This is a genomic window from Photobacterium leiognathi, assembly GCF_030685535.1.
GTDB classification, from domain to species: Bacteria; Pseudomonadota; Gammaproteobacteria; order Enterobacterales; family Vibrionaceae; genus Photobacterium; species Photobacterium leiognathi.
The window spans coordinates 2,595,215-2,710,557 of record NZ_CP131601.1; the positions used below are offsets into that span (position 1 = coordinate 2,595,215).

Sequence of the window (115,343 nt, forward strand, 5' to 3'; positions counted from 1 at the left end):
AGGATGTGATGAGCCGACATCGAGGTGCCAAACACCGCCGTCGATATGAACTCTTGGGCGGTATCAGCCTGTTATCCCCGGAGTACCTTTTATCCGTTGAGCGATGGCCCTTCCATTCAGAACCACCGGATCACTATGACCTGCTTTCGCACCTGCTCGAATTGTCATTCTCGCAGTCAAGCGGGCTTATGCCATTGCACTAACCTCACGATGTCCGACCGTGATTAGCCCACCTTCGTGCTCCTCCGTTACTCTTTGGGAGGAGACCGCCCCAGTCAAACTACCCACCAGGCACTGTCCGTAACCCCGATAAGGGGCCAACGTTAGAACATCAAGCATACAAGGGTGGTATTTCAAGGACGACTCCATAACCGCTAGCGCGATTATTTCACAGTCTCCCACCTATCCTACACATGTAGGGTCAATGTTCAGTGCCAAGCTATAGTAAAGGTTCACGGGGTCTTTCCGTCTAGCCGCGGGGACGCAGCATCTTCACTGCGATTTCAATTTCACTGAGTCTCGGGTGGAGACAGCGTAGTCATCATTACGCCATTCGTGCAGGTCGGAACTTACCCGACAAGGAATTTCGCTACCTTAGGACCGTTATAGTTACGGCCGCCGTTTACCGGGGCTTCGATCAAGAGCTTCGACCGAAGTCTAACCCCATCAATTAACCTTCCGGCACCGGGCAGGCGTCACACCGTATACGTCATCTTTCGATTTTGCACAGTGCTGTGTTTTTAATAAACAGTTGCAGCCACCTGGTATCTGCGACTCCCGGCAGCTTAGAGAGCAAGTCTCATCACCGCTAGGAGCGTACCTTCTCCCGAAGTTACGGTACCATTTTGCCTAGTTCCTTCACCCGAGTTCTCTCAAGCGCCTTGGTATTCTCTACCTGATCACCTGTGTCGGTTTGGGGTACGATTTCTTATAATCTGAAGCTTAGAAGCTTTTCCCGGAAGCATGGCATCAATGACTTCGTCACCGTAGTGACTCGACATCGTATCTCAGCCTTAAGATGGTCCGGATTTTCCTAAACCATCAGCCTACATACTTGGACCTGGACAACCGTCGCCAGGCTCACCTAGCCTTCTCCGTCCCTCCATCGCAATTATAAGAAGTACGGGAATATTAACCCGTTTCCCATCGACTACGCCTTTCGGCCTCGCCTTAGGGGTCGACTTACCCTGCCCCGATTAACGTTGGACAGGAACCCTTGATCTTCCGGCGAGGGAGTTTTTCACTCCCTTTATCGTTACTCATGTCAGCATTCGCACTTCTGATACCTCCAGCATGCCTTACAGCACACCTTCAACGGCTTACAGAACGCTCCCCTACCCAATGTGCAAAGTACATTGCCGCAGCTTCGGTGTATAGCTTAGCCCCGTTAAATCTTCCGCGCAGGCCGACTCGACCAGTGAGCTATTACGCTTTCTTTAAATGATGGCTGCTTCTAAGCCAACATCCTGGCTGTCTGAGCCTTCCCACATCGTTTCCCACTTAGCTATAACTTTGGGACCTTAGCTGGCGGTCTGGGTTGTTTCCCTCTTCACGACGGACGTTAGCACCCGCCGTGTGTCTCCCGGATAGTACTTACTGGTATTCGGAGTTTGCAAAGGGTTGGTAAGTCGGGATGACCCCCTAGCCTTAACAGTGCTCTACCCCCAGTAGTATTCGTCCGAGGCGCTACCTAAATAGCTTTCGGGGAGAACCAGCTATCTCCGAGTTTGATTGGCCTTTCACCCCTAGCCACAAGTCATCCGCTAATTTTTCAACATTAGTCGGTTCGGTCCTCCAGTAAGTGTTACCTCACCTTCAACCTGCCCATGGCTAGATCACTCGGTTTCGGGTCTAATCCTAGCAACTCATTCGCCCAGTTAAGACTCGGTTTCCCTACGGCTCCCCTAAACGGTTAACCTTGCTACTAAAATTAAGTCGCTGACCCATTATACAAAAGGTACGCAGTCACCCAACAAGTGGGCTCCTACTGCTTGTACGTACACGGTTTCAGGTTCTATTTCACTCCCCTCACAGGGGTTCTTTTCGCCTTTCCCTCACGGTACTGGTTCACTATCGGTCAGTCAGGAGTATTTAGCCTTGGAGGATGGTCCCCCCATATTCAGACAAGATAACACGTGTCCCGTCCTACTCGTTTTCACTGATAATGCATTGTCGGTTACGGGGCTATCACCCTGTATCGCAGAACTTTCCAGAACTTTCACCTAACGCAAAACTAGCTTAAGGGCTAATCCGGTTTCGCTCGCCGCTACTACCGGAATCTCGGTTGATTTCTCTTCCTCGGGGTACTTAGATGTTTCAGTTCCCCCGGTTCGCCTCGTGCTGCTATGTATTCACAACACGATACTTACTTATGTAAGTGGGTTTCCCCATTCGGAAATCCCAGAGTCACAGGTTTTTACTACCTTCTCTGGGCTTATCGCAAGTTAATACGTCCTTCATCGCCTCTGACTGCCAAGGCATCCACCGTGTACGCTTAGTCACTTAACCATACAACCCCAAGAGGTTTCGCTCTTAGTTTTCACTTAAAAAGTGAAATAAGTTGGTCAAACAACCAAGGTTTATGTCTAACACTTCGATCAAGAAAGTATTAAACGTTGGTTTTTCGCCGGACTCATTATTTGTCTTCACTTTAAAAAAGTGAAAGCAAACAACAGACACTTGAATGTGTTTGTTTTTGAGAACTCGTTTTCATCTTTCGATGAAAACTATAAATCAATCTATTCGATTGAATTTACTAGTCAGCTTTCCAGATTGTTAAAGAGCATTGTGTTTATCGTTAAATAACCACTTTTTAAAGACACTCAAGAGAATGCGTTTAAAGAGTGGCGTCCCGTAGGGGAGTCGAACCCCTGTTACCGCCGTGAAAGGGCGGTGTCCTAGGCCTCTAGACGAACGGGACACATGGTGGAGCTAAGCGGGATCGAACCGCTGACCTCTTCGCTGCCAGCGAAGCGCTCTCCCAGCTGAGCTATAGCCCCAACTTTTACTTCTTAGGGAAGAAGTGGTGGGCGATACCGGGCTCGAACCAGTGACCCCCTCCTTGTAAGGGAGGTGCTCTCCCAACTGAGCTAATCGCCCTCCGATGTTTTACATCTTCGAGGAGAAGATGGTGGGTCGTGCAGGATTCGAACCTGCGACCAATTGATTAAAAGTCAACTGCTCTACCAACTGAGCTAACGACCCAATTTGCACTTCAAAGAGAAGTGGCGTCCCGTAGGGGAGTCGAACCCCTGTTACCGCCGTGAAAGGGCGGTGTCCTAGGCCTCTAGACGAACGGGACAATGTTCGTACTTAATGTTGTTGGGCAACATTAAGTGGCTCTCTTACATTTTAACCAAGCAATCTGTGTGGACACTGCATTTAAACAGTAAGTCTTTAGGTAAGGAGGTGATCCAGCCCCAGGTTCCCCTAGGGCTACCTTGTTACGACTTCACCCCAGTCATGAACCACACCGTGGTAAACGCCCTCCCGAAGGTTAAGCTATCTACTTCTGGTGCAGCCCACTCCCATGGTGTGACGGGCGGTGTGTACAAGGCCCGGGAACGTATTCACCGTGGCATTCTGATCCACGATTACTAGCGATTCCGACTTCATGGAGTCGAGTTGCAGACTCCAATCCGGACTACGACGTACTTTCTGGGATTCGCTCACTCTCGCGAGTTGGCAGCCCTCTGTATACGCCATTGTAGCACGTGTGTAGCCCTACTCGTAAGGGCCATGATGACTTGACGTCGTCCCCACCTTCCTCCGGTTTATCACCAGCAGTCTCCCTGGAGTTCCCACCCGAAGTGCTGGCAAACAAGGATAAGGGTTGCGCTCGTTGCGGGACTTAACCCAACATTTCACAACACGAGCTGACGACAGCCATGCAGCACCTGTCTCAGAGCTCCCGAAGGCACCAATCCATCTCTGGAAAGTTCTCTGGATGTCAAGAGTAGGTAAGGTTCTTCGCGTTGCATCGAATTAAACCACATGCTCCACCGCTTGTGCGGGCCCCCGTCAATTCATTTGAGTTTTAATCTTGCGACCGTACTCCCCAGGCGGTCTACTTAACGCGTTAGCTCCGAAAGCCACGGCTCAAGGCCACAACCTCCAAGTAGACATCGTTTACGGCGTGGACTACCAGGGTATCTAATCCTGTTTGCTCCCCACGCTTTCGCATCTGAGCGTCAGTCTTTGTCCAGGGGGCCGCCTTCGCCACCGGTATTCCTTCAGATCTCTACGCATTTCACCGCTACACCTGAAATTCTACCCCCCTCTACAAGACTCTAGTCTGCCAGTTCAAAATGCTGTTCCGAGGTTGAGCCCCGGGCTTTCACATCTTGCTTAACAGACCGCCTGCATGCGCTTTACGCCCAGTAATTCCGATTAACGCTCGCACCCTCCGTATTACCGCGGCTGCTGGCACGGAGTTAGCCGGTGCTTCTTCTGTAGGTAACGTCAAACAATGCCGCTATTAACGACACTGCCTTCCTCCCTACTGAAAGTACTTTACAACCCGAAGGCCTTCTTCATACACGCGGCATGGCTGCATCAGGGTTTCCCCCATTGTGCAATATTCCCCACTGCTGCCTCCCGTAGGAGTCTGGACCGTGTCTCAGTTCCAGTGTGGCTGATCATCCTCTCAGACCAGCTAGGGATCGTTGCCTTGGTGAGCCATTACCTCACCAACAAGCTAATCCCACCTGGGCTAATCCTGACGCGAGAGGCCCGAAGGTCCCCCTCTTTGCTCCGAAGAGATTATGCGGTATTAGCTATCGTTTCCAATAGTTATCCCCCACATCAGGGCATATTCCCAGGCATTACTCACCCGTCCGCCGCTCGCCGCCCTTAACGTTCCCCGAAGGTTCAGTTAAGTCGCTGCCGCTCGACTTGCATGTGTTAGGCCTGCCGCCAGCGTTCAATCTGAGCCATGATCAAACTCTTCAATTAAAGTTTTGTTGGTCTTCCGACCGACTCAATGAATACTGTTAATTCATCATAAATGATGAATGAATTGACTGTGCTGTTCCCCCTCTTTATATAAAGAAGCGAATCAAATTGGTCACTAGTATCATTGATAAATCTTTTTGACTAATCATTCAACGAGTGCCCACACAGATTGCATGGTCAAATTTTTAAAGAACAATACTGATTGTTGCTTGCCAGTGGCTCACTCCGTGTCAGTGAGGTCGCATTATAGGAATATTTTTTTCGCTGACAATAGATTTTTGACAAAAAAAAAATCGTTTGAATAAATTTTATTCAAAACGACTTTTTTAAATGTTTTTTGGTAATAATTTAGCCTAGTTAATCAAATTCACTATATTTGGACACAGCTGTCTTCAGAGAAACAGCTTGGGATACACCACGGCGATCTGCCCAACTCACTGTGACATCAATTGTTCTTAACGCACCAGACAAAGATAAATTAGATGCATCACACGTTAATGTATAAATAGACCCGCTAGTTAACGTGCTAGACAGACAATAAGTAGAATCAGCCATACTTGCAAAAGGTATCAAACCAGTAGCCCCGCTCACATTATTTGCACGTCTTTGATAATATTCCATTTGTGACTCTGCAATATATAGTGCATCTAATGTCTTTAACGCATTTTCAGATTTTACTTCCATATAAGCCTGCATTTTAACAAGGCCCAATACTCCAACTGAAAGTACTGCAAGTGAGATGACGACTTCTAATAGGCTAAAACCCTTTTGATTTTTATAGATCATTCCATGACCCCTGAACCCAAACAGGTTTTCCTAATAAATCTCTAACAATGTTGCCGTCAAATGCAATATTTGCGGACCCTATTATCTCAGCTTTAAAAGTAGGCATATCAAATATAAACCCACCTGCAGTTGTTAATGAGCCAGCCTGATAATGTATATAGCTACTTTTATCAGGTACAGATGCTGCAACTGTTGCATTCCCAGCATTCCAGTCGGTATCAGACGGAGACCAAGCAGGAGTCACATTTGGGGTTAAAAACTGATAAAGCATTATGTCCAAATTCATTGCAGCACCAAAAAAACCAACGACACCATCTTGAACCACAATAATTGCACCACCATGATTATCAGTAGCACTAGTTATTAACCCTGTATTTAGACTTAAATCACAATTATCATTAATCCAAATTAGACTTCGTCCTGAATTAATTGCTGTCGCTATATTTGAAGAGCAGTTTAGTCCTCCATTAACCTCCACAAAACCCAATTCGCTCTTTGCGCTAGCCCATTCTTCTCTGGGATAACCAAAAACATTCTCAAATGGATCTAGTGTTGATATCTGTAAAAAATCGTTGTCAAAAGCAGATGGATTTGATAAATAATCACTATCTGTTACCGACTCTGTCCAAAAATCTCCAGTTAAAGAATTCGAGCCATCGTTACATTTCTGCAAGTAACTATTAGGAACAGGAGGATTTGGAGTATTAGGACCAATGCTTACTGGAAAATCATCATACGGTAAATAATTAGGATCTAGACCAACATTATTTAGAGTACCTTTAACTTCCAAATAATTTGAAAATCTAGCGACTATACAATTATATCCGTCAAAGTTTTTATCTCCTGGCTCAGGATATACATTAACATTACCACCACTATAATTTAAAATTAAATCAGATGTTGCTTGAAAAACACCTGTTTTCATATTATTTATCTTAGCTACTTTATTTATACTTGCTATCGCTACATCATTAATAGTACTAGTCGATATTATTTTATAATTACTGCTATTTAATTCCACTTCAATACTAAGACTTTCATTCGATGGTATATTATAACTACAATTAGAGTTTATAGTAGATTGAGGATCAGAAAGACTATTTACCACATTCAATATACTATAACTACACTCAAGCCCTCCCTCAGCCACCCAATGAGCCTGTCTTGCTAATACTTCATTTTGTGTACGCTTTATTTGATAAAATAAATTCTTATATGATGCTAATGAAAACAATAAGGCGACAATTAACAATAAACTTGTAATTAATAACGTAGTCATTCCTGACTGCTGATATTTACTCCTCATTGCCAATTCCTTACTTTAACTTTTGTGAATTTTTCAGTATTTATTAACGTATTATTTTTCACTTCAGCCTTTATCTTCATTGTAATATATTGACTCGCTGCAGAAGACGAGCTTACAACTTCACTGCTAATATTAAAATCTATGACTTTTATACTCTTTTCATAAATAAGTGAGTTAGCATAACTAACAGAACATGCTGTTGTTGTATCAATAGCGGAGCTTAACTCTTTATAAACAATTTTATTCCCATCTTTATAATAAATTGAATAGTATTTCTGTGTACCTGTTTTATCTTGATATGTATAAGCAAGACAATTATTTGATGGACTTATATATACAGTTTCAATTGCTCCTGATATTTTTAAGCTGGATGAACTGCCTGATACATAACCAGCCCTTAATATATCTTCTTTAATTGCACGTAATGCATCATTAACATCTTGCTGTAACATCAGTTCTAAAGAACGTTTATTCGCAGCATTATGTCCAGATAAAAAGACGGAGCCTACAATTCCTATAGCTAATAACCCAACAGCCGATGATATTAATAATTCAATTAAACTAAAACCTTTAGCATTGCTCATAACTACCCACCTTACCTGACGTCGTAGGTGCTATGATGCAACTATATATTCTTCCTGTTGGACTATATAAAACGGTTTTAAAAGTATAATCTCCTAAAGAATATGTATAGTTTCCACCGATAGCAGCATCTATTGGCTTCCCATATATTGGTTCAAAGTAAAAATTATTTAATGTTGATGAAGCATCTAATGTTGCAAGCTCAAAATTAGAACTTGTTACAGCACCTAATAAGTTACTAGGTAGACTAGAACAATCACTGCTTCCAATAGAAGCACTTAAAGAAGAGAGTAAACACCATTGTGGGGCTGGAGAAGTTACTTTATGGATATATACATTATCTCCTCTCATCACAGCTTCTGATTTCGCTTGTACTAAAAACCACTCAACTTCTGTAGCCAGTCGCTTGATTTTGTTGGTTTCAATTAGTTGACTAAAACTCGGTGCAGCCATAGCAATGAGGATACTCATCACAGACACAGCGATCACCAATTCCAGCAAAGTAAAACCTCGCTGTCGCTTAGCGATAAAATGTATGTAATGAAAATAGAATGAATTTCCGCGAGCCATTCCTCAAATCCCTTTTAACACGGCTCTTGATCCTTAAGAGCACCTTGATTCATAGATTAACATCAACGCAAAATAGCAAGGATAAGAGAAAAATCAGATGTCGATGGGACTCGTAAAATAAAGAGATTAAGGATGATGACTAAACAAAAAGGCGTGACTCTGATCGAAATGTTAATCGTGGTGGCGATTATTGGTGTTATTTCAGCTATTGCTTACCCTTCTTACCAGTCTTACGTTTTGAAAGGGCATCGGACTCAAGCTATGGGAGATATGGTAAAAGTACAACTCAATCTTGAAGAGCACTTTACTCAAAATAGTAACTATAACTCTCCTGTCATTAGTGGGAGTACTTGTTCTATTTGTGATAGCGACAACGACCGCTACACATTCAGTCTATCAAGTGCTTCTAATAGTTATACGATTACTGCAACAGCTAAAGTAGATAAAGGGCAAGATCAGGACGAATGCGGTAATTTAACTTTAAACCAGAACGGAGCTGGTACCCCAGCTGATTGCTGGTAAGCAAAAATGAACACAAAAAAGCCGACAATCACGTCGGCTTTTTTAATTCGAAATTAACTAATCTTAGTTAGTTAGATCATCAAAAAACTTCTTCACACCTTTGAAGAAACCTTCTGATTTTGGCTTATGCTTACTTGCCGCTTTGCCACCAAATGTCTCTTCAAGCTCTTGAAGTAGCTCTTTTTGGCGTGAGCTTAAGTTTACTGGTGTTTCTACCACTAAACGACAAATCAGATCACCCGTCATACCACCGCGAACAGATGTCACACCTTTACCACGCATACGGAACATACGACCGGTTTGGGTTTCAGCTGGAACTTTTAAGTTTACACGACCATCAAGGGTCGGTACTTCAACTTCACCACCTAGTGCTGCCATCGTAAAGCTTACAGGCACGTCACAATGTAGGTTATTGCCATCACGTTGGAAAATGTTGTGTTCTTTCACATGTACTTGAACGTACAAGTCACCTGCTGGTGCGCCAAATTCCCCAGCTTCACCTTCGCCAGTAAGACGGATGCGATCGCCAGTATCAACGCCTGCAGGAATTTTAACGGATAACGTTTTGGTTTCTTCTACACGGCCTTCACCATGACATTTATCACATGGATCTTTGATGATTTGACCACGACCATGACAGTGAGGACATGTTTGCTGTACGGCAAAGAAACCTTGACGCATTTGTACTTGGCCTGCGCCATGACAGGTAGTACATGTTGTTGCTGATGAACCTTTCTTCGCACCAGAGCCATCACAACTGTCACAACCAACTAATGTTGGTACACGGATTTCTTTTGAACAACCACGAACAGCTTCTTCTAACGTTAACTCCATGTTGTAACGAAGATCTGAACCGCGCTGTGCGCGTTGTTGACGACGGCCACCGCCACCACCAAAGATATCGCCGAACACATCGCCAAAGATGTCGCTGAAGTCTGCACCGCCGCCGAAGCCGCCGCCACCGCCTATACCACCTTGTTCAAAGGCTGCATGACCATATTGATCGTAAGCCGCGCGCTTTTGTACATCAGTAAGAATTTCGTAAGCGTATTTCACTTCTTTGAATTTCTCTGCTGATTCCTCATCACCCTGGTTACGGTCTGGGTGGTACTTCATCGCTAAGCGCTTGTATGCCTTTTTGATGTCACGCTCATTTGCGTCACGGGCTACGCCTAGCACTTCATATAAATCACGTTTAGACATAACTTGATTGTCACCTGGCTAGATATATTTACGGGCGTTAGAGTAACCTCAAACGCCCGTAATTTAAATAAGATGTTAATTAATAAGTATTAATTACGTTCTTATTTGTTGTCTTTAACTTCTTCAAACTCAGCATCAACAACGTCGTCGTCTTGCTTAGCTTGTTGCTCACCTGCACCATCAGCTTGTTGAGCTTGTGCTTTCTGTTGAGCGATTTCCATTAGCTTTTGAGAAGCTGCAACTAGAGCTTGTACTTTAGCGTCGATAGCTTCTTTATCTTCGCCTTTACGTGCTTCTTCTAGTTCAGTAACAGCTGCTTCAATTGCTGTTTTGTCGTCAGCTGGAAGTGCGTCACCCGCTTCTTCGATTTGCTTACGAGTACCGTGAATTAGCTGGTCAGCTTGGTTACGTGCAGTTACTAGCTCTTCGAACTTCTTATCAGCTTCTTTGTTAGCTTCTGCTTCTTGAACCATTTTCTCGATATCTGCATCGCTTAGACCGCCAGAAGCTTGGATAGTGATCTTCTGCTCTTTACCAGTAGTCTTATCTTTTGCAGATACGTTTAGGATACCATCAGCATCAAGGTCGAAAGTTACTTCGATTTGTGGCATACCACGAGGAGCTGCTTGAATACCTTCTAGGTTGAATTGACCTAGAGACTTGTTGTAGCTCGCTTGCTTACGCTCACCTTGAAGAACATGGATAGTTACCGCGCTTTGGTTATCTTCAGCAGTAGAGAACACTTGGTTCGCTTTTGTTGGGATAGTTGTGTTCTTCTCGATTAGTTTAGTCATCACGCCACCCATGGTTTCGATACCAAGAGATAGTGGAGTAACGTCTAGAAGTAGAACGTCTTTAACATCACCAGCAAGAACACCACCTTGAACAGCAGCACCTACAGCAACTGCTTCATCAGGGTTCACGTCTTTACGTGCTTCTTTACCAAAGAACTCAGCAACTTTTGCTTGAACCATTGGCATACGAGTTTGACCACCAACTAGGATAACATCAGTGATGTCACCAACAGTTAGGTCTGCATCAGCTAGTGCCACTTTTAGTGGATCTAGAGAGCGTTGAACTAGGTCTTCAACTAGAGATTCTAGTTTCGCACGCGTCACTTTGATGTTCATGTGCTTAGGACCAGTCGCATCAGCTGTGATGTAAGGTAGGTTTACATCAGTTTGCTGTGCAGAAGATAGTTCGATTTTCGCTTTTTCTGCTGCTTCTTTTAGACGCTGCATAGCAAGTGGATCGTTCTTAAGATCGATGCCTTGCTCTTTCTTGAATTCTTCTACTAAGTAGTTGATTAGACGTGTATCGAAGTCTTCACCACCTAGGTGAGTATCACCGTTAGTTGATAGTACTTCGAAAGTTTTCTCGCCTTCAACTTCGTCGATTTCGATGATTGAGATATCGAATGTACCACCACCAAGGTCGTAAACAGCGATAGTGCGATCACCACCTTGCTTATCAAGACCGTAAGCAAGTGCAGCTGCTGTTGGTTCGTTGATGATACGTTTAACATCTAGACCTGCGATACGGCCCGCATCTTTAGTTGCTTGACGTTGTGCGTCGTTGAAGTAAGCAGGAACTGTGATTACCGCGCCAGTTACTGGTTCGCCTAGGAAATCTTCAGCTGTTTTCTTCATTTTTTTCAAGATTTCAGCAGATACTTGAGGAGCAGCCATTTTTTGGCCTTTTGCTTCTACCCATGCATCACCGTTGTCAGCCTTAACGATTTTGTAAGGCATGATTTCGATATCACGCTGAACTTCTTCGTCTTCGAAACGACGACCAATTAGACGCTTGATTGCGAATAGTGTGTTTTCAGGGTTTGTTACTGCCTGACGTTTTGCTGGTTGACCAACTAGCGTTTCACCATCTTGAGTGTATGCAACAACTGATGCTGTTGTACGCTCGCCTTCTGCGTTTTCGATTACACGTGGTTTGTCGCCGTCAAGTACTGCTACACAAGAGTTTGTAGTACCTAAGTCAATACCAATGATTTTACCCATCAGACTATCTCCGAAATTCGTTATATTTACTTGCTACACTCTAGAACGCATTCTGAGTTAGCGGTTCGGGGGTTACCCGTGACAAATATATTTAATGTCTTATGACTACTAAATAAGGTCGCTAGAATGCTTTTCAAGGGCAAAACAAAAATATTTTCAAAAAAAATAAAAAAACCCACCGAAGTGGGCTTTTATACGCGAGTGATAATAACAATTACGCTTGCGTATTAACGTTACCCGCTGCAGCTTTAGATACCATTACCATCGCTGGACGAATTACACGGCCATTTAGCTCGTAACCTTTCTGCATTACCATCATGACTGTGTTTGGTGCAAACTCAGTACTTTCTTGAATTGCCATTGCTTGGTGGAATTCAGGGTTGAATGCTTCACCTTGTGGGTTAATTTGCGTTAAACCAAACTTCGCCACTGTGTCTGTCATTGTTTTTAGCGTTAGCTCAACACCTTCCATCATCGCTTTTGATGATTCATCAGTCTTGTCTGCCATTTCAAGCGCACGCTCAAGGTTATCAATTACTGGCAATAATTCTTCTGCAAATTTGTTTAATGCATACTTACGTGCTTTATCAATTTCTTGCTCTGAACGACGACGTACATTCTCGCCTTCTGCACGTGCACGAAGTGCCATGTCTTTTGCTTCGTTAGCTTGTGCTTCGCTCGCTAGTAATGCAGCTTCTAGCTCTGCAATACGCGCTGAGTATAATTCTTCTTCAGATTCAACAAACTCACCCTCAACAGCTTCAACTTCTACAGCCTCAACTGCATCTTTAAGCTGCTCATCCTGTACATTGTGGTCTTTATTTGTCATGCGTCATTTCTCCGCCAAGATAATAGGGTATGAATTAATCAGTAGCGGTATATTAATATTCGCTACGTTTCAAACAGTCTTGGGCATATTATGGGGATGAAGTTCAATGATTCAACCCAATATTGATAACAAACAGCGACAAGTTTTTTTTTCTAAGGCTATACTGCCCTCACTATCATTTGTTGGAACAAAGAGATGACGCGTATTTTTGAAACCATTGCGTTAATTGGTAAACCACGTAACCCAGATGCCCTACAAACACATATGAGTTTGTATCAATGGTTGGTGGCACAAAATTACACCGTTTTATTGGATCATCGCCTTTCCAATGATCTTGATATACCAGAAGACTGTTTCTACGATTTGCTCACACTTGGGGAAAAAGCCGATCTAGCTATTGTGGTCGGTGGTGATGGCAACATGCTTGGCGCTGCACGTATATTATCTCGTTTTGATATATCTGTGATTGGAGTAAACCGTGGCAACCTTGGTTTCTTAACCGATCTTGACCCTGATGATTTTGAAGCACCACTCGCACGCGTGCTAGACGGGGAATTTATTAAAGAAAATCGCTTTTTATTAGAAGCTGAAGTGCATCGTCACGGGCAAGTAAAAAGCAGAAACGCCGCATTGAACGAAGCCGTACTGCACCCAGATAAAATCGCTCACATGATTGAGTTTGAAGTTTATATTGATGATAGCTTCGCGTTCTCGCAACGCTCTGATGGTTTAATTATTGCGACACCAACAGGTTCAACAGCCTATTCGCTCTCTGGTGGTGGTCCTATTTTATCGCCAAGTTTAAATGCTATTGCGCTTGTACCCATGTTCCCACATACGCTGTCATGCCGACCATTAGTGGTAGATGGCGATCGCTGTATCAAACTGCTGGTATCACCAAATAATGGCAGCACATTAGAAGTCAGTTGTGACGGTCAGGTATCTTTACCTGTTAGCCCAGGTGATGAAATTCATATTTACCAAAGCAAAGACAGGTTACAGCTGATCCATCCAAAAGATTACAGCTATTATAATATCTTGCGAGGAAAACTCGGTTGGTCTAGCCGCCTCTTCTAAACAATATTCCAATAAAGCTAGTTTCTACACTGGCTTTATTTCTATCTGCATTTCAAAAACTTAATCCAAATCATATTTTTCAGCATATTTCTTCACTCAATACTTTACTGGTTATAGATACAGTATATACTGTATGAAAAAACAGGTGTTGATTTAAACAGGTGAACACATGCTGGCACACATGACTATCTCTAACTTTGCCATTGTTAAAACGCTTCAATTTGAACTTAAACCGGGTATGACCACCATTACAGGTGAAACGGGTGCAGGTAAATCTATTGCCATCGATGCACTGGGTTTATGCCTTGGTGATCGTGCAGAAGCTTCAATGGTTCGCCCTAATGAAGACAAAGCAGAGATCTCTGCTGCTTTCTCATTAGCAAATAACCAAGCTGCACGCCGTTGGTTAGAAGATAACGATTTAATGGATGGTGAAGAGTGTATTTTACGCCGTGTGATCACCAAAGAAGGTCGCTCTCGCGGCTTCATTAATGGCAGCCCTGTTCCTGCATCACAACAAAAAGCATTGGGACAACTACTGATCAACATCCATGGTCAACATGCCCACCAGCAACTGATGCGTCCTGATTATCAACAGCAAATGCTCGATCAATATGCGAGTCACCACATGCTGTTGGATAAAACACGTGAAACCTACCAACGCTGGCGCCAAGCGCACAACGAGCTAAAACGTCTAACACAAAGTCGTGAAGAGAACGAAGCGCAAAAACAATTACTTCAGTACCAAGTTAAAGAGCTAGATGAATTAGCATTAGGCGAAGAAGAATTTACTGAGATTGAAGAAGAGCATAAACGCCTGTCAAACAGTGGTGAGCTTGCTGTAGCTAGCCAAACAGCACTTTCTGCTCTCTACGACGGTGATGATGGTAATGCATTACAGCTACTGCAAATGGCTTGTCAGCAAGTGTGCAATTTAGGTGAGTACGATAATAACCTAAACACAATCCCACAAATGTTGGAAGAAGCAATCATCCAAGTACAGGAAGCAAGCCAAGAGCTTCGTAGCTACCTTGATAACTTAGATATGGATCCGCATCGCTTGATCTATTTAGAAGAGCGTTTATCAAAAATCATGTCGATGGCACGTAAGCACTACGTAATGCCAAACGAGCTATACCAAAAACATCAAGACTTACTAAAAGAGCTAGAAAACCTTGATTGCAGCGATGAACGCTTAGAAGAAATGGCTGAAAACGTAGAAGCATTACGTCAAAAATGCTTCCTTGCCGCTGAGAAACTCAGTAAAAGTCGTCAGCGTTATGCCAAAGAGCTTGATCAAAAGATTTCAGAAAGTATGCATACATTAAGTATGGAGCACGGTGAGTTTTCAATTAACATCACCAGCGATCCAGACCGTATGTTAAGCCCTATTGGTTACGACAGTATCAACTTCTTAGTCTCAACCAACCCAGGTCAACCATTACAGCCTCTAGGCAAAGTCGCATCAGGTGGTGAGCTATCACGTATTTCATTAGCGATTCAAGTGATCACGGCTCAAAAAGTAGAAACGCCAAGCCTTATTTTCGATGAAGTCGATGTAGGTATTAGTGGCCCAACAGCCGCTATCGTTGGCAAGATGTTGCGCACGCTAGGCGAATCAACCCAAGTCATGTGTGTGACTCACTTACCGCAGGTCGCTGGCTGTGGTCATCAACAAATGTTTGTAGCAAAGAAAACGTCAGAAGGACAAACTGAAACCAATATGCGTCCGTTAACTGAAGATGATCGTGTTGCAGAGCTTGCTCGCCTACTCGGTGGTAGTGAAATTACTGAACGCACATTGGCAAATGCAAAAGAGTTATTGATTGCGGCTTGATTAAGCTTCGCTTATTTAGCGGTTATGAAATAAACTAAGAGACAGATGCAACTATTACGAGAAGTAATAGTCAAATATCAAAATTATTTACTTTTTTTCTTTACCGCTTTTTACTTCTGCATAGACCTTGTTTATCATCGCAGCAGTTAAAGCTAAAAAGCCAGGATGCTATGACTTGGAAAAACATTGCAGCCCTAACCCTAGCGTTAGGCTTACTTAGTGGCTGTTCAATCGCAGAACGTTTGGTTTATCGCATTGATATCGACCAAGGTAACTACGTAGAACAAAAAAGTGTAGATATGCTTCGTGTCGGCATGACCAAAGCACAAGTTCAATATGTACTGGGCACTCCTATGTTAGTAGACCCAAGTTACCCTGATACATGGAACTATATCTTCTACGAACAAAACGGCCATGACAAACCGATCCAGAAGAATTTGATCTTAACATTCAATCCACAAGCACAACTTGTGAGTATGAAAGGAGATTACAAACAAAGCCCTCAATTTTTAACACCAATTAATTAATGGTTTTGTTCTTGTCATAACAAAAAAGCTCGCCAATGCGAGCTTTTTTTATATTCAAACTTTAACTGTTAGTGCTTCTATTCAGCACTAAGTTTGGCTTGCTCAGCACGTTTACGACGGATCTCACGAGGATCTGCCACTAACGGACGATAGATCTCAATTCTATCCCCTTCTCTTGCTGTACTGTCTAATTTCACATTACGACTATATATCCCGACTTTATTTTTCTTTAAGTCAATCTCAGGATACATAGCTAAAATACCAGATTGTTCAATAATTTCCTGTATCGGCGTATCAGCAACAACAGCTAGCTTTAAAACTCGCTGTACATTGGGTAATGCGTAAACGACCTCAACATGGATTAGCGATTGATCAGAATGCATAAATTTCTTTTGCTCGTTGAGTGAACGCCTGAACCATATTACTGGTCAAGTCGCGGAAAATCTTACCAAAAGCCGCATCAATTAAGCTGCTGGTAAATTCAAATTCTAAATTCAATTCGATCTTACATGCCGTAGCGTCAAGCTCAGTAAAAGTCCAACCACCAACAAGTTTACGGAAAGGACCGTCTACTAGCTGCATGTTGATCTGATTAAAATCAACCAGCTTATTATGCGTCACAAATGTTTTACGGATGCCCGCTTTCGATACATCAACCGACGCCATCATATGATCTGATGAACATTCAATAATTTTACTGCCAGCACATCCCGGTAAGAACGCAGGATAGGATTCAACATCATTAACCAATTCAAACATTTGCTGGGCACTAAACGGAACAAGTGCAGAGCGACTAATCTGCGGCATAGCTTCTCCTTCATCGAACAGAATGCCCCTGCGACGCATTACAACTACGCAACAGAGACTCAACTATAATACCATTAGTCATCAATCTGCCAAAATAGCTATTGTTACCGCTAACAATTATGATAAGTTCAATAACTTATTCGACCATGCACAGCATTATTTGCTGCTGACTTGGGACAGCAACACTGACTTTAAGAGGTCATCATGGCTAAAAAACCAAACAAAAAGCCAGGCAGTAATACGATTGCCAAAAATAAAACTGCACGCTTTGAATTTGCAATTAATGACGAATACGAAGCAGGTATGCAACTTCAAGGTTGGGAAGTAAAAGCGATCCGTGACGGTAAAGTAAACATGACTGAGAGTTATGTCTTCTTACGTAATGGTGAAGCTTTTATCTCTGGTTTAACCATCACTCCACTGAATGCCGCATCAACGCACGTAGTCGCTGATCCAACACGCACACGTAAACTACTGCTTAATCGTCGTGAAATCGATAAATTAGCAGGTGCAGTAAACCGTGATGGTGAAACTATTATTGCGCTAAACATGTACTGGAAAGCATCTTTTGTGAAGATCAAAATCGGTACAGCACGTGGTAAGAAGTTGCACGACAAACGCGCCGACAGCAAAGCAAAAGATTGGCAACGCGATAAAGCACGTATACTGAAAAGTAGCAATCGCTAAAAATTCTTCGTAACAGCAGATTAGCATTTGATTACTAATCAATCGTTTGGCCGTTTATAGTATATATATCTATTGACCCCCTCAAAGAATCTGCTAACATCGTTCGAACTCTGGGGCTGATTTAGGATTCGACAGGATCACGAAGGCTTGTGGAGCATGCCGAGGTGCGGTTGGCCTCGTAAAAAAGCCGCAAAAAAATAGTCGCAAACGACGAAAACTACGCACTAGCAGCTTAATACCCTGCTAAGAGCGCTCCTGCCCTAGCTTCCGCTTGTAAGACGGGGAATAACAGGGGTTCAAACCCAAACAAGATAGCGAGGGAACCTTTGACTAGAGAGGTGAACCGCGAAATAGAATTCTGGTATGTATTTGCATAGCGTGTCTGTTCGCAGTGCACTTACGAGATTAAAGACAGACTAAGCATGTAGCGCCATTGGTTAGACTGGTTTTGGACGCGGGTTCAAATCCCGCCAGCTCCACCAAATTCGTATACGAAGGCGTCCTAGGACGTCCAGAGAGCCCACTAAGACATTGTTTTAGTGGGCTTTCTTATTCCAGCAACATCCAAGGACATCCAGTAACATCTTTGATTTATGGGTACATCCTTGGGTACACTATTATTACTACGTTAATTTGGTGTACCCATGATGGCAAAAGTAACTACCCGATTAACCGATAAAGAAATCAAATCCGCAAAACCAAGAGACAAAGAGTACTACCTCTTTGATGGAGGTGGCCTCCGACTCAGAGTCAAACCTAACTGCTCAAAACATTGGTTATTTAACTACTACCGCCCCAATAGCAAAAAAAGAGCTAACCTCACTTTAGGGAAATATCCCGACCTTTCTCTAGCTATTGCACGAAAACAAGCTCAAGAAGCTAAAGAGCTCATCGTTCAAGACATCGATCCGCAAGAAGATAAAAAAAGGAAACAACAAGAACACAAAGCCGTCTATCAACATACTTTCTTTAATGTCTCTAAAGAATGGTTTGATATTAAGCAAGAGAGTGTGACACCTGACTATGCAGTAGATATATGGCGCTCACTCGAATTACATATCTTCCCCTACCTATCAACTATCCCCGTCAAAGACATAACAGCCCCTTTAGCCATCAAATTACTTAAGCCCATTGAAGCTAAAGGCAGCTTAGAAACTGTTAAACGATTAACCCAACGCCTCAACGAAATCATGGATTTTGCAACCAACTACGGTTTAGTTAATGCCAATCCATTAACAGGTATTAAAGCTGCTTTCAAAAAACCTAAAAAAGAAAACATGGCGTCGCTCAAGCCAGATGAATTACCAGAACTCATTAACGCAATTGCTAACGCTAGTATCAAACGTACAACCCGTTGTTTAATTGAATGGCAATTGCATACCATGACCCGGCCATCTGAAGCGGCAGGTACACGTTGGGATGAAATCGATTTAGAAGCAAAAATTTGGACTATTCCACCAGCTAGGATGAAGAAAGGTCGAGAACATCGTATTCCTCTCACTAGCCAAACTATCGCTCTATTAGAAATAATGAAACCGATTAGTAAACAGCGAGAATTTGTTTTCACTTCTGATAGAAATCCCCTTAAACCTTGTAATAGCCAAACAGCAAATATGGCACTAAAACGTATGGGATTTGCTGGCAGATTAGTGAGTCACGGCCTCCGCTCACTGGCGAGTACAACTCTAAATGAACAAGGCTTCGAAGCTGATTTGATTGAAGCTGCTCTTGCACATATTGACGGAAACCAAGTACGGAGCGCTTATAACCGTACTGATTATTTGGAAAGGCGTATACCAATGATGATTTGGTGGAGTGGACATATAGAAGAGGCAGCGCAAGGCAGTCTATCAGTTACAGGCACTAAACAGTTAAAAGTAATCTAATAGAATTGTTTAGTCTCACATGAGGCTAAACAATTTCTTAATCAACTATCCCACGATACAGAATGGCTTAAAAACAACCAAACAGTAATATTAGTCAAAAATAAATAGACTTGACTTTAATCATAAAAACAAAAAATAACTCAGTCCAATAATATTCAAGAACATCTAATAACGTCCAAACCTAATCAAAAATAACCCTTTATAAACATATACTTAATCAGAGTTACATATTGACACTTCCATTTAATGGCTTCACCATAAAATAATACTCATACAACGGTGTATCCATTATGGCTAAAATAACAACTCGATTAAGCGATAAAGAAATCAAAGCGGCAAAGCCAAGAAATAAAGAATATATACTCTCTGATGGTGGCGGATTACGCATAAGAATTAAACCTAATGGCTCAAAGTTATGGCTGTTTAATTACACTCACCCCAAGAAAAGAAAACGCACTAATTTAGGGTTAGGCAAATACCCTGATCTATCACTGGCTAATGCAAGAAGAATTGCTTTAGATTCAAAAGCACTTATCGCTCAAGGCATTGATCCACAAGAAAATAAAAAAAGACAACAGCAAGAGCATGAGGCAATTCAGCAAAACACTTTTTTAAAAGTATCTAAAGAGTGGTTTGCCATCAAACAAGATGACATCACAGCTAATCATGCTACCGACATATGGCGATCGCTTGAACTGCATATCTTCCCTAACTTAAATAATACTCCTGTTACCGCTATCACAGCCCCCAAAGTCATAGAGATACTTAAACCTATTGAGGCGAGAGGTAATCTGGAAACAGTAAAGCGCCTCATACAGCGTTTAAATGAAATTATGGATTTTGCGACCAACTATGGTTTAGTTACTGCAAACCCACTAACAGGTATTAAATCTGCATTTAAAAAGCCTAAAAAAGCAAATATAGTACCCCTACAACCTAATGAGTTACCCGAACTCATTAATGCTATTGATAACGCCAGTATAAAACATACTACTCGTTTTTTAATAGAATGGCAGTTACATACTATGACACGCCCCAGTGAAGCCGCTGGCACTCGCTGGGACGAAATAGATTTAGAAGCAAAAGTTTGGACAATTCCACCAGCAAGAATGAAAAAACGTCGTAAACACCGTATTCCATTAACAGAACAAACTATTGCCCTATTGGAAAAAATGAAACCGATTAGTGGGTCTCGAGAGTTTGTATTCCCATCAGATAGAGACCCATTAAAGCCGTGTAATAACCAAACCGTAAATATGGCGCTTAAACGCATGGGATTTGAAGGTTGGTTGGTAAGTCATGGGTTGCGTTCACTGGCAAGCACTACACTCAATGAACAATCTTTTGAGGCTGATTTAATCGAAGCTGCATTAGCGCATGTAGACAGTAATCAAGTACGTAGCGCTTATAACCGTACCGATTATTTAGAAAGACGTATTCCTATGATGGAATGGTGGAGTAACCATATAGTTACCGCTAGAAAAAGCATTCAATAAATTACGACTCTTAACAACATAGCATGCATCAATACATTAAAAATATTTTCATTACAATTGATCCTTAAAAATCAATTAGTTATTTTGTATTTATTAAAATATTAAAAAAGTCACTTTCTTTAATCGACACTCTTTCAACAATTAAGGTTTATACAAAATAGATTCATATTTAATAAGAAGACAAAAAACATTTTAATATAAATGTTTTACATCCATTAAATAAAATATTAAACTCATTTGTTCAATTTCAATTTAGACAACCACAAACTAAACCATTCAGGTATATCATTAACATTTAAAAGTAAGTCTTTATTTATAATCGAAATTTTTTTACCTTTAACCTGTATACCTAAACTTTCAGCGTTTTCAATTATTTTCTTTATAAAAAAAGCAAATATATTAGCTGGATTTTGGCATGTCCTAGCTGAATATTTTTCAATAATATTACGTAATGGAAGTTTAGATTTAGCCGATTGAGAAAGCTTTTGACTCAATACACCTTGTGTTATACCCGATTTATTATCACCAATTAAAACAACAATGCGCTGCATTGTTGAATAGTAAATATCAAGATCACTTGATACACTACTAACAGAATTTGCATGATAAGTTTCAATAATGTCAGCTACGGATTTATATACAAACTCATGAGCCCAATTAACATGTGGTAACGTCAAAACAAATTGATTACCAACAGCAAGAATACTTGCTATTTTGCTAACCATTTCGTACATCCTACAGTATATCCCACCAAATATCTCATGATTTAAAATTTCATCGTTGTCATAATACTTTTTTACTTTATCTAACAACTCTATTGCATCTTCAGTTGGTTCAACCGCACTTTTACTGTTTTTGTTAATTTTAATAAGTTCATCTAATACATTTATATCTATATCGCGTTTATAGCTATCTCTTAACGGTGATCGCCTATCGGCTTTAATAACAATACAACGAGCCAGTAATCCAGAATCAAGGTTCTTATCATTGATAAATCCATTGATTTCCCTTGGCGTTGATGTCGCCATTAATGATAAGTAAGGGTTTCTTATTCCTTCACATTTTAACTTTTCAAACTTTTCTTCTAATTCATTACAACAACGTTCAACCTCATCTGAGTTATTTTTAAACCGCTTAGCAATGCTTTCTTTTTCTGCTTTCAAAATATTATGTAACTCTCTAATTCGAATACCATTTAGTTTAATAATCTTCCCTGTATAAGCAGCCAATAACTTGCTTTCAATTTCTCTAATATATGCTGGTGAGCTTTTATCTTGAATAAGCGTAAAAAAAGAATGTGCTTCATCATTGATATAAAGAGTTTTATTGTCACTTTCTAACAAATTGAGAGTTAAATCTTTTTCTGAACCAATTTTATCAAAGATATGATGGCCTAAGCCAATAGTGGATGCGACCTCATTAACATACTCTTGATGGGCATCTTTACCTGAACCAGTATCACCAATAACAATTGAAAATAAATTGAGTTTTAGTCCTGTTGATGTTTCCGTTTTATCAGCAACTAACGATAATAATGTCAACGCGGCTAAACATGCTAATCTAGGCTGTGGGCGCTTTTGATGAGCAAGCACATCCTCAGTGATTATATTGGCAAAGTCAGGTAAATTTATTAAAGAAAATCCTTTATTACTAGCAAATGGACGGGCAGCTAAACCAACTCGATTTACTAATGATATTAGTTCTTGATCTCTTGTTGATAAAAGTGTTTCTTCTTTTCTTTCAGTCATCTCAATTATTTTTTCAATATGATTATTCACCATCCTTCCTATTTAGCAAGAAGTTATTTCGTTTAATATTTCATTTTCGTAAATGATAATTTTTCAATTCATTTAGCGGCTTATCACATTTTGAATCAATTCGTAGTTTAATCTCATTCACTGATTGGCTCACAGCTTTCATTAAACGAGGACTTGTTTTGGGAATTTCTTCAAGACAGTTATTTAAGTCATCTATTGTTTTATTCAAATGATGGTATTGCCTATATACCTGAAAATCATTTTTTTCATCATATGCTCTAAGCAATTTATTGGCCTGTGCCATAAATTTATTTATCAACTTAGATAATATAATAATTTTTTCTTTTTCATTTTTTATATTCTCCCGTAATTTAATAGTTTGATGATATTTTTCATCTATGACTTCATAAGCATGTTTAGCTTTAATCTTCCACGATGGAACTGTTTTTCTATTCCTATACTTCTGCTTTGTGAGTATAAAGTCTCTATAATATACCCAATCAATGCCACAATACTTCTTAGTTGCCATATTAAATGACTCTTTAACAGCATTAGTTACACATTTTCTCTGTAAATTTCTCAAGTATATATTATCAACAGTCACCTTTCCGACTAATAAATGTATATGATCGCCTTTTTTTTCTTGCTGATGTAAAACTGCTCTGGATATATTGATTAATTCTTTTTTTTCAATATTACATGCATTTGCAATATCAGCTAAACAATGTTCAACAATTAATGTCCATTGTTTAAGTGTTGGGGAGTATATTTTTGGCAGATTTAATGTAAACTCTACTGCAAATGACTCAACTTTCCTTCCTTTTTCCTGATTTAAAGTTTTACATTTATTGTATCTATATACAAAATTCGCTATATGCTCTACCGTTTTTTCACTACCTAATAGTTCTATAATTGCTGATGTATTTTTATGATTAGAATGATCTTTATCTGTAAGATAAAACTCTCTCTTTGCTAACCCTTCAGCTTTATTTTTTACAACTTCAGTTCTTACAGTCCAACCTTTCATTTGATGTTTATTTAAATATACAGCAAATAAAAAGATCAACTTAAAAAACTGACGTTTTCTTGAAAAGATCATAAAAGAACTCTAGATAGGCATTTGATAAATCTTTCCATACCTTTTTCGTATCTTTTTAATTATCTAATTCATAATCAGTCGGATTGAAATTAATAGATTCCATTTCGGTTACGATTGATCCTTTCTATAGTTACTAATTCAATCCTCCAGTAAATGCAATGAATCAGTCATAGTTCAATTATTTATTTAGCTTTAATCTATAACTTTTATACTCAAAAAACATTCCTCCAATAAAAATACCAAAATGGAATTTTTAAATGTTTAATTATTACACTTAACAGAAAATATTCTATTCGAATTTACAACAATTAGATATAAGATAAAAGTTTTATTATAAGGGTGTCACAATGAAATATATGACAATGACAATAATAATATTATTATTATCATCTCCAACTTATTCAGCAAGTTTAATATTGAAAGGTGAAATAACAAATCCAACATGTAACATCGCATTGGAAAAACTAATCCTGACCTCAAATAAAATTATAAACAATTGTTCTAAAGATTTTTCAAAAAAAGAAAAACACATCTATACTAAAGAAAATAAAATTATAAAAAGAAAGATAATAACCATAACTTATTTATAGCAGTTACATAAGAGCTATAATTATATAGATCTATAATTATAGCTTCTGGTTTAAAATAAAATTAGAATAATAATAAGTATTGAACTAATCTTGGCTCCAAATTATTTCACTTATATTTAATAACCAACCAGGGTTATCTAACGCAATATCATGACCATCAAATTTATTTATTATAACAGGAATATTCCATTTTTCAGCAATAGCTTTTGTTGCTTTAAAATTAACTAAATTGTCATTTTTCGAAGCTATAAAGAATAATTCACATTTTGGTTTTGATATAGAGAAATTCTTTGCTGCTAATAATTGGCGAAAAAAATTAGATATACTTATAGGAAAGCATTTACTATAATTAGACCATTCATCTATAATTTTTTTGTTTAATGGCTTATTAGATACCATCTTATAAATAACTTCTTCTCTTTTTATTGACGGATAATAAAAAATAGCTTTTATTATTCTAAAGTAATTTTTGGGTCTTAATCTATGATAAAAACGACTAAAACTACTAGCACTAGTATTGATACATATTATTGACTGAACTTCTTCTGGATAAATCTCAGCCCATTTTAACCCCACCATTCCTCCCATTGAAATACCAAATATATAAGCTTTACCTTTGCCTTTTCTTTGTTTTCTAATATTTTCAACCATATTAGAAATAGAGTAAGGAGATACTTCACGAAATAAAAAACCATTTCCAGGTATATCAACACAAGTAATTATGGAATTTGGGAAAATATTTTGCATTTGTTGAGGGAAAGAGCCCCAATGCTCTTTACTTCTAAATAAGCCTCTTATTAATATTATTTCATTCATGATCGTCTTACCTATTACTTAACTGTTAATTTAAATAAAAATAGTAATTTAATAAAAACGATTACAACTATATTTTTCTATAAATACATTATATTTTATTACTTCTATAAACAATAAAATTAAAAGCATCAATCAAGTATGTTTATATTTATAATATCAAACACGGTTAAGACCTTATTTAATAAACCCAGATTAATTACACAATCTAAACATTAACTTTATAGTGTTAATTATAGATTTATTATTATATTTATTAAGCAAAAAACATGGTATTAAAGATTACTATTTATTGATATTGTTTATTTTAAATGGTTCAGGTATAGGATTAACTTTTTTTTTAATTTTTTGAATGGAATTTATTCTTTTCAATTTAAGAGTATTATAGCTTTTATGTTTTAGTTGACTATTAACAATAGCTTCTAAGGATATGTACCCAAATATATTCTTAGTAACTTTCAACCTAAAAACAAACCAGCTTTCAACTGAATATTTATTTTTCATATCACAATAAAGCTAATTTTATTAATAGTAAGATTAATAAACCAATCATTTCAACATTAAACCAAATAGAAATTATTATTCAGTTATAATACCTTTACATAAAAAATTATATAAAGGTATCAATATTAAAAAATACTTAACTAATTATATTAGTTAATGGATAACCATTAACAGATGGAATTAAAATCGTATTTGGTTTTGAAACTGGTTTGGTTGATAATATTTTATCATCACACACTACCGTTGCATTAACAGGGTTATCAGACTCTGCAACATTAACATGAAACTTATTCATGAATTTTTCGGATAAACGTTGACCGGGCAACAAAAATTGCTTCATTTGACCACTTTCTAATTCAACATCCAAATGACAACTATTCGACTGAATATATTCGCTATCATCTGCATAGGTATAACCTCGGGAGCCATGCAATGCCGGATATATATAGCTTGTTAGCTTTTCTTCCGGATCGTAATACCCTACTAATGTTGTCACTGGCACACCAAATTTTTCTGGTTTTTTGGCAAAAGTCTTTGTCATATCGCGCACCCATTTTATACCATCAGAGTGATAAACATACCTATCTGGACTAGCAACCATTTGACCATTTACATAGAAGAATAGCTCATATCCTGATTCATGATTAATCATTAATTCACTTCCAGCTGGAACATCTTTAGCTTCAGGCATCGTAGAATCGGTTAAATAATCATTTTGTTTAGAAACAACAGCAATTGACTTATGAGTTTCAAACATTTTTGCAATATATGAAATAGGATCTTTAACCTTATTCAAGTCATTTTGATCAATTTTGAAAAAATAATCGACTGCATTGCTGTAACTGAATGGTTCCATTTGATGAGTCATATTATTCCACTTTAAATAGCCAGTCGGTGAATCCTCAGAAAATACCATACGATCTTCCATTACTCGCTGCATCTTTGTGCTTGAGAATGGGGTATACATGGTATAACGATTATCAGGATACATACTGCCTTCACCACCGTACATAGCATCAGTACCAAACTGGAAACCATGCCATGGCTGAACACAAATCTTCACTTCTGCTGGGTTTTTCTTCGGATCACCGATACACGATGGCTGATTCGACGGGTTCTTATAGAAGTTAGGAATAAATACATTTTTATCGCTATCCCATCCCCATGTCGAATCTTGTTGATCTGCAGGATGGTGTATACTCATGTCATAGCCTTCACTATGACTCAGTTCGATACCATGCCCCGCTTCGTGGCTCATTTCATTACCGATAGTATCAGTTAAGGTAACAATACCACCACCGCCAGAGCCACCATGATCTTGATTCCATGGTCCTTCAACGATTTTGTCACCTTCCCTTTTATAAAGATAACGACCAATCGATGTATGTGCCGTTAACATTAGCGCAAGATTTGAATGAGCATCTTGACCAGGACCATCAGAAGCATTGAAACCAAAGTTAGCACTATCAATACCAATTGAAATCAGTGATTTAGCAATATCACTACGCATATCACCTTCTTGCCAACCACCAATACCTGGTGAGTAATCCTTATAAAGCTGACCATTTGGCATCATGATTTCATCGAAGGTGATGCCTTGATAGCGACTGACAACAAGACGACTAATAGGTAATGTTTGATAATATTCTCGTGGCAGTTCAAGATCTTTGGCAAACTCCATTGTATCTTGTCGCTGCGTCAGCATACCAATATCAATCGTGTTCATATACAACACCGTTGGCGCACCCACGTTGATGTTATCTAGTGTTCCCGTCTTACCATCATGAGAAAAATCCAAACGTAAACCGTAATGCATCCATGATGCTGGAATTTTTGCCGTCCAGTAACCATGTCCATAGGTCACTTTAGAGATAGCTAAATCTCCAGCAGTAAACCACTGACCACCGACGTTATAAAACACAACCGTCTGACCAATATTGATCCCCATATATGCATTACGCTCACCTTTGGAGACACTATTGGCATATCGCACATCGGTTGTATATGGGCTATCTGCTTTTAAAATCAGATATTTACCATCAAACTTTGGATTAAAATCAAGATATAGTTTATGCAAACGCAACCACCGGGTCGAATGCAGAAACACACCGTCTTTACTTTCAATAAGTTGTTGGTCTAAATATTCTGTATTGCCTTTTTCACCTTCACTAGCAACTTTTGCTGTATCAATTGCAGTTAGCTTTGAAGGATCAAGATTGAAATCAACCTTGGTTAAATCCACTTCAGTGTTGACCCCCGAAATAGGCGGGATCTTATATGGGCGCTCCAATACTAATGTACCGAGCTTCGAACCATTAGCGTCATAACCTTCCACTTTCACCGGTAAGGTTTCATCAAAATCAGCATCTTTTGCTTTAAACATCACTAAAGCACTACGTTCACCAATAAGATGCTGAGTCGACTCCGCTGGTGTATGAGTGATCTCACTACCATTCACATTATGCAGATGCACAATATCTGCTTTATGGTTTTCTGATGGGATCACATGGTTCTGTGCAAACAACACGGTTGCTTCTAAGTTACCATCAAGATCGCTTGGGTAATTATTGGTATTAAAAGCAAGAGGCGGAATAGAACCTACATCTTCATAGTTAACTTGGATCTGGCAATCGGCATACACATCACTCACAAGGTATTTATTTTCAACCAGTGAACCATCACAACCTGTAATACTTTTTAGCTTGTTTTTCGAGTCAAACTTAATGGTAAATTCACCATTATCACCAGCATCAACCGTCATTTTTTCAGGGCTGATCGTACCAATGCCATTCACATGGGTTGTGATCTCAAACAGCCCTTTATTAACATGGATTTTCAGTGTGGTATCAGAAGAAAGCTTACCATCACTGGCTGTCACGGTTGCGGTAAAATCTCCCACCAGCTCGATATCAGGCGTTGCAGTGATCACACCTGTTTTACTATCAATCATTAACCATGCTGGAGCATTTGAAAGGCTGTAAGTCAGCGGATCATTATCTTCATCACTTGCTGTCGCTGTAATATCCATCGTATTACCAGCCGTCATGGTTTGAAGTGCAAAAGGCGTCCACGTTGGGGCTTTATTCACATCCTCAACAACGATCTGAGCGGTCGATGTTACCTGTTGTTGACCATTTGATGCCGTTATCGTGAACGTAAAATCACCGTTATCATCACGACCTGGCGTACCAGATATAACACCTGTTTGAGGGTTAATCTGCATCCAACTTGGCTGTCCTGATAGTGTGAAATGCAATGGCTTACCGTTGGGATCTTTCGCTGAAATTTGTGCAACGAAAGGTTGGCGCGTACGTGCAGTCATCTTACCTGCAATAGTAACAACAGGAGTTGGGTTGACTACTGTGTTAATCATCACAGATGTAAAGGCTTTAGCTTTACCATCAGAGACTTCAATTTTCAAAGCATGCTTGCCAACAACCGTTGGCTTACCCGTAATAATACCTGTTACAGCATCTATTTTTGCCCAAACAGGCGCGTTAATAAGACGATAAGTTAAACGGTTATTGTCTTTATCGTTAGCCGATACAGCAACAGTAAATGGCGTATTAACTACAACATTCTGAGTAGTTACAGGCAAGATAGTTGGTGCGTGGTTACTATCACCAATGACAACGCTAACTTGAATACTATTGGTTTGTTTACCGTTAGTTGCCGTTACCGTGATCGTGTAATCACCGTTGTCGTTTTGATGTGGCGTACCTGATAACTCACCCGTATTAGGATCAATCGTTAACCAACTTGGGTTATTTGAAATCGAGTAAGTTATTACGGCACCTTTATTGGCGGACGCCTTAATTTGACCACGTACAGGCTGTCCTGTCATGCCCGTTACAATACCCAATGAACCAAAAATAGGTTTTGACGGCGTAACGTCAATAATAGGTTTTTTGTTATCAGTACTAGAATCAGAAATATCAGGTTTTAAATTTGTTATATTAGATTCAGTATTATCATGGCAACCAGAAATATTTATTAATATTATTGAAGCTAATAGTGTTTTTTTTAGTGCCATAAAATTCTCTTAACAATCAAGCAAATGAATATGTCCAACAAAATAGCTTTATTATTGGATATTTTATTAATTTTGATTAACTATATAATAATCAAGTACTTATCAAATAAATAGATATAATAAAAAACAAGGTAAGATTAGCCTCCTCTTTGATATTTATTTAAACCGAGTTACTCAGCTTTATTTTTAAGTTTATTTTTATACTCTTTAATTGTTAAGTTTTTTACTTGCTTAAATTGAATGTCGGCATTAGTTCTAGAATTAAAACCACTTTCATAACATAACTCTATTATTGTTTTGCTAACATTATTTTTTATCTTTTCAGCTAGTAAATTAACTCGTAAGACTTTTACTACTTCATTGTATTTTTTACCATTATCATGAAAAATTTTCTGGATTTTACTTTTAGACATAAATAGTTGATTAGACAGTAAATCCAAGTTCAAACTATTATTCATGATATTTTTTTCAATAAATTCATAAATCTTTTTTTAACTCATATTCTGAACGAGTTTCGACCTTCTTTTTCAACGATTTAATTTTCATTAAGTTGATTATCGCATTAATCTTATATTCTAAGTCTTCATCACTAACTGATATGTTCAAAGCGATATCTACAATAACAGGATTATCAATAACTACCACATCATTAATCATATAGACATTTTTATTAAAAAAAATCTTAGGAATTAAAATTAAATATTTTTCTTTTTCGTCAGAAAACTTCAATGATAATTCAGATGTTGGGTTAATTAAAATAGCACCACCATATGATAATTTCCCTTCACTCGAATTACTATTCCATGAGATGGAACTATAAGAAGCAATAATCATATAGTAATCATTAGGAAACAATTTATGAGAATCTCCTGACAAAGTTATTACTTTATAACCTTCAGTAAAAGATAATGAGCTCATAGTTGTATATGAATAATTATTTACTATATTAGATTCATATTTATAGCTAAAATTTTGATTACTATTCCATTTATCTGATGAATAAAAGAAAGCATTTTCTGTTAAAAGATAATGTTGATAAAACATGTTATTGGCTAAAGTACTTAACATAATAATTAACCTTACACGATAATAACTTCATGAATTAAAAAATAATTCTCGATTTAAAGATGACTTAAGAGTAATAGCTTTATTTTGCTACTTATTTGTATTAGTTTTGAATCTAATTATACTTATTATTTTTGTCTATATTTTTATTGTTATTTACGCAATTTTAGATTTATCTTGTTTGTTTTTTATTATTATCAATTTATCACTAACAAAAAAAAAGTAAACTTAAAAGTTTAACTTTATTTAAAAACATAATTGAAAATTATGTTACCAATAACGATACCATTTCTGAATAAAATCCAAACGAGACACAGTATCAATATAGATTAAAGCTCAATAAGTATTGCTTAATAACCAAAAAAAGAAAAAACACGTAAAAAAAAACAAATAACACCCACTTCAAAACTTTTAATTAGACAATGTTCATTTTCTCAAGTTAAATAAAAAAGGATTTAAAAATCCTCTTATAATAAATAAGAAATAAGAAATAACACGAAGAAATATCATTAAATTTCTTTTAAAAAATTTAATTTATTGAAAATCATAATGGATAAAAAATGAATAAAAAAATCACTGCTTTAGCTTTAGTATTAGGTGCTTGTATTTCAACTTCAGCAATGGCAGACGCAAACACAGGTACAATTAATTTTATTGGTTCTGTTTCCGATACAACTTGTGATTTTATTGGTGAACAAAATGGTGCACAAACTACTACTATTGATTTAGGTGCTGAAACCGTAGCAAATGTAAATGCAGGTTCAACTTCTATTGTTGATTTTTCACTAGTAGGTAAACAAGCAGATGGTACTGCTTGTACTGTTGAAGCTGGAAAATCAGTAGATATTTCTTGGATTCCAGCATCAGGTACATGGGACTCTAATGGCTTACAAAATACAGGTACTGCAACAAATACAGCTATTAAATTAATGGATAAAGATAGTAAACCTTTTTCAGCTTTACGCACTACTGTTAATTATTTAGCCGCCGATGTAACAGATGGAGCTTTACCTTTTAAAGGTCAATTAGTTAAAACTGGTGCAGCAGCAACAGCTGGTACAGTAGTTTCAGCAGTAAAATTTGCAGTTTCTTATAAATAATTATAATTAGGTACAAAAGGCCTCATTAGAGGCCTTTAATATAAATCAGATGAATAAAAAAAACAGATCACTTAAGTTAAATAAAATCACCTATTCTTTTTCATTGATTTTTGCCTCTTTATTCTATGGTAATGTTAAAGCCGAAACTGAGTTAGATTTTTCTTTTATTCAAGGTAAAAACACTCAAATTCCTGAGGTATTAAAAAAATCACCAGGCAATGTTCCTGGGAATTATTTACTAGATATAATTTTTAATAACAAAAGAATAGGTAAGAAAAGTTTAACAATTACAAAAGATGAAATTCAAAATCTATGTTTATCTTCAGATTGGATAACGTCATTAGATCTGCCAATAAATTTTAGTAAAATAAAAAAATCTTATGATAAAAACAAAGGTTGTTATAATTTATCATTAAATAAAGGTTCAACCGTACAATTTAACTATAATAAGCAAGAATTAAAAATAAACATACCTCAATATTATATGTTAAATAATTCTCATTTAGAAAAGTGGGATTATGGTTCCACTGGATTTCGGTTGAACTATGCACTAAATGCAAATAAAAGTTTCAACAAATCAACATCAGATATTAGTAGTTTATACGGTAATTTTGATCTTAACGCTAATTACGGAGAATGGGTTTTTAATACAAAAGTTAGTGCTCTTAGTAATGAAGGGATAGAAAGTCCAGATCTTACTTTATCTAAAGCTATAAAATCAGTTCATGGTGATTTTATTATTGGTAAAAGTATAACTCAATCAGCCATTATTTCTGATTTTTCATTTTATGGTGCATCTCTACGTTCTAATGCATCAATGCAACCATGGCTAAACAGAGGATATGCTCCTGTTATTAATGGTGTATTAAATTCAAATGCTTTGGTTACAATTAAACAAGGGGAGTATATTTTATATTCAAAAAATCTTCCTGCTGGCCCTTATTCTATTACAGATTTAGCACCTGTCTCAAATGGTGATCTTACTGTTAATGTTGAAGAAAATAATGGTAATAAATCAAGTACAACTTATCCCGTAACAACATTACCAACATTGCTGAGAACTGGGGATTTTAATTATAACTTTGCAACAGGTATTAGAAGTAATAGCATTAACAATGACGGTATTTTTGGTTTAGCTTCATTAGATTATGGCTTTAATTTTGGCACTGCAAATATAGCAACTATTATACATCCTAAATATCAGAGTATTGGTTCAGGATTATCTATACCAATTAATAATTTAGGTGCTATTTCAGCTAGTATAAATATGGCTTTAAGTCACTATGATCAATCAATTGATGGAGATCAAACAGGGGTTAGTGCAACTTTAAAATATGCTAAAGATTTCGGTGAAAACACAAATTTACAATTACTTTCTTATCGATACACAGGTAAAGGTTACACTGATTTTAGTGATTTTAATGCTAAAAATATTGTTGATATAAATGAAAATAAAAGTAGTCGTTACGAAATACAGCTAAATCAAAATTTAGGTTCATCATATTTAAATATGTCAGGTTGGAGACAAGATTATCGTAATGGTGGTAATGATATCGGTGTGAATTTATCACTATCAGGTACAGTCAAAGGTGTTTCTATTGGTTTCAATAACTCATATTCTAAAACAAGAGATAAAAATTATGAGTATAACTCTTCATTAAATGTAAATATTCCATTTAATTTATTTGAAAAAAACCAAGTTCTTAACAGTAGCGTAAATTACAATTCAAATAGTGGAACATCATTTAACAATGGTACATCATTAATTATGAATGATAATTTATCAACCACAGCTAACTTAAATGTTGCTAAGAATCAAAATACTGCATCTATTTATACTAGTGTTAAATTTAATAATGTACAAACGAATTTTTCAGTGTCTCAAAGTAACAATAGTACAACTATTGCAACTAGTGCATCAGGTACTGTTGCTGGAACGAAAAAAACAGGACTTGTTTTTTCTAACGAACAACAAAACACTATTGCTATTGCCCATATAAAAGATATGAAAGGTATTAGATTTAATAATTCATCAAAGACAAATGACAATGGTAATACTATTATACCTTTGAGTAGTTATCAAAAAAACAATATAGCTATTGACACTAATAATATCCCAGAGGATATTGAACTATTAAATACCAATTATAGTATCACTCCAACCAATAAAGCTATAATTGTTAGAGATTATAATTATATAAAAGTTTCAAGATATTTATTACGCATTTTATCTAAGAATGGTGAACCAATACCAATGGGGACTGAAATAACTACGGATAAAGATTTAACTGTAGGTGTTGTAGCAAATAATGGTGTAGTTCTTATTAGTTTATTTGGTAAAAATAATAACCTTAAACTTAAGATAAATAAGGACGTATTTAATATTGACCTAAAAAATATTAACCCAGGTATAGAAAAAGTAAAAAACATCAAGTTGAAATAAGAGATTTATTAATGAAAAAAACTATTTTTGCTCTATTATTTATGAGTGTTTTTATATCTTACCCATCATTTGCTGCATTTATCTTAAATGGAACTAGGTATATCTATAATGAAAATGATAAAAACATATCAATAACAATAAGTAACGAATCAAAAGAAACATATGGTGGACAAGTTTGGGTCGACAATATAAATGAATCAGATAATAGTGTTAGCTTTATTGCAATACCTTCATTTTTCAAGGTTGATGGAAATGATAATCAAATAATTAGAATAATGAAAACATCTGAAGCATTACCAAAAGATAGAGAATCTATTTTTTGGTTGAATGTGCAAGAAATACCTCCCAAAAGTAAAGATAAAAAAAGTAATATAATTGTTGTTGCAATCAATACTAAGGTTAAACTCATTTATCGACCTGATAACCTATCAATAAAAAGATTAAATGCAGAGAAAAGAATAAAACTTATCAACGATAATGGGAATTATTATTTAGAAAACCCTACACCTTATTACTTTGCAATAACAAAAATTATTGTTAATGAAAAAACAATCTCTTTAAAAAATAAAGTTAGTAATAAACTTGCTATTTTCGCACCAAAAACTAAAGTGAAACTGACAAGTATCAACTTAAATTCAAAATCAAAAATCAAAATTGATGCAATTGATGATTATGGTGCAACTAACCAATACGAGATAAATTAAAATAGAAAAAATTCTAATTTTTTTTAATTATAATTAGTTCAAATTCATTTGCCTCTCCTATTAGTTTTAATACTAATGAATCAGGTATAATAAATAATGCAACCATACCAATAACAATAAATATTGTTAAAGCTACATGTACTATTAATAATGGTTTAGGTATACCAACTTTAATTGATTTAGGGACAGTAGGAATTAATAATAATAAAAAGATTGATATACCTATTGAATTTTCAAACTGTAATAATGTAAATAATATAGAATATAATTTTAATTCCATATTAAATTATAGTTTTTTAGGAGCAGGTAAATTCAAAACATCTAATTCAAACATAACTCTAACATTATATAATGGAGATAGTGTAATTAATAATTATAAAGGTACATTAAGCACAGTTAATGGAAACGTATTATTCCCATTAAAGATTAATGTTTTAGGAACAAAAGCAGGTGCTTATCAGAGTGCAATTAATTTATCACTTATATACACATAATATTATGAAATTAAAAATATTAATAATACTTTTAGCTTTTCCTTTCTATAGTTATGCTTTCCAACCCATTAAATGGGCAAGTTCTAATCCTACAATTGAAGCATTTCCAGGATTAAATACAGTAAATAATTTTAATCAGAATATTGGTTTTTGGAGTGCAGGTTCGTATACAGCTTTAGGCGTTTCTTCACATTTAGAAAATTTACCACTTCGTATTGTAAAAACAGAAACATCAGGTTTAACAAATGGGTTAGCTTACTATGGTGATACTTCGATTTGGAACTTTGATGGTTATTTAACGCAACCATTAAATCAATTTAATATAACAACACCAAGTATTAAATTATATAAATTAAATAATCAAATAGCTATAGGGTTTGTTGTTTTTATAAGAAGTTTTAATAGTCAATATGCAGCTGATGCATCCATACCTATTAGTTATAATATTCCAGAAACATATGCTAAAGTTTTAGCCATAAATGCAATCCCAATAAAAATAGGAGATATACCATTACAAGATCAATTTAAGCCTTATGTTTTTAATAAAACTATAAATGGTGTTTTAAAATTTTCAGGAAATGGTTCAGTAATAACATCTCCTCCGATAACATTTAATGTTAATATTAATCTTCTTCCCCAAGTATGTAATGTTACATTTGACTCAAATAAAATTGACTTTGGTACCATTACTGACTCTGAGCTATCAACGGGGAGAATAATTAAACAATTAAATTTACAATCAAGTTGTGATAATATTTATATAAATAATGTTGATATGAAGATACAGAATTTAAACAATGGAATGATTTTTTCAAATGATAAATCTATTGGATTTAGACTTACAGATAAAAATAACAACCCATTGACAAATAATCAAACTTTATCTTCCAATGTGGATAACTATGAAATCAATATCACACCATTTAAAAATAATGATAAATTATATGGAAATCATAATGCATCATTAAATTTAATGTTTACTTATAAATGATAATTTTAAACATGTTTTTTTTAATATTGATGATTGTAATTATAATTTTATCCGGAGGACATCTAATAGTAAACAAATACATTCAAAAGTCAATATTTCTTATTATTTTGACTTTTTTGTATGTTATTTTATCTGGTTTTTTATTTGGTATCTTACTATCAGAATATTTGACGTTTTTTGTACTAAAATAATCAAATGCCCTTAATTTTAAGGGCATTTATTTAACTATTTTTTTTATCATTTAAAATTATTTCATATATATAATCAAATTGCTCTAACAACGAGTAATACTCAAGAATCTTATCATTAACATTACACTCACTTACTATTGATTCTATAATTTCCTTTCTTTTCATTTTTAACTTTTTTTTAATCACTTGAATCTTAAATTTATTAATTTCCTTATTTTTTTTACTTAAAAAGTAGTTATATAATTTTTTCTTTTTTTCATTTTCAGCAAATTCTAAAATGTTCATATACTATATATCCATATTAAACATATGAATATATATATTACAATGATAAATTAAAAAATATTTCAAAATGAAAATTACATAATATATGCTTTTATTTACTGTTTTTTTTATATTAATGGCTCAAATATGATTGTATTCTAATAAAAAACAAATGAGAGAAAATAATGAAAATATCAAAAATTTTATTATGTTTAAGCCTTTTAACCAGCTGTCAAACATTTGCCGATCAATTAGATATAAATATTAAAGATTTAAAAACAGGGAAATCTATTGGATATGTAAATGTCAAAGAAAATGTTTATGGTTTGATCTTTACACCTCACCTTAAAGATTTAAAACCAGGTATTCATGGTTTTCATATCCATCAAAATGGAAGCTGCCAAGCAATTGAAAAAAATGGGAACGTTATTTTAGGTGGTGCTGCAGGTGGTCACTATGACCCATTTAATACTCACAAGCATGGTTTTCCATGGGGTCGCGATAATCACAGAGGTGATTTACCTGCTCTTTATGTTAATAATGATGGTATAGCTAATATGCCAGTTATTGCTCAGCGATTAACATTAGATGAATTGAAAGGTCATGCTATAATGATTCACCAAAACGGTGACAATTATTCTGATTCACCCAAACCGTTAGGTGGCGGTGGCCCTCGTGAAGCTTGTGGTGTTATTAAATAATTTAATAATGAACTTTTTTTATTTTTCTCTTAATAAGAATTATTTATAAAAGTTCATTATTCTTATAATTACTATGATTAAATTTCTTGTGATAATTTATACTTTATCATTAATAATAATTTTATTTTTTTTATTATTTCCTTATCCGTATTATTTTTTTCTATATTAACAACCATATTAACCACTAAATATAATTACTTATATGTTTAATATAACATCTATTTAAAAAACACCAATATTAATATAAAAAACAGATTTTCATTCCAATTGACACCAGGTAAAAATAATGTATTTCAAGATACTGGTAACAATATAATTAACATTTTAATTTAACGACTAAAGATAGATTAAAAATCATTTAGTACATCATTACTATTAATTTCAATATCTTATTTATCTTTTGCTATTTTCATTAAGACCACGCTCCCACGATGAATAAGGATGGGCAAAGTAAGCCTTTGCATCTAAATGCTCTCGTGCCCAGCAAATTCTCCTCCATTGTCGAACGTAATCGTATGAACATACGCTTTGTAAGGCATGAGCATTTCGATGATTGCGTCTTTGACGACATCAGCTTCCTTACTATGTACTCGCTTCACTAAATAGAGCTTACTCTTTCGCTCCGCAAGTGTGACCAAAACGCCTGTACCTTGTTTACCCAGAACAGTGTCAGCTTCCCAGTCCCCCAGACGCTCTCGGGTGTCAACGATAGCGGGTCGTTCATCAATCGATACACTGTTAACTATCGGTTTTCTAAGCGTATGTTTGCCCCTGCGATAACGCTTATGGCCTTGCCGTAGATGTTTGTATAACAGACCACCTTGTGCTTTGTTTCGGGCGATGTGCTGATAAATCCATTCGGGGCTCCAATCCCAACCCAGAACCATCTCAACAAACCAAATAGTATCTTGTGAAATTCGATATTTAGATGCCTGACTGCGCCGTTGGTAACTTAACATATTGTCTCTGTCAGGCCAGTAGTGACTGTTGTCGCTGTTACGCTTTAATGCGCGGCAAATGGTTGAACGATGAACACTTAGTCTCTTTGCTATCGCTGACTGCGAATAACCTTCGGCAAGAAGAGTAAAAATCTGGTATCTTTGACCTTCGGTCAGTTGCTGGTAGTTCATGGTAATACTGCTTTGATTTTGGCGATGAGAAGCATACCACTATCAGCAGCTGTCCTTCTCCCACCTTTTCAACCATGAGTGTTGCACTTATTATCTGAATTCAAGAACATCAGAAAAGATATGATTTATAGTTTTGAAATTACACTAAATAAATATAGAGACTTTGAATTTTTTATCAAGCTCACTAAATAATGGTAACGGTTTAACAGGTTGGACAGTTACGATTTCCAGAACAGAAAACGTAACTGTTATTATCTATTAACTGTTAACAGTTAGAGCCAATGCAAGCAAGAAGAGACTTTTCGAAGATTTTACTTAAAAAAAATTGCTTTTTTTGGTTCGAATTATAATAACAAAATTTACAATTTGTTTTTTAGATAGATAATTCCTCAGATATAAAGCAAAAAATCAGAATTTAAATCGATAATTAGGGAAATTTTCAGACCTATAATTTAAAAACACACCCATTCCATTACCATCCTATTAAAATCAACACCTTAAGAGCAAAATTAAGAATTGATAAAAATACGAAGCAGTAAATAACAATAAGCTATCAATTTAAAGTATAAAAATCACAAATTAGAAATAAAGAGGAATAATACTCCAAAACCATTGATAAAAACAATAACCACATGATTTAAAACATTAAATTATAAATTTTGCATTTCTATAGTGTCTATATTCAAAACTAGACACTATATATAGTGTACTAAATTTCAAATTTAGTTATAACATATACCTAATTATTCTATAGGTTTTTTACTCTCTTATTTTGTTTATATCATAAACAAAAAAATTAATAAGAATAATACCTCTTCCTTCATAACTAAAATTAATGACACTTTAGATAATAAAATGTATGGTCCGCCCCGTTATTGCAACTACAATATTAGTAATAACGGAGTTGCGCTAATGTATTCGGAGTCAAAATTAGGCATATTAATGTCCTAGCTCCACGATGATATCCGCGCCAGATTATCCTTAAAAAGCGAAAAGCATTTATTGCTGTTTTTATTATCAGGTTATTAATCTGGCCGATTTACCGTTAATGTCATCACTTGCATTGTCGTTGCAAACTCGGTTATGACTGCGATGCAGTCTTAAACGCTTGGCGGTGGTATAACACCGCCCAAGCTATTCTTGCTAATTTGTTAGCCAATGCGACAACAACCACATTGAATGGCTTACTGGCTCTTAAATCTACCAGCCATTGTCCGAAGACTTTACCCGTTGTCTCTAACCTTGATAATACAGCTCTTGCGCCATGAATGAATAATGTCCGGAGATGTTTATTTCCTCGTTTACTCACCCCAAGTAACTTTGTTTTACCTCCCGTAGAGTATTGTCGAGGCACTAACCCTAACCAAGCAGCCATATTCCTTCCATTTGAAAAGTTACTGGCGGCACTAACATCTGCCACACATAGGGTTGCTGTTAAATCACCGATGCCAGGCACAGTTTTTAATAACTTAGCCAATTCATGTTGCTCAGCTAGCTGTTTCAACTTCGTATCTTGTATTTTTATCTGCTCATTAAGATACAAATAATGTGCGTGAATTAAGCTTAATTCGTACATAAGACTTTGTGGAAGAGTTTGATATTTTTGGTCTGCTATCCACTGAAAAAGCATCTTCATTTTCGCATGTCCTGTAGGCAAGCTCAGTCCAAACTCTAACAATATCGCTCCGATACGAGACATACAGGCTGTTCGCTCCTTAATAAAACCATCACGGATACGATGAATGACAGCAATGACTTGTGCTTCTTCTGATTTAACAGCAACAAAGCGCATGGAAGGTCGACTTGCTGCTTCAGCGATAGCTGCAGCATCAATGAAGTCATTTTTATTGCCTTTCACATAAGGTTTTACATACTGAGGAGGAATGAGTTGAACTTGATGCCCAAAATCAGCACATTTACGGGCTAACCAATGTGCACCACCACATGCTTCAAATGCGATAGTGGTGGTTTCTAAATTTGAGAGAAACTTTAGAAGTTGGCTTCGATTATATTTCTTACGTAGCACCTCTTTACCTGCGTAATTGTGTGCGACAGCATGAAAGCAGTGTTTACCTAAATCGATACCTAAGATGTGGATAGTAGACATATGGTTCACCTCTTTGAAAGCCTACCCTAAGCCTAACGGCTTAGGATGAGGCGGACCATATAATTAAGCCTTTGAAGTAAAGTCCAAAGGCTTTTAAAATTTAGACAGAACAAATACATATTATTTATTCTTTCTTTTATTTTCTCGCTCTAATAACCACTGATCAATTTTATCTTCAAACCAACCGACTGATCGCTCGCCCAGAGGAACTGATCGTGGAAAGTCACCTTTGGTCATTAATGCATAAATACTACTTCTAGATAGGCCAACTCGATCTTTGACATCTGGTAGTCGTAAAATCTTTGATGGTTTCTGATTTATCATCATACTTATATTCCTTGTGATAAATTAAATATATCGGATTAGCTAGTTCAAATTAACATCTAAAAGAACGGAATATTTGCGCTTTTTTTTTGAGAGCAAAAAAAAATTACACTAGCTAATAAAGTTAAATATCCTAAACTGAATTTTAGTTATTCCAGTTTAAAAATTACTTTAATAAGAGGGTATTATGAAAAAAATATAGTAAATAAAGTTGCATCGACACCATTATCTAACTTTGTAAAAAATACGTCTCAAGAAGAAAAAGAGAAAATATATAAAGATATAATGATAAAAGTTTGTGATATTCAAAATAAAATTATCGCTAAAGCCAAAAAAATTTCCAACCAGAGTGCTCAATAGTAAATTATCCCACTTAATTTAGTCAGTGATTTTGGATTGGTACTTGGAACTAAATCTCAGGAAATCAAACACAAAGTCAACCTAATATCATGTTTTAGTTAACTTTTAATTTTATAAGTACTTACGGTGAGTAACACTTACAGTTGAGATCGCCTAAAACATACAGAGTTTAGGTTGGTACTTGATGGTAAATGTCATGGCTTCAACTACCAACCCAACTTAACGTATTGTTTCTATTGGTTTTAATTTTTATAAGTACATAGAGTTTGAGTAACACTTGCAGTTGAGATCGCCTAAAACAAACAGAATTTGTGTTGGTACTTGATAGTAAATGTCACGGCTTCAACTACCAACCCAACTTAACGTATTGTTTCTATTGGTTTTAATTTTTATAAGTACATAGAGTTTGAGTAACACTTGCAGTTGAGATCGCCTAAAACAAACAGAATTTGTGTTGGTACTTGATAGTAAATGTCACGGCTTCAACTACCAACCCAACTTAACGTATTGTTTCTATTAATTTTAATTTTTATAAGTACATAGAGTTTGAGTAACACTTGCAGTTGAGATCGCCTAAAACAAACAGAGTTTGGGTTGGTACTTGATAGTAAATATCACGGCTTCAACTACCAACCCAACTTAACGTATTGTTTCTATTAGTTTTAATTTTTATAAGTACATAGAGTTTGAGTAACACTTGCAGTTGAGATCGCCTAAAACATATAGAGTTTTGGTTGATACTTGATAGTAAATGTCACGGCTTCAACTACCAACCCAACTTAACGTATTGTTTCTATTAGTTTTATTTTTTATAAGTACATAGAGTTTAAGTAACACTTGCAGTTGAGATCGCCTAAAACAAACAGAGTTTGGGTTGGGACTTGATAGTAAATGTCACGGCTTCAACTACCAACCCAACTTAACGTATTGTTTCTATATGTTTTATTTTTTATAAGTACATAGATTTTGAGTAACACTTGCAGTTGAGATCGCCTAAAACAAACAGAGTTTGGGTTGGTACTTGGTAGTCAACCTTTGGGTTAGTATTTAGTAGAAAAGATCATTTCTTTAAACCTTCGCAGGATAGCAGCCAATAATAACCTCTCATTTTGAGCTACTAAGGTACCCATGCAGAAGCATTTATTTCCGTAACACTACTTTTTAAAGATAATTTCCGACAACAGAAATAAATAGGTACATCTTAGGGTACACCAGTGAAAATCAAACTGAGATAAGTTATATAAAAACAAAAAGATAAAAACCAAATTCAGATGACGCCAGCCCACCAAATTCGTATACGAAGGCGTCCTAGGACGTCCAGAGAGCCCGCTAGGTTACTGACTTAGCGGGCTTTCTTGTATCTGTAATGTACAAAAGTACCTAGTAATATCCATCTATTTGCTATGCGGCTCGGTATTCCAAGAAATTAGAAGTGCCGATTAAAGCTAATTCTAGTAATAAGACTTCCATCAATGATATCTAGAAATATAGGCACAACCATTATCTTCGAACTACCATTCACAAACTCTTTATTGCCTGTTTGAGGCTAAAAAATAAAGAGGCTCTACGCTTCATTTATGCAGACTTATAAACGTTTAAGAAAAGCTAGCACGTCATCAATATCACTTGAGATTGGTCCCAATTTTAATTAATTCGTTTTTGTATTAGTTATTCCAAATTAGAATTAATATATAATTAACTACTTCAATAATAAGCCATTATTGTTAAGTAGATTGATACATTATTAAATACCTCAGAACATTAAGTCATTCTATTATTGTAGTCTGACTGTAATAGCTTAGATGGTAAGAATCATACACCCGAACCATGAATGCACTACAATCAATAAACTACAGACATGTATAACCTCTTCTTAATCATGGCTTTACAAACATTTCTCGCATTTAATATTAATGTAACAGATATAAGTTAATGCTATCCCCGGATTTAAAACTGAAAACTTATTTTTTATTGCGTATTTTGTACCTTTTTTTACCCATCTTGCCCTGAGGGTATATTTCTTTACGCTGTTCAATCGCACTTTTGTTTTCTTAGTGATTCCTTTATTACAATTATTAGTAAACTCAATTATGACTTTTAAGAATGCCTTTTTGCATTCTCCCTTTTTTCAAGCAGGAAGCTAATTGTTATGGAATATTTAGAGAGAATTAAGCGTTTGGCGAAGGTACAAGGTATCAGCCAGAAGCAACTTGGCGAAGCTCTAGATCTTCAACAAGGTACGATGAGCCGCAAACTGTCCGGTAAATACGGCATTGAGGTTCGTGAATTAGAAAAAATTGCAGAAACCTTAAATACTTCTATCGGTTATATCCTAACAGGACAAGTAGATACAGGTACGCAAGCGACAACAACAATCAGTACTGAACTGGATAATGCTGCGACATGTACTTACATCCCAGTGATCCATCGTAAAGATTTTTCAGCATACACTGATGGCAGTTCTGTTGAAGTGATCAGCAAACGTGCAATTCCTCAACACCTTGAGCGTGAAGAGTGTTTAGGTCTTTTAATTGACAATGAAAACATTGCTCAATGTGCGCCTGTTGGTAGCTATGCGCTAGCAACGAAAAAAGCGGAATACCGTCCTAAACAACCAGTATTTGCATCTGTTCGTGGTAGTGAGCCTGACTTTTACCACATGACACAACTTGCTGATGGTGTTGTATTTTCAACATCACAACCGGATTTCCCGAATTTATTCGTGAACAACGATGAGTTCCAAATTCACGGTTACATCATCCAATCTGACTGGGCTTACGATCGCGTATAATCATCAGAGATTAATGAATAAAAGAAAGCCTGCGAGAAATCGCGGGCTTTTTTATTTTGTCACTATCACGTACTTTGGCTCTCGCTTACTTTTCAGTACACTGGGCACGCATTCAACAATTTAGGGATCTATACATGCAAACAGTCATGGTTGCTTCAACCAATCCAGCCAAAATTGCCGCTGTGCGTGATGCATTTACGCTCGTTTTTCCAGAACAAGTATTCACTGTTGAAGGTATTGCAGCATTAAGTGGTGTAAGGGATCAGCCGCTAACTTGTGATGAGACACTACTCGGTGCAAAAAATCGTGTTCGTCATTGTCGAGAGCAATGCCCTAATGCTGATTTTATTGTGGGCTTAGAAGCTGGAATAGATGAAAAGTTTACGTTTGCGTGGATGGTGATAGAACATCAAGGAAAAATGAGTGAATCACGTTCAGCCTCTTTACCTTTGCCACCGCTCGCACTGGAGAAAATCCATCAAGGTATGGAGCTCGGTGACATTATGGATGAGATGTTTAACCAACAGAATGTGAAGCAAAAAGGCGGCGCGATTGCGATGCTGACTAATCATCTATTAACGCGAAGCTCGGTTTATCAGCAAGCGTTAATTCTAGCACTGATCCCATTTATTAAGCCTGAGTTATTCTAATAAAAAATGGGATATTGTTAGTGTAGCAATATCCCATTTAAACATTATTGATTTGGCTTATTCTGAGCAAGAAAGTTCGCTAACCAAGCTTTAGTGTCATCATCTTGATGTTTTAGCTCGTTAGAGCCTCGAGTGATCGTTGCGACACCTACACCTAATAATTCACTGATCTTACGCTGACTACGCTCACCATTAAGTAGTTCATGCACAATATTAACCCGAGCAATAAGTGCTTCTCGCTCATCATGGGTTAATAACACTTGGAATAACAACTCATCACGTTGTTCCGCAGACGCATGGCGGATCAAATCGAGTACATTCTGCCACTCGGTAAAATCAGGGCTATCGGTCGTTGTTGTCATGGTGATCTCATCAGGAATTTTATCTTGTTGCAGTGTACCTTGATAATCATCAGACACCAAATGGTCCCCTTGTAAAACCCTGCCTTCCAAATATAAAAAAGCCGAGTTATGAAAAACTCGGCTTTGACTTGCTAAATAGCTAAAGTTGTTCAGTAATACTAATAACGAGCTTTTAGCTCACTCGGCTTAAACAACGGCGCTTTTTTGCCCATGAGTTCGTTATAGTACACATCGAACATCAGTACGTTTTGGACATAACCACGGGTCTCGTTAAATGGGATCTGCTCAATAAAGCTGTACACATCTAATTTGCCATCGGTGACTTTCTTCCATTGCTTAACACGACCGGGACCCGCGTTATAAGATGCGAAAGAATAAATACGGTTTTCATCGTTATTATCCAGCATCATTTTTAAGTAACCACTACCTAAGCGAATGTTCACACCTGGATCAAACAAGCTTGCTTTACCTGCGTACTTATAATCCAATTTCTTCGCGGTATGTGCTGCGGTTGCAGGCATTAACTGCATTAAGCCTCGCGCACCTACATGTGATTGAGCGTGAATATTTAACGCACTTTCCTGACGGGCTAATGCCATCATGGTTGACGTTGGAATGCCACGCTTTTTACTAAAGAAATCAAACCACCATTTATGCGCTAATGGGAAACGTAATTCCATATGATCCCAAAGCTTACCGGAGATCGTTGCTTGTACCGCAAGGTGATGCCACTTGTGTTTTTCCGCATAAACCGCTAACTGACGCTTAGTTTGTACACCTTGAATATGCGATAACAAATAGCCCCATTCACGATTAGCAGCAATCAACCTATCAGTATCAATCAACTCACCAATACGCTTTAATGTCGTCATATATGGTTGGATCAGCTTGGTTGATGTTGGTCCTTTTTGATTAGGATATACAATCGGCTTGTGTAAGATTGTGGCAGCAGCTGCACTGTAAAAATCACGCTCACCTAATAGTGATTGGTAAATCTTATCTGCTTGCTTTTTCTGACCTTTCTTTGCTAATAGCTGAGCTTGCCAGAACTTCCAACGTAGGCTGTCTTTCGCTTCTTTTGGTAAGCGATTGATCCACGTTTGTACGCCGCTCCAATCCGCTTCACGGATCGAATTACGAATACGACGTTCTAAAATGCTCACGTTCTGGCTCGTCTTTAATTTGCTATCACGCCATTTTGCTAACACAGGATCACTGGTTGACATAAGTCGTGATGCCACCGCATCAGCCAATGCTTGCTTAGTTGCTTTATCAAAATGCTGACCTGAAACCACCTGATTATATGAAGCCACCGCTTGTTTAACATCAGCGCGAGCTAAACGGTAATATGCTGCCTCGGTTAGCGCTTGGTTAAACTTGGTCACCTTACTTTGTTTAGCAAAATCTGCCACGCCCTGCGGCTTATCTAATAACGCGAGGATCTTATCCCCTGTTGCTTGTGCACTACCCGATAATTGCTTATCAAGGTAAGTCGCTAAACTCTTGTTGCCCTTTTTAAACGCCAACAACATGCGATCAAGGATCAAAGTATTAGTTCGTTTACCTGCAGCAGTCCATGCATCTAATAAAGGATCACAAACGGCTGGTAATGAGCTACCCGTCTCCCACAATTTCTCAGCTCCCGCCCACGCTTGGCTTGCATGACCGGTTTGGCTCTTCGCATAGAAGTAAGAACATTTTAGCGATGTGCGACTAGGCTCTGTCGGTTGCACCGATAGGAAATCGCGCCATCTGTCAGCCCCTGCAAGATATGACAAGTAATTACGCTGAATGGTTTGGCTAAAAGGTAATGCTTTGTATTTATTAACAAAGGTTTTTACTTGGCTAGGTGTTTTATTATCTAAGTCTTTATTAAATAGACGGTATTCCAAGTAAGGGTATAGCGGATACCCACCTAATTTACTTTTGTTGGCGTTAAATACCGCCATATTATTGTTATCAAACGCTGTTTGCGCTTGATCATACCAAGTGCGCTGTTGCTCTAACGAGGCTGCATGCACACTAAAGGTACTTGCTATGCCTAGTGATAACAGCGCAATGGAAAAAAACTTATGAGACGTTGGAATGCGTGGCACTAGAAGCTCCATATCGAGATCGTAAAAATAAATTCCCTGTTGTCATAGTAATCAATGGGTAATGGCAACTACATTTGAGACAATCATAATAGCAAATAATTCATGACCTCATTCTCATCAATGAGCAGGTATCCGTAACATTTCTAGGAAATGAGCCCATTTTTTTCGCTGCGTTTTTTGTTGTCTTCACCACCAAATATAAACAATTCTGTTAAACTTCAGTCCAGAACAGGTAAAATATTCCCTTTCATTTTTTAAGTAGAGATCACACACGGATATGGCTGATTACGTCTATACCATGTCGCGAGTGGGAAAAATCGTCCCACCTAAGCGTCAAATTCTAAAAGATATTTCACTGAGCTTTTTCCCTGGCGCTAAGATCGGTGTCCTAGGTCTAAACGGTGCAGGTAAATCAACATTACTACGCATCATGGCAGGTATCGATACTGATATCGAAGGTGAAGCACGTCCACAAGCAGGTCTAAAAATTGGTTACCTACCACAGGAGCCAATCCTAGACGAAAGCAAAACTGTACGTGAAGTGGTTGAAGAATCTGTATCAGATGTGAAAGAAGCACTGATCCGTCTTGACCAAGTATACGCAGCTTACGCAGAACCTGATGCAGACTTCGATGCACTTGCTAAAGAGCAAGGTGAACTTGAAGCGTTGATCGAAACCAAAGATGGTCACAACCTAGGTATGCAACTTGAACGTGCCGCTGATGCGCTTCGTCTTCCTGAGTGGGATGCGGTTGTTAAAAACCTATCTGGTGGTGAGCGTCGTCGTGTTGCTATCTGTCGTCTACTGTTAGATAAGCCAGACATGCTACTGCTTGACGAACCAACCAACCACTTAGATGCTGAATCTGTGGCATGGCTTGAGCACTTCCTCGTCGATTACAGCGGCACTGTTGTGGCTATCACGCACGACCGTTACTTCCTAGATAACGCTGCGGGCTGGATCTTAGAACTTGACCGTGGTGAAGGTATTCCATGGCAAGGTAACTACTCTTCATGGCTAGAGCAAAAAGATGCACGTTTAAAACAAGAAGCATCTCAAGAGCGCGCGCTACAGAAGACTATTGAGAAAGAACTTGAGTGGGTACGTCAGAACCCTAAAGGTCGCCAAGCGAAATCTAAAGCACGTATGGCGCGCTTTGAAGAGCTACAAAGCAACGATCACCAAAAGCGTAATGAAACAAACGAACTGTTCATTCCGCCAGGTGAGCGTCTAGGTGACAAAGTTATCGAAGTGAATAACCTAACTAAATCGTTCGGTGATCGCGTACTTATCGATGACTTATCATTCAGCATTCCTAAGGGTGCTATCGTTGGTATCATTGGTGCTAACGGTGCAGGTAAATCTACCCTATTTAAGATGCTAAGTGGTACAGAGCAACCTGACGCAGGTACGATCGAGCTAGGTGATACTGTGAAACTGGCATCGGTTGAGCAGTTCCGCGATAGCATGAACGACAACAACACTGTGTACCAAGAGATTTCTGAAGGCGCTGATATCATCAAGATCAACAGCTTTGAAATCCCTGCGCGTGCATACGTGTCTCGCTTTAACTTCAAAGGTAGTGATCAACAAAAACGCATTGGTGATCTATCTGGTGGTGAGCGTAACCGTGTCCACCTTGCGAAACTACTTAAAGCGGGCGGTAACGTATTACTACTCGATGAGCCAACCAACGACCTTGACGTTGAAACCCTACGTGCACTAGAAGAAGCACTACTAGAGTTCCCTGGCTGTGCTATGGTTATCTCGCACGACCGTTGGTTCCTAGACCGTATCGCAACTCACATCCTAGACTACCGTGACGAAGGTCAAGTGAACTTCTTTGAAGGTAACTTCACTGAATACGCTGATTGGCTGAAGAAAACGCTAGGCTCAGATGCGACAGAACCACACCGTATCAAATACAAGCGTATTGCTAAATAAGCAATTCACTCGTGATAAATGAAAAAGAGCGGCTTCGGTCGCTCTTTTTATTTTTGATGAAAAATCAGCAATATTACTAACAAAACTCATTAAAACGTTGCATAAATGAGATGTAATAAACTAGCAATAATCCTATCCAACACATAAACTCTAGCTTCAGAAATAGCTCAACCTGTCGTACGCATGATGTTTAATCCAAAGAACGTAACCACAAAACTTCGCAGCGGTGATATAAAAGCACTCACTGCTAATGTTGCTCGATATACTGGGCTCTTCATTGTTTGTGGATTAGTCACTTATGGTACGAATGCCATAGTTGAGTTGTATACCTCAGCACAAAACTCCCATCAGCAAGTCTCTAAATTGCGCAATAAAGCGTTAGAACTGAGTGCATCACTATCAGAAGAGACAGCACTTAACAAAACCCTGAATGATTCCTTAGAGAAAAAAACACAATCGCTAGAAAAGTTAAATCAGCGTATTGATGATATGGAAAACATTCTAGGATTGAGTGATGAAAATCCACCTCAAACGATCAAACAACGGGTTGATACTGCCGCTATTAATTCTGCAGTCAAAGCAACGCTATTTCAACTTATCCCTAATGGTAAGCCAACACCAGATGCACCATTAACGTCAGGCTTTGGTACTCGTGTTCATCCCATTACCAAGCAACGTAAAAACCATGATGGATTAGACTTCGGTGCAAGTAAGGGGACACCTATTTATGCGCCAGCAGATGCGGTGATCGAAAAGGTTAACGCCAGTAAATACGGCTATGGTAATCAGCTAACACTTAATCACACTATGGGGTTTGTCTCTACCTATTCACACATGAGTAAATTCAATGTGAAGCAAGGACAGTTCGTTAACAAAGGGGAACTGATTGGCTGGACGGGTAACTCTGGGCTATCGACAGGGCCTCATCTGCATTATGAGATCCATTTTTTAGGTAAGCCGCTTAACCCACGTCCGTTTGTTAATTGGAATATCGAGAATTTCGACACGCTATTTGAAAAAGAGCCAAATGTTGAATGGACATCACTGCTCAATACCGTCGGCAGTATGGTGGAAATGCAAGTACAGTTAGCATCAGATCATAGCCAAGATATATTCAATACAGCGAATCATCCCAAGCCTAAAGTGACTTTTGATACTCACAAGTAGATGAGAAAGAAGCGAGAGGCATATGCGATACAGCGGCCTCTCACTTAATTATATGGTCCGCCTCATCCTAAGCCGTTAGGCTTAGGGTAGGCTTTCAAAGAGGTGAACCATATGTCTACTATCCACATCTTAGGTATCGATTTAGGTAAACACTGCTTTCATGCTGTCGCACACAATTACGCAGGTAAAGAGGTGCTACGTAAGAAATATAATCGAAGCCAACTTCTAAAGTTTCTCTCAAATTTAGAAACCACCACTATCGCATTTGAAGCATGTGGTGGTGCACATTGGTTAGCCCGTAAATGTGCTGATTTTGGGCATCAAGTTCAACTCATTCCTCCTCAGTATGTAAAACCTTATGTGAAAGGCAATAAAAATGACTTCATTGATGCTGCAGCTATCGCTGAAGCAGCAAGTCGACCTTCCATGCGCTTTGTTGCTGTTAAATCAGAAGAAGCACAAGTCATTGCTGTCATTCATCGTATCCGTGATGGTTTTATTAAGGAGCGAACAGCCTGTATGTCTCGTATCGGAGCGATATTGTTAGAGTTTGGACTGAGCTTGCCTACAGGACATGCGAAAATGAAGATGCTTTTTCAGTGGATAGCAGACCAAAAATATCAAACTCTTCCACAAAGTCTTATGTACGAATTAAGCTTAATTCACGCACATTATTTGTATCTTAATGAGCAGATAAAAATACAAGATACGAAGTTGAAACAGCTAGCTGAGCAACATGAATTGGCTAAGTTATTAAAAACTGTGCCTGGCATCGGTGATTTAACAGCAACCCTATGTGTGGCAGATGTTAGTGCCGCCAGTAACTTTTCAAATGGAAGGAATATGGCTGCTTGGTTAGGGTTAGTGCCTCGACAATACTCTACGGGAGGTAAAACAAAGTTACTTGGGGTGAGTAAACGAGGAAATAAACATCTCCGGACATTATTCATTCATGGCGCAAGAGCTGTATTATCAAGGTTAGAGACAACGGGTAAAGTCTTCGGACAATGGCTGGTAGATTTAAGAGCCAGTAAGCCATTCAATGTGGTTGTTGTCGCATTGGCTAACAAATTAGCAAGAATAGCTTGGGCGGTGTTATACCACCGCCAAGCGTTTAAGACTGCATCGCAGTCATAACCGAGTTTGCAACGACAATGCAAGTGATGACATTAACGGTAAATCGGCCAGATTAATAACCTGATAATAAAAACAGCAATAAATGCTTTTCGCTTTTTAAGGATAATCTGGCGCGGATATCATCGTGGAGCTAGGACATTAATATGCCTAATTTTGACTCCGAATACATTAGCGCCAACTCCGTTATTACTAATATTGTAGTTGCAATAACGGGGCGGACCATACATTTTATTAGTTGATCAAATCCAGTAACTCATGAATGGTTTTCACTGGCGTGATTTTCGCGCCTAACCCTTCCATTGATTTATGATAGTTACGGTAAGGAATAAAGATCTCGGTAAAACCATGTTGCGCCGCTTCTTTCACACGAGGCACACCGCTATCAATCGGGCGAACATCACCGTTTAGGCTCAACTCTCCCATGATGCACGTAGTACGAGGCACCACGAACTCATTTAAGCTACTCAATAGTGCAGCCACCAGCGCCAAGTCGATGCAGGTTTCTGACTCATCAATTTTCAAGCCGCCAACGATATTGAAAAAGGTATCGTGGTAGATCTTCGTTTTCGCATGCTTACGTAAAATACCCGTCAGCATTTTGATACGGTTCATATTTAGACCGACACACACGCGCTGTGGGAACTCACCTTCGGTTTCCGTGGTTAAACACTGGATCTCCAACAAGATATTACGGTTACCTTTACGAATACAGGTAATGGCAGAGCCCGATGATTCTGTTGTTGAACCCGATAAGAAGATCTCACTTGGGTTATCAACACTGAGCATACCGCGTTCAGTCATGCGGAAAATACCAACGGTATCGACATCACCAAAACGGTTTTTATTGGCGCGCAGGGTACGTACTTGACCATCATTGGTATCAATGTGCAGTAAGGAGTCAACGATATGAACAAGCGTTTGTGGGCCTGCAATTTCATTGTTTTTGTTTACGTGAGCAATCAAAAACATCGTTACGTTATTTTGCTTACAATACTGGGTTAACGCTTGTGCTGCTGCTTTTACTTGTGATGGTGAACCAGGGCTACCATTGGCAAGCTCTGTTGATACCGCCTGAATAGAGTCAATAACCGCAAACTTGATTTGTTTAACTTCAAGCTCTGCAATGATCGCTTCCACACTGGTTTCCGCCATCAGATATAAATTATCTTCATTACAATTAAGCTTGAGGCGGTTCACACGGTTCTTAAACTGCGACAGTGACTCTTCTGCAGTACAGTAAAGTGACGGCATTAACTGAGACATACGCGCAACTAAGTCGGAAAGCAGCGTTGTTTTACCTGCACCGGGATCGCCTGAAATAATATTGACAGATCCGGTCGTTAAGCCGCCACAAAGTACGCGATCAAGCTCACCAATGCCTGTTAGCATCTTCTCAGCTTCTACCGCTTCAACTTCGTTCAGTTTTTTCGAGCCGCCACCCACAACACCTGCGTAACCACCAACACTTGCGCGTGCAGAACTGCTGGTTAATCCAGATTTGGTATTAGGGATCGTAAATTCAGTGATCGTATTCCACGCTTTACATCCAGAGCACTGACCTTGCCAACGAGCAAAGTCCATCCCACAATCACTACAAACATATGCACGTTTTGCTGCTTTCGCCATTCTTTACCCTAAATGTCTAATCCATCGAATAAACCGATATTATTCAATGTAAACCTCAACTTAAATGTCAGTTTTTATCACTTTACATTAAACTTTTGTCACTCTAAGCAGATAATACTAACAGCGAATCTTTTCTCAGAAAATAAAATGCAGTTGGACGATTACAAAGCACTCATAGAACAACTATTACCTGTATACGGAAGCGAAGATTTCCAACAGGTATTTGATAGTTTAACCAGTAGCGAATCCGGGCCGATCAAACTCCGTATAAAAATGGAAATTAATCGGTTAATGACCCCGTGTAAAAAAATCATTGATTTACGTGGTCGAGTAAAGGGGCAATGTCGCCCATATACTTTTAACGATCAAACACACTGGCTTGATGATGTAGCCATCAATATTTTACATCGCCGTAGTAAAGTCTTTAATAATCAATACTGTACTGGTTTGTATGAGGCATTAGTTAATACGCATAATGATTTTCGTGAGCTCCACCAGCAAGGTGAACGCTCAACACTTGTGACGCAGAAAAGTAATCTTGAACTCTTTACCGCTAATTTGATCCGCTTTGGTCATTATCTCCACCGAGAAGAAAATCGCCTACAAATCAGCACCCCAGTAACTATTAATTTCCCGCTTAATCAACAGATTTGGGGAATGACCGCTGATCTATCTTTTTCCGGTGCCAAATTTAAAGTCCCAGCAGCATTTAACTATCGTCTTGGGCAAACCATCGATGCCACTTTCCCGCAATTAGCAATAACACACGATGAGCCGTGCTTTGAGCAACCTCACCGTTACCGCATTTTAGGTATTGATGACAACCCAGAAGACAACAGCTTTAAATGGTTACGACTGATCGCATTAAGTGACAATGAAGCCTTAAAAACCATGATCGTCGAGAGTCAAAACAAAGGCACATTACGACATCGCCATAACCATGAAGATAAAATCATTCAGGCACGCACCCAAGGCTATGAGCATTGTTTTCTCAAACATACCGTGGGGATCCCTCTGTTCTTCTCAGGCACTGAGCTGAAATACGCCTTATTGACCGATCACAACCGTTATTTATGGCAATACTGGCATGATGAGCGTAATCAACCCGTGATCAATCAGCTACTCTCCGAGCAACGTATCGCATCATTGGGGCGTAAGGGACTCAAGCAATCTAGTACCCTCATTTATTGTTTCCATCATGATCACCAAGGCTCACGCTATTTCTACTCCGCTGCTTTGCCTGAAATGGATCAAGAGCAGCGTCGTCTATTCTGGCTGCTTGGTGCACACCGTGACAGCTGGCGTGTGATGCGATTAACGGTATACCCTTTGCGCCAACAAGAGCTAGAAAAGCTCAATGATGTCGCCCCTGAAATGCTAGAGAAATTCCAAGATCTCACTCATGTTGGTGTACTACAAGACATTACTCACAAGGCGACACAGCCAGATTATCGTGCAGCCCATAAATCAAGCTTAGATAGCAAAGCGATCAACCCATTTAGACACCCGAAAAACCCAATTTGTCTGGCGGAAGCGATCCATTTCGATCCCAAGCCGCAACGTAGTGAATCTCGCTTTGCTTATAAAACCCCGATCTCTTTATATCAACAAGGGCAATTGATCAGCGTCAGTCACTCTATTGATTTCTCCAGTAAAGGGCTGAACATCAATCTCGATACCCCTTTTCGTTGTAAGAAAGACGATCCTGTGATCATTAAATTTGATCAGCTTCAGCGATTAGCCAAAATAGATATTCTCAATCGTATGCCTTATCGGGTGATCCGTACTAGCCCTAACGGCAAGAATATCCAGCTAATCACCGAGGGAAGTAAAGAATCAGCCGCTAGTGAGCAATTCTTACGTAACTTAATTAAGAGTAACCAAGAAAAACTTGCGCTGTGTGAAGAGCAACTTTCGTCACCTGCGATGTTGCTGGCGATGCACCAAATGCTGCTTACTCGTTTAAATAGCATTCCGTATTTTGCCGAAAAGATTGACCATAAAATCAAAGTGAAAACTGTCGGTTCAAACTTCCCATTAACACCACTTGCCGATATTTTTTATCAGTTAGGCGAGCATAAACACTTTGATCTCAGTCTACTGTTTAAGCGTCGGGTTAAAGAAATGCTAGCCTACCCAATGCGTCCAATTGAAAACGTACGCGAACCTTATGTTCATGAACTGTATATTGCTTTCCAGCAACAAGACGGAGAAATAAAAAAAATCGCGGTCAAAGCGAGCTATGAGTTTGAAACCTTAGAAGATCGCATTCGCTTTATTACCTTTGCTCGTAAAAATGGTAGTTTTCTTGCCATCCGTGTGACTGCATTACCGATTTTTAATCCGCTAACTGCATTAATTGGTGAGAAGCTCAGTGAATTGGCTCGTTTAACACTCCATAGAGCAAGAGCACTTGAAGCGGAATTTATTTCGCTGATTGGTTGTGGTGAGATCTTCGATATTACTGACGAAGTATTAGTTCGATTAGAGATCAGCTAACGCGCTATTTTCACCATACAAACAAAAAGCCGCTGATGATGGCTTTATAACAAAGCGAACATCAGCGGCTTTTCTTATCTCTCTTTTATGCTCTAATTATGGCTTACCAGCTTAAACGCTGCGGCACTAAAGATGCCGACAAGATACACAAAATACCGCCTAAATCAGCATAACGGATCACCGCTGGCGCTTGCTGCTCAACTTTCGGTTTAGCATGATAAGCAATACCTAAACCTGCCGCTTTCATCATTACCAGATCATTTGCGCCATCGCCCACAGCAACAGTATTATGCGGTTCAATATCATATTGCTCGGCAAGCCCTTGCAAGATATTCGCTTTAGCTTGGGCATCAACGACATCTCCAAGCACCTTGCCTGTTAATTTACCGTCAATGATTTCTAATTGGTTAGAAAAAGCAGCTGTAAGATCCAACTCTTGTTTTAGGTGATCAGAAAAGTAAGTAAAACCACCAGAAGCAATCGCGACTTTCCAGCCTCGTGAATGCAAGCTGGCAACAACCTCTCTTAACTCAGGCATAAACGGCAGTGTTGCTTTTACTTCGGCTAAGATAGATTCATCAGCCCCTGCTAGCGTACCTACACGCTGGCGCAAACTTTGTTCAAAGTCCAACTCACCTTGCATCGCGCGTTCAGTGACTTCTGCAACTTGCTCGCCAACACCTGCTAGTTTTGCTATTTCATCAATACATTCAATTTCAATTGCGGTTGAATCCATATCAAACACCACCAACCCCGGCTCAGTAAGATCAGGTAGTTCTGATAAATGGTAATAATCCAATGCTAGTGAACGGAATGCTTGCTCTAGCTCTTCAGTAAGATCATTGGCGATCAAAAACACATCGTAAGATCCAACTTTCCAGCCAGCTAACAATACTAAATCGTCATCAAGCACTGCTGCTAATGATTCAATGTCATAGTGGCTGATCGCTTTACCATAAAACATGGCGCGGGCTTGTCGCTTATCACTGTTAGTAACAGATAATAATTGCGGGAAACGTTTATAAAGCGTGGGGTGTTTTTTAATTTTAAGCACGTGCTCAACATCCATATTATTCATCCTGAAGGTAGCTTATTGCTATACCTAAGTCATCTCAAGATACTTAGGTATAGAGTATGATTATTAAAACCCTAACATCGTGACAATTCAGCCACTTTATCGCTACTTCTTTACAAACTACCGATCCTGCCCGTGAAGAGCAACCCAATTTGTTACAAAGCTGTAATAAAAGATAGCTATTTCTCTTTTCTTTTACCTATAAAAACACCAATAGAAATGTGATTTTTTATCAGAGCTCATTAATAATAGACTCAAGGCTATGTTTTAAAACAAGATAATTACAGTGAATAGTAAGATTCTTAATCTCATAGATTATCGTGTAAAATAGCACCAGCGAAGAAGAAAGGTTAACTCGATGATAAAATGGAAAAATAAGCGCTGGCAAAGCTTAGGACGACTTTCAGTACTGTTATTATGTGCTCTTGCCTTAATTGGTATGCTGGAATATGGCGCCCTGTTAACACAGCGTAATTATCAAATGCTAAGTGAGCAAACACAGACGTTATCGCGCATGCTTGTTCGCCAAACAGCAGAAAGTGCAGCATCTGAAATTACCGATAATGATCAAGATAAATTACAGCAACTCGTCAATCAGCTTTCTGATGAGCCTCTTATTTTAGATGCATCTATTTATAATATTGACGGGGTAACACTAGCAAAAACAGATCAATCAATGCCATTAGAACAATTAACCGGGCTATCTACCCCATTGGCGATGGCGAGCATTGGACGCCAACAAATTGTTCAACCGATTTTTGCTAATAATCACGTGATTGGTTTTGTTCGTATTACGCTTGAGCACAATAAACTATTAGCGCATGCAAAAAGCCAAATTGAATACATGACCAGCATTATTCGTGGCTTGATCCTCGTTGCATTAATGATTGGCTTACTATTGGCTTTTACCTTTGGTCGTCGAAAAGATATTTGGCATTTCCCTTTCTTACTTACCGCTAATGCCAAAGACTAAACGCGAGATCTATCGAATTGACACATAAAAAAACGGAAACAGCTTATCAACTGTTTCCGTTTTTATTTATCTGTTTAATCAAGAATGATTAAGCTTCTTCTGCATCACCTAAGATCACAGAATCTAGTGCGATTTCAATCATCTCGTTGAACGTTAGCTGACGCTCTTCAGACGTTGTCGCTTCACCACGTAAGATGTGATCAGATACAGTACAGATAGTTAGCGCTTTTGCACCAAACTCAGCAGCAACACCGTAGATACCCGCCGCTTCCATTTCAACACCAACGATGCCGTACTTATCCATGGTTTTGAAGAATTCAAAATCTGGGTTGTAGAACAGATCAGCAGAGAAGATGTTACCTACTTTTACAGGAATACCTTTCGCTTTTGCTGCTTCTACTGCGTTTTGTACCATACCGAAATCAGCAATCGCTGCGAAATCGTGACCGCCAAAACGAATACGGTTTACTTTAGAATCTGTTGATGCACCCATACCGATAACAACGTCGCGTAGCTTAACGTCGTCACGTACTGCACCACAACTACCCACACGAATGATCTTCTTCACACCAAAATCTTTAATTAATTCTGTTGCGTAGATAGAACATGATGGAATACCCATACCGTGACCCATAACAGAGATCTTGCGACCTTTGTAAGTGCCCGTGAAGCCTAACATACTACGTACATTACATACTTCTTTTGCGTCTTCTAGGAAAGTTTCAGCAATGTACTTAGCACGTAGCGGATCGCCCGGCATTAGCACTACATCTGCAAAATCGCCCATTTCAGCATTAATATGTGGAGTAGCCATAGTTGTATCCTTTTCCTATTTTTAGTTAGCTGTCAGTGTTGAATTACGCTCAACGTTAAAGGCTGACATTTCGCTAAACACGCTGTGACTGTCTCGCATTATAAAGTGGAAAATACTAAACAATCATGTCTTTTTTATAATAAATAAGGGTAAATAAGATTTACCCTTATAAGAAATTTTTCAATTATAGGAATGACTTACCGTATTCCATATCAGAAGTACCAAAGTACTCTGCTAGACTTTGACCGATATCGGCAAATGTCTCACGGCGACCTAGTGAGCCAGGCTTGATATTAGGACCTGCAACCAATACTGGAATGTGCTCACGAGTATGATCAGTACCCGGCCATGTTGGATCACAACCGTGATCGGCTGTAATGATCATGACATCCTCACCTTGAAGTAGCTCTAAGATCTCAGGTAGACGACGATCAAAGTATTCAAGCGCTGCCGCATAACCTGCCACATTACGACGGTGACCATAAGCAGAATCGAAATCAACAAAGTTAGTGAACACAATGGTGTTATCACCCGCTTCTTTAATTTGCGCTAACGTTGCGTCAAACAAAGCAGGAATGCCAGTTGCTTTTACTTTGCTCGTAATACCGCAACCTGCGTAGATATCAGAAATCTTACCGATGGATACCACTTCACCTTGTTTCTCATCCACTAGCTTTTGTAAAATCGTTGCTGCTGGCGGCTCAAGCGACAAATCACGGCGGTTACCCGTACGCTCAAACTGACCTTTACCTGCACCGATAAATGGACGCGCGATAACACGGCCAATGTTGTAATCTTCTAGCTCTTCACGGGCAATTTGGCAAAGCTCTAATAGACGATCTAAACCAAATGTCTCTTCATGACAGGCAATCTGAAATACTGAGTCAGCAGAAGTGTAGAAGATTGGTTGACCCGTTCTCATGTGCTCTTCGCCTAGATCATCCAGTACTTGTGTACCCGATGCATGGCAGTTACCAAGGAAGCCATCTAAACCTGCGCGAGCTAGAATGCGATCAGTAAGCTCTTTCGGGAAGCTATTTGCTTTATCGTCAAAGTAGCCCCAATCAAACAACACAGGCACACCAGCAATTTCCCAGTGACCAGATGGCGTATCTTTACCAGAAGATAGCTCTTGTGCATGGGCGTAAGCGCCTGTGATCTCTGAATTTGGATCCATGCCTTCAGGGAAGCTACCGCATGATTCTTCACACGCTTTCGCTAAACCTAATTTTGTTAAGTTTGGTAAGTGTAATGGACCGTTGCGATCGCCATTATTAGCTTCGCCGCGCGCACACGCCTGTGCAATATGACCCAATGTATTTGCACCTACATCACCAAATTTATCAGCGTCTGCAGAGGCACCAATACCAAAAGAATCTAGCACTAAAATAATTGAACGTTTCATAGTTACTCCATTACACATCTTGCTTGCTGACACGACGGTATACTTCAGGGGTTGCTTCAGGTTTATTGTCACTCACGGTGATGTTGCTACGAACTGCTTTTGCTGCTTCTTCCCATTGTGCTTCAGTACGTGCATGTACCATAGCTAATGGGGTATCAGCATACACTTCATCACCTAAACGGATCATGTCGCTAAAGCCTACTGCGTAATCAATCTTATCGCTTGCTACGCGGCGACCACCGCCCATACCCACCACAGCCATACCTAAACCACGAGTATCCATGGCATGAGCAAAACCTGTCGTTTCAGCAAATACTGGCTTCACGATTTCAGCTTTTTCTAAATAGTTGTCATAGTTTTCGATGAAATCTGTAGGGCCACCTAAACCTGCCACCATTTTGCCAAATCGCTCTGCCGCTTGACCGTTATCTAATACTGCTTGCAGCTTAGTACGTGCTTGTTGTGTATCAGTAGCTAACTTACTGATCACTAACATTTCAGCACACAATGCCATAGTTACTTCAAACAAACGAGGGTTACGGTATTCGTCAGTTAAGAACTGTACCGCTTCACGTACTTCTAGTGCATTACCCGCGCTCGATGCTAATACTTGGTTCATGTCTGTTAGCAATGCAGATGTACACGTACCCGCACCATTTGCCACTGCGACGATTGATTTCGCTAGATCTTCAGAGGCTTGGTAAGTTGGCATAAATGCACCAGAGCCCACTTTCACATCCATCACTAAGTAATCTAAGCCAGCTGCTAATTTCTTCGATAAAATCGAGGCGGTAATTAGTGAGATGTTATCAACCGTTGCAGTCACGTCACGGGTCGCGTACACACGCTTATCCGCTGGCGCTAAATCACCAGTTTGACCAATGATCGCCACACCCGCCTCTTTCGTCACACTACCGAACACTTCGTTGGTTGGAGTGATGTTATAACCTGGGATTGATTCCAGCTTATCGAGCGTACCGCCTGTGTGGCCCAAACCACGACCAGAGATCATTGGTACGTAACCACCACATGCCGCCACCATTGCGCCTAGCATTAATGAAGTCACATCACCCACACCACCGGTTGAGTGTTTATCTACAACAGGACCATCAAAGTGCATGTATCCCCAATCAATCACCATGCCTGAATCACGCATTGCACATGTTAGTGCCACACGCTCGTCCATGGTCATATCGTTAAAGTAAATTGCCATTGCGAATGCCGCAATTTGACCTTCAGAGACAGTATCTTTCGCTACGCCTTGAATGAAGAAATTAATTTCATCGGCAGTTAATTCAATATTGTCACGCTTTTTACGAATGATTTCTTGAGGTAAGTACATGCTGATCCTCTTATTTTTTGTTCAGCTAAGTAGGGAGTACTAACGCTTTAATTTATGGTGTTTTGCTTTATTTTCTAAATTTTAGGTGCAAAAAAGGCAACAACCACGAAAACGTAGTGCTGATATACAAATTAAAGTATTAGTTACGACGTTAATAACGTCGCCAAAGAATTTAAACAAGGTGGCGATTCACCACCTTGTTTACAAAAGATTAGTAGCCGCCTTGCGCCGCTTCTTCACCTTCGCCTAATGTGTGTAGCAAGTTAGCCAGTAGGCTTGATGCACCAAAACGGTAGTGGCGGCTATCCGCCCACTCAGCACCTAGAGTTTCATCAGCCATCGCTAGATACTGTTGCGCATCTTCAGCTGTACGCACACCACCAGCAGGCTTAAAGCCAACTGTTTTTTCTACGCCCATGTCTTTAATCACATTAAGCATGATTTGTGCATATTCTGGTGTTGCGTTTACAGGCACTTTACCTGTTGATGTTTTGATGAAATCTGCACCAGCATTGATTGAGATTTCAGATGCTTGCTTGATAAGTGCTTCTGTTTTTAGCTCACCCGTTTCGATGATAACTTTTAGTAGTACGTTGTCGCCACATGCCGCTTTACATTGCTTCACAAGCTCAAAACCAACTTCTGCATTACCAGCCATTAGTGCGCGGTATGGGAATACTACGTCGACTTCGTCAGCACCGTAAGCAACCGCCGCTTTTGTTTCAGCAACAGCGATTTCGATATCATCGTTACCGTGTGGGAAGTTAGTTACTGTTGCAATGCGTACTTCTGGCGTACCTTGCTCACGTAGTTGCTTCTTCGCTACTGGGATAAAGCGAGGGTAAATGCACACTGCTGCCGTGTTACCAACAACTGTTTTAGCGTTCTTACAAAGCTCGATCACTTTTGCATCAGTGTCGTCGTCATTCAGTGTTGTTAAATCCATTAATTTAAGTGCACGTAGTGCAGCAGTTTTTAAATCGCTCATGACTATCTCCAGTCGTAATATTTAATTCAAAGCTGATCAAATGAAGCTGTGAATATCAGTATAAACGAAGGTAAAGCTCTCATGGTTTTCCATCAGGCTACCGAATGCAGTATCAAATACTGCAACAAATGAGCGGACTTGATTCCTTGAAGTTTTCAGTAAGTAAATACTTACCAAATGACTTATCCATATTCCCGCGCAAGAGCAGCAGCACACTGTGCTCCCCTTGCAAAATCGCTTTATTTGTTGGGCTCAATCATAACAACTCGACCGTCATTCGACTATCAAACTTATGTTTCCACCCGTGGATAATGTGTTTACTAAAATAATAAATCAGAAACAGTAACAGCGTTATTCTGCCTAACCTTATTGACTTTAAATAAGTGGCATTTGCTCGTCACATTACCCTTTTTGAATGGCGTAAGAATAGCAGAGTGAAAATATAGAAAAGGGAACGCAATCGATTTTATGCAAGTTAATTTCGAACTATCGCCATAATGTTTACTTATGCTGTTGATTATCGCTGAACATTTCCAGTGCAAACATAAAAAAACGCCCCGACTTTCGTCAGGGCGTTTTTATGAGATTTGGTTATCTTAGCAATTACATCGCTAGAGAGATAAACAGACCAGCAATTGTTGCAGACATTAGGTTCGATAACGTACCTGCTGCTACCGCCTTCATACCGAAGCGAGCGATTTCTGCACGGCGGCTTGGAGCAAGGCCACCTAGACCACCTAGTAGGATTGCAACCGATGAAAGGTTTGCGAAACCACATAGTGCGAATGAGATAATTGCTTTTGTCTTCTCAGACATTGCTGCGCCAGTTTGAGCTACAAGCATACCGCCATCTGCCACGTCTTTTAGGTACGGTGCAAAGTTTAGGTAAGCAACGAATTCGTTAACAACAATCTTCTGACCGATGAATGAACCAGCGATTTGTGCTTCACCCCATGGCACGCCGATTAGGTAAGCAAGTGGTGCGAAGATGTAACCTAGGATTAGTTCTAGTGTTAGCTCAGGCATACCGAACCAACCACCGATACCACCTAGCATACCGTTGATTAGGGCGATTAGACCGATGAATGCTAGTAGCATCGCACCTACGTTTAGCGCAAGTTGCATACCAGATGAAGCACCTGCTGCTGCTGCGTCGATAACGTTAGCTGGTTTTTCAACACTTTCATCTTCGTTACCAGCAAGCTGCTCAATAGGCTGCTCAGTTTCTGGCTTGATGATTTTAGCAAACAGTAGACCACCAGGTGCTGCCATGAATGATGCTGCAATTAGGTACTCTAGCGGTACACCCATTGATGCGTAACCTGCTAGTACACCACCAGCAACTGACGCCAAACCACCACACATTACTGCGAATAGCTCAGATTGCGTCATCTTAGGAATGAATGGACGAACAACTAATGGTGCTTCTGTTTGACCAACGAAAATGTTCGCTGTTGCTGACATAGATTCGGCGTGAGAAGTACCCAATACTTTGCGTAGACCGCCACCAAGAATGTTGATAACAATTTGCATCACACCCAAGTAGTAAAGAACACTAATCAACGCAGAGAAGAAGACAATAACAGGAAGAACGCGTAGGGCGAATACAAAGCCACCACCACCGAATACTTCAAACATTTTATCCGATGTTAGGCCACCAAATAGGAAGTTGATACCGTCATTACCGTAAGCGATAACGTTAGCAACAGCTTGAGACATGCCATACAGCACATCACGACCAACTGGCACATACAGTACGAATGCACCTAATAAGAATTGGATAGCAAATGCGCCACCAACAGTACGTAAGTTAATTGCTTTACGGTTATCAGAAAGTAGTACTGCGATTAATAGCAGAACAACCATCCCAACCAGGCTCATAAACATGCTCATGGTTTATGTATATCCTATTAAGTTAAATTTGGCGTCTCAACAATTCGGCTCTCTATAAGAGTCGTGCGCATTATACGCATGCAGCCCGTAACAAAGTAATGCCACCATCACAGTTTTAGAGCTGTAAACATGCAAGAGTTACCCACTCTGTGAACGCAATCACAAAAAATTATAACCAAAAAGCAAACGTTTTACGCAATCGTTTGTCTTTTGTACCAAGATCACGAGGGAATTTTAAATAGTTCATATGCAGTTAAGGTTGTAGCACCGATAACATCCGCTATTTCTATCCCTTTAAGCAGTGCAACTGACTGCGCAATATGGGTTAAACGTTCAGGACGATTTGGTTCTCCTTGAAAACCACAAACAGGCATATCAGGCGCATCGGTCTCTAACACGATCGCTGACAATGGCAATTTTCTAATGGTCTCTCGGGTCTTTTTCGCCCGTTCATACGTGATTGTGCCACCGACGCCAATTTTGATCCCCAAATCCAACAATTGAGATGCTTGCTGATAACTACCACTAAAACCATGATAAACCCCACCTTGAGAAGGCATATCCGTTTTAATGGCTCGCAATAATTCAGGAAAGGCTTTACGACAATGTAATATAACAGGAAGGTGGTAAGTATTAGCTAACTTTAATTGTTCAGTGAGCCACGATAATTGCTGCTGACGATCAAACTCTGCTATCGCAAAATCCAATCCGCACTCACCTACAGCAACACACTTTGTATTAGGCTGTTTTAACGCCGTTGCTAATGCATTGGCCAATTGAGTACATACATCATCAGTATGTTCGGTGCTAAAGAAAGGATGAATACCCAAACCGTAATAAAGCTCATGATGGTGTTGGCATAACTGCTCAATACTATGCCAATTAGATTGCCCAACAGAGGGAATGACTATTTGCTTAACTCCAGCCGCTTTTGCCAAGGTTAACGCACGCTCTGGATCATCACTAAATGGGGGATAATCAAAGTGGCAATGGGTATCTATCATCTATAATCCCTTTCATTACAAATCTCTTGTTATGAAGAGATACCTTATCGCTCTCTTCTATTTGGTTAAGAATACTTTATTTCACTATGCTCAATTAAGGATTCTTATACGCCTAGATTGAGTCTCACGCTAAAATCAGCGACAATAATAGACAACTTACCATTCATTTTGTTCTGTTGCTTTGCTTGATGTAATACAGCGGCAACGGAGTACTTTTATTTAAAAAGAACACGCTAATGTCGCAAACTCAGTTTCAGGGCGAAGTATCTAAACGTCGTACTTTCGCTATCATCTCTCACCCCGATGCGGGTAAAACAACCATTACCGAAAAAGTACTGTTATTCGGAAACGCTATCCAAAAAGCAGGTACGGTAAAAGGTCGTGGTTCTAACCAACACGCAAAATCAGACTGGATGGAGATGGAAAAAGAGCGTGGTATCTCTGTTACTACCTCTGTAATGCAATTTCCATACAACGAATGCCTGGTAAACCTACTAGATACTCCAGGACACGAAGATTTCTCGGAAGATACCTACCGTACTCTAACCGCTGTTGACTCATGTCTAATGGTTATCGATGCAGCAAAAGGTGTCGAAGATCGTACCCGTAAGCTAATGGAAGTAACGCGTCTGCGTGATACGCCTATCGTTACCTTCATGAACAAATTGGACCGTGATATCCGTGATCCAATGGAGCTACTAGACGAAGTTGAAAATGAACTAGGTATGGCATGTGCTCCTATTTCATGGCCGATCGGTTGTGGTAAAGAGTTCAAAGGTGTGTACCACATTCACCGTGACGAAACGATCCTATACAGCACAGGTCAAGGTCATACGATCCAAGAACAACGTATCGTTAAGGGCATTGATAACCCTGAGCTTGATGAAGCTGTAGGTAGCGATCTAGCTGAACAACTTCGTGAAGAGCTTGAGCTTGTACTGGGCGCTTCAAACGAGTTTGATGAAGAGCTATTTTTAGCTGGCGAACTAACACCAGTATTTTTTGGTACTGCACTAGGTAACTTTGGTGTTGACCACATGCTTGATGGCTTAACCGCATGGGCACCAGCGCCACTACCTCGCCAAGCCAACGAGCGTGAAGTAGTAGCAACGGAAGATAAGTTCTCTGGCTTCGTATTTAAGATCCAAGCCAACATGGATCCTAAGCACCGTGACCGTATCGCATTCATGCGTATTGTATCGGGTACTTACACTCAAGGTATGAAGATGAACCATGTTCGTACCGGTAAAAACGTTAGTATCTCTGATGCGGTAACGTTCATGGCGGGTGATCGTTCTCGTGCTGAAACCGCTTATGCTGGTGACATCATTGGTCTACACAACCACGGTACAATCCAAATCGGTGATACTTTCACTCAAGGTGAAAGCTTGAAGTTCTCTGGTATTCCAAACTTCGCACCAGAATTGTTCCGCCGTATTCGCCTAAAAGATCCACTAAAGCAAAAGCAGCTACTAAAAGGTCTGGTACAGCTTTCTGAAGAAGGTGCGGTACAGGTATTCCGTCCACTGCAAAACAACGATTTGATCGTAGGTGCGGTCGGTGTGCTTCAGTTTGATGTGGTTGTTGCACGTCTAAAAGCAGAGTACAACGTTGAAGCGATTTACGAAGGTGTTAACGTGGCAACTGCACGTTGGGTTGAGTGTGATGACGTGAAGAAACTCGAAGAGTTTAAGCGTAAGAACCAAGCAAACCTTGCACTTGATGGTGGCGATAACTTGTCTTACATCGCACCAACGATGGTTAACCTAAACCTTGCGAAAGAGCGTTTCCCTGAAGTTGATTTCCGTGCAACACGTGAACACTAATCAGCGCTATTAGATTTAACCAATAGATATAACAAAGCCGAGCATGATGCTCGGCTTTTTCATGTTTATCACTCATCAAATAACAACAGTAAATTAACCAAATGGCATGAACATGTACGCCATGATCAAGGCATCTTCACGACCTGTTGCTGTTGGGTAGTAATCCACACGACGGTTAGTTTCATTAAATCCTGTCGCTTCATAAAGCTTATAGGCACCAGTGTTACTTTCGCGCACTTCTAACCAAATTTCTTCTGCTTGTTTCGCTTCTAGCGCATCAATAAAACCATTTAATAAGATTTTACCGTAGCCCTTGCGTTGGTGTGCAGGATCAATGGCAATATTAAGTAACGTACCTTCACCTGCCACCAGCTGCCCATAACAGTAGCCAACAACTTGATCATCAGCGATTAAAACGTAGTTTGCCGCAATACGATTGGGCTCTTTACGGATCATTGATTCAGCCCAAGGAAAAGCATGAGCTGCTTGCTCAATGCGCCATACCTCATCACAATGCTGTGCTTCTAGGGGAATAATTTTATGCGTCATAACTACAGATCTGTTGCCATAATGTTTTCTTCGCAGAAGGATCATTATGCATTAACGGTAAAGATACGGAATTAAGTACCTGACATCCGGTTGGATGAGCGCCTTGGCAACCAGCAAACCAACACCACGTTAAATGGTGTTCACCCACTTGCTCTAAGGCTTCAAGCGGCAGAGATAACGCCTGTTCAGGTTGTAATTTCATACTACTGAGAATACGCCCAAACAACCATGCATCATGCTCATTGAGTTCATCATTGGTAACTAACAGTAGTTTGCAACTTTCAGGGAGATCAATCACGGGAATGACTTGATCAGGAAAGATTTCAGGCTTTCTCACCTGCCAATAGGTTAACCCCATTTCTTGGAGCACCTGAATATCACGCTGTTTCATTCCGTACCTGCTATCTAACTTCCACAACACTATTAGCTATGCTATGGCAATTCATGGCGCTGATCCTACCAAATTACGCTTCAATTGTACTTATAAACCCAATGAAATAATGGATAAAAAAATACCGACAATAACGTCGGCACTTTCCTTACATCAGCATTAAATTAATCGTGATAGCGCTGCGCCAGCTTATTTGCTTCAATGATCGCTTGGTACACCTGATTAGCACTGACTTTCACCAAGCATGTTGCCCATTGAGTTTGCTGGAGAGCAGGCTATATCAACCACTTCTCGCCAGTCAGATTCCACAAACTCATCAATACCGAAATCAGCTAATGTTAGTAGCAGCCCTGCTGTTTTGATCACGTAAATCACATTCTCAATTTCTTCAATATCGGCTTTCTCTAACACCAATTGTACTAGCAGACCAAATGCGACTTTCTCGCCGTGTTGAATGTGATTAAATTTCTCGAGCGATGACATACCATTACAGATAGCATGTGCACACGCGATACCGCCAGACTCAGCAGCGACACCACTTAAGTACACAATGGCTTCCACCATCTCTTCTAAAGCAGGAGTCACTTCCTGACGACGTACCGCTTCCATTGCCATTTCAACATTATCGACAATTAACTCGTAGCACATCAACGCCATACCAAGCCCAGTGCGTGACACACGGGTTTTCACCAAATTTAAACTGGCCGCATAACAACAAGCCCGAGTTTCAAAAAAGGTCGCTAACGCATCACCAATACCCGCAGCAAAATATTTTTCCGGCGCTTGAGCAATAAGGCGTGTATCTGCCAACACCACATCGGGGTTTTGTGGTAAAACTAGGTAACGATCGAATTCGCCATTCTCGTTATAAATAACAGAGACAGCAGTACAAGGTGCATCACTTGATGCAATGGTTGGGAAGATCACCACTGAAGCATGGCTATAATGAGCAACAGCTTTCGCTACATCTAAGGTTTTACCACCACCGATACCGACAACAATATTAGCACCTTGTGTTTCCACTACCAGACGTAAGCGCTCAATTTCATTGTCTGTACATTCACCCTGAAATTTTTCAGCACATGCTGTGATCCCTGCTTGCTCTAAACACGGCATCGCCTGTTGTTGAACACGTTCGAGAATGAACTCATCACAAATAAGCAATGCATTATTGCCAAAGTCTTTAATAAAGCTATCAAGTTGTGCCAATAAGTCTTGACCAATAATGAATTTTTTTGGAGATGTAATGCTACGCGGGATCATCGTCGATAGTCCTAATCATTATATTTATACGACAATTAAGTTAGCACGGCGAAGAAGCAAGACATAATAAGAAATTAGATATCTTACATCCCAATAGTAAAATGAATGAATAAATGAAAAATAAAAAAGCACAGCATTAACAGCTGTGCTTTTAAAAATAACGAATAACAACATCACTATATGTGATTAAAGCGCATCAAACTCTGGGCTGTACTTCACCATACCTTGGTGCTGAGCAACGGTACCTGAAAAAACATCACATACCATGAATGCTTCTTCCGTATTCGGCCATGGACAAGTCAATTGGTGATCCAATGCTTTTTCAAAGCCCGCTTTTGAGTAATAAGCAGGCTCACCTAATACTACGATCGCAGGGTAGCCAAAATCACCCAATACGCTTTTCGCTTCTTCAATCAGTGCAAGACCAATACCTTGACCTTGATAGTCTTCACGCACAGCTAAAGGCGCTAAGCCTTGCCAATTATGATCTTCACCATCAATGGTCACTGGGCTAAAAAAGGCATTACCTACCACTTCACCCTCGTCATTGCATGCCACCAGCGATAAGGTTCGACAACCATTTTCGCGTAATGTCATCACAAGGTTCGCTTCCGCTTCCGACGGAAAAACAGCTTTGAGTAGGGTATCTATTGGTAAGATATCAGCAGGAGCTTCAGATCTAATGAGCATTTAAGGCCTCTTGGGCAGCACTGCGCTCATGCATACCTTGATGAATGAACTCAGCTGATTGCTGCAATATAAACTTCACAGGAGCAGGTAGAGAATCAAGATCGATACTATCCATCAAGTTTTTCACTTCTAGACCTAACTCAGTATCCCCTTCGATACGAAGACGACGTTGGAAGAACAGTGTATCAGGATCTTCTTTACGTGCAGCAATAAGTACTAAATCATTACACTCACCGCTGAAACTGACATCTTCTTGTTCGCAGTGCTCTGCAACCACTAGCTTTTCATCTTCATAACTAATGAACCATTGCAGACCTAAATCACGTACTTCCACTTTTAGCCAACGATCTTCTAAGAACTCAAAATCGCCGTCCTCTAGCGCTTCTTTGAAAACCATAGCTAAGCCTTCTAACATCACTTTCTTTTGTACAGAGAAAGGCGTTAATTTCGCAGGTACGCGTAGTAATGAAGGAGCATGTTGAACTATTTGTTTTCGAAGTTGAGCAATCACTATGATTTATTCCTGTTTAAAATCGCACTTAGATCCCGATTGTATGGCAAGATAGCAGTTTCGTTTTATGCCTTGAGTCAAAAAAAACGCTTCTGTTTTGGCAAAGTTAATAATAATTTTCGCCACGAGCTGTATATTAAGACTAGAGTACATTCATAACATTTATATATACGCTACTTGGTACATACGTAGCGCATTAAATATAACACCGACATGGAGAATGGTGACTAAATGCCAACAGAGCAACTAGACTATTGGTTTCCTTTGCTGACTGATAATAGCCCCTTCTTTTTTGCCATCCTTGATCGCCAACATAACTATCACGCGGTAAATAATCGCTTTTGTGAAATCAGTGGGCTTGAACGTGAAGCGCTGCTCGGTAATAACGATACTAATGTATTAGGCGATCATTACTACCAATCTCTTAAACCCTATTACGAGCGAGCATTTCGTGGTGAAAGTGTTGAAGCAGAGGTCGTACTCAATGACAGTCGCCACGAATCAAGCTTGCACTTTAGCCTTGCCCCTCTTTGCGATCTTGAAGGCAATATTCAACATATTATTCTGCACTCAATTGATACCTCTGAGCGCCAAATTCTTATTCATTCGCTGGAAGAAACTGAGCATCAACTCAATCAGTTAAATAACCTGATCACTGAGGGGATCTGCTTAATTGAAAATAATGTGGTGATCAACGCCAATGATCAGGCAGCGATTCAACTTGGCTTTCCTACAAAAAAAGAATTACTAGGACGCTCACTGGATCAATTACTGCTAGATAGCAACAATCAACCTTGTACGGGTGAAAGACTAAAAAGTGACGACAGTAAGTCACCCGCTTGCTACACCCCAATTAATAAAAATGAACAAACAAAACCAGTAAAGCTCAGCATATCCCCAGTGAAACAAATGGGCTCTGAAGCGCTATTGGTAAAAATTGAAACCACGCAAGAGGTCAAACGCCAGCAAGGGCACATTGAACAACTGGTACAAATGGACCCACTTACAGGCTTGCTCAATCGCCATGGTTTTACGCGCCAACTTGAGCAGTTAATGAAAGCTGAAGTGCCGGTGGTGATGTTGTATATCGACATTGATAATTTCAAGAATATCAATGATTCGTTAGGTCATCATATTGGCGATAAAGTACTGCAAGAAATCGCCCAACGTCTGCGTCGTTTATTACCCGAAACCGCGATCATCGGTTATTTAAGCGGTGATGAATTTGCCATATTACTGCCAAACCCAGAGCATGAACGTACAGGCGAAATTATCTCAGAGCAAATCATTGCACTAGTTAATCAACCATTTGAACTACGTCATTTTAGAAAACACTTAGCTTGTTCAATTGGTATGGTGACATCACCGGGACACGGTAGCGATGCCCGAATGATGCTACAAAATGCCGATACTGCCATGTATGAAGCCAAGCACCGTGGTCGTAACCTGTTAGTTGAATTTAATGATTCTATGAGTAAAGAAGCTCGTATGCGCTTGTGGCTTGAAATTGAGCTGCAAAAAGCGCTGCAAAATAACGGCTTAGAAGTATGGTATCAACCCAAAGTGAATGCCCGTGATTTTGCCATTGATGGCGCAGAAGCACTCGTGCGTTGGAAACACCCTGTTGAAGGCTATATTAGCCCAGCTCAGTTTATTCCAGTCGCGGAAAGCTCTGGCTTAATTGAACAGCTCGGTTGCGTTGTGATGCGTGAAGTCTTTACTACCGTTAGCCAATGGAAAAAACGTAAACTGCTGACAGGACGTGTTGCGATTAACTTATCACCACAGCAATTTGGTAATTCGGGCTTAATTAGTTTTGTTGATAAGCTACGTCTATCCACCGATATTAACCCTGCTGACATTACGTTTGAGCTAACCGAGAGTGCAGTAATGAGTGACGGCGAGCATACCGTTCAGATGCTAAATTCGATCAAGCAACTGGGCTTTGCCCTTTCTATTGATGATTTTGGTACTGGTTATTCATCGCTATCGTATCTCGCTCGTTTCCCGCTTGATGAACTAAAAGTGGATCGTGCATTTATTCAAGATATCGACACTATTCCCAAGCAGGTCACCTTGATTGAAAACATTATCAATTTAGGAAAATCACTCAAAATGAGTGTGGTGGCAGAAGGAATTGAAACCCGCCAACAAGCGACACTACTATCGAATTTGAACTGTGACTATATCCAAGGTTTCCACTTTTATCGCCCAATGCCAAAACACGAATTAGAAGCGATTTTATTGCAGAATAAATGAGTCAAATTCATCTCAAAAAAGGAGCTTAACGGCTCCTTTTTTCTTAATAAAAACAACGAAAACCTGCCTAAAATCAAAGCACCATTCATTAAACACTTTTAGGATCATCGGTCATCATTTTATTCAAAGACTGGATGATAAAAAATAATGGAGCTTCTCTGCCCCGCTGGTAACCTTCCAGCCTTAAAAACCGCAATTGATAATGGTGCTGATGCCGTTTATATCGGTTTCAAGGACGATACCAATGCCCGCCATTTTGCTGGTTTAAACTTCACTGGCCGCAAGCTAGAAAAAGCGGTTGAGTACGTTAAAGATCATAACCGTAAACTTCACGTCGCACTTAACACCTTTGCCCATCCAGATGGTTTTAACCGTTGGACAAAAGCGGTTGATAACGCTGCCGCTATGGGTGTAGATGCGTTGATCGTGGCAGATATTGCTGTATTAGAATACGCAGCAACCCATTACCCAGATTTAGAGCTGCACCTGTCTGTGCAAGCCTCTGCTACCAATACGGCCGCGATTGATTTCTACAAACAGAACTTTAATGTAAAGCGTGTTGTACTACCTCGCGTATTGTCGATCCACCAAGTAAAACAACTTGCCCGTAATACTGATATGGAGCTTGAAGTATTTGCTTTCGGCAGCCTATGTATTATGTCTGAAGGTCGTTGTTACCTATCGTCTTACATGACCGGCGAATCACCAAACACAGTGGGTGCTTGCTCACCAGCTAAATTTGTTCGTTGGCAAGAAACCCCGCAAGGGCTTGAATCTCGCTTAAATGAAGTGCTGATCGACCGTTACGGTCACGGTGAAAACGCAGGCTACCCGACGTTGTGTAAGGGTCGTTTTGATATCAACATTGATGGCGAAAACAAACGCTACCATGCCCTTGAAGAGCCAACGAGTTTAAACACGCTTGAGATCTTACCCGAGCTATTTAAAGCCAACATTGCTTCAGTGAAAATTGAAGGTCGTCAACGTAGCCCTGCTTATGTTGAGCAAGTGACTCGTACTTGGCGCGCAGCTATTGATCACTACCTTGCCAACCCTGAAGGCTACCAAGTTAATCCTGCTTGGAATGCTTGTTTAGGTAACGTTTCAGAAGGTAAACAAACCACACTCGGTGCTTATCACCGTAAATGGCAATAAGGAGCCAAACAATGAAATACTCTCTTGGCCCATTGCTTTACTTCTGGCCGAAAAATGATGTTGAAGCGTTTTACCAACAAGCGAAAAACAGCAATGTTGATATCATTTACTTAGGCGAAAGCGTGTGTTCAAAGCGTCGTGAGCTAAAGCCTGCACAATGGTTAGAGATCGCAAAAGATATCGCGACGAGCGGCAAACAAGTAGTACTATCGACCATGGCATTACTTGAAGCGCCGAGCGAAGTGAACATCATGAAGAAGTATGTCGATAATGGCGACTTCATCATTGAAGCGAACGATGTATCTGCAATTCAATTGGCTTCCCAAGCGAAGATCCCATTTGTCGTTGGCCCTGCTGTGAACTGCTACAACGCCCAAACGTTAAACCTGTTTTTAAAACAAGGTATGACCCGTTGGTGTATGCCCGTTGAGCTTTCTCGTGAATGGCTTAGCAACACACTAACAGAATGTGAAAAACTGGGTATTCGCAGTAAGTTTGAAACAGAAGTGTTCAGCTACGGCTACCTACCGTTAGCGTACTCTGCGCGTTGTTTTACTGCTCGTGCTGAGAACCGTGCTAAAGATGATTGTGAAACCTGCTGTATTAAATACCCACAAGGGATCACCGTCAACAGCCAAGAAAATCAAAAGGTCTTTACACTAAATGGTATTCAAACCCAATCTGGTTACTGCTACAACTTGATCAACGATCTAAAAGGCATGGCTGATTTAGTTGATGTGGTTCGTTTAAGTCCACTGGGCCTTGATACGCTAAGTTTAGTCGATGATTTTCGCTCAAATGAGCAAAGTGAAGTTCGCCATCAGTTAGAAGACAGCCACCAATGTAATGGTTACTGGCACAGCCTTGCTGGACTTAACATTAGCGAATAAGCAACGCAAACACTCGCTCAAAAGAGCAAATAAAAAAGCCGCATTCATCTGCGGCTTTCTTTTTTATCCCCCGGTACGACCGGAACGGTTTCGCTATTCGGAGCATCTTGCTCTTGGTAAGCTGAATAGAGTCGACTCAATTCAAGTAACGATAAGCGATGTTCAATAAACTCATACACATTCCCCGCTAACGCCAATTTATAGAGCATCACTGCGGTAGAGTAATCTTGCTTATTCTGGTGCAGCTTGCCTAAATAGAAATACGCTTCTGTTAAGTGCTCAGCTAGCACATCATTATTTTCACTTTGCTCTGCAATATCACTCAACAATTGACGTTCAGTCATTTGCCCTAAGAACAAACGAACTAACTGCCAGCCCCACGCTTTTTTATCACTGGCATCATAACGCTGCATCAATAATACTAAGGCTTGTTCTGGCTGTAATTCCACGTCATTGAGGTATAACCAAATCACACGATAAGGATCATTCAGATCTTGTTTATAGTGTGGCAATAAATCCTTGTTAGCTAACTCATAACGTTCACCATAATACAGTGCAATACCACGATTACGCTCTGCGTACATATGGTTAGGAGCAAGCTCTAAGGTGGAATCAAACGCTTCATAAGCAGCATCAAAATGTGCCATCTGGGTAAAGTACACACCTAGCACATTATATAAATCCGGTTGGTTTGGCTCTAACGTCAATGATTTATTAAAATCTAAGCGTGCCAAATCACGTAAGCCTAAACTGTCATAAACTAAGCCACGCTCATAGAACACTTGCGCTAATGTTGCTTGGGAAAGATCATCACGCTGCAAAATTTGCTCAATACGCGCTAATTGGATCTGCTGCTGCAGTGTCGGCTGAAATGGGATCGCCATCGGAGGATGGGTCCACTTAGTCGGTGCCGTCGCACAACCTGATAGCAACATGACTACAGTGATAACGGCAAATTTTAAGCGAGTTGCTATCAAGGCACTTCTCCCTAAGGCTTATAAAATGACTCAGTCCTATTTTCGTCATTCAACTTCATAGAACCCACACATGATATCTTACAGATAACAAAAAAGGGGCTAAGAAGCCCCTTTATATCATGCTTTTAGCAAAAAACTTAACCTTGAGGTTGTTCGTTTTGTGCTGGCGCTTCCGCTGCAGGAGTTTCTACAGCTTCTTTCATGCTTAGACGGATACGGCCTTGACGGTCGATTTCTAGCACTTTAACTTTAACTTCTTGACCCATTTGTAGGTAATCAGACACTTTCTCTACACGATCTTGTGAGATTTGAGAAATGTGTACTAGACCTTCTTTCGTGCCAATTACTGATACGAATGCACCGAAATCTACGATACGCATTACTTTACCAGTGTAGATACGGCCTACTTCAACGTCAGCAGTGATTTCTTCGATACGACGGATAGCTTCTTTCGCAGCAGTACCTTCAGTCGCAGCGATCTTCACTGTACCATCATCTTCGATCTCAATTGTAGTACCAGTTTCTTCAGTAAGTGCACGGATCACAGCACCACCTTTACCGATTACATCTTTGATCTTCTCTGGGTTGATCTTCATAGTATGAATACGAGGAGCAAACTCAGAAATATCTTCACGAGGAGTGTTGATTGCGTTATCCATTACGCTAAGGATGTGCTTACGCGCACCTTTTGCTTGGTTAAGTGCAATCTGCATGATTTCTTTAGTGATACCTTCGATCTTGATGTCCATTTGAAGTGCTGTGATACCGTCTTCAGTACCCGCAACTTTAAAGTCCATATCACCTAGGTGGTCTTCGTCACCAAGGATGTCAGAAAGAACAACGAAATCATCGCCTTCTTTAACAAGACCCATTGCGATACCCGCAACAGATGCTTTGATTGGCACACCAGCGTCCATAAGCGCTAGAGATGTACCACATACAGAAGCCATTGAAGATGAACCGTTAGATTCAGTGATTTCTGATACTACACGTACTGTGTATGGGAATTCATCAATTGATGGCATTACCGCAGCAATACCACGCTTAGCAAGCTTACCGTGACCAATTTCACGACGCTTAGGTGAACCTACAAAACCAGTCTCACCTACACAGTATGGAGGGAAGTTGTAGTGTAGTAGGAAGTAATCTTTCTTCTCACCCGTTAGCTCATCAATGATTTGCGCGTCACGTTGAGTACCAAGCGTTGCAGTAACAAGAGCCTGAGTCTCACCACGAGTAAATAGAGATGAACCGTGAGTACGTGGAAGTACACCAGTACGTACGTCTAGCGCACGAACCATGTCTTTTTCACGACCATCGATACGTGGGTTACCAGCGATGATGCTGCGACGTACTACTGTCTTCTCTAGATCGTGGAAGATAGTGTGAATTTCTTTCGTGTTTGCTTCAACATCTTCAGCAAGTAGCACTTCGTTAACTTCATCAGCGATCTCGTGGATGCGATCGTAACGCGCCATCTTTTCTGTGATTTGGTAAGCTTCTACAAGCTTAGCTTCAGCAAGTTCTGCGATCTTATTCTTAAGTGCAGTGTTCTCAGCTGGTGCAACCCAATCCCAAGCAGGAGTAGCAACTTCAGCTGCAAACTCGTTGATTGCTTTGATCACAGTTTGTTGTTGGTCGTGACCAAATACAACAGCTTGTAGCATTTGCTCTTCTGTTAGACGGTCAGCTTCTGACTCAACCATAAGAACAGCAGCTTCAGTACCAGCAACAACAAGGTCTAGACGGCTTTCTTCTAGCTCAACGTTGCTTGGGTTTAGTACGAATTGATCGTTGATGTAACCAACACGTGCAGCACCGATAGGACCATTGAATGGGATACCAGAAATTGCAAGCGCTGCAGACGTACCGATCATAGTTACGATGTCAGGGCTTACTGCTGGGTTTACAGAAACAACAGTTGCAATAACTTGAACTTCGTTTTTGAAATCGTCAGGGAATAGCGGACGGATTGGACGGTCAATTAGACGTGCAGTCAGTGTCTCACCTTCAGAAGGACGACCTTCACGCTTGAAGAAACCACCAGGGATTTTACCAGCAGCGTAAGTACGCTCTTGGTAGTTTACTGTTAGTGGGAAGAAGTCTTGACCTTCTACTGCTGTTTTTTTACCAACAACAGAAACGAACACAGATGTGTCGTCCATGCTAACCATAACTGCAGCCGTCGCTTGACGTGCCATAACACCAGTCTCAAGAGTAACCGTGTGGTTACCGTACTGGAAAGTCTTTACGATAGGATTCACGTGAATTTCCTTAATTTATTCCGCTTTCTATTTGCTCGCTAATTATAACGGAGACAAACAACAGCGTCATGTGATGATACCCACTTTCATGACATTTCACGTATCGCGACTAAGGAAATAATTCATAACGATGAAGCATTTCATTAGCCGCGACCTAAAGGTCGACGAAAACGACTCGTGATGTACAAAAATGAGATAACTAACAAACAGTTTGTATCTTTATCTATTATATTCCAGCTTTAGCCTGCATATAACAAACATCAGATTAATTTCGGTACAGATAGTAGCCGAAATTGAGGAAAAGAACAGGGGAAAAAATATAAACTGCGGGGCGTCTTATCTTTTTAAAACAAAAAGAAAGGAGCCATAAGGCTCCTTTCTAAAAAGCAATCTTAGCGACGTAGGCCTAGACGCTTGATTAGGTCTTGGTAACGATCTAGGTTCTTACCTTTTAGGTAATCTAGAAGCTTACGACGACGAGAAACCATACGTAGAAGACCGCGACGGCTGTGGTGGTCGTGCTTGTGGTTAGCAAAGTGACCTTGAAGGTGGTTGATTTGTGCTGTTAGTAGCGCAACCTGAACTTCAGGAGAACCAGTGTCGTTTTGACCTTGTGCGTATTCTGCAACGATTGCTGCTTTAGTTTCTGCATTCAGAGACATAACTCATTCCTAATACAAAGATGTTTTAATTTGTGTCAGCCAATCTCTGATTCAGCCGACACCCGAGCCGCGGATTATACTGGTCGATATAGATAACTACAAGCGAATAATTAGTAACCACGGCGATAATTAAGCGATTAACCGAGCGATAAATCATATTGATGTCACCATCGATGATTTATCGCTTCAAATTGCGCTTAATCTTGTTGATGCTCGTTCGCCATCACACGTTTTGGTGCCAACATGCCTTTTGCATCAATCACACCAACGCCGATGAACTCACGCTCTTGACCCACAGTAATACGCACTAGCATACCTTCGGCAGGCACTCGACCCGCTTGAACAGGATTACCATTAAGCACATGTACAGCAATAGCTGGCAAGATATTTACTTCAGGTAAGTCTTGTACCGCAGTATCTGTTGGTAGCAATAATGGATCTAATACCGTTCCCGGCTCAACATCATTGGCTTTAGCGTCATCAAGCATTGCTTGAAGTTGCTCAATTGTCACCATGCGTTCGTAAGGGAAATTCGATACTCCAGTACGACGTAGCATGATCACGTGAGCACCACAGCCCAGCATTTCACCAAGATCATCAACGATAGTGCGAATGTAAGTACCTTTTGAAACATGAAGCTCCATTTCCACTTCATTGTTTTCAAAACGCAGTAAATCAACAGAGTAAACGGTGATTTTGCGAGACTCACGAGGAACTTCAACACCTTCACGAGCATATTCGTAAAGCTTACGACCTTTGTACTTCAGTGCTGAGTACATCGATGGAATTTGATCTGTTGTACCACGGAATTTCGCAATACAACGCTCAAGTTGACCTCGATCCACTTTCACTTCGCGTGTTTCAACCACTTCACCATCAGAGTCAGAGGTATCTGTACGCTCACCGAGTTTTGCAATCACACGGTAGCGTTTATCTGAATCCAATAAGAACTGTGAGAACTTAGTCGCTTCACCAAAACAAATCGGCAGCATACCCGTCGCCAAAGGATCGAGCGCACAGGTATGGCCCGCCTTTTGAGCAAAGAAGATACGCTTTACTTTTTGCAGCGTATCGTTTGAGCTAATGCCTGTCGGTTTATCGACTAAAATCACACCGTTGATCGGACGACCTTTACGACGACGTGCCATGCTTATTCCTCGTCTTTCGCTTCGTCTTCGTCACCACGACGCTCTTCGTCAAAACGTACTGCATTGGTCACAAGATTTGAAATACGCATACCTTCAGTTAGAGACTGATCGAAAATAAAGTTCAGCTCTGGTGTTACACGTAGACGAATTTGCTTACCTAATAGTGAGCGAATGTATGGTGCTTTTTCACGAAGAATAGCTAGGCTTTCTTCTTCCGTTTGATCACCAATCGTTAGGAACGTGATATATACCTTTGCGTAACCCATATCACGAGATACGTCTACGCTAGAGATAGTCGTCATTGCTAGACGAGGCTCTTTTAATTCGCGTTGTAGGATCAACGCTAATTCTTTTTGTAGCTGCTGAGCTACACGCTGTGTACGGCTAAATTCTTTTGCCATTTTTTTGCTCTCTCTAAGAATTAGGCTCTTGAAAGAATGGGGAGCCGAAGCTCCCCATAATCATTTTGCTTAATAGTTAGCGACTTTGATGATTAATCAAGAGTACGCTTAACTTCAACAATTTCGTAAACTTCGATTTGGTCACCAACGCGAACATCGTTGTAGTTCTTAACGCCGATACCACATTCGTAGCCGTTCTTCACTTCGTTTACGTCATCTTTAAAGCGACGCAGTGACTCAAGCTCACCTTCGTAGATTACTACGTTATCACGTAGTACACGGATTGGGTTACTACGCTTGATAGTACCTTCAGTTACTAGACAGCCTGCGATTGCACCAAGTTTAGGTGACTTAAACACGTCACGAACTTCAGCAAGACCAATGATCTCTTGCTTGAATTCAGGAGCAAGCATACCGCCCATCGCTGCTTTAACTTCATCGATTAGCTGGTAGATGATTGAGTAGTAACGAAGATCTAGGTTTTCAGTTTCGATTGTCTTACGTGCAGATGCATCAGCACGTACGTTGAAACCAAGAACGATAGCGTTAGACGCTGCTGCAAGTACTGCATCAGTTTCAGTAATACCACCAACACCAGAACCTACGATGTTCACTTTAACTTCATCAGTTGAAAGCTTACGTAGAGAATCTGCAATCGCTTCTACAGAACCTTGAACGTCAGCCTTAAGCACAACGTTTAGCTCTGCAACTTCACCTGCAGTCATGTTAGAGAACATGTTCTCAAGTTTCGCTTTCTGCTGGCGAGCAAGTTTAACATCACGGAACTTACCTTGACGGTAAAGTGCAACTTCACGTGCTTTACGCTCATCACGTACAACAGTCGCTTCGTCACCAGATGCTGGAACGCCAGATAGACCTAAGATCTCTACAGGAATAGATGGACCTGCTTCCTCGATTTCTTGACCGATTTCGTTACGCATCGCACGAACACGACCGTACTCTAGACCACAAAGAACGATATCGCCCTTACGTAGCGTACCCTCTTGAACTAGTACAGTTGCAACTGGACCACGACCTTTATCAAGACGTGATTCAACAACCACACCTTTCGCCATGCCTTCTGCAGCAGCAGTTAGCTCAAGTACTTCTGATTGAAGTAGGATTGCTTCTAGAAGACCATCGATGTTTGTACCCTGTTTTGCAGAGATGTGAACGAACATGTTCTCACCGCCCCACTCTTCAGGGATTACGTCGTATTGAGCTAGCTCATTCTTAACGTTGTCTGGGTTTGCGTCTTCTTTATCGATCTTATTCACAGCAACAATCAGAGGAACACCTGCCGCTTTCGCGTGCTGGATCGCTTCGATTGTTTGAGGCATTACGCCATCGTCTGCAGCAACAACAAGAACAACGATATCTGTCGCTTGAGCACCACGAGCACGCATTGCAGTGAACGCTGCGTGTCCAGGAGTATCAAGGAAAGTGATCATGCCGTTTTCAGTTTCAACGTGGTATGCGCCAATGTGCTGTGTAATACCACCCGCTTCACCTGAAGCAACGTGCGCTTTACGGATGTAGTCAAGTGTTGACGTTTTACCGTGGTCAACGTGACCCATGATTGTTACAACTGGAGCACGAGAAACTTTAGCTAGGTCATCGGAATTACGATCAGAAAGTACTGCTTCTTCAAGCTCGTTTTCTTTACGTAGGATAACTTTGTGACCCATTTCTTCAGCAACAAGTGCTGCAGTTTCTTGGTCGATAACTTGGTTGATAGTCGCCATTGCGCCCATCTTCATCATCACCTTGATAACTTCAACGCCTTTTACAGACATCTTGTTAGCAAGTTCAGAAACAACAATTGTTTCACCGATAACAACGTCTTGCTTAGCAACTTGCGCTGTTTTATCGAAACCATGCTGCATTGAGCTTGGTTTGTTTACTTGTTGCTTACCGCGACCACGTTGGTTACGACCACCGCGACCACCGCGTTCATCTTGCTTCGCAGCAGGCTTTTTCTTCTTACGACGACGAGAAGATTCTTCTTTACGGTCTTGTTCATCTTCCGCAGCACGTGCGTAAGTTGATGTCGTAGTATGGTAATCAGATTTTTCCATACTTTGATCAGGGCTAATCCCTTGATTTTGGTTCTTTTCTGCCATCTTGCGAGCCTCTTCTAGCTGACGCTGACTTTCTTCTTCGGCTTTTCGCTTGGCTTCCTCTTCCAGACGACGCTGTAGTGCCTCAGCATCTAGTTTAGCCTGTTTGTCAGCGACGGCGCGCAAAGCTTTCTCTTCAGCCTTACGCTTATCCTGTTCGATACGCTTCGCTTTTTCCTCAGCGTCACGCTTTGCTTTTTCTTCCGCTTCTCGTTTTGCAGTTTCAGCTGCTTTACTTTGCTCTTCTGCGGCACGCTTAGCTGCTTCTTCAGCTTCACGTTTAGCGGCTTCTTCAGCCGCTTTTTGGGCAATTGCATCTGCTTCGCGTTTCGCTGCTTCTTCCGCTTCACGCTTCACAGCTTCTTCTGCTGCGCGTTGTTCTTCTTCTAAAGCTGAACGCTTAACGTAAGTGCGCTTTTTACGCACTTCAACTTGAACATTTTTGTTCTTGCCACCGCTACCAGACACGCTAAGCGTACTGCGTGTCTTGCGTTGCAGAGTAAGACGAGTTGGAGCTCCGTCAGTATTGCTGCTACCTCCATGCTCCTTTTGGAGATGGTTAAGTAACGCCTGCTTTTCGGTTTGGCTTACATTTTCATCAGCTTTCTTCGCAATACCTGCTTCAGAAAATTGCTGAAGTAAACGGTCAATTGGCGTACCAATTTCTTCCGCCAATGTTTTAACGGTAACCTCTGACATAATGCTCCTCCCTTGCTTTATATTGATTACGCTTCGTCGCTGAACCAGCAAATATTACGTGCAGCCATAATTAGCTCGCCCGCTTTTGCGTCGTCTACACCTTCGATATCGGTCAAGTCATCAGTTCCCTGATCAGCAAGATCCTCAAGCGTACAAATACCTTTTGCTGCTAGTTTAAATGCTAACTCGCGCTCAAGGCCTTCAAGACCTAATAGGTCTTCAGCTGGCTCAGCACCGTCAAGCGATTCTTCTTTAGCAAGCGCAAGTGTCGTTAATGCAGCTTTTGCACGACTACGTAATTGTTCAATTAGGTCTTCATCAAGACCTTCAACTTCCATTAGCTCACTTACTGGAACGTAAGCAATTTCTTCTAATGTAGTGAAACCTTCTTCAACCAATACCGTTGCGAACTCTTCATCAATATCAAGGTGCTTAGTAAACACTTCAATTGATTCTTTCGCTTCTTCTTGGTGTTTCTTCTGAAGATCTTCAACAGTCATTACATTTAGTTCCCAACCAGTAAGTTGAGATGCTAGACGTACGTTTTGACCGCTACGACCGATTGCTTGTGCAAGGTTATCTTTTTGCACAGCGATATCCATCGTGTGGTTATCTTCATCAACGATGATTGAATCAACTTCTGCTGGTGCCATCGCATTGATAACGTATTGCGCAGGGTTCTCATCCCAAAGCACGATATCAATACGCTCGCCACCAAGCTCACCAGAAACAGCTTGAACACGTGCGCCACGCATACCAACACACGCACCCACTGGGTCAATACGCTTATCGTTAGTTTTTACTGCGATTTTTGCACGAGAACCAGGATCGCGTGCTGCGCCCATTAGCTCAATTAGCTCTTCGCCCATTTCTGGTACTTCAATACGGAATAGCTCAGAAAGCATTTCTGGCTTAGAACGTGTCATGAATAACTGGAAGCCACGCGCTTCTGGCGCAACTTTGTATAGTAGACCACGTACACGGTCACCCGGACGGAAGTTTTCACGTGGTAACTGGTCATCACGTTGGATAACAGCTTCTGCATTGTTACCAAGATCGATAATCACAGCATCACGGTTTACTTTCTTAACGATACCAGTGATCAGCTCACCTTCGTTATCGATAAATTGCTCAACGATTTGTGCACGTTCAGCTTCACGTACTTTTTGTACGATCACTTGCTTCGCTGTTTGCGTAGTGATGCGGTCGAATGTTACTGATTCGATTTCATCTTCTACGTAATCACCTTCAACAAGCTCAGGGTTTTCAAACTGCGCAGCTTCTAGCGTGATTTCTAGCGTAGGTTGAGTCACTTCTTCTACAGCTTTCCAGCGGCGGAAAGTTTCGAACTCACCTGTTTTACGATCGATCGTAACACGTACATCGATTTCAGCTTCATGCTTTTTCTTAGTCGCTGTTGCAAGTGCAATTTCTAATGCTTCAAAAATACGCTCACGAGGAACAGCTTTTTCGTTGGATACCGCTTCTACGACAGCCAAAATTTCTTTGTTCATTTCTAATGCCCCAATTTAGCGGTTAGAATTTTGGAACCAGGTTGGCCTTGGAGATATTGCTCAGTGCAAAGGACTCTTCATTGCCATCTACGTTAAGAGTGATCAATTCGCCGTCTACAGCGACAATGTCACCTTTCCACTTACGACGGTTACCCATCGCCATTTTTAGCACTATGCTAGCTTCATGGACAACAAACTGCTCATAATGTGCTGCTTTGAATAGTGGTCTTTCCAATCCAGGGGAAGATACTTCCAAGTTATAAGCAACAGTAATTGGATCTTCAACGTCCATTACTGCACTAATTTGGCGACTAACTTCAGCGCAATCATCTACGTTGATGCCATTTTCATGGTCAATAAATACGCGAAGTGTGGAGTGCTCACCAGCACGAATGAACTCTAAACCTACGAGTTCATAGCCTAAAGCAAGAACCGATGGCTCTAGCATTTCGGTTAATTGTGTCTCTAAAGCTGTCAAAACAACCCCCCTGGAAACAAAAAAAGGGCATTAAAGCCCAGTAGATACCTGAATGGTCATGTTTCAGATAATAAAAAACCCCGAATTACGGGGTTTTTTATTACTGGACCCTGATTACTGTGACGCATAAGTTGCTGTCTCAGTAAGAAAACAGACATTCGCATTTAAGAGTAGTCTATTTTCGGGAAAGTGGTTGCGGGGGCCGGATTTGAACCAACGACCTTCGGGTTATGAGCCCGACGAGCTACCAAGCTGCTCCACCCCGCGTCCGAATTCAAACGAATTATATCGTTAGGGCGTTACTATTTCAAGTAACCAGTATAATGGTGCCGAGAAGGGGACTTGAACCCCTACACCTTGCGGCACTAGCACCTCATGCTAGCGTGTCTACCAATTTCACCATCTCGGCTAAATCTTTAATTACTGAGGTATCTCATCGTGTGATGGTGCTTTCTCAGTATTTGTTTTTTCAACAACTGGCTGTGTTGTTGCAGGTGCTGTTAGGTTTTCCCAACCACTGCCCTCTGTTGCTTGCTTAGCACTCATGTTGCCAAGAACAAGACTGATCACAAAGAAAATTGCAGCCAAAAGTGTTGTCATACGGGTTAAAAAGTTTCCAGAGCCGCTAGAGCCAAACAATGTGCCTGATGCTCCAGCCCCGAAAGAGGCTCCCATATCTGCGCCTTTACCTTGCTGTACCAAAACTAGGCCAATTACACCAAGCGCGGCGACAAGATAAATCACAAGTAGAATTTCGTACATGGCTTCCACCTATGGTTAAATTGCTATGCCAGCTTTGCTCTAGGCAGGGCCAGCGCACTCCACATTCCAAGGAGCGAATGCATACTAGCGAAACCCTATCGTAGTGACAAGCAATATTTAATGAAAAAGGCTTTCACCAGCATCACTTGCACAACATTTAGCCAAAACAAACTGAACACAAAAATATAGGCAGAGTATCGTACTACTCTGCCTTCTACATGAAGCGATAAATATATTTCAAAAACAGACAAATATATATTTATCGCATTTTGCAAATTAACAGTTTTCTTTTACTGCTTTTGCAATATCAAGCGCATACTGCTGAACAGCAGCCGCATCTTGACCTTCAACCATAACACGAATGAGTGGCTCGGTGCCTGATTTACGCAATAATACGCGACCATTATCACCTAATTTTTCTTCAACTAATTTCGTTGCACGAATCACTGCTTCAGATTGAAGTGGATCAGACTCACCTTTAAAGCGTACATTCTCCAGTACCTGTGGGAACATCGTCATGCCATCACACAGCTCTTTTAGGCTCATCTTGCTCGCTACAATTGATGCCATTACTTGAAGACCAGCAACAATACCGTCACCTGTTGTTACCTTATCTAGCAAAATAACGTGACCTGAGTTTTCTGCACCAATTAACCAATCGTGCTTTTGAAGCTCTTCCATTACGTAGCGATCGCCAACTTTAGCGCGCACAAATGGAATACCTAAGTTTTTCAGTGCAACTTCCATACCCATATTTGTCATTAGGGTACCGACTACACCGCCTTTCAATTCACCACGACGTAGAGCATCACGAGCAATGATGTAAGCAATTTGGTCACCATCAACTTTGTTTCCTTGCTCATCAACCATGATCACACGGTCGCCGTCACCGTCTAGTGCAATACCAAAGTCAGCTTTCTCTTCTAGTACTTTAGCTTGAAGAGCTGCAACGTCTGTCGCGCCTACTTTATCATTGATATTTACACCATTCGGCTCACAACCAATGGCAATCACTTCAGCGCCAAGCTCTGCAAATACTTTAGGTGCAATGTGGTAAGTTGCGCCGTGAGCACAGTCAACAACAATTTTAAAACCTTCTAGGCTTAAGTGTGTTGGGAATGTTCCTTTACAGAACTCAATGTAACGGCCAGCGGCATCATCAATACGGTAAGCTTTACCTAATAATGCTGATTCTACACACGTTAACGGCTTTTCCATTTCCGCTTCAATCGCAAGCTCAATATCATCCGGTAATTTAGTACCTTGAGCTGAGAAGAATTTAATACCATTGTCGTAATAAGGGTTATGAGAAGCAGAAATAACAATACCAGCCTCAGCTCGGAAAGTACGAGTAAGGTAAGCAACGGCTGGTGTTGGCATTGGCCCCGTAAATGCAGCTTTTAAACCTGCTGCAGCTAAACCTGCTTCAAGCGCAGATTCCAACATATAACCTGAAATGCGTGTATCTTTGCCGATAAGTACTTTTTTTGTACCCGCTTGTGATAACACTCGACCAGCAGCCCAACCTAACTTCATTACAAAGTCCGGTGTAATTGGTGATTCACCGACTAAACCACGGATACCATCAGTACCAAAGAACTTACGTTCAGTCATATCTTGCTCCTAGCAATTTTGAATACTACTGCGACTTTTTCGTTAATTAATAGCCACAATTCTTTTTACTTTGATTGTTGCAACACCATATTACAGACTTTCATCACTTCGACTGTTTCTTTAACGTCATGAACTCTAATAATTTGTGCGCCTTTCATAGCGGCAATAGTAGCACAAGCTAAACTACCCGCGAGACACTCTGAAGGTTGCTTACCTAACAGATTAAATATCATTGATTTGCGAGACATACCAGCGAGAACTGGTAAGCCCAACTGATGAAAATGCTCAAGATGGGCAAGCATTTCATAGTTATGCTCTAAGGTTTTACCAAAGCCAAAACCAGGGTCGAGAATTAGCTGTTGACGCTCAATACCAACCTCTTCACATGCCTTAATACGCTCATCAAGAAAAACAGAAACATCTTCAAGCAGATTTTTGTAATTAGGTTTATGCTGCATTGTACGCGGTTGCCCCTGCATATGCATCAAGCAGACAGGCACATTAGCATTCGCGGCAACTATTAATGCATTAGGCTCTTGTAATGCGCGAACATCATTAATTAAATCCGCACCAGCATTAACGGCTTCATACATCACATCCGCTTTACTGGTATCAATTGAAATCCAGCAATCAAATCGTTGACGTATAGCTTCAATTACAGGGACAACACGATCGAGTTCATCCTGTAATGTCACATCTTTAGCACCTGGACGGGTAGACTCACCACCAATATCAATGATTGCGGTCCCCGCAGCAAGCATACTTTCGACGTGATATAAGGCGTGATCAATACGATTAAACTTGCCACCATCTGAAAAAGAATCCGGTGTTACATTTAAAATACCCATCACTTGTGGCGTAGATAAATCTAACGTTTTATTACGACTGGTTAATTGCATTCGCGTTCCATTTTATTCAGATAATAAAAAACCCCGACCGAGGCCAGGGCTTTTCTTTAGCGTGATATTAAGCCTGAGGTTTAGTATCAGTATCGTCTTCTTTCGTTAACGCATCAATACCATCACCAATTGGTTCTTCAGGCGCAATCTCAGTTTCAGGTGCTTCTTTCGCTGATGACTTAATTGTATCGCCTTCATCCGCCCAACCTTTCGGTGCACGAATTTCGGATTTACGTTCCATCAAGTCATCAATCTGACCTGCATCAATTGTCTCATACTTCATCAATGCATCTTTCATTGCATGCATGATATCCATGTTATCTTCAAGGATTTGACGAGCACGTGCATAGTTGCGATCGATGATCTCACGAACTTCATTATCGATAAGCTTCGCAGTGTCATCTGACATATGCTTACTTTGTGTAACAGAGCGACCAAGGAAAACTTCACCTTCATCTTCTGCGTATAACAAAGGACCTAGCTTGTCTGAGAAGCCCCATTGCGTCACCATCTTACGTGCGATATCTGTTGCACGTTCGATATCGTTCGACGCACCTGTCGATACTTTATCGCGGCCATAAATTAGCTCTTCAGCTAGACGACCCCCGTAAAGGCTAGAAATCATCGACTCCAAGAACTCACGTGAATGACTTACACGATCTTGCTCTGGTAGGTACATAGTCACACCTAACGCACGACCACGTGGGATGATTGACACTTTGTATACTGGATCGTGATCCGGTACTAAGCGACCAATAATTGCGTGACCTGCTTCATGGTATGCTGTTGATTCTTTTTGATCTTCAGACATAACCATTGATTTACGCTCTGCGCCCATCATGATTTTGTCTTTTGCTAGTTCAAATTCAACCATTGAAACTGTGCGCTTGTTACCACGAGCTGCAAACAATGCCGCTTCGTTTACAAGGTTTGCCAAATCAGCACCAGAGAAGCCAGGTGTACCACGAGCGATTAGCGATGCATTCACATCACCATCAAGCGGTACTTTACGCATGTGAACTTTCAGGATCTGTTCACGACCACGTACATCAGGTAAACCAACCACTACTTGACGGTCAAAACGACCAGGACGAAGTAATGCCGGGTCTAATACGTCAGGACGGTTGGTTGCTGCGATAACGATGATACCTTCGTTACCTTCGAAACCATCCATTTCAACCAGCATCTGGTTAAGTGTTTGCTCACGTTCATCGTGACCACCACCAACACCAGCGCCACGTTGACGACCAACAGCATCGATTTCATCGATAAAAATGATACAAGGCGCGGCTTTTTTCGCTTGTTCGAACATGTCACGGACACGAGATGCACCCACACCAACGAACATTTCAACGAAGTCTGAACCAGAAATAGTAAAGAACGGTACTTTTGCTTCACCAGCAATCGCTTTCGCTAGTAATGTTTTACCTGTACCCGGAGGACCAACCATCAATACACCAGTTGGGATTTTACCACCTAGCTTTTGGAAACGGCTTGGATCACGTAGGTAATCAACCAGTTCTTTAACGTCTTCTTTTGCTTCATCACAACCCGCAACATCTGCGAACGTTGTTTTGATTTGGTCTTCGCTCATCATACGCGCTTTAGACTTGCCGAACGACATGGCACCTTTGCCACCACCGCCCTGCATTTGGCGCATAAAGAAAATCCAAACACCAATTAATAGCAGCATTGGGAACCATGAAATGAAGATTGAAGCTAGTAAGCTTGGCTCTTCAGGTGGTGTACCTTCAACAGCTACGTTAGCGTTAATTAAATCGTCTAACAGTTTAGGATCATTTGCGACAGGTAAGTATGTTACGTAGCTCGCATTATCACGTTTGGTTACAGTGATTTCACGATCATTGAATCGCACTTCCTTTATCTGATCCTGACCGATTTGACGGACAAATGTTGTATAGTCAACTCCGGTAGTCTTACTACTATTGGTTCCAAAACTTTGGAATACAGACATAAGAACAACGGCAATGACTAACCATAAAATCAAGTTTTTTGCCATGTCACTCAAGGTGTTAACCTCGCGATAACTAAAAGATGAATGTAGATTACTACAGTTTGTAACCTGTAGCCACAATATAGACTTCACGCGAACGATCTCGCGATGAATCTGGTTTACGAATTTTAACCACTTTGAACATACTACGAACTTCAGCTAAGTATTGGTCAAAGCCTTCGCCTTGGAAAACTTTTACCGCAAAGCTACCGTTCGGTGCAAGTACTTGTCGACACATATCGAGTGCTAGCTCAACAAGATACATCGCTCTCGGTTGGTCGGATGCAAGATTACCACTCATATTAGGAGCCATATCAGACATTACGACATCAACCATATCTGGTTGAATACGTTCTAATAGTGCTTCTAACACTGCCTCTTCACGGAAATCACCCTGCAGGAAGCTAACGCCTGGTAGTGAATCCATTGGCAAAATATCACAAGCAATGACCTGTCCTTCATCACCTACAACTTCTGCCGCATATTGTGACCAACCACCTGGTGCAGCACCAAGGTCAACCACTGTCATGCCCGGTTTTAATAATTTATCTTTGTTCTGAATTTCTTCAATTTTAAAGAAAGCGCGAGAACGATAACCACGTTTTTGGGCCTCTAAAACGTATTTATCGTCAAAGTGCTCTTTCAGCCAACGGCCAGAACTGCCGGATTGTTTTTTTCTACTCATGCCTAACCTAATGAGTTGAGATACTTGTTAAGTATACGTCTGCCAAAGGCTTTATCGCATCTAATTCATTAAAATCTACAATTAAAATGTGCAGTACAACTCAAACACCGCAAATTTTCATGCTGCCATAACGCAAACAAATTAGTCTTCTAGTCTAGATGGCGGTAGAATGTCACGTTTTCAACCCTAGTAACCAAAAAAATAGAGTCATCATGAATCTAAGCACCAAGCAAAAGCAATTCCTAAAAGGTCTTGCTCACAACCTAAAACCTGTTGTTCTTATGGGTGCAAACGGCCTAACTGAAGCTGTTTTAGCAGAAATTGAAATTGCACTTAACCATCATGAATTGATCAAAGTTAAGGTTGCTTCTGAAGAACGTGAAACTAAAGTTTTAATCGTCGATGCTATTGTTCGCGAAACTAAAGCTGAAAAAGTGCAGGTTATCGGTAAAACACTGGTTCTTTACCGCCAAAGCGAAGATCGTAAAATCGAGCTTCCTCGCAAATAAAAAAGGCCGCCTAGCGGCCTTTTTTGTATTAGCTATTAAGACAAAATATTCGACTGCTAGCTAATCGGTGATGCCTATTTTAATTATCGGTTTTATTGATAAACACAACATCAAAATAAGTTTGAAACCTTAGATGTATTGTACTTCTAAAATTTCAAACTCTTTCTGACCACCCGGTGTTGAAATTGCAACTTCATCACCTTCCATTTTACCAATCAAGCCACGTGCAATTGGTGAGTTAACTGAAATTAAGTTTTGCTTAATATCGGCTTCATCATCACCCACAATGCAATATGTCACTTCTTTGTCTGTATCTAGGTCTAATAATGTAATTGTAGTACCAAAAATTACTTTGCCAGTATTTGGCATTGTTGTTACATCAATAATTTGGGCCACAGACAGTTTGTATTCAATATCACGAATTTGCGCTTCACAAATACCTTGCTCTTCACGCGCAGCATGGTATTCCGCATTTTCTTTTAAGTCACCAAGCTCACGAGCTTCAGCAATCGCCTGTGAAATCAGAGGGCGACGCTTTAACAACACATCAAGTTCACTACGTAGCTTTTGCTCGCCACGTACAGTCATTGGCACTTTTTCCATAAATAAATTACCTCAATAACCTGATAGCGAACGCCAATTTCAGGTAATAAAAAAGTTAGCCCAACAAAAGTTGGACTAACGGTATATATCAACGATTAGGATCATTTTAAACAAAGATGGCGCAGAGATCATCATCGTTACGTCATTATCGGGCTGAATCTGATATTAGCATTTTGCAATAGAGCATAAATAACAGACCATTTATCTTATACCCTCAAGCAATACAAGAGGTTATAAAGCCAACTTATTCATCACAAATATATGTACTAGCCATAGCATTATTTTCTCATTCACAAAAGCTATAGCATCACAATTCAACAACATTTATACAAATATTCACACTATTTTTTTGACGCTACCATCTAAATTGAACTAAAAACAAAAACAATCTAGAACTTTTATTGATTTAGATAACACATTGAATAAAAAAGAAATAAAAACTAAAAAAACAAAAAATCGAATACTCATGAGGTATTTTTCAGTTTTTTTTACTAACATAAATGGGTAGACACAAGTAAAAAGAACACCATGCATTTGGCATAGAAGTGCAATACATAAAAACTTTAAAAAGGATTCGGCAATGAACAAGCACCTTATTGCTTTAGCAGTAGCAGCAGCAACTCTATCTGGCGCAGCATCAGCAGCACAAGTTTACTCAGATGACTCATCTTCTCTTGCTATCGGCGGTCGTGTAGAAGCTCGTGCTCTTCTTTCAGATCAAGCACAGAACAAAAATGATAGCGTTCTTCAACAGAAAACTGATAAAGAAGTAACTGACATTTCACGCGTACGTGTGAACATCGATGCGAAAACACAAATCGCTGACGGTGTTCAAGGTATTGGTTTCTACGAGCGTGAATTCAAAGACGACAACTCTAACGACGAAAACCGTTACATGTACGCTGGTGTAAACAGCGACCAATACGGTCAGCTTGTTTACGGTAAAGCTGACGGCTCTCTAGGTATGCTAACTGATTTCACTGATATCATGGCATACGCAGGTTCTGTTGTTGGTGGTACTAAGCTAGCAGTAGCTGACCGCACAACTAACAACCTAGCATACACAGGTAACTTTGGTGATCTAACGTTCAAAGCGAACTACGTATTCGCTGGTGCTGACTACGATTCAGCTGGTAATAAAACAGACGTTCACGGTTTCTCTACAGCAGCTAAGTACAACGTTGCTGACACTGGTCTTGCTCTAGGTCTTGGTTACGGCGAACAACGTGATCAAAATGGTGTTAACACTCACAAAGCACGTTCTGAGCAAACTTTCGCTACAGCATCTTACACTGTTGGTGATCTATACTTCGGTGGTCTATACAAGTACGGTCGTCGCGATGGTCAAAACCTTGTAACTGACAAAGTAACAGATACTCAAGGTTACGAATTTGCAGCCGCTTACACAGCAGGTAAAGCAGTATTCACTACTACTTACGGCTTCATGAAAGATGAAAAAGCTCATAACGAATACGATGAGCTAGCAAACGCTCTTGCAATCGACGGTACTTACTACTTCAACAGCAACTTCCGTACTTACGCTTCTTACACATTCAACATGCTTGATAAGAACAAAGTAGGTAAAGTTGCAGCATCTGACCAATTCGTTCTAGGTGCTCGTTACGACTTCTAATCCTTGCGATTAAAGTAGAACAGATGAAGCGTCGACTTAGGTCGGCGCTTTTTTTATTAGTTTTGTGTCATTTTTTAGCCTTTATTCTTTATCTTTTTTTACCCTCTCTCATATAAACGTTATGATTAAGGTCTATCTCTTAACCAAGACTATGCCTTGATATGTTTAAAAAACTGCTTTGCTCTGCATTAATGGCAACGAGCTTCTCCTCTTTTGCTGCGTTTTCTCCCCAACAAGCAATCAACCAACTACCCAAAGGTAGTGATGTCGCGCTTCTCATCGTAAATCCTGCCACCAACAAAGTTATATACGATAAACGCGCAGACGAATTACAAGCACCAGCGAGTACACAGAAAACAATCACAGCGCTTGCTGCAAAGCTATATCTTGGTAATAACTTCCATTTTGATACCTACCTTGAAACCAAAGGTAATGATGTCATTTTAAAATTTAATGGTGACCCAACGCTGAAACGTAGTGATATTGCGAATTTGCTTCGCCAACTAAAACAGCAAGGTGTAACCACAATTAAAGGCAATCTGTACTTAAACGGCGGACATTTTACTGGCTATGAACGTGCTATTGGTTGGCCTTGGGATATTTTAGGATCTTGTTACAGTGCGCCATCAAGTAGCATCAGCTTAGAGCACAACTGTGTTCAAGGTGCGCTATACAGCAATAAATCTTTTGGTGATGTAACACGCGTAAATGTGCCTAGCCACCAGCCAATTAAGGTACAAACCTCAGCTATTGTGGTTTCCAAGGCTCAGCAAAAAGAGCAACACTGTGAGCTATCAATGACCTCCAATGATCGCAACATGTACCAAATCAGTGGGTGTATACAGCCTCGCAAAGAGCCCCTGCCACTTAAATTTGCAGTACAGAATACCACCTTGTATTCAAACGCGATTATTCAACAAGAGCTTAAGCGCGCAGGTATCAAGTTAAACGGTAAGGTACTTCGTAACGATAAAATTAGCGGGAAAATAATCGCAACACATCGCTCAGCACCGTTATCAACATTACTTGATATTATGTTGAAACGATCTGATAACCTATTTGCTGATAACATTGCCAAAACGATTGGTGCAAAGTATTACAACCAAGCAGGTAGCTACACCAATGGTATTGAAGCAATCAAAGCGATACTAAAAGATAAAGCAGGTATCGATCTTTCTGATACTGTGATGGTGGATGGCTCAGGCTTATCCCGTAATAACCGTTTAACAGCAAGTGACTTAATGAAAGTGGTGACTTACATTTACCGTCACCCACAGCTTGGGTTAATGAATGATCTACCTGTATCAGGTAAAAGTGGCACATTACAGTACCGTCGTAGTATTCGTGATGTTCCGCTAAAAGGTAAGATTATTGCTAAAAGTGGCTCTTTATTCGGAACCTATAACCTTGCAGGTGTGATGAATACCCAAAATGGTAAACCACTCCTCTTTGTACAGTTAGTGACTAATTACTATCCACACATGCATGACGGTGAAAAAGCAGCGTTACCACCGATTTACCAATTTGAAAAACAGCTTTATAACTCTCTTTATAAAAGCTACTAAATAGCGCGTTCTATAAAAAAAAGCCACTATAGCTAACCTATAGTGGCTTTTTTATAACAATGTTTATCAATGCCCTAATCCAAGCATCCAATTAACAGTCGTGAAATAAATCATCATCCCAGTAATATCAACCATAGAAGCTAAGACAGGACTCACAAGTACCGCGGGATCCAAATTCAGTGCCCTTGCGATCATAGGTAACACTCCGCCTATGGTGGTTGAGATTACAACTTGGATCGAAATCGCAATACCTATTGCAAGAGCAATAGAATCAAGTGTCATTCCTGCAGGTAACACTACATCACCACTAAAGAAAATGACTCGCCCGATGATCACCGCAGCAAGGCTGATAGCAATAACCATCGCAACACGAAACTCTTTCCACAAGACGGCTAACCAGTCCCGTGATTTTATTTCTTCCATTGCCAAAGCTCGCACCACCAAGGTAGCGGCTTGTGAGCCAGTATTTCCTCCTGCAGCTGCAATGACAGGCATATAGATCGCAAGTAGCACTAATTGACTTAACGTATCCTCATAATGAGAAATAATTAAGCCTGAGACGATTCCCATTAGTGCCAAAACGACAATCCAACCTATGCGTTCTTTCACATGATTGAAGACACTATTTTCTAGGTAATGCCCGGTAGGCTCGGCTTCTGAGCTAATAAGCCCTAATCCACTGGCAATCTGACGGGCTCTGACTTCTTGTTTGAATTCGTTTAATCTATCTAATAATATTTGCACATGCCGTAATGGGCACTCATGAAGCATAGCTAACGCATCTGATACCAGCATTTTTACAAGTAACTGTGCTTGCTCATCCAAATCATATTTTAGAAATGCATTACGTACTGCAAGTGCATCTTTCTGTGCTATTTGTGTTGTTGCAGCGAAAACTGCATCGTTCATTACCGCCATGGCGAATCTCCCGATTGGCTGACTCTCTAAAAGAGATGGTAACGACCACCGACATAGCATTACGTATTATCAGCAACAACTATCGCCAATGCTGAATAATTAATGCTATGAATTAAGATAGGAAATGGAAAATCAAAGGAAAGTTGTCGTGAAAGTGCATCACTAAAAAGGAAGGTTGGACATACTATTCCGTACTCAGTAGTACGGTGAAAACAATGGATACCGTAAACTAAGCGAGATTTTCCTGCTTCATACTTGGGGGATGGTCGGTATCGTTCATTATTGTCTCCAAAAACATCTATCGCTTACTGCGACGCCTGCATTCTAAATAAATCAACCTGTACAGAAACTGATTATCAAAGTTTATTTATTTCAATTAATTATAAAAATAAAAAAGCCGAGCATCATAGCTCGGCTTTTCTGTTTCAATTCACGTTACACTTACTTAATACGTGCGTGTAGCTCTTGAATTGAGGTAACTGTATTGCGGTCATCTGCGGTATGCGCCATGCAGGTTGCAAATGCAGCATTTAGCGTTGTAGTGTAGTTCACCTTCTCAGCTAGTGCACCACGACGAAGTACTTTTGAATCTTCAATCGCTTGGCGACCAGCTGCTGTGTTAACAATGTAGGTGTATTCATTGTTCTTGATACGGTCAAGAATATGAGGGCGACCTTCATGTACTTTGTTAACAAGGCGAGGGTTAATACCCGCTTCACCAAGAATCACAGCTGTGCCGTGAGTCGCATCTAGTTGGTAACCTAGCTTAGTTAGCTTAGAGGCTAGATCAACCACACGTTGCTTATCACCTTCACGAACAGACAGGAGCGCACGGCCACCTTCTGGGTACTCTTTACCACAACCTAATTCAGCTTTGGCGAATGCTTCTGCAAACGTATTACCGATCCCCATGACTTCACCTGTTGAGCGCATTTCTGGGCCTAACAGTGGGTCAACGCCTGGGAACTTGTTAAACGGTAGCACCACTTCTTTCACTGAGTAATACGGCGGAATGATTTCCTTAGTAAAACCTTGTGATTCAAGTGATTGCCCAGCCATAACACGCGCTGCAATCTTAGCTAGTGGTGCACCTGTTGCTTTAGAAACAAACGGTACGGTACGTGCTGCACGAGGGTTAACCTCGATTAGGTACACTTGACCATCTTTGACAGCGAACTGAGTGTTCATTAGGCCACGAACACCTAATTCAAACGCAAGGTTCTTCACTTGCTCACGCATCACATCTTGGATTTCTTGGCTTAGAGTGTACGCAGGCAAAGAACATGCTGAGTCACCTGAGTGAACACCTGCTTGCTCGATATGCTCCATGATACCGCCAATCACCACTTGCTCACCGTCACAAATCGCATCAACGTCAACTTCAACAGCATCATCTAGGAAACGATCTAGTAGTACAGGTGATTCGTTTGAAACGCTAACAGCTTCATTGAAATAGCGACGCAAATCTTGCTCGTCGTATACAATTTCCATTGCACGACCGCCAAGCACGTAAGAAGGACGTACAACCAGAGGGAAACCAATTTCACGTGATTTCTCAACCGCTTGCTCCATAGTCGTCACAGTTGCGTTTTCAGGTTGTAATAAACCTAAACGGTCAACCGCTTGTTGGAAGCGCTCACGGTCTTCTGCACGGTCAATCGCATCAGGGCTTGTACCGATGATTGGCACACCTGCAGCTTCTAGTGCACGTGCTAGTTTCAGTGGTGTTTGACCACCGAACTGAACGATAACGCCTTTTGGTTTTTCAACGCGTGCGATAGCTAGTACATCTTCTAGTGTTACTGGCTCGAAGTACAGGCGATCTGATGTGTCGTAATCCGTTGATACTGTCTCTGGGTTACAGTTAACCATGATAGTTTCGTAACCGTCTTCACGCAGTGCTAATGATGCATGTACACAGCAGTAATCAAATTCGATACCTTGACCGATACGGTTTGGACCACCGCCCAATACCATGATCTTATCTTTGTCGGTTGGGTTTGCTTCACACTCTTCATCGTATGATGAGTACATGTAAGCGGTATCAGATGAGAACTCAGCCGCACACGTATCTACACGCTTGTAGACTGGGTGAATGTCGAACTGATCGCGTAGTTTGCGAATTTCACCTTCACCAATGCCAAGTAATTTAGCAAGACGCGCATCAGCAAAACCTTTACGCTTCAGTTTGCGTAGTACTTCTGCATTCAGGCCAGCAAAGCCTGCCGCTTTCACTTGCTCTTCAAGCTTGATGATTTCTTCAATTTGAACCAAGAACCAACGGTCGATGTTAGTAAGGTTAAAGATACCGTCAACAGACATGCCAGCACGGAACGCATCACCAATGTACCAAATACGCTCTGCGCCTGCTTCTTTCAACTCGTGACGGATCTTGCTCATCGCATTTGGATCGTCAAGGTCAACCATTTCATCAAAGCCCATCGCGCCAACTTCTAAGCCACGTAGTGCTTTGTGTAGTGATTCTTGTTGGTTACGGCCAATCGCCATAACCTCACCGACTGACTTCATCTGTGTCGTTAGGCGATCGTTAGCACCAGCAAATTTCTCGAAGTTAAAGCGAGGGATCTTCGTTACTACGTAATCGATAGTAGGTTCAAATGATGCTGGTGTTGCTCCACCTGTGATATCGTTCATCAGTTCATCAAGAGTGAAACCAATTGCCAGTTTTGCCGCGATTTTTGCAATCGGGAAACCTGTTGCTTTTGATGCTAGTGCTGATGAGCGAGATACACGTGGGTTCATTTCGATGATAACCATACGGCCATCTTTCGGGTTGATACCAAACTGTACGTTTGAACCACCTGTTTCAACACCAATTTCACGCAGTACTGCAAGCGATGCATTACGCATTAATTGGTATTCTTTGTCTGTTAGGGTTTGCGCAGGTGCAACTGTGATTGAGTCATAGGTGTGAATACCCATAGGGTCAAAGTTTTCAATCGCACACACGATGATACAGTTATCGTTCTTATCGCGAACCACTTCCATTTCATATTCTTTCCAACCAATTAATGACTCATCAATCAGGAGCTCATTGGTTGGTGAAAGATCGAGACCACGAGAACAGATCTCTTCGAATTCTTCTTTGTTGTAAGCAATACCGCCACCCGTACCACCCATAGTAAATGATGGGCGAATGATACATGGGAAACCAACCATATCGAGCACTTTGTAAGCTTCTTCCATGGTTTTCGCAGTATCGGCGCGAGGACACTCTAAGCCAATAGATTTCATTGCTTTATCGAAGCGAGAACGGTCTTCTGCTTTATCAATAGCATCGGCTGTTGCACCGATCATCTCAACGCCGAACTCTTCTAGTACGCCATGACGCTCAAGATCAAGTGCACAGTTTAGTGCTGTTTGACCGCCCATGGTTGGCAGTACCGCATCAGGGCGTTCTTTAGCAATGATATTACGTACCACTTCCCAGTGGATTGGCTCGATGTAAGTTGCATCAGCCATTTCTGGATCAGTCATGATAGTGGCAGGGTTAGAGTTTACCAGAATAACGCGGTAACCCTCTTCACGAAGTGCTTTACAAGCTTGTGCACCAGAGTAATCGAACTCACAGGCCTGACCGATAACGATTGGTCCAGCACCTAGAATTAGTACACTTTTTATGTCAGTACGTTTTGGCATTTCTTACTACTCCCGGCTTAGGCGCTGTGTTTCTTAATTAATTCGATAAAGTGATCAAATAATGGTGCTGCATCGTGTGGACCAGGGCTCGCTTCTGGGTGGCCTTGGAAACTGAATGCAGGCTTGTCGGTACGATGGATACCTTGTAGCGAGCCATCAAACAGGGATTTATGTGTCGCACGTAAGTTTTCAGGTAACGTTGCTTCGTCAGCAGCAAAACCGTGGTTCTGGCTGGTGATCATCACAATATCACGATCTAAATCTTTAACTGGGTGGTTAGCACCGTGGTGACCAAACTTCATTTTTACTGTTTTCGCACCGCTTGCTAGGGCAAGAATTTGGTGACCTAAACAGATACCGAAGATTGGAATGTTTTTATCAAGGAATGTTTTGGTTGCTTCAATGGCGTAAGTACATGGTTCTGGATCACCAGGGCCGTTTGATAGGAAAACACCATCAGGGTTTAACGCAAGTACGTCTTCTGCTGAAGTTTGTGCAGGAACAACCGTTAAACGACAACCGCGGTCAACCAGCATACGCAAGATGTTACGTTTAGCGCCAAAGTCATAAGCGACTACGTGGTATGGCAGCTCGTTTTCTTCCTGTGCTTCTGGTAAGCCGTTCTCTAATGTCCAAGAACCTTGCTTCCAGCTGTATGTTTCGCTTGTTGTCACTTCTTTTGCTAAATCCATGCCTTTAAGACCTGGGAAAGCTTTCGCTTGCTCTAAGGCAAACGCCTCATCGATGTTATTACCCGCAATGATACAACCGTTTTGCGCACCCTTTTCACGAAGAAGTCGAGTTAGCTTACGAGTATCAATATCTGCGATACCAACAACGTTTTGTGATTTTAAGTAATCAGAAAGGGATTGTTCAGAGCGGAAGTTTGAAGCGATAAGAGGAAGATCACGAATAACCAAACCTTGTGCATGAATAGCGGTAGATTCTTCGTCTTCGGTATTAGTACCGGTGTTGCCAATGTGAGGATAAGTAAGAGTAACGATCTGTTGTGAATAAGAAGGGTCGGTGAGAATTTCCTGATACCCCGTCATCGAGGTGTTAAAAACGACTTCACCAACGGCCGAACCATCTGCCCCAATGGACACGCCGCGGAACACTGTCCCATCTTCCAGGACTAACAGCGCTGATTTGCTCAAGACAACCTCCAATTAAATAAAAATGCAATTAAAACAGATAAAGTTGCAATTACCCATTCCTTTTAACGCCAAAAACCACGTCTTACTGATTTTTGACAAATTGCGCAAATTCTATTGATCCATTAGCAATCTGTCAACATAAGACATAAAAATAATTTCAAAAAACACGCTTTCAGTAAATTTTAATGGTAAAGGCCATGAAAGAATAACTTTAGTTACAAAAAACATCGTCAACGATATCAATGAACAAGATTTAATCGTTTGCTATTTTTACACATTCGTTAACAAAACTTAATTCATTAAAAAAAGCATAAAAACAAATAGAAAAAGCACAAAAGTAAACATCAGAACAATTAAATGAAGCGTAACACACATTTAAACATCAAAATATGTACATCAAGGTATATTTATTCGCCACTCACTTGTTATTCCTTATACATTTCATCAGTAACGTGTTTTATTCACTTTTACGATACTCAGTTTATTCAGATATAAAAAAACCTGCTTTAAAAGCAGGTTTCTAAATGAAAATAATTATAGTGAGTCGAGCCCTAATACATCTTCCATGGTATAAAAGCCTGGTGCTTTATCATTTAGCCACACTGCCGCACGAACTGCACCATTAGCAAATGTCATGCGATCCGTCGCCTTATGGGTGATCTCAACACGTTCACCAATATCTGCAAACATTGCGGTATGTTCACCAACAATGTCGCCAGCACGAATCGTCGCAAAGCCAATTTCATCACGTGTACGTTCACAGGTGATCCCTTCACGAGCATACACAGCAACATCGCTTAGCTTGTTACCCATTGCACCCGCAATCGCTTCGCCCATACCAATCGCAGTACCCGATGGCGCATCCACTTTATGACGGTGGTGTGCTTCAACGATTTCGATATCGCAGTAATCACCCATGACTTTGGCTGCTTTTTCTAGCAACTTAAATACTAGGTTTACACCTACACTGTAATTTGGCGCCATCACTACAGGTATTTCTGCAGCTGCAGCATCAATTAGCTCACGTTCTTGCTCAGTAAACCCTGTGGTACCAATCACGATCTTTTTGTTGTGCTGCTTACAAAACTCAATGTTTGCCAAGGTTGCAACAGGTGCCGTAAAGTCAATCAATACATCAAAATCATCAAGAGCCTTGCTAAGATCATCCACAATGATCACATCCGCAATACCCGTTCCGGCTAACTCACCCGCATCAACGCCGACTAACGTTGAGCCTGCACGCTCTGTTGCTGCGCCTAGCTCTGCTTTTTCTGATAGTTGTGTGGCTTTTAATAGCTGACGCCCCATACGGCCAGCTGCTCCGGCTATCGCAATTCTTACCATTGCGTGCTTCTCCCTTGATGAATATATAATTATCTCAACACTGTAGCGGTTTTACAGATGATAAAAAAGCCCCAGCTTTCACTGAGGCTTATTCTGCACAAATCAATATGCTATTAGATATTCTTTACTTGTAGCTCTTTCGGTACTTCAAAGAACATGTTTTCTTCACGACCTGAAAGTTCTTCCACTTCAGAGCCTGTTAACTTTTGGATCTGCTGGATAATTTGATTAACGAGCTCTTCTGGCGCTGAAGCTCCTGCTGTAACACCGACTGTAGATTTATTATCAAACCAACTAGCTTCAATATCCTCAACGCAATCAGTCAAATAGCCTGGTGTACCTAACTTTTCAGCTAGCTCACGTAAGCGGTTTGAGTTAGATGAATTTTTAGAGCCGACCACAATCATCACATCAACAGATTCTGCCATTTCACGTACTGCATCTTGGCGATTCTGGGTTGCGTAACAAATATCGTCTTTACGTGGACCTTGGATCTCTGGGAACACTTGGCGCAAGCGATCAATGACATCCGCAGTTTCATCTACAGATAATGTCGTCTGGCTAACATAGTGAAGATTAGTTGGATCTTTAACGATAGTGGTTAGCTTATCGACATCCTCAGGTGTTTCAACAAGGTACATGCCACCGTCTTGGTTTGCATATTGCCCCATTGTCCCTTCAACTTCAGGGTGACCAGCATGACCGATCAGCACAACTTCCATCGCTTTACGGCTTGCACGTGCAACTTCCATGTGAACTTTGGTCACTAACGGACACGTTGCATCAAATACGGTTAATTGACGCTGCTTAGATTCGTTACGCACCGCTTGAGACACACCGTGAGCTGAGAATATAACGATATTGTCATCAGGCACTTCGCTCAACTCTTCAACAAAAATCGCCCCTCGCTGTTTTAGCCCTTCAACAACAAAACGGTTATGTACGACCTCGTGACGAACATAAATAGGCGGTTGGTACATTTCCAATGCACGCTCTACAATGCTGATCGCACGATCAACACCAGCACAAAAACCTCGTGGGTTTGCGAGTAAGATTTTCATCAACGATTGCTCTTAACTTTCAATGGAGACAACCTCAACCTCGAAGGTGACGGCTTGTCCTGCAAGTGGATGATTAAAGTCTACGGTAACTGAATCACCCACAACGGCTGTAATTATTCCTGGAATGTCATGACCATCAGGACCTGCAAAAGCAATAATATTTCCTACTTCAGCAGGTGCATCCGCACCAAATTTAGCCAGTTCAATATGGTGTATATTATCAGGATTCGGCATACCAAAAGCATCTTCTGGTGCTAATTCAAACGAATCTTTTGCACCTTCATTTAATCCTAATAAACACTTTTCGAAATTGTCAGTTAAGCTGCCATCGCCCATACGAAATAATGCAGGTTTGCCCATCGCATAAGTAGATTCCGCAACCGATCCATCTTCAAGTTTAATAGCAAAATGCATCAACACTTCGCTGTTATCTTTAATCACTGACATACCACATCCTTTTGCTTAAACCATAACGGTATTAATACCTTTACGGCTCATCTAATTTAATCTGTCCATTTAACAATAAAGCACTACTGAGTATCAACGTGCTGATACCAAGGTTTTAGTGTTTCACTTTAATATTTTCTTCACTATCACAGTCACAACTATTCTTTCGATATAAAAAAACGCAGCTCAATGAATGAGCTGCGTTTATCTAAGACGTGTTTATGATGTGAAGAACTTACTGATCTTTAGCTGCTTTGTCTGATTTAAAACCATCTAAAATCAGTAAAGCGGCACCAATACAGATTGCACTATCCGCGACATTAAACGCTGGGAAGTGGTAATCACCATAGAAAAAGTCGAGAAAGTCGACCACAAAACCATGGTACATACGATCAAATAAGTTACCAAATGCACCACCAATAATTAATGCATAAGCACAATTAGCGATTTTATTTGTCGCAGGTGTACGGCGCATCCAGTACATCAATAAACCACAGACACCAAAAGCAATAACGGCAAACAACCAACGTTGCCAACCACTTGCATCACTTAAAAAGCTAAATGCAGCACCTGTATTGTGCACATATAACAGATTAAAAAATGGTAGTACTTCGATTCGGTTTGGCCAACCATAGCCCATTGTGTCCATCACTAACAGTTTAGTACCGTTATCGATGATAAATACCAGTACCGCTAGCCAAAGCCAGCGAATACCTGATTCCTTAAGTGATAGCGATTGCTTCAGTGCTGTACTAGTCATTATGCAAACTTTCTCTCTTCGCCTTCGCCGTCGATATTCGTTGCACAGCGACCACAGATTTCTTCATGACCTGCGATTGTGCCAACATCAGCAACATGGTGCCAACAACGCTCACACTTTGCCGCTTCTGATGCTTTCACAGACACATATAGACCTTCGATATCAGTCTCTTGTGCACCTTCAGGCTTGCTATCAGCAACGACAACTTGTGCTTTCGATGTTAGTAGAACGAAACGAAGCTCGTCTTCTAGCTTGTTTAGCTTAGCGGCTAAATCAGCATTTGCAGCAAGTGTTACTTCTGCTTGTAGAGAGCCACCGATCACTTTTTCGTTACGTGCTGCTTCTAGTAGCTTGTTCACTGAACCACGTACTTTCTGGATTTCAGCCCAGAACTCGTTGTTTAGCTCTTCACCTTCAGCAAGACCAAATAGACCTTCGAACCACTCACCTGTGAATACGAACTTGTCACGTTGACCAGGCATTTCATTCCAGATTTCATCAGCTGTGAACGACATAATAGGAGCCATCCAACGTACTAGTGCTTCAAGAATGTAGTAAAGCGCAGTCTGACAGCTACGTTGAGCGTGACCACCACGTTTCGCTGTGTATTGACGGTCTTTAATTACGTCTAGGTAGAATGAACCCATTTCAACAGAACAGAACTGCATTAGGCGTTGTGTTACTGCGTGTAGGTTGTACGCTTCGTAGTCTTTAACGATTTCAGCTTGTGCCGCCATTGCACGACCCACAGCCCAACGATCCAGTGCCACCATCTCTTCTGCTGGTACACAATCTGTTTCTGGGTTGAAACCGTGAAGGTTCGCAAGGAAGAAGCGAGCTGTGTTACGAATACGACGGTATGCATCTGCAGAGCGCTTTAGGATCTCGTCAGATACTGCCACTTCGCCAGTGTAATCAGTAGATGCAACCCATAGACGTAGGATATCTGCACCAAGCTTGTTCGTTACATCTTTAGGAGCAACGACGTTACCGATAGATTTAGACATCTTACGGCCTTGACCATCAACCACGAAGCCGTGTGTTAACACTTGCTTGTACGGTGCTTTATCTTTCATTGCTACCGATGAGATCAATGAAGACTGGAACCAACCACGGTGCTGATCTGAACCTTCAAGGTATAGATCAGGTTCATTACCATTAAACTCAGGACGGTTATCAACCACAGCGTAGTGAGTCACACCTGAATCAAACCATACGTCTAGAGTATCAAGTACTTTTTCGTAATTTGCTGCATCTTCAGCACTCATTACGTCAGTCAGTTCTAGATCCCACCACGCTTGAATGCCTTTTTGCTCAACAAGCTGTGCTACTTTTTCAATTAGCTCAGATGTTTGCGGGTGCAGTTCTTGGGTTTCTTTATGGATAAACAGTGCAATTGGCACACCCCAAGTACGCTGGCGCGAGATACACCACTCAGGACGACCTTCGATCATACCTTCGATACGGCTTTGACCCCATTCAGGCATCCATTGAACGTTCTTGATTTCACCCAATGCTTTCGCACGTAGACCCGCTTTGTCCATTGAGATGAACCATTGCGGCGTTGCGCGGAAGATAATTGGAGTCTTGTGACGCCAACAGTGTGGGTAGCTGTGCGTAATTTTTGAGAAGTTCAGTAGTGAACCGTGCTCACGTAGTACTTCAACAACCGCTTCGTTTGCTTTTAATACGTGTTGACCAGCAAAGATCTCAGTATCAGGTAGGTAAACACCGTTACTACCTACAGGGTTTGCAATTTCAAGGTTGTATTTTTGACCAACCACGAAGTCTTCTTGACCGTGTACAGGTGCGGTGTGTACACAACCAGTACCTGATTCAGTCGTTACGTGATCGCCTAAGATAACTGGCACATCAAAGCTGTAGAACGGGTGGTTAAAGCGAAGTAGTTCAAGCTCTTCACCTTTACAGAAACCTAGGATTTCTGATTCTTCAAAACCAACACGTGCCATTACATCTTTAACAAGCTCTGCTGCAACGATTAAACGCTGAGGTGCAGGGTGCGCTTCAGTAGCAGGTGTTTGTACTAATGCGTACTCAAGATCTGCACTGATCGCAACAGCACGGTTAGCTGGCATAGTCCAAGGGGTTGTTGTCCAGATAACGATAGACACATCGCCTTCGCCTTTATCTGCGTCACAACCGAATTTAGCCAATACTGCCGCTTCATCTACCGCTTTGAATTTAACATCGATAGATAGAGAAACTTTATCTTGGTATTCCACTTCTGCTTCTGCCAGTGCTGAACCACAGTCAGTACACCAGTGAACAGGTTTGAAACCTTTTAGTAGGTGATTGTTATCAGCAATTTTACCTAGTGCACGAATGATGTTTGCTTCTGTCGCAAAATCCATTGTGCGGTAAGGCTTATCCCACTCACCTAATACGCCTAGACGAATGAAACTTTCTTTTTGACCTTCAACTTGGCCTGCCGCGTATTCACGACATTTTTCACGAAATTCTGCAGCCGTTACTTTCTGACCCGGCTTACCCACTTTCTTTTCTACCATTAATTCGATAGGTAGACCGTGACAGTCCCAACCAGGAATGTACGGTGAGTCAAAACCAGACAGAGTCTTTGACTTAATAATAATGTCTTTAAGAATCTTGTTTAGTGCGTGACCAATGTGAATATCACCGTTAGCGTATGGAGGGCCATCGTGTAATACGAAAGATTTCTTACCTTTCTTTGCTTTACGGATCTCACCGTAAAGATCTTCATCATACCAACGCTTAAGCATTGCAGGCTCACGCTGAGCTAGGTTGCCTCGCATCGGAAACCCTGTTTCAGGCAGGTTCAGGGTATCTTTATAGTCGCTCATTGATTCTAGATTCCGTTACTTGGGCGAAGTTGGACATTATTACGCTCAGACAGCCACACCCGTGCTGTTTGAGCATCTCGCTCGATTTGACATTTAAGCGCATCGAATGATTCAAATTTCTTTTCGTCACGCAACTTATGGCGTAACACGACTTCAAGCTGACGTCCGTAGAGATCAGCTTTAAAGTCAAATAAATGTACTTCTAATTGTCGACGTACACCTTTTACTGTTGGTCGATTACCAACATTAGCAACCCCCATAATAGGGCCGCTAGCTGCACCATACACTTCAACAGCATAAACACCAGAAACCGGAGTTACGCGTCGTTTTAACGGTATATTGGCGGTAGGGAAATCAATGGTTCGACCTAACTTTCGACCGTGAGAGACACGACCTGTAATACTGTAAGGTCGACCAAGCATCATCTCCGCTTGTTCAAGATCGTCATTCGCTAATGCTTGGCGAATAGCAGTGCTACTTACACGCTGCTCTGAAACACAAAAGCTTTGGGTGCTCACCACCTCAAAGCCATGTTTTAGACCAGCAGCAACCAACATATCAAAACTGCCACAGCGATCTTTACCAAAGCGAAAATCATCGCCGATCACCAGAAACTTAACACCCAATTGCTTAACCAACAAGCGTTCGACGAAATCTTCCGCACTCATGTTAGCAAAATGGTGATTAAAACTAATACACAACAGACGATCGATACCGACCTTTTTAAGCTGTAAGTATTTGTCTCTAAATCGTGTTAAGCGTGCTGGCGCGTTATCACCAGCAAACAATTCTAACGGCTGGGGCTCAAAAGTCATAACCGTAGCAGGTAATTGCATTGCATGGGCTTTCGCTACTACTTGTTGTAGTAACGTTTGATGCCCTAAGTGAACACCATCAAAGTTGCCGATAGTCAACACACAGCCATGATGCTGGGGTTGAATATTATGTGTGCCTCGAATTAATTCCATGCGCCCTGTTTCTTCTCATTTCACCCAGTATCAAACCAGAGTGAATAATCAAAATCGACCTTTAAGCGAAAAATTCCGCCGCTATTATTGCTGAAAATATCGTAATTTCGCAGTAAAAGCTGGCGGATTATATACTACTCAACGCTTGCAATCAGCTATCAGTACGCAGATGACGTGGACGAATGCCTAAAATCATCGCAATTACTAAATAAACACTGGCACCAATCGCAATTAAACCAAACAACCAGCCTACACGCTCAAGCAAATGGAAGCTTAACCATTGTTCCATTGTTGGACTAAACCATAGCAAGCTAGACACCATCGCCACACCAGCTATTGCCAAACGTAAAACAAAGAATAGTGTTTGACGACTAATTCGGTAAATATTTTCAATATGTAGTCCACGGTATAGCAAGCTTGCATTCAACAGTGCAGATAACACACTTGCAATAGATAAACCGACATAACCATAAAACGGCGCGAAAATACCGTTAAATACCATGTTGCTGACCATCGCGATGATACCAATTTTTACCGCTGTTTTGGTATCTTGGCGTGCATAATAACCAGGTGCAAAAATCTTAATTAACATGTAATTAAGTAAACCAGCCGATACCACCCAGAGTGAAACAGCAGTTTGGTTAACATCATACACACTAAATTCACCACGCATGAACATCACCATCAGCATAGGTTTTGCTAAGGTGATCATACCAAGCATCGCAGGAATACCCAGCAGCAACACCATTCGCACCCCCCAGTCCATGGTTTGTGCAAATTGCTCAGGGGATTTATCAACATGTTTACGAGAAAGTGCAGGCAAGATCACCGTTGCAATCGCAATACCAAATAAACCTAATGGAAACTCCAATAGACGATCCGAGTAATACAACCAGCTGATCGAGCCTGTCATTAAGAAACTGGCAATGAAGGTATCAAGCAATAAGTTGATTTGGGTAACAGAGACACCAAACAACGCAGGCAGCATGAGTTTGCGAATTTTTACCACGCCAGGATCGTTCCAGCCCCATTGCGGGCGAACCAAATAGCCTTCGCGATATAAAAACGGCAATTGGAAACTAAATTGGATCAAGCCACCTAAAAAGACACCGATAGCTAAACCAATTTCAGGTTGCGCTAAATGCGGCGACACAAACCATGCACAGCCAATGATCGCAATATTTAAAAACACTGGCGTAAATGAGGAAATCGCAAATTTACCCAAGGTGTTTAAGATTGCCCCAGACAATGCAACAAAGGTGATAAACCATAAATACGGGAAAGTAATTTTTAGCAGTAAACTCGCTAATTCAAATTTTTCCGCATCTGCACCACCGTGAAGCCAGTCCCAAAACCAACCAAAACCAAACAGTGCCGTTACTGCACCAGAGCCTAATACCCCGAGTAAAGTCACAATGGTTACAATACCACCAAGGGTACCTGCAGCTTTTGCTATCAGCTGTCGAGTGCGATCAACATCGCCTGCCGCATGGTATTCCGTCAATACAGGAACAAATGCTTGCGAAAATGCGCCCTCTGCAAATAGACGGCGTAAAAAGTTAGGGATTTTATTGGCAAAGAAAAAAACATCGGCCGCAGCCCCTGCTCCCATCAGGTTAGCAACCACCACATCTCGCACTAAACCAAGTACGCGAGAGACCAAAGTCATGGCGCTAACTATCATTCCAGAGCGTAAAAGACGCTTACTCACAAAAAAACCTCATAAAAGATGGTTCAGAAAGGTGACTTCTGATTCCAAATGCTGGTAAAATCTGCCGCCATATTAACCGTGTTAATCCGCAAGTGCCAACTAGATTGGTCTGGCGGTTATTCGCACAAATCATTTGACAATAGATAAGAACCAAGGCATAGTCCTCGGCCTTAAATTGTCACCGTACCAAGATTTGGGAGTTACACCCTTGGCAAATATCAAATCTGCTAAGAAACGTGCACTAACTTCAGAAAAACGTCGCCAGCACAACGCTAGCCGTCGTTCTATGATGCGCACTTTCTTCAAAAAAGTTATTGCTGCTATTGAAGCTGGCAACAAAGAAGCTGCAACACAAGCTTTCGCTGAAATGCAACCTGTTATGGATCGCATGGCTACTAAAGGCCTGATCCACAAAAACAAAGCTGCACGTCATAAAGCTCGTCTAGCTGCTAAAATCAAAGCTCTTTAATTTTTAATTATTGAGTTACGATTTGAAAAAACCGACCTTGGGTCGGTTTTTTTATACCTAAAATTCATATTCCCCTGACTCTTTACTTCCCTTTTTGTGGCACACTCCATCCACTTTCTCTCTATCGGCTAAGCACCCAAAATGAAAAAAACACTATTACGAGGTTTGCTTAACGTCTTACCTTTGGTCTTAAGCATCTGGCTTTTTTGGTCATTATTTGAGTCATTAGACAAGGTTGGCAACTTTTTATTTGGTTTATTCCACATAGGTAAGCTATTCAAAGGTGCAGGTTTCTTATTAATCCTTACTTTACTCTTTGTCGCTGGCTTACTGTTTTCTGTTAGCCCTATCGCATGGCTGTATGATTTCATCATTCGCCAATTAATGCGCTTTCCGTTCTTTAAAACGGTTTATAGCAGCATTAACGACATTGCTTCTCTTATCAGCAGCGATAATAAAAATAAAGGTCAGCAAACCGTATTGGTTCGTCAAGCAAATGATAGTTACGTGATTGGCTTTATTATGTCAGATGATATGCCTGCACCACTGACAGCCGCATTACCTGACGGTGATTGGGTACCCGTGCTTTTTCCGCTAAGTTACCAAATTGCAGGTGTAACAACGCTGGTAAAACGAGAAGACTTAACGGTTGTTGATTGGTCGTTTGAAGAGGCAATGAAATACAACCTCACAGCGGGTATTTCAACGCCTAAAAATAATAACGATAAAACACAGAAAGAAACGGATGATACAGCGGATAAGCCTGTGTAATTATCGCTGTATCAACCTTTAGGCAACGTTAGCCCCATCATTTATGGTTGGGGCTGATTAAACAAATAAACTGCTAAAATCAGCCTCACAGATGCGTGTAACCGATGGGTGCATGATCATTCGTTCTGCAAAAATCACAAAGTACTCTTCTGAAATATCATTCATTCGTTTGACTTCGTAAACGTTGCATGTCTCTTTCAGCTCTTTGGCATAAATCGATGGTGCGATAAACATGGATTTTTGATAAGCCGAAAAAGCCTTAATTAAGGCAGAATCGTCAAATTCGCCCAAAATATTAGGCGTAATACCTTGCTGATCAAACCACTGATGAAGCTTGCGTCCCATTGCTGAACGTTTACTTGGTACCAGCAACTTATAATTTTCAATACAAGCTGGAAATTCTGATTCATCTAATCGATCTGAGCAAAAGAAGCTCATACCAGACTCACCCAGTTTTTTACTGTATAGACCAGGGCTTTGAGTGGAATCAACGGGGCAATCAGATAAGATCATATCAAGCTTATGCTGAGATAACTGCTCCAACAGCATTTCGTGAGTTGATTCAAAACAACTAAAATGAATACGCTGATCTTCTGGCATCCCTTCAAGTAGTACCTGACTGACCAACCGCTTAGATAAGGCGTCAGCCACCCCGACTTCAAACAATTGATTATCACGTTGGGTATAGTTAATGCGATCTAGCATTTGATAGCTCAAATCAAACATCTTATCAGCGTACTTAAACACCATTTGTCCTAGCTCTGTTGGCTCTATTTGACGTCCTACTCGCTTAGTTAGCTTTCCTTTCAAGCGATCCTCTAGTGCACGGATCTGCCCGGTTACCGTTTGAGGCGCTAAGAACAATGCATCTGCCGCTTTAGTGACTGAGCCTTGTTTGCAGACCATCCAGAAATAGTACAAATGATTATAATTTAGGTGAGACATACTCAATATTTAGCCAATAAAAAACCCCAACGACAAAGCTTACGCAGTGCCACTGGGGTCTTCAATCTTTATCTTATTATTTATCTAATAAGTATGTGCTAAAACCTATTAGCCCGCTTGCTGACGATTAAATCGATCTTGCTTACGGTATCGCTCACCGCTACGTTGCTCAAGGGCGCGTTCTTGAAAAGAAGATTTTGAAGATATCACTTTCGTTTCTTCTTTCTTCCCATCACTTAATCCCTGTAAGTACGCTTGGCAAACATCTGAGCGATCAGCCGATGTACAATGTTGGTATTTCGTTGATGCAACACTTGTTGTTGCGAACGTTAAAAACAGTACAGCTAATAGGTATTTATACATATTACGCCTCTACTTTTTGAGCTTCCTTCGGAAGAGAACGACTCAGTAGCACATAACCTACAACAGCCGCTACCGTTGAGCCTAACAAGATCCCTAGTCGTGAGTAGGTTGCGAAGCTTTCATCCGCCCCAACAAACGCCAGTGATGAGATAAAGATCGACATGGTAAAGCCAATACCACACAGAACCGATACCGCGAAGATATGCTTAAATCCAATGTCATCAGGTAATTTCGCAAAGCCACACTTCACTGCAATAACACAAGCAGTAAAGATACCCAGCGGCTTACCAATAAACAGGCCAGCCGCAATACCTACAGGCAACATCGCTGATAAACTTTCTAACGACACGCCATCTAATGAGATACCTGCATTTGCAAATGCAAAGATAGGTAAAATAGCGAAGGCTACATATGGGTGTAATACATGCTCAAGATGCTTTAATGGTGAGTGAGTATCAGAGCGCCCATCTTTACCTGTTAGTGGGATAATGAAACCAAGAACAACACCGGCTAATGTTGCATGTACACCCGACTTCAATACACTAACCCACAGCACAGCACCAACGATTAAGTACCAAGAGATCTTAGTTACGTTCTTTAGATTCATCCAGAACAGTACTGCCGTTGAAGCAAATGCAACAGCCAGTGCTACTGTTGATAGATCTGAGCTATAGAACAGCGCAATGATCACAATCACACCAAGATCATCAATAATCGCCAGTGCTAGTAGGAAGACTTTTAAGCTAACTGGAACGCGATTACCCAGTAATGCCATTACACCTAATGCAAAAGCAATATCGGTTGCAGCAGGTATAGCCCAACCTTTAATTGCCATTGGATCGCTGTAATTAAACGCAACATAAATCAGTGCTGGCGCAACCATACCACCAACAGCTGCAATCGCAGGGAAGATGGCTTTTTCTTTTGTATTTAATGCACCTTCAATCAGTTCACGTTTTACTTCCAAACCAATTAATAAGAAGAAAACAGCCATTAGGCCATCATTGATCCAGTGAGACACTGATAAGCCTGCAACATAGCTATGCAGTGTATCGTTGTACACTGAAGCCAACGGTGAATTGGCAATGATCATCGCAATCAGCGCTGCAATGATTAAAATAATTCCACCAGCGGATTCTAATTTGAGAAACTTACGAATAGCATCGGTCATCGACCGTCACTCCTATAAAAAACAATATGAAATAATCAATTAAATGCAGTTTAAACGCCAATCTCAGCAATTGTGAAATCGGTTGTTTAGATATAATTACTCGATAATTCCGAATAATTAGACCTTTAACAATACAATAACCGTACTGTACTAACGAACATCTGACATTTATGCGCATTTTCCCTGTCATGTGTTTCCCTATAACTATAGGCAAACTGTCACAATTGACCGATTTTTGAGGTCTTATCGGACAAAAAGACAATTTTTTGCTTCACTCCTTTAAAAAACATTCAAATTCCCTCTGCTTCATTAAATACACAAATAATTTATATATTACAAATAGTTAAAAACAAAAACACAGAATCCAGTTACTGCTATTTAATCGCTTGCTATCACAAAAAAGCGACAAACTGCCTTTATGACAATGAGTGTAATATTTCTGAAATATAAGCCATCTACTATTCACACAGATTTCAACAAAATGACACTCAAACGACATACTATTGTCATGGAGAAATGATTATGACTACCCAAGCCACTACTGCTGTATCTAAGTTCAGCTCTATGCGTTGGGTCCGCTGGGCTAACCTAGCGTTCATGCTTTATCTTTTACTTGTTGCTGTATCTATGGTCAGCAGCGGTTTTAAATGGTCTGTTGGCGAACAAGCTAAGACCTTATTCGAATTTGCCTCTCATCCTGTAGCAGGATTAATGATTGGCTTAATCGCAACAGCATTAATTCAGTCATCAAGTACTGTAACGTCAATCATTGTTGGTCTTGTTGCAGGTGGTTTACCAGTAGAAACAGCAATCCCAATGGTCATGGGTGCAAATATTGGTACTACGCTAACGAATACGTTAGTTAGCTTAGGACATGCGCGTTGTAAGGATGAATTCCGTCGCGCATTCGCTAGTGCAACTGTCCATGACTTCTTCAACCTTCTAGCAGTAGCAATTTTCTTGCCACTAGAAATGATGTTTGGTCTGCTAGGTAAACTATCTAGCTGGTTAGTGTCTCCGTTCTTAAGTGCTGGCGATATGAGCATGAAGGGAATGGACTTTATGAAGCCATTAACGCAACCAGCAGTTAACCTTGTAAAAGGTCCTCTAGAAGCATTTGGCAACATGGGTGGCGTAGCATTAATCTTTATCGGTAT

The 115,343-nt window shown here is 40.3% G+C and carries 90 protein-coding genes, 7 tRNA genes, 2 rRNA genes, 1 other RNA gene and 1 pseudogene (2 of these 101 running past the window's edge); 30 read left to right on the forward strand and 71 right to left on the reverse strand.

The window, feature by feature from the left end:
* The 11 genes from Q7674_RS18775 to Q7674_RS18825 all read right to left on the reverse strand — a co-directional run.
* Nucleotides 1-2,508 (reverse strand): 23S ribosomal RNA (locus tag Q7674_RS18775); it reaches 382 nt to the left of the window's first position.
* Between the two features lie 336 nt (nt 2,509-2,844).
* Nucleotides 2,845-2,920 (reverse strand) — tRNA-Glu (locus Q7674_RS18780).
* Between the two features lie 3 nt (nt 2,921-2,923).
* Nucleotides 2,924-2,999: transfer RNA gene (locus tag Q7674_RS18785), tRNA-Ala, on the reverse strand.
* Between the two features lie 24 nt (nt 3,000-3,023).
* Nucleotides 3,024-3,099, reverse strand: a tRNA-Val gene (locus Q7674_RS18790).
* A gap of 29 nt (nt 3,100-3,128) precedes the next feature.
* Nucleotides 3,129-3,204 (reverse strand) — tRNA-Lys (locus Q7674_RS18795).
* A 21-nt stretch (nt 3,205-3,225) separates the two neighbouring features.
* Nucleotides 3,226-3,301 (reverse strand) — tRNA-Glu (locus Q7674_RS18800).
* Between the two features lie 100 nt (nt 3,302-3,401).
* Nucleotides 3,402-4,953 (reverse strand): 16S ribosomal RNA (locus tag Q7674_RS18805).
* Together the 16S and 23S rRNA genes with 5 tRNA genes alongside form the textbook arrangement of a ribosomal RNA operon.
* Nucleotides 4,954-5,310: 357 nt before the next feature.
* On the reverse strand, nt 5,311-5,739 hold the full coding sequence (locus tag Q7674_RS18810) for a type IV pilus modification PilV family protein (RefSeq protein ID WP_043128414.1): 429 nt from the start codon (nt 5,737-5,739) through the stop codon (nt 5,311-5,313).
* Complete coding sequence (locus tag Q7674_RS18815; protein ID WP_146146586.1) at nt 5,729-7,018, reverse strand: hypothetical protein; 1,290 nt, start codon at nt 7,016-7,018, stop codon at nt 5,729-5,731. Before Q7674_RS18815 ends, Q7674_RS18810 begins: the two co-directional genes overlap by 11 nt.
* Nucleotides 7,019-7,041: 23 nt before the next feature.
* Nucleotides 7,042-7,629: a PilW family protein gene (locus Q7674_RS18820; RefSeq protein WP_045066056.1), complete on the reverse strand. Its 588-nt coding sequence runs from the start codon at nt 7,627-7,629 to the stop codon at nt 7,042-7,044.
* Nucleotides 7,616-8,197: a pilus assembly FimT family protein gene (locus tag Q7674_RS18825; RefSeq protein WP_080892258.1), complete on the reverse strand. Its 582-nt coding sequence runs from the start codon at nt 8,195-8,197 to the stop codon at nt 7,616-7,618. The genes Q7674_RS18820 and Q7674_RS18825 overlap by 14 nt, the downstream gene beginning before the upstream one ends.
* Nucleotides 8,198-8,329: 132 nt before the next feature.
* Here Q7674_RS18825 and Q7674_RS18830 point away from each other — a divergent pair, with 132 nt between their 5' ends.
* Complete coding sequence (locus Q7674_RS18830; RefSeq protein WP_023930929.1) at nt 8,330-8,719, forward strand: type IV pilin protein; 390 nt, start codon at nt 8,330-8,332, stop codon at nt 8,717-8,719.
* Nucleotides 8,720-8,782: 63 nt separating this feature from the next.
* Here the strand turns inward: Q7674_RS18830 and dnaJ are convergent, their stop codons facing one another.
* The 3 genes from dnaJ to grpE form a co-directional block, all read right to left on the reverse strand.
* Nucleotides 8,783-9,922 carry a molecular chaperone DnaJ gene (dnaJ, locus tag Q7674_RS18835; protein ID WP_305423098.1) on the reverse strand — a complete coding sequence of 380 codons (1,140 nt, stop codon included), beginning with the start codon at nt 9,920-9,922 and terminating at the stop codon, nt 8,783-8,785.
* Between the two features lie 101 nt (nt 9,923-10,023).
* Nucleotides 10,024-11,937, reverse strand: coding sequence for a molecular chaperone DnaK (dnaK, locus tag Q7674_RS18840; protein WP_008988372.1), 1,914 nt, complete (start codon nt 11,935-11,937; stop codon nt 10,024-10,026).
* A gap of 214 nt (nt 11,938-12,151) precedes the next feature.
* Entirely contained in the window at nt 12,152-12,766 is a 615-nt protein-coding gene (gene grpE, locus Q7674_RS18845) for a nucleotide exchange factor GrpE (protein WP_008988373.1), read from the reverse strand.
* A gap of 195 nt (nt 12,767-12,961) precedes the next feature.
* Between grpE and nadK the strand changes: the two genes are divergently transcribed.
* The 3 genes from nadK (at nt 12,962) to bamE (ending at nt 16,207) form a co-directional block, all read left to right on the forward strand.
* Nucleotides 12,962-13,843: an NAD(+) kinase gene (nadK, locus tag Q7674_RS18850; protein WP_045066052.1), complete on the forward strand. Its 882-nt coding sequence runs from the start codon at nt 12,962-12,964 to the stop codon at nt 13,841-13,843.
* A 169-nt stretch (nt 13,844-14,012) separates the two neighbouring features.
* Complete coding sequence (gene recN, locus Q7674_RS18855; RefSeq protein ID WP_305423100.1) at nt 14,013-15,680, forward strand: DNA repair protein RecN; 1,668 nt, start codon at nt 14,013-14,015, stop codon at nt 15,678-15,680.
* Between the two features lie 170 nt (nt 15,681-15,850).
* Nucleotides 15,851-16,207 (forward strand): outer membrane protein assembly factor BamE, encoded by a 357-nt coding sequence (bamE, locus tag Q7674_RS18860; RefSeq protein WP_008988376.1) that lies wholly within the window; start codon nt 15,851-15,853, stop codon nt 16,205-16,207.
* Nucleotides 16,208-16,284: 77 nt separating this feature from the next.
* Here the strand turns inward: bamE and Q7674_RS18865 are convergent, their stop codons facing one another.
* A complete protein-coding gene (locus Q7674_RS18865; RefSeq protein WP_045066048.1) occupies nt 16,285-16,590 on the reverse strand; it encodes an RnfH family protein in 306 nt (101 codons plus the stop codon).
* Nucleotides 16,580-17,014, reverse strand: a complete 435-nt coding sequence (locus Q7674_RS18870) for an SRPBCC family protein (RefSeq protein WP_045066046.1) — start codon at nt 17,012-17,014, stop codon at nt 16,580-16,582. The genes Q7674_RS18865 and Q7674_RS18870 overlap by 11 nt, the downstream gene beginning before the upstream one ends.
* Before the next feature lie 204 nt (nt 17,015-17,218).
* Between Q7674_RS18870 and smpB the strand changes: the two genes are divergently transcribed.
* The 4 genes from smpB (at nt 17,219) to Q7674_RS18890 (ending at nt 21,083) form a co-directional block, all read left to right on the forward strand.
* Nucleotides 17,219-17,701 (forward strand): SsrA-binding protein SmpB, encoded by a 483-nt coding sequence (gene smpB, locus Q7674_RS18875; protein WP_008988379.1) that lies wholly within the window; start codon nt 17,219-17,221, stop codon nt 17,699-17,701.
* Nucleotides 17,702-17,813: 112 nt separating this feature from the next.
* Nucleotides 17,814-18,183, forward strand: a transfer-messenger RNA (tmRNA) gene (ssrA, locus tag Q7674_RS18880).
* Nucleotides 18,184-18,348: 165 nt separating this feature from the next.
* Nucleotides 18,349-19,587 carry an integrase domain-containing protein gene (locus Q7674_RS18885; protein WP_107229729.1) on the forward strand — a complete coding sequence of 413 codons (1,239 nt, stop codon included), beginning with the start codon at nt 18,349-18,351 and terminating at the stop codon, nt 19,585-19,587.
* Nucleotides 19,588-19,877: 290 nt separating this feature from the next.
* Nucleotides 19,878-21,083 carry an integrase domain-containing protein gene (locus Q7674_RS18890; RefSeq protein WP_305423101.1) on the forward strand — a complete coding sequence of 402 codons (1,206 nt, stop codon included), beginning with the start codon at nt 19,878-19,880 and terminating at the stop codon, nt 21,081-21,083.
* A gap of 233 nt (nt 21,084-21,316) precedes the next feature.
* Here Q7674_RS18890 and Q7674_RS18895 read toward each other — a convergent pair whose 3' ends face one another.
* From Q7674_RS18895 to Q7674_RS18920, 6 genes are all read right to left on the reverse strand, one after another.
* The gene (locus Q7674_RS18895) at nt 21,317-22,861 is read right to left on the reverse strand and encodes a YfjI family protein (RefSeq protein ID WP_146146585.1); all 1,545 of its coding nucleotides are present in this window, start codon (nt 22,859-22,861) and stop codon (nt 21,317-21,319) included.
* Between the two features lie 40 nt (nt 22,862-22,901).
* Nucleotides 22,902-23,867, reverse strand: coding sequence for a hypothetical protein (locus Q7674_RS18900; protein ID WP_146146584.1), 966 nt, complete (start codon nt 23,865-23,867; stop codon nt 22,902-22,904).
* 746 nt (nt 23,868-24,613) lie between these two features.
* Entirely contained in the window at nt 24,614-25,345 is a 732-nt protein-coding gene (locus Q7674_RS18905; RefSeq protein ID WP_237156808.1) for an alpha/beta hydrolase, read from the reverse strand.
* A gap of 637 nt (nt 25,346-25,982) precedes the next feature.
* The gene (locus Q7674_RS18910; protein ID WP_305423103.1) at nt 25,983-29,879 is read right to left on the reverse strand and encodes a M66 family metalloprotease; all 3,897 of its coding nucleotides are present in this window, start codon (nt 29,877-29,879) and stop codon (nt 25,983-25,985) included.
* Nucleotides 29,880-30,049: 170 nt separating this feature from the next.
* Complete coding sequence (locus tag Q7674_RS18915; protein ID WP_155395163.1) at nt 30,050-30,292, reverse strand: helix-turn-helix domain-containing protein; 243 nt, start codon at nt 30,290-30,292, stop codon at nt 30,050-30,052.
* Between the two features lie 64 nt (nt 30,293-30,356).
* Nucleotides 30,357-30,947 (reverse strand): hypothetical protein, encoded by a 591-nt coding sequence (locus Q7674_RS18920; protein WP_045066363.1) that lies wholly within the window; start codon nt 30,945-30,947, stop codon nt 30,357-30,359.
* Nucleotides 30,948-31,504: 557 nt separating this feature from the next.
* Between Q7674_RS18920 and Q7674_RS18925 the strand changes: the two genes are divergently transcribed.
* Genes Q7674_RS18925 through Q7674_RS18935 form a run of 3 tightly spaced genes read left to right on the forward strand, consistent with a single transcriptional unit; the run spans nt 31,505 to nt 35,191 of the window.
* The gene (locus Q7674_RS18925; protein WP_052679920.1) at nt 31,505-32,044 is read left to right on the forward strand and encodes a fimbrial protein; all 540 of its coding nucleotides are present in this window, start codon (nt 31,505-31,507) and stop codon (nt 32,042-32,044) included.
* 49 nt (nt 32,045-32,093) lie between these two features.
* Complete coding sequence (gene pefC, locus Q7674_RS18930; protein ID WP_052679919.1) at nt 32,094-34,487, forward strand: PefC/AfrB family outer membrane usher protein; 2,394 nt, start codon at nt 32,094-32,096, stop codon at nt 34,485-34,487.
* Between the two features lie 11 nt (nt 34,488-34,498).
* A complete protein-coding gene (locus Q7674_RS18935; RefSeq protein WP_045066361.1) occupies nt 34,499-35,191 on the forward strand; it encodes a fimbrial chaperone in 693 nt (230 codons plus the stop codon).
* Between the two features lie 13 nt (nt 35,192-35,204).
* Here the strand turns inward: Q7674_RS18935 and Q7674_RS18940 are convergent, their stop codons facing one another.
* On the reverse strand, nt 35,205-35,471 hold the full coding sequence (locus Q7674_RS18940) for a hypothetical protein (RefSeq protein ID WP_045066357.1): 267 nt from the start codon (nt 35,469-35,471) through the stop codon (nt 35,205-35,207).
* 218 nt (nt 35,472-35,689) lie between these two features.
* Between Q7674_RS18940 and Q7674_RS18945 the strand changes: the two genes are divergently transcribed.
* Nucleotides 35,690-36,676 carry a hypothetical protein gene (locus tag Q7674_RS18945; RefSeq protein ID WP_305423107.1) on the forward strand — a complete coding sequence of 329 codons (987 nt, stop codon included), beginning with the start codon at nt 35,690-35,692 and terminating at the stop codon, nt 36,674-36,676.
* 221 nt (nt 36,677-36,897) lie between these two features.
* On the opposite strand, the gene Q7674_RS18950 is transcribed toward Q7674_RS18945, so the two are convergent.
* Nucleotides 36,898-37,152, reverse strand: coding sequence for a hypothetical protein (locus Q7674_RS18950; protein ID WP_045066353.1), 255 nt, complete (start codon nt 37,150-37,152; stop codon nt 36,898-36,900).
* Between the two features lie 164 nt (nt 37,153-37,316).
* Between Q7674_RS18950 and sodC the strand changes: the two genes are divergently transcribed.
* Entirely contained in the window at nt 37,317-37,832 is a 516-nt protein-coding gene (gene sodC, locus Q7674_RS18955) for a superoxide dismutase family protein (RefSeq protein ID WP_045066352.1), read from the forward strand.
* A 402-nt stretch (nt 37,833-38,234) separates the two neighbouring features.
* On the opposite strand, the pseudogene Q7674_RS18960 reads toward sodC, so the two are convergent.
* From Q7674_RS18960 to Q7674_RS18970, 3 genes and pseudogenes are all read right to left on the reverse strand, one after another.
* Nucleotides 38,235-38,962 (reverse strand): annotated as a pseudogene (locus Q7674_RS18960) (IS30 family transposase); the annotation flags it as partial.
* 1,081 nt (nt 38,963-40,043) lie between these two features.
* On the reverse strand, nt 40,044-41,069 hold the full coding sequence (locus Q7674_RS18965) for an IS110 family RNA-guided transposase (RefSeq protein WP_305422071.1): 1,026 nt from the start codon (nt 41,067-41,069) through the stop codon (nt 40,044-40,046).
* A gap of 120 nt (nt 41,070-41,189) precedes the next feature.
* Entirely contained in the window at nt 41,190-41,396 is a 207-nt protein-coding gene (locus Q7674_RS18970; RefSeq protein ID WP_045066408.1) for an AlpA family transcriptional regulator, read from the reverse strand.
* A 2,506-nt stretch (nt 41,397-43,902) separates the two neighbouring features.
* On the opposite strand from Q7674_RS18970, the gene Q7674_RS18975 reads away from it, so the two are divergent.
* Together Q7674_RS18975 and yjjX are read left to right on the forward strand one after the other, a co-directional pair.
* Nucleotides 43,903-44,544 (forward strand): helix-turn-helix domain-containing protein, encoded by a 642-nt coding sequence (locus tag Q7674_RS18975; RefSeq protein ID WP_008988380.1) that lies wholly within the window; start codon nt 43,903-43,905, stop codon nt 44,542-44,544.
* A 134-nt stretch (nt 44,545-44,678) separates the two neighbouring features.
* Complete coding sequence (yjjX, locus tag Q7674_RS18980) at nt 44,679-45,194, forward strand: inosine/xanthosine triphosphatase (RefSeq protein ID WP_045066406.1); 516 nt, start codon at nt 44,679-44,681, stop codon at nt 45,192-45,194.
* A 44-nt stretch (nt 45,195-45,238) separates the two neighbouring features.
* On the opposite strand, the gene trpR is transcribed toward yjjX, so the two are convergent.
* Complete coding sequence (trpR, locus tag Q7674_RS18985; protein WP_043128445.1) at nt 45,239-45,556, reverse strand: trp operon repressor; 318 nt, start codon at nt 45,554-45,556, stop codon at nt 45,239-45,241.
* Nucleotides 45,557-45,714: 158 nt separating this feature from the next.
* A complete protein-coding gene (gene sltY / locus Q7674_RS18990; RefSeq protein WP_045066404.1) occupies nt 45,715-47,664 on the reverse strand; it encodes a murein transglycosylase in 1,950 nt (649 codons plus the stop codon).
* Between the two features lie 265 nt (nt 47,665-47,929).
* On the opposite strand from sltY, the gene ettA reads away from it, so the two are divergent.
* The 3 genes from ettA to Q7674_RS19005 all read left to right on the forward strand — a co-directional run bounded on the left by ettA (nt 47,930) and on the right by Q7674_RS19005 (nt 51,901).
* Nucleotides 47,930-49,597 carry an energy-dependent translational throttle protein EttA gene (ettA, locus tag Q7674_RS18995; RefSeq protein ID WP_008988384.1) on the forward strand — a complete coding sequence of 556 codons (1,668 nt, stop codon included), beginning with the start codon at nt 47,930-47,932 and terminating at the stop codon, nt 49,595-49,597.
* A gap of 183 nt (nt 49,598-49,780) precedes the next feature.
* Complete coding sequence (locus Q7674_RS19000; RefSeq protein ID WP_052679921.1) at nt 49,781-50,764, forward strand: M23 family metallopeptidase; 984 nt, start codon at nt 49,781-49,783, stop codon at nt 50,762-50,764.
* A 111-nt stretch (nt 50,765-50,875) separates the two neighbouring features.
* Nucleotides 50,876-51,901: an IS110 family RNA-guided transposase gene (locus Q7674_RS19005; RefSeq protein WP_305422071.1), complete on the forward strand. Its 1,026-nt coding sequence runs from the start codon at nt 50,876-50,878 to the stop codon at nt 51,899-51,901.
* 231 nt (nt 51,902-52,132) lie between these two features.
* Here Q7674_RS19005 and radA read toward each other — a convergent pair whose 3' ends face one another.
* Nucleotides 52,133-53,527, reverse strand: coding sequence for a DNA repair protein RadA (gene radA, locus Q7674_RS19010; RefSeq protein ID WP_045064059.1), 1,395 nt, complete (start codon nt 53,525-53,527; stop codon nt 52,133-52,135).
* Between the two features lie 147 nt (nt 53,528-53,674).
* Between radA and Q7674_RS19015 the strand changes: the two genes are divergently transcribed.
* The gene (locus Q7674_RS19015; protein WP_305423112.1) at nt 53,675-56,026 is read left to right on the forward strand and encodes a PilZ domain-containing protein; all 2,352 of its coding nucleotides are present in this window, start codon (nt 53,675-53,677) and stop codon (nt 56,024-56,026) included.
* Nucleotides 56,027-56,129: 103 nt separating this feature from the next.
* On the opposite strand, the gene serB is transcribed toward Q7674_RS19015, so the two are convergent.
* Nucleotides 56,130-57,095 carry a phosphoserine phosphatase gene (gene serB, locus Q7674_RS19020; RefSeq protein ID WP_045064056.1) on the reverse strand — a complete coding sequence of 322 codons (966 nt, stop codon included), beginning with the start codon at nt 57,093-57,095 and terminating at the stop codon, nt 56,130-56,132.
* Nucleotides 57,096-57,459: 364 nt separating this feature from the next.
* Here serB and Q7674_RS19025 point away from each other — a divergent pair, with 364 nt between their 5' ends.
* Entirely contained in the window at nt 57,460-58,074 is a 615-nt protein-coding gene (locus tag Q7674_RS19025) for a YtjB family periplasmic protein (RefSeq protein WP_023930961.1), read from the forward strand.
* An 88-nt stretch (nt 58,075-58,162) separates the two neighbouring features.
* On the opposite strand, the gene deoD is transcribed toward Q7674_RS19025, so the two are convergent.
* The 6 genes from deoD to Q7674_RS19055 all read right to left on the reverse strand — a co-directional run bounded on the left by deoD (nt 58,163) and on the right by Q7674_RS19055 (nt 65,520).
* The gene (deoD, locus tag Q7674_RS19030; protein ID WP_008988390.1) at nt 58,163-58,888 is read right to left on the reverse strand and encodes a purine-nucleoside phosphorylase; all 726 of its coding nucleotides are present in this window, start codon (nt 58,886-58,888) and stop codon (nt 58,163-58,165) included.
* A 184-nt stretch (nt 58,889-59,072) separates the two neighbouring features.
* A complete protein-coding gene (locus Q7674_RS19035; RefSeq protein WP_045064052.1) occupies nt 59,073-60,293 on the reverse strand; it encodes a phosphopentomutase in 1,221 nt (406 codons plus the stop codon).
* Nucleotides 60,294-60,303: 10 nt separating this feature from the next.
* Nucleotides 60,304-61,635: a thymidine phosphorylase gene (deoA, locus tag Q7674_RS19040; protein WP_305423113.1), complete on the reverse strand. Its 1,332-nt coding sequence runs from the start codon at nt 61,633-61,635 to the stop codon at nt 60,304-60,306.
* Nucleotides 61,636-61,846: 211 nt separating this feature from the next.
* Nucleotides 61,847-62,623, reverse strand: a complete 777-nt coding sequence (gene deoC, locus Q7674_RS19045; protein ID WP_045064049.1) for a deoxyribose-phosphate aldolase — start codon at nt 62,621-62,623, stop codon at nt 61,847-61,849.
* 603 nt (nt 62,624-63,226) lie between these two features.
* Nucleotides 63,227-64,516, reverse strand: a complete 1,290-nt coding sequence (locus tag Q7674_RS19050; protein ID WP_045064047.1) for a NupC/NupG family nucleoside CNT transporter — start codon at nt 64,514-64,516, stop codon at nt 63,227-63,229.
* 221 nt (nt 64,517-64,737) lie between these two features.
* Nucleotides 64,738-65,520 carry a TatD family hydrolase gene (locus tag Q7674_RS19055; RefSeq protein ID WP_045064045.1) on the reverse strand — a complete coding sequence of 261 codons (783 nt, stop codon included), beginning with the start codon at nt 65,518-65,520 and terminating at the stop codon, nt 64,738-64,740.
* 236 nt (nt 65,521-65,756) lie between these two features.
* Here Q7674_RS19055 and prfC point away from each other — a divergent pair, with 236 nt between their 5' ends.
* Entirely contained in the window at nt 65,757-67,346 is a 1,590-nt protein-coding gene (prfC, locus tag Q7674_RS19060; protein WP_008988401.1) for a peptide chain release factor 3, read from the forward strand.
* A 93-nt stretch (nt 67,347-67,439) separates the two neighbouring features.
* On the opposite strand, the gene rimI is transcribed toward prfC, so the two are convergent.
* From rimI to ubiT, 5 genes are all read right to left on the reverse strand, one after another.
* Nucleotides 67,440-67,895, reverse strand: coding sequence for a ribosomal protein S18-alanine N-acetyltransferase (gene rimI / locus Q7674_RS19065; protein WP_045064043.1), 456 nt, complete (start codon nt 67,893-67,895; stop codon nt 67,440-67,442).
* A complete protein-coding gene (locus Q7674_RS19070) occupies nt 67,885-68,286 on the reverse strand; it encodes a DNA polymerase III subunit psi (RefSeq protein WP_023930968.1) in 402 nt (133 codons plus the stop codon). The genes rimI and Q7674_RS19070 overlap by 11 nt, the downstream gene beginning before the upstream one ends.
* A 222-nt stretch (nt 68,287-68,508) precedes the next feature.
* On the reverse strand, nt 68,509-69,549 hold the full coding sequence (locus Q7674_RS19075; RefSeq protein WP_305423115.1) for a glycerol dehydrogenase: 1,041 nt from the start codon (nt 69,547-69,549) through the stop codon (nt 68,509-68,511).
* Nucleotides 69,550-69,735: 186 nt separating this feature from the next.
* Nucleotides 69,736-70,239 carry a GNAT family N-acetyltransferase gene (locus Q7674_RS19080; RefSeq protein WP_045064041.1) on the reverse strand — a complete coding sequence of 168 codons (504 nt, stop codon included), beginning with the start codon at nt 70,237-70,239 and terminating at the stop codon, nt 69,736-69,738.
* Nucleotides 70,229-70,750, reverse strand: a complete 522-nt coding sequence (gene ubiT, locus Q7674_RS19085; protein ID WP_008988406.1) for a ubiquinone anaerobic biosynthesis accessory factor UbiT — start codon at nt 70,748-70,750, stop codon at nt 70,229-70,231. The genes Q7674_RS19080 and ubiT overlap by 11 nt, the downstream gene beginning before the upstream one ends.
* 231 nt (nt 70,751-70,981) lie before the next feature.
* On the opposite strand from ubiT, the gene Q7674_RS19090 reads away from it, so the two are divergent.
* The 3 genes from Q7674_RS19090 (at nt 70,982) to Q7674_RS19100 (ending at nt 75,054) form a co-directional block, all read left to right on the forward strand.
* Nucleotides 70,982-73,009 carry an EAL domain-containing protein gene (locus Q7674_RS19090; RefSeq protein ID WP_305423117.1) on the forward strand — a complete coding sequence of 676 codons (2,028 nt, stop codon included), beginning with the start codon at nt 70,982-70,984 and terminating at the stop codon, nt 73,007-73,009.
* 147 nt (nt 73,010-73,156) lie between these two features.
* The gene (ubiU, locus tag Q7674_RS19095) at nt 73,157-74,164 is read left to right on the forward strand and encodes a ubiquinone anaerobic biosynthesis protein UbiU (RefSeq protein ID WP_008988408.1); all 1,008 of its coding nucleotides are present in this window, start codon (nt 73,157-73,159) and stop codon (nt 74,162-74,164) included.
* An 11-nt stretch (nt 74,165-74,175) separates the two neighbouring features.
* The gene (locus Q7674_RS19100) at nt 74,176-75,054 is read left to right on the forward strand and encodes a U32 family peptidase (RefSeq protein ID WP_045064038.1); all 879 of its coding nucleotides are present in this window, start codon (nt 74,176-74,178) and stop codon (nt 75,052-75,054) included.
* A 44-nt stretch (nt 75,055-75,098) separates the two neighbouring features.
* On the opposite strand, the gene nlpI is transcribed toward Q7674_RS19100, so the two are convergent.
* From nlpI to rlmE, 15 genes are all read right to left on the reverse strand, one after another.
* Nucleotides 75,099-76,031 carry a lipoprotein NlpI gene (gene nlpI / locus Q7674_RS19105; RefSeq protein ID WP_305423119.1) on the reverse strand — a complete coding sequence of 311 codons (933 nt, stop codon included), beginning with the start codon at nt 76,029-76,031 and terminating at the stop codon, nt 75,099-75,101.
* 137 nt (nt 76,032-76,168) lie between these two features.
* Nucleotides 76,169-78,295: a polyribonucleotide nucleotidyltransferase gene (gene pnp, locus Q7674_RS19110; RefSeq protein WP_008988411.1), complete on the reverse strand. Its 2,127-nt coding sequence runs from the start codon at nt 78,293-78,295 to the stop codon at nt 76,169-76,171.
* 392 nt (nt 78,296-78,687) lie between these two features.
* Nucleotides 78,688-78,957, reverse strand: coding sequence for a 30S ribosomal protein S15 (rpsO, locus tag Q7674_RS19115; RefSeq protein ID WP_005301136.1), 270 nt, complete (start codon nt 78,955-78,957; stop codon nt 78,688-78,690).
* Between the two features lie 197 nt (nt 78,958-79,154).
* On the reverse strand, nt 79,155-80,105 hold the full coding sequence (gene truB, locus Q7674_RS19120) for a tRNA pseudouridine(55) synthase TruB (RefSeq protein WP_305423121.1): 951 nt from the start codon (nt 80,103-80,105) through the stop codon (nt 79,155-79,157).
* 2 nt (nt 80,106-80,107) lie between these two features.
* On the reverse strand, nt 80,108-80,506 hold the full coding sequence (rbfA, locus tag Q7674_RS19125; RefSeq protein ID WP_045064031.1) for a 30S ribosome-binding factor RbfA: 399 nt from the start codon (nt 80,504-80,506) through the stop codon (nt 80,108-80,110).
* A 92-nt stretch (nt 80,507-80,598) separates the two neighbouring features.
* A complete protein-coding gene (infB, locus tag Q7674_RS19130) occupies nt 80,599-83,325 on the reverse strand; it encodes a translation initiation factor IF-2 (RefSeq protein WP_008988414.1) in 2,727 nt (908 codons plus the stop codon).
* Between the two features lie 26 nt (nt 83,326-83,351).
* Nucleotides 83,352-84,839: a transcription termination factor NusA gene (gene nusA, locus Q7674_RS19135; RefSeq protein ID WP_008988415.1), complete on the reverse strand. Its 1,488-nt coding sequence runs from the start codon at nt 84,837-84,839 to the stop codon at nt 83,352-83,354.
* A 22-nt stretch (nt 84,840-84,861) separates the two neighbouring features.
* Complete coding sequence (rimP, locus tag Q7674_RS19140) at nt 84,862-85,317, reverse strand: ribosome maturation factor RimP (RefSeq protein ID WP_305423123.1); 456 nt, start codon at nt 85,315-85,317, stop codon at nt 84,862-84,864.
* Nucleotides 85,318-85,507: 190 nt separating this feature from the next.
* Nucleotides 85,508-85,584: transfer RNA gene (locus tag Q7674_RS19145), tRNA-Met, on the reverse strand.
* Nucleotides 85,585-85,641: 57 nt separating this feature from the next.
* Nucleotides 85,642-85,726 (reverse strand) — tRNA-Leu (locus Q7674_RS19150).
* Nucleotides 85,727-85,737: 11 nt separating this feature from the next.
* Nucleotides 85,738-86,079 (reverse strand): preprotein translocase subunit SecG, encoded by a 342-nt coding sequence (secG, locus tag Q7674_RS19155; RefSeq protein ID WP_008988417.1) that lies wholly within the window; start codon nt 86,077-86,079, stop codon nt 85,738-85,740.
* A gap of 276 nt (nt 86,080-86,355) precedes the next feature.
* Entirely contained in the window at nt 86,356-87,693 is a 1,338-nt protein-coding gene (gene glmM, locus Q7674_RS19160) for a phosphoglucosamine mutase (RefSeq protein WP_045064029.1), read from the reverse strand.
* A 65-nt stretch (nt 87,694-87,758) separates the two neighbouring features.
* Nucleotides 87,759-88,592, reverse strand: a complete 834-nt coding sequence (folP, locus tag Q7674_RS19165; RefSeq protein ID WP_045064028.1) for a dihydropteroate synthase — start codon at nt 88,590-88,592, stop codon at nt 87,759-87,761.
* Between the two features lie 67 nt (nt 88,593-88,659).
* The gene (ftsH, locus tag Q7674_RS19170) at nt 88,660-90,612 is read right to left on the reverse strand and encodes an ATP-dependent zinc metalloprotease FtsH (protein ID WP_023930979.1); all 1,953 of its coding nucleotides are present in this window, start codon (nt 90,610-90,612) and stop codon (nt 88,660-88,662) included.
* Between the two features lie 49 nt (nt 90,613-90,661).
* The gene (gene rlmE, locus Q7674_RS19175) at nt 90,662-91,291 is read right to left on the reverse strand and encodes a 23S rRNA (uridine(2552)-2'-O)-methyltransferase RlmE (RefSeq protein ID WP_008988421.1); all 630 of its coding nucleotides are present in this window, start codon (nt 91,289-91,291) and stop codon (nt 90,662-90,664) included.
* A gap of 212 nt (nt 91,292-91,503) precedes the next feature.
* On the opposite strand from rlmE, the gene yhbY reads away from it, so the two are divergent.
* The gene (yhbY, locus tag Q7674_RS19180) at nt 91,504-91,800 is read left to right on the forward strand and encodes a ribosome assembly RNA-binding protein YhbY (protein ID WP_008988422.1); all 297 of its coding nucleotides are present in this window, start codon (nt 91,504-91,506) and stop codon (nt 91,798-91,800) included.
* 129 nt (nt 91,801-91,929) lie between these two features.
* Here yhbY and greA read toward each other — a convergent pair whose 3' ends face one another.
* Nucleotides 91,930-92,403, reverse strand: a complete 474-nt coding sequence (gene greA / locus Q7674_RS19185; RefSeq protein ID WP_008988423.1) for a transcription elongation factor GreA — start codon at nt 92,401-92,403, stop codon at nt 91,930-91,932.
* Nucleotides 92,404-92,983: 580 nt separating this feature from the next.
* Between greA and Q7674_RS19190 the strand changes: the two genes are divergently transcribed.
* Together Q7674_RS19190 and dacB are read left to right on the forward strand one after the other, a co-directional pair.
* Nucleotides 92,984-94,036, forward strand: a complete 1,053-nt coding sequence (locus tag Q7674_RS19190; RefSeq protein WP_045064025.1) for a porin — start codon at nt 92,984-92,986, stop codon at nt 94,034-94,036.
* A gap of 161 nt (nt 94,037-94,197) precedes the next feature.
* On the forward strand, nt 94,198-95,601 hold the full coding sequence (dacB, locus tag Q7674_RS19195) for a serine-type D-Ala-D-Ala carboxypeptidase (protein WP_045064024.1): 1,404 nt from the start codon (nt 94,198-94,200) through the stop codon (nt 95,599-95,601).
* A 66-nt stretch (nt 95,602-95,667) separates the two neighbouring features.
* Here dacB and Q7674_RS19200 read toward each other — a convergent pair whose 3' ends face one another.
* The 10 genes from Q7674_RS19200 to murJ form a co-directional block, all read right to left on the reverse strand.
* Entirely contained in the window at nt 95,668-96,519 is an 852-nt protein-coding gene (locus Q7674_RS19200; protein ID WP_305423125.1) for a magnesium transporter, read from the reverse strand.
* Between the two features lie 441 nt (nt 96,520-96,960).
* The gene (carB, locus tag Q7674_RS19205) at nt 96,961-100,179 is read right to left on the reverse strand and encodes a carbamoyl-phosphate synthase large subunit (RefSeq protein ID WP_305423127.1); all 3,219 of its coding nucleotides are present in this window, start codon (nt 100,177-100,179) and stop codon (nt 96,961-96,963) included.
* A 17-nt stretch (nt 100,180-100,196) separates the two neighbouring features.
* A complete protein-coding gene (gene carA / locus Q7674_RS19210) occupies nt 100,197-101,336 on the reverse strand; it encodes a glutamine-hydrolyzing carbamoyl-phosphate synthase small subunit (protein ID WP_045064020.1) in 1,140 nt (379 codons plus the stop codon).
* Nucleotides 101,337-101,870: 534 nt separating this feature from the next.
* A complete protein-coding gene (gene dapB, locus Q7674_RS19215; protein ID WP_305423131.1) occupies nt 101,871-102,680 on the reverse strand; it encodes a 4-hydroxy-tetrahydrodipicolinate reductase in 810 nt (269 codons plus the stop codon).
* Between the two features lie 113 nt (nt 102,681-102,793).
* The gene (gene ispH / locus Q7674_RS19220; RefSeq protein WP_023930983.1) at nt 102,794-103,741 is read right to left on the reverse strand and encodes a 4-hydroxy-3-methylbut-2-enyl diphosphate reductase; all 948 of its coding nucleotides are present in this window, start codon (nt 103,739-103,741) and stop codon (nt 102,794-102,796) included.
* A gap of 12 nt (nt 103,742-103,753) precedes the next feature.
* Nucleotides 103,754-104,188, reverse strand: coding sequence for an FKBP-type peptidyl-prolyl cis-trans isomerase (gene fkpB, locus Q7674_RS19225; RefSeq protein WP_008988431.1), 435 nt, complete (start codon nt 104,186-104,188; stop codon nt 103,754-103,756).
* 235 nt (nt 104,189-104,423) lie between these two features.
* Entirely contained in the window at nt 104,424-104,948 is a 525-nt protein-coding gene (gene lspA, locus Q7674_RS19230) for a signal peptidase II (protein WP_008988432.1), read from the reverse strand.
* On the reverse strand, nt 104,948-107,788 hold the full coding sequence (gene ileS, locus Q7674_RS19235; protein ID WP_305423133.1) for an isoleucine--tRNA ligase: 2,841 nt from the start codon (nt 107,786-107,788) through the stop codon (nt 104,948-104,950). The genes lspA and ileS overlap by 1 nt, the downstream gene beginning before the upstream one ends.
* A 5-nt stretch (nt 107,789-107,793) precedes the next feature.
* Nucleotides 107,794-108,756, reverse strand: a complete 963-nt coding sequence (gene ribF / locus Q7674_RS19240; RefSeq protein ID WP_008988434.1) for a bifunctional riboflavin kinase/FAD synthetase — start codon at nt 108,754-108,756, stop codon at nt 107,794-107,796.
* 151 nt (nt 108,757-108,907) lie between these two features.
* A complete protein-coding gene (gene murJ / locus Q7674_RS19245; protein ID WP_305423134.1) occupies nt 108,908-110,467 on the reverse strand; it encodes a murein biosynthesis integral membrane protein MurJ in 1,560 nt (519 codons plus the stop codon).
* Nucleotides 110,468-110,675: 208 nt separating this feature from the next.
* Between murJ and rpsT the strand changes: the two genes are divergently transcribed.
* On the forward strand, nt 110,676-110,936 hold the full coding sequence (rpsT, locus tag Q7674_RS19250; RefSeq protein WP_008988436.1) for a 30S ribosomal protein S20: 261 nt from the start codon (nt 110,676-110,678) through the stop codon (nt 110,934-110,936).
* Between the two features lie 141 nt (nt 110,937-111,077).
* Nucleotides 111,078-111,707: a DUF502 domain-containing protein gene (locus Q7674_RS19255; protein ID WP_045064016.1), complete on the forward strand. Its 630-nt coding sequence runs from the start codon at nt 111,078-111,080 to the stop codon at nt 111,705-111,707.
* A 57-nt stretch (nt 111,708-111,764) separates the two neighbouring features.
* Here Q7674_RS19255 and nhaR read toward each other — a convergent pair whose 3' ends face one another.
* The 3 genes from nhaR to nhaA all read right to left on the reverse strand — a co-directional run bounded on the left by nhaR (nt 111,765) and on the right by nhaA (nt 114,186).
* On the reverse strand, nt 111,765-112,652 hold the full coding sequence (gene nhaR / locus Q7674_RS19260) for a transcriptional activator NhaR (RefSeq protein ID WP_045064015.1): 888 nt from the start codon (nt 112,650-112,652) through the stop codon (nt 111,765-111,767).
* A gap of 108 nt (nt 112,653-112,760) precedes the next feature.
* Nucleotides 112,761-113,015, reverse strand: a complete 255-nt coding sequence (locus Q7674_RS19265; RefSeq protein ID WP_008988439.1) for a hypothetical protein — start codon at nt 113,013-113,015, stop codon at nt 112,761-112,763.
* A 1-nt stretch (nt 113,016) separates the two neighbouring features.
* Entirely contained in the window at nt 113,017-114,186 is a 1,170-nt protein-coding gene (gene nhaA, locus Q7674_RS19270; RefSeq protein WP_008988440.1) for a Na+/H+ antiporter NhaA, read from the reverse strand.
* Nucleotides 114,187-114,708: 522 nt separating this feature from the next.
* On the opposite strand from nhaA, the gene Q7674_RS19275 reads away from it, so the two are divergent.
* Nucleotides 114,709-115,343: the 5' portion of a Na/Pi symporter gene (locus Q7674_RS19275; protein ID WP_045064014.1), read on the forward strand. Its footprint extends 508 nt past the window's final position; the window shows 635 of its 1,143 coding nt (coding positions 1-635); its start codon is at nt 114,709-114,711; its stop codon lies off the right edge, out of view.

Bases quoted from the DNA above. Each gene is read 5' to 3' on its own strand.
- Q7674_RS18810 (WP_043128414.1), bottom strand. From the start codon at position 5,739: ATGATCTATAAAAATCAAAAGGGTTTTAGCCTATTAGAAGTCGTCATC.
- Q7674_RS18815 (WP_146146586.1), bottom strand. From the start codon at position 7,018: ATGACTACGTTATTAATTACAAGTTTATTGTTAATTGTCGCCTTATTG.
- Q7674_RS18820 (WP_045066056.1), bottom strand. From the start codon at position 7,629: ATGAGCAATGCTAAAGGTTTTAGTTTAATTGAATTATTAATATCATCG.
- Q7674_RS18825 (WP_080892258.1), bottom strand. From the start codon at position 8,197: ATGGCTCGCGGAAATTCATTCTATTTTCATTACATACATTTTATCGCT.
- Q7674_RS18830 (WP_023930929.1), top strand. From the start codon at position 8,330: ATGATGACTAAACAAAAAGGCGTGACTCTGATCGAAATGTTAATCGTG.
- dnaJ (WP_305423098.1), bottom strand. From the start codon at position 9,922: ATGTCTAAACGTGATTTATATGAAGTGCTAGGCGTAGCCCGTGACGCA.
- dnaK (WP_008988372.1), bottom strand. From the start codon at position 11,937: ATGGGTAAAATCATTGGTATTGACTTAGGTACTACAAACTCTTGTGTA.
- grpE (WP_008988373.1), bottom strand. From the start codon at position 12,766: ATGACAAATAAAGACCACAATGTACAGGATGAGCAGCTTAAAGATGCA.
- nadK (WP_045066052.1), top strand. From the start codon at position 12,962: ATGACGCGTATTTTTGAAACCATTGCGTTAATTGGTAAACCACGTAAC.
- recN (WP_305423100.1), top strand. From the start codon at position 14,013: ATGCTGGCACACATGACTATCTCTAACTTTGCCATTGTTAAAACGCTT.
- bamE (WP_008988376.1), top strand. From the start codon at position 15,851: ATGACTTGGAAAAACATTGCAGCCCTAACCCTAGCGTTAGGCTTACTT.
- Q7674_RS18865 (WP_045066048.1), bottom strand. From the start codon at position 16,590: ATGCATTCTGATCAATCGCTAATCCATGTTGAGGTCGTTTACGCATTA.
- Q7674_RS18870 (WP_045066046.1), bottom strand. From the start codon at position 17,014: ATGCCGCAGATTAGTCGCTCTGCACTTGTTCCGTTTAGTGCCCAGCAA.
- smpB (WP_008988379.1), top strand. From the start codon at position 17,219: ATGGCTAAAAAACCAAACAAAAAGCCAGGCAGTAATACGATTGCCAAA.
- Q7674_RS18885 (WP_107229729.1), top strand. From the start codon at position 18,349: ATGGCAAAAGTAACTACCCGATTAACCGATAAAGAAATCAAATCCGCA.
- Q7674_RS18890 (WP_305423101.1), top strand. From the start codon at position 19,878: ATGGCTAAAATAACAACTCGATTAAGCGATAAAGAAATCAAAGCGGCA.
- Q7674_RS18900 (WP_146146584.1), bottom strand. From the start codon at position 23,867: ATGAAAGGTTGGACTGTAAGAACTGAAGTTGTAAAAAATAAAGCTGAA.
- Q7674_RS18905 (WP_237156808.1), bottom strand. From the start codon at position 25,345: ATGAATGAAATAATATTAATAAGAGGCTTATTTAGAAGTAAAGAGCAT.
- Q7674_RS18910 (WP_305423103.1), bottom strand. From the start codon at position 29,879: ATGGCACTAAAAAAAACACTATTAGCTTCAATAATATTAATAAATATT.
- Q7674_RS18915 (WP_155395163.1), bottom strand. From the start codon at position 30,292: ATGTCTAAAAGTAAAATCCAGAAAATTTTTCATGATAATGGTAAAAAA.
- Q7674_RS18920 (WP_045066363.1), bottom strand. From the start codon at position 30,947: ATGTTAAGTACTTTAGCCAATAACATGTTTTATCAACATTATCTTTTA.
- Q7674_RS18925 (WP_052679920.1), top strand. From the start codon at position 31,505: ATGAATAAAAAAATCACTGCTTTAGCTTTAGTATTAGGTGCTTGTATT.
- pefC (WP_052679919.1), top strand. From the start codon at position 32,094: ATGAATAAAAAAAACAGATCACTTAAGTTAAATAAAATCACCTATTCT.
- Q7674_RS18935 (WP_045066361.1), top strand. From the start codon at position 34,499: ATGAAAAAAACTATTTTTGCTCTATTATTTATGAGTGTTTTTATATCT.
- Q7674_RS18940 (WP_045066357.1), bottom strand. From the start codon at position 35,471: ATGGAATTAAAATTATATTCTATATTATTTACATTATTACAGTTTGAA.
- Q7674_RS18945 (WP_305423107.1), top strand. From the start codon at position 35,690: ATGAAATTAAAAATATTAATAATACTTTTAGCTTTTCCTTTCTATAGT.
- Q7674_RS18950 (WP_045066353.1), bottom strand. From the start codon at position 37,152: ATGAACATTTTAGAATTTGCTGAAAATGAAAAAAAGAAAAAATTATAT.
- sodC (WP_045066352.1), top strand. From the start codon at position 37,317: ATGAAAATATCAAAAATTTTATTATGTTTAAGCCTTTTAACCAGCTGT.
- Q7674_RS18965 (WP_305422071.1), bottom strand. From the start codon at position 41,069: ATGTCTACTATCCACATCTTAGGTATCGATTTAGGTAAACACTGCTTT.
- Q7674_RS18970 (WP_045066408.1), bottom strand. From the start codon at position 41,396: ATGATGATAAATCAGAAACCATCAAAGATTTTACGACTACCAGATGTC.
- Q7674_RS18975 (WP_008988380.1), top strand. From the start codon at position 43,903: ATGGAATATTTAGAGAGAATTAAGCGTTTGGCGAAGGTACAAGGTATC.
- yjjX (WP_045066406.1), top strand. From the start codon at position 44,679: ATGCAAACAGTCATGGTTGCTTCAACCAATCCAGCCAAAATTGCCGCT.
- trpR (WP_043128445.1), bottom strand. From the start codon at position 45,556: ATGACAACAACGACCGATAGCCCTGATTTTACCGAGTGGCAGAATGTA.
- sltY (WP_045066404.1), bottom strand. From the start codon at position 47,664: ATGGAGCTTCTAGTGCCACGCATTCCAACGTCTCATAAGTTTTTTTCC.
- ettA (WP_008988384.1), top strand. From the start codon at position 47,930: ATGGCTGATTACGTCTATACCATGTCGCGAGTGGGAAAAATCGTCCCA.
- Q7674_RS19000 (WP_052679921.1), top strand. From the start codon at position 49,781: ATGATGTTTAATCCAAAGAACGTAACCACAAAACTTCGCAGCGGTGAT.
- Q7674_RS19005 (WP_305422071.1), top strand. From the start codon at position 50,876: ATGTCTACTATCCACATCTTAGGTATCGATTTAGGTAAACACTGCTTT.
- radA (WP_045064059.1), bottom strand. From the start codon at position 53,527: ATGGCGAAAGCAGCAAAACGTGCATATGTTTGTAGTGATTGTGGGATG.
- Q7674_RS19015 (WP_305423112.1), top strand. From the start codon at position 53,675: ATGCAGTTGGACGATTACAAAGCACTCATAGAACAACTATTACCTGTA.
- serB (WP_045064056.1), bottom strand. From the start codon at position 57,095: ATGGATGTTGAGCACGTGCTTAAAATTAAAAAACACCCCACGCTTTAT.
- Q7674_RS19025 (WP_023930961.1), top strand. From the start codon at position 57,460: ATGATAAAATGGAAAAATAAGCGCTGGCAAAGCTTAGGACGACTTTCA.
- deoD (WP_008988390.1), bottom strand. From the start codon at position 58,888: ATGGCTACTCCACATATTAATGCTGAAATGGGCGATTTTGCAGATGTA.
- Q7674_RS19035 (WP_045064052.1), bottom strand. From the start codon at position 60,293: ATGAAACGTTCAATTATTTTAGTGCTAGATTCTTTTGGTATTGGTGCC.
- deoA (WP_305423113.1), bottom strand. From the start codon at position 61,635: ATGTACTTACCTCAAGAAATCATTCGTAAAAAGCGTGACAATATTGAA.
- deoC (WP_045064049.1), bottom strand. From the start codon at position 62,623: ATGAGCGATTTAAAAACTGCTGCACTACGTGCACTTAAATTAATGGAT.
- Q7674_RS19050 (WP_045064047.1), bottom strand. From the start codon at position 64,516: ATGAGCATGTTTATGAGCCTGGTTGGGATGGTTGTTCTGCTATTAATC.
- Q7674_RS19055 (WP_045064045.1), bottom strand. From the start codon at position 65,520: ATGATAGATACCCATTGCCACTTTGATTATCCCCCATTTAGTGATGAT.
- prfC (WP_008988401.1), top strand. From the start codon at position 65,757: ATGTCGCAAACTCAGTTTCAGGGCGAAGTATCTAAACGTCGTACTTTC.
- rimI (WP_045064043.1), bottom strand. From the start codon at position 67,895: ATGACGCATAAAATTATTCCCCTAGAAGCACAGCATTGTGATGAGGTA.
- Q7674_RS19070 (WP_023930968.1), bottom strand. From the start codon at position 68,286: ATGAAACAGCGTGATATTCAGGTGCTCCAAGAAATGGGGTTAACCTAT.
- Q7674_RS19075 (WP_305423115.1), bottom strand. From the start codon at position 69,549: ATGATCCCGCGTAGCATTACATCTCCAAAAAAATTCATTATTGGTCAA.
- Q7674_RS19080 (WP_045064041.1), bottom strand. From the start codon at position 70,239: ATGCTCATTAGATCTGAAGCTCCTGCTGATATCTTACCAATAGATACC.
- Q7674_RS19090 (WP_305423117.1), top strand. From the start codon at position 70,982: ATGCCAACAGAGCAACTAGACTATTGGTTTCCTTTGCTGACTGATAAT.
- ubiU (WP_008988408.1), top strand. From the start codon at position 73,157: ATGGAGCTTCTCTGCCCCGCTGGTAACCTTCCAGCCTTAAAAACCGCA.
- Q7674_RS19100 (WP_045064038.1), top strand. From the start codon at position 74,176: ATGAAATACTCTCTTGGCCCATTGCTTTACTTCTGGCCGAAAAATGAT.
- rpsO (WP_005301136.1), bottom strand. From the start codon at position 78,957: ATGTCTCTGAATGCAGAAACTAAAGCAGCAATCGTTGCAGAATACGCA.
- truB (WP_305423121.1), bottom strand. From the start codon at position 80,105: ATGGCACGTCGTCGTAAAGGTCGTCCGATCAACGGTGTGATTTTAGTC.
- rbfA (WP_045064031.1), bottom strand. From the start codon at position 80,506: ATGGCAAAAGAATTTAGCCGTACACAGCGTGTAGCTCAGCAGCTACAA.
- infB (WP_008988414.1), bottom strand. From the start codon at position 83,325: ATGTCAGAGGTTACCGTTAAAACATTGGCGGAAGAAATTGGTACGCCA.
- nusA (WP_008988415.1), bottom strand. From the start codon at position 84,839: ATGAACAAAGAAATTTTGGCTGTCGTAGAAGCGGTATCCAACGAAAAA.
- secG (WP_008988417.1), bottom strand. From the start codon at position 86,079: ATGTACGAAATTCTACTTGTGATTTATCTTGTCGCCGCGCTTGGTGTA.
- glmM (WP_045064029.1), bottom strand. From the start codon at position 87,693: ATGACTGAACGTAAGTTCTTTGGTACTGATGGTATCCGTGGTTTAGTC.
- folP (WP_045064028.1), bottom strand. From the start codon at position 88,592: ATGCAATTAACCAGTCGTAATAAAACGTTAGATTTATCTACGCCACAA.
- ftsH (WP_023930979.1), bottom strand. From the start codon at position 90,612: ATGGCAAAAAACTTGATTTTATGGTTAGTCATTGCCGTTGTTCTTATG.
- rlmE (WP_008988421.1), bottom strand. From the start codon at position 91,291: ATGAGTAGAAAAAAACAATCCGGCAGTTCTGGCCGTTGGCTGAAAGAG.
- yhbY (WP_008988422.1), top strand. From the start codon at position 91,504: ATGAATCTAAGCACCAAGCAAAAGCAATTCCTAAAAGGTCTTGCTCAC.
- greA (WP_008988423.1), bottom strand. From the start codon at position 92,403: ATGGAAAAAGTGCCAATGACTGTACGTGGCGAGCAAAAGCTACGTAGT.
- Q7674_RS19190 (WP_045064025.1), top strand. From the start codon at position 92,984: ATGAACAAGCACCTTATTGCTTTAGCAGTAGCAGCAGCAACTCTATCT.
- dacB (WP_045064024.1), top strand. From the start codon at position 94,198: ATGTTTAAAAAACTGCTTTGCTCTGCATTAATGGCAACGAGCTTCTCC.
- Q7674_RS19200 (WP_305423125.1), bottom strand. From the start codon at position 96,519: ATGGCGGTAATGAACGATGCAGTTTTCGCTGCAACAACACAAATAGCA.
- carB (WP_305423127.1), bottom strand. From the start codon at position 100,179: ATGCCAAAACGTACTGACATAAAAAGTGTACTAATTCTAGGTGCTGGA.
- dapB (WP_305423131.1), bottom strand. From the start codon at position 102,680: ATGGTAAGAATTGCGATAGCCGGAGCAGCTGGCCGTATGGGGCGTCAG.
- ispH (WP_023930983.1), bottom strand. From the start codon at position 103,741: ATGAAAATCTTACTCGCAAACCCACGAGGTTTTTGTGCTGGTGTTGAT.
- fkpB (WP_008988431.1), bottom strand. From the start codon at position 104,188: ATGTCAGTGATTAAAGATAACAGCGAAGTGTTGATGCATTTTGCTATT.
- lspA (WP_008988432.1), bottom strand. From the start codon at position 104,948: ATGACTAGTACAGCACTGAAGCAATCGCTATCACTTAAGGAATCAGGT.
- ileS (WP_305423133.1), bottom strand. From the start codon at position 107,788: ATGAGCGACTATAAAGATACCCTGAACCTGCCTGAAACAGGGTTTCCG.
- ribF (WP_008988434.1), bottom strand. From the start codon at position 108,756: ATGGAATTAATTCGAGGCACACATAATATTCAACCCCAGCATCATGGC.
- Q7674_RS19255 (WP_045064016.1), top strand. From the start codon at position 111,078: ATGAAAAAAACACTATTACGAGGTTTGCTTAACGTCTTACCTTTGGTC.
- nhaR (WP_045064015.1), bottom strand. From the start codon at position 112,652: ATGTCTCACCTAAATTATAATCATTTGTACTATTTCTGGATGGTCTGC.
- Q7674_RS19265 (WP_008988439.1), bottom strand. From the start codon at position 113,015: ATGTATAAATACCTATTAGCTGTACTGTTTTTAACGTTCGCAACAACA.
- nhaA (WP_008988440.1), bottom strand. From the start codon at position 114,186: ATGACCGATGCTATTCGTAAGTTTCTCAAATTAGAATCCGCTGGTGGA.